This is a genomic window from Streptomyces sp. A0592 (genome assembly GCF_004795115.1).
Classification (GTDB): Bacteria; Actinomycetota; Actinomycetes; order Streptomycetales; family Streptomycetaceae; genus Streptomyces; species Streptomyces erythrochromogenes.
Genome location: NZ_SSBM01000010.1, coordinates 1 through 115,343, shown reverse-complemented (window position 1 = coordinate 115,343; position 115,343 = coordinate 1). Strand labels below are relative to the sequence as shown.

90 protein-coding genes, 2 tRNA genes and 2 pseudogenes (1 of these 94 running past the window's edge) are annotated in these 115,343 nt (G+C 70.8%); 50 read left to right on the top strand and 44 right to left on the bottom strand.

Annotation, left to right across the window (positions count from 1 at the left end):
• Window positions 1–2,906, top strand: partial view of an HsdR family type I site-specific deoxyribonuclease gene (locus E6U81_RS16915; RefSeq protein ID WP_136230906.1) — the 3' portion only. Its footprint begins 166 nt before the window's first position; only the last 2,906 of its 3,072 coding nucleotides appear in the window; the start codon falls outside the window, past its left edge; it ends in the stop codon at window positions 2,904–2,906.
• Between the two features lie 299 nt (window positions 2,907–3,205).
• Here E6U81_RS16915 and E6U81_RS16910 read toward each other — a convergent pair whose 3' ends face one another.
• Both E6U81_RS16910 and E6U81_RS16905 read right to left on the bottom strand, forming a co-directional pair.
• Window positions 3,206–3,919, bottom strand: coding sequence for a creatininase family protein (locus E6U81_RS16910; protein WP_136230905.1), 714 nt, complete (start codon window positions 3,917–3,919; stop codon window positions 3,206–3,208).
• A 19-nt stretch (window positions 3,920–3,938) separates the two neighbouring features.
• Window positions 3,939–5,138 carry a hypothetical protein gene (locus E6U81_RS16905; RefSeq protein WP_136230904.1) on the bottom strand — a complete coding sequence of 400 codons (1,200 nt, stop codon included), beginning with the start codon at window positions 5,136–5,138 and terminating at the stop codon, window positions 3,939–3,941.
• A gap of 211 nt (window positions 5,139–5,349) precedes the next feature.
• On the opposite strand from E6U81_RS16905, the gene E6U81_RS16900 reads away from it, so the two are divergent.
• The 7 genes from E6U81_RS16900 (at window position 5,350) to E6U81_RS41055 (ending at window position 12,507) form a co-directional block, all read left to right on the top strand.
• Window positions 5,350–6,243 (top strand): aminoglycoside phosphotransferase family protein, encoded by an 894-nt coding sequence (locus E6U81_RS16900; protein ID WP_240803857.1) that lies wholly within the window; start codon window positions 5,350–5,352, stop codon window positions 6,241–6,243.
• Window positions 6,244–6,319: 76 nt separating this feature from the next.
• Window positions 6,320–7,570 carry a methionine adenosyltransferase gene (locus tag E6U81_RS16895; RefSeq protein ID WP_136230903.1) on the top strand — a complete coding sequence of 417 codons (1,251 nt, stop codon included), beginning with the start codon at window positions 6,320–6,322 and terminating at the stop codon, window positions 7,568–7,570.
• Window positions 7,570–8,496 carry an aminoglycoside phosphotransferase family protein gene (locus E6U81_RS16890; RefSeq protein ID WP_136230902.1) on the top strand — a complete coding sequence of 309 codons (927 nt, stop codon included), beginning with the start codon at window positions 7,570–7,572 and terminating at the stop codon, window positions 8,494–8,496. Before E6U81_RS16895 ends, E6U81_RS16890 begins: the two co-directional genes overlap by 1 nt.
• Window positions 8,493–9,209, top strand: a complete 717-nt coding sequence (locus E6U81_RS16885; RefSeq protein ID WP_136230901.1) for a histidine phosphatase family protein — start codon at window positions 8,493–8,495, stop codon at window positions 9,207–9,209. Before E6U81_RS16890 ends, E6U81_RS16885 begins: the two co-directional genes overlap by 4 nt.
• Window positions 9,202–10,494: a serine--tRNA ligase gene (gene serS / locus E6U81_RS16880; protein WP_136230900.1), complete on the top strand. Its 1,293-nt coding sequence runs from the start codon at window positions 9,202–9,204 to the stop codon at window positions 10,492–10,494. The genes E6U81_RS16885 and serS overlap by 8 nt, the downstream gene beginning before the upstream one ends.
• 1 nt (window position 10,495) lies before the next feature.
• Entirely contained in the window at window positions 10,496–11,518 is a 1,023-nt protein-coding gene (locus E6U81_RS16875) for a glycosyltransferase (RefSeq protein ID WP_136230899.1), read from the top strand.
• Between the two features lie 386 nt (window positions 11,519–11,904).
• Entirely contained in the window at window positions 11,905–12,507 is a 603-nt protein-coding gene (locus E6U81_RS41055) for a hypothetical protein (protein WP_240803856.1), read from the top strand.
• A 30-nt stretch (window positions 12,508–12,537) separates the two neighbouring features.
• Here the strand turns inward: E6U81_RS41055 and E6U81_RS16865 are convergent, their stop codons facing one another.
• Complete coding sequence (locus E6U81_RS16865) at window positions 12,538–13,074, bottom strand: hypothetical protein (RefSeq protein ID WP_136230898.1); 537 nt, start codon at window positions 13,072–13,074, stop codon at window positions 12,538–12,540.
• Window positions 13,075–13,244: 170 nt separating this feature from the next.
• On the opposite strand from E6U81_RS16865, the pseudogene E6U81_RS41050 reads away from it, so the two are divergent.
• Both E6U81_RS41050 and E6U81_RS16855 read left to right on the top strand, forming a co-directional pair.
• A pseudogene (locus E6U81_RS41050) lies at window positions 13,245–13,409 on the top strand (NUDIX hydrolase); the annotation flags it as partial.
• 2 nt (window positions 13,410–13,411) lie between these two features.
• Entirely contained in the window at window positions 13,412–13,825 is a 414-nt protein-coding gene (locus E6U81_RS16855) for an NUDIX hydrolase (RefSeq protein WP_136230897.1), read from the top strand.
• Between the two features lie 86 nt (window positions 13,826–13,911).
• Here the strand turns inward: E6U81_RS16855 and E6U81_RS16850 are convergent, their stop codons facing one another.
• Window positions 13,912–14,619 carry a hypothetical protein gene (locus E6U81_RS16850; RefSeq protein WP_136230896.1) on the bottom strand — a complete coding sequence of 236 codons (708 nt, stop codon included), beginning with the start codon at window positions 14,617–14,619 and terminating at the stop codon, window positions 13,912–13,914.
• A 95-nt stretch (window positions 14,620–14,714) separates the two neighbouring features.
• Between E6U81_RS16850 and E6U81_RS16845 the strand changes: the two genes are divergently transcribed.
• Window positions 14,715–15,917 (top strand): damage-control phosphatase ARMT1 family protein, encoded by a 1,203-nt coding sequence (locus E6U81_RS16845; protein WP_136230895.1) that lies wholly within the window; start codon window positions 14,715–14,717, stop codon window positions 15,915–15,917.
• Between the two features lie 259 nt (window positions 15,918–16,176).
• Here E6U81_RS16845 and E6U81_RS16840 read toward each other — a convergent pair whose 3' ends face one another.
• From E6U81_RS16840 to E6U81_RS16815, 6 genes are all read right to left on the bottom strand, one after another.
• A complete protein-coding gene (locus E6U81_RS16840) occupies window positions 16,177–16,557 on the bottom strand; it encodes a hypothetical protein (RefSeq protein ID WP_136230894.1) in 381 nt (126 codons plus the stop codon).
• Window positions 16,558–16,668: 111 nt separating this feature from the next.
• Window positions 16,669–18,357, bottom strand: a complete 1,689-nt coding sequence (locus E6U81_RS16835) for a relaxase/mobilization nuclease domain-containing protein (RefSeq protein WP_136230893.1) — start codon at window positions 18,355–18,357, stop codon at window positions 16,669–16,671.
• Window positions 18,354–18,824: a plasmid mobilization relaxosome protein MobC gene (locus tag E6U81_RS16830; RefSeq protein WP_136230892.1), complete on the bottom strand. Its 471-nt coding sequence runs from the start codon at window positions 18,822–18,824 to the stop codon at window positions 18,354–18,356. Before E6U81_RS16830 ends, E6U81_RS16835 begins: the two co-directional genes overlap by 4 nt.
• Before the next feature lie 337 nt (window positions 18,825–19,161).
• Entirely contained in the window at window positions 19,162–20,454 is a 1,293-nt protein-coding gene (locus E6U81_RS16825) for a hypothetical protein (protein ID WP_136230891.1), read from the bottom strand.
• Between the two features lie 172 nt (window positions 20,455–20,626).
• Window positions 20,627–21,382 (bottom strand): hypothetical protein, encoded by a 756-nt coding sequence (locus tag E6U81_RS16820; RefSeq protein ID WP_240803870.1) that lies wholly within the window; start codon window positions 21,380–21,382, stop codon window positions 20,627–20,629.
• 5 nt (window positions 21,383–21,387) lie between these two features.
• Window positions 21,388–22,233, bottom strand: coding sequence for a helix-turn-helix domain-containing protein (locus E6U81_RS16815; RefSeq protein ID WP_136230890.1), 846 nt, complete (start codon window positions 22,231–22,233; stop codon window positions 21,388–21,390).
• Between the two features lie 583 nt (window positions 22,234–22,816).
• Here E6U81_RS16815 and E6U81_RS16810 point away from each other — a divergent pair.
• The 3 genes from E6U81_RS16810 (at window position 22,817) to E6U81_RS16800 (ending at window position 25,085) form a co-directional block, all read left to right on the top strand.
• Window positions 22,817–23,068 (top strand): helix-turn-helix transcriptional regulator, encoded by a 252-nt coding sequence (locus tag E6U81_RS16810; protein ID WP_136230889.1) that lies wholly within the window; start codon window positions 22,817–22,819, stop codon window positions 23,066–23,068.
• Window positions 23,069–23,205: 137 nt separating this feature from the next.
• Entirely contained in the window at window positions 23,206–23,535 is a 330-nt protein-coding gene (locus tag E6U81_RS41045) for a helix-turn-helix domain-containing protein (RefSeq protein ID WP_136231015.1), read from the top strand.
• A 29-nt stretch (window positions 23,536–23,564) separates the two neighbouring features.
• Window positions 23,565–25,085 (top strand): LacI family DNA-binding transcriptional regulator, encoded by a 1,521-nt coding sequence (locus E6U81_RS16800; protein WP_136230888.1) that lies wholly within the window; start codon window positions 23,565–23,567, stop codon window positions 25,083–25,085.
• Between the two features lie 59 nt (window positions 25,086–25,144).
• Here E6U81_RS16800 and E6U81_RS16795 read toward each other — a convergent pair whose 3' ends face one another.
• Complete coding sequence (locus tag E6U81_RS16795; RefSeq protein WP_206309952.1) at window positions 25,145–26,497, bottom strand: hypothetical protein; 1,353 nt, start codon at window positions 26,495–26,497, stop codon at window positions 25,145–25,147.
• 203 nt (window positions 26,498–26,700) lie between these two features.
• Here E6U81_RS16795 and E6U81_RS16790 point away from each other — a divergent pair, with 203 nt between their 5' ends.
• Window positions 26,701–27,405, top strand: a complete 705-nt coding sequence (locus E6U81_RS16790) for a restriction endonuclease (RefSeq protein WP_240803855.1) — start codon at window positions 26,701–26,703, stop codon at window positions 27,403–27,405.
• A gap of 62 nt (window positions 27,406–27,467) precedes the next feature.
• A complete protein-coding gene (locus tag E6U81_RS16785) occupies window positions 27,468–28,310 on the top strand; it encodes a PE-PGRS family protein (protein WP_136230886.1) in 843 nt (280 codons plus the stop codon).
• Here the strand turns inward: E6U81_RS16785 and E6U81_RS16780 are convergent.
• From E6U81_RS16780 to E6U81_RS16770, 3 genes are all read right to left on the bottom strand, one after another.
• Window positions 28,240–29,889, bottom strand: coding sequence for a PE-PGRS family protein (locus E6U81_RS16780; RefSeq protein WP_136230885.1), 1,650 nt, complete (start codon window positions 29,887–29,889; stop codon window positions 28,240–28,242). The two genes, E6U81_RS16785 and E6U81_RS16780, sit on opposite strands and share 71 nt — an antisense overlap.
• Before the next feature lie 308 nt (window positions 29,890–30,197).
• Window positions 30,198–32,825, bottom strand: a complete 2,628-nt coding sequence (locus E6U81_RS16775) for a S8 family peptidase (RefSeq protein ID WP_136230884.1) — start codon at window positions 32,823–32,825, stop codon at window positions 30,198–30,200.
• Window positions 32,818–33,798: an ATP-binding protein gene (locus tag E6U81_RS16770; RefSeq protein ID WP_136230883.1), complete on the bottom strand. Its 981-nt coding sequence runs from the start codon at window positions 33,796–33,798 to the stop codon at window positions 32,818–32,820. Before E6U81_RS16770 ends, E6U81_RS16775 begins: the two co-directional genes overlap by 8 nt.
• Before the next feature lie 480 nt (window positions 33,799–34,278).
• On the opposite strand from E6U81_RS16770, the gene E6U81_RS16765 reads away from it, so the two are divergent.
• On the top strand, window positions 34,279–34,878 hold the full coding sequence (locus E6U81_RS16765) for a GNAT family N-acetyltransferase (protein ID WP_168714646.1): 600 nt from the start codon (window positions 34,279–34,281) through the stop codon (window positions 34,876–34,878).
• A 120-nt stretch (window positions 34,879–34,998) separates the two neighbouring features.
• Here E6U81_RS16765 and E6U81_RS16760 read toward each other — a convergent pair.
• Together E6U81_RS16760 and E6U81_RS16755 are read right to left on the bottom strand one after the other, a co-directional pair.
• Window positions 34,999–35,072 (bottom strand) — tRNA-Pro (locus E6U81_RS16760).
• Window positions 35,073–35,172: 100 nt separating this feature from the next.
• A complete protein-coding gene (locus E6U81_RS16755) occupies window positions 35,173–36,111 on the bottom strand; it encodes a metallophosphoesterase (protein ID WP_136230881.1) in 939 nt (312 codons plus the stop codon).
• Window positions 36,112–36,178: 67 nt separating this feature from the next.
• Here E6U81_RS16755 and E6U81_RS16750 point away from each other — a divergent pair, with 67 nt between their 5' ends.
• Complete coding sequence (locus tag E6U81_RS16750; RefSeq protein ID WP_136230880.1) at window positions 36,179–36,640, top strand: GatB/YqeY domain-containing protein; 462 nt, start codon at window positions 36,179–36,181, stop codon at window positions 36,638–36,640.
• A gap of 112 nt (window positions 36,641–36,752) precedes the next feature.
• On the opposite strand, the gene E6U81_RS16745 is transcribed toward E6U81_RS16750, so the two are convergent.
• Entirely contained in the window at window positions 36,753–39,047 is a 2,295-nt protein-coding gene (locus E6U81_RS16745) for a transglycosylase domain-containing protein (RefSeq protein ID WP_136230879.1), read from the bottom strand.
• 385 nt (window positions 39,048–39,432) lie between these two features.
• Between E6U81_RS16745 and E6U81_RS16735 the strand changes: the two genes are divergently transcribed.
• A complete protein-coding gene (locus E6U81_RS16735; protein ID WP_030648100.1) occupies window positions 39,433–39,783 on the top strand; it encodes a WhiB family transcriptional regulator in 351 nt (116 codons plus the stop codon).
• A gap of 29 nt (window positions 39,784–39,812) precedes the next feature.
• On the opposite strand, the gene E6U81_RS16730 is transcribed toward E6U81_RS16735, so the two are convergent.
• Complete coding sequence (locus E6U81_RS16730) at window positions 39,813–41,066, bottom strand: ArsA-related P-loop ATPase (RefSeq protein ID WP_206309951.1); 1,254 nt, start codon at window positions 41,064–41,066, stop codon at window positions 39,813–39,815.
• A complete protein-coding gene (locus E6U81_RS16725) occupies window positions 41,063–42,043 on the bottom strand; it encodes an ArsA-related P-loop ATPase (RefSeq protein WP_136230878.1) in 981 nt (326 codons plus the stop codon). Before E6U81_RS16725 ends, E6U81_RS16730 begins: the two co-directional genes overlap by 4 nt.
• Window positions 42,044–42,115: 72 nt before the next feature.
• Here E6U81_RS16725 and E6U81_RS16720 point away from each other — a divergent pair, with 72 nt between their 5' ends.
• The 5 genes from E6U81_RS16720 (at window position 42,116) to E6U81_RS16700 (ending at window position 45,040) form a co-directional block, all read left to right on the top strand.
• A complete protein-coding gene (locus E6U81_RS16720) occupies window positions 42,116–42,277 on the top strand; it encodes a DUF4177 domain-containing protein (RefSeq protein WP_007264966.1) in 162 nt (53 codons plus the stop codon).
• Window positions 42,274–42,747 (top strand): RidA family protein, encoded by a 474-nt coding sequence (locus tag E6U81_RS16715; RefSeq protein ID WP_030648108.1) that lies wholly within the window; start codon window positions 42,274–42,276, stop codon window positions 42,745–42,747. The genes E6U81_RS16720 and E6U81_RS16715 overlap by 4 nt, the downstream gene beginning before the upstream one ends.
• 240 nt (window positions 42,748–42,987) lie before the next feature.
• Window positions 42,988–43,899: an NUDIX hydrolase gene (locus E6U81_RS16710; protein ID WP_136230877.1), complete on the top strand. Its 912-nt coding sequence runs from the start codon at window positions 42,988–42,990 to the stop codon at window positions 43,897–43,899.
• Window positions 43,896–44,741: an MBL fold metallo-hydrolase gene (locus tag E6U81_RS16705; RefSeq protein ID WP_136230876.1), complete on the top strand. Its 846-nt coding sequence runs from the start codon at window positions 43,896–43,898 to the stop codon at window positions 44,739–44,741. The genes E6U81_RS16710 and E6U81_RS16705 overlap by 4 nt, the downstream gene beginning before the upstream one ends.
• On the top strand, window positions 44,738–45,040 hold the full coding sequence (locus E6U81_RS16700) for a hypothetical protein (RefSeq protein ID WP_136230875.1): 303 nt from the start codon (window positions 44,738–44,740) through the stop codon (window positions 45,038–45,040). The genes E6U81_RS16705 and E6U81_RS16700 overlap by 4 nt, the downstream gene beginning before the upstream one ends.
• Here E6U81_RS16700 and E6U81_RS16695 read toward each other — a convergent pair.
• Together E6U81_RS16695 and E6U81_RS16690 are read right to left on the bottom strand one after the other, a co-directional pair.
• Window positions 45,037–45,867 (bottom strand): nucleotidyltransferase domain-containing protein, encoded by an 831-nt coding sequence (locus E6U81_RS16695; RefSeq protein ID WP_136230874.1) that lies wholly within the window; start codon window positions 45,865–45,867, stop codon window positions 45,037–45,039. The two genes, E6U81_RS16700 and E6U81_RS16695, sit on opposite strands and share 4 nt — an antisense overlap.
• 171 nt (window positions 45,868–46,038) lie before the next feature.
• A complete protein-coding gene (locus E6U81_RS16690; protein ID WP_003981529.1) occupies window positions 46,039–46,713 on the bottom strand; it encodes a Crp/Fnr family transcriptional regulator in 675 nt (224 codons plus the stop codon).
• A 288-nt stretch (window positions 46,714–47,001) separates the two neighbouring features.
• Here E6U81_RS16690 and nth point away from each other — a divergent pair, with 288 nt between their 5' ends.
• The 3 genes from nth (at window position 47,002) to E6U81_RS16675 (ending at window position 49,845) form a co-directional block, all read left to right on the top strand.
• Window positions 47,002–47,832 carry an endonuclease III gene (nth, locus tag E6U81_RS16685; RefSeq protein WP_240803854.1) on the top strand — a complete coding sequence of 277 codons (831 nt, stop codon included), beginning with the start codon at window positions 47,002–47,004 and terminating at the stop codon, window positions 47,830–47,832.
• A 74-nt stretch (window positions 47,833–47,906) separates the two neighbouring features.
• The gene (locus E6U81_RS16680) at window positions 47,907–48,629 is read left to right on the top strand and encodes a CoA pyrophosphatase (protein WP_240803853.1); all 723 of its coding nucleotides are present in this window, start codon (window positions 47,907–47,909) and stop codon (window positions 48,627–48,629) included.
• Window positions 48,630–48,642: 13 nt separating this feature from the next.
• A complete protein-coding gene (locus E6U81_RS16675) occupies window positions 48,643–49,845 on the top strand; it encodes a MarP family serine protease (RefSeq protein WP_136230872.1) in 1,203 nt (400 codons plus the stop codon).
• A 322-nt stretch (window positions 49,846–50,167) separates the two neighbouring features.
• Here the strand turns inward: E6U81_RS16675 and E6U81_RS16670 are convergent, their stop codons facing one another.
• The 5 genes from E6U81_RS16670 to E6U81_RS16650 all read right to left on the bottom strand — a co-directional run bounded on the left by E6U81_RS16670 (window position 50,168) and on the right by E6U81_RS16650 (window position 58,000).
• Window positions 50,168–51,127 carry an alpha/beta hydrolase gene (locus E6U81_RS16670; protein ID WP_136230871.1) on the bottom strand — a complete coding sequence of 320 codons (960 nt, stop codon included), beginning with the start codon at window positions 51,125–51,127 and terminating at the stop codon, window positions 50,168–50,170.
• Window positions 51,124–51,582 (bottom strand): phage holin family protein, encoded by a 459-nt coding sequence (locus tag E6U81_RS16665; RefSeq protein WP_136230870.1) that lies wholly within the window; start codon window positions 51,580–51,582, stop codon window positions 51,124–51,126. Before E6U81_RS16665 ends, E6U81_RS16670 begins: the two co-directional genes overlap by 4 nt.
• Before the next feature lie 76 nt (window positions 51,583–51,658).
• Window positions 51,659–53,092, bottom strand: coding sequence for a Na+/H+ antiporter NhaA (gene nhaA, locus E6U81_RS16660; protein WP_136230869.1), 1,434 nt, complete (start codon window positions 53,090–53,092; stop codon window positions 51,659–51,661).
• Between the two features lie 208 nt (window positions 53,093–53,300).
• Window positions 53,301–55,301 (bottom strand): acetate--CoA ligase, encoded by a 2,001-nt coding sequence (gene acs, locus E6U81_RS16655; protein ID WP_206309950.1) that lies wholly within the window; start codon window positions 55,299–55,301, stop codon window positions 53,301–53,303.
• Window positions 55,302–55,462: 161 nt separating this feature from the next.
• Window positions 55,463–58,000 carry a bifunctional SulP family inorganic anion transporter/carbonic anhydrase gene (locus E6U81_RS16650; RefSeq protein ID WP_136230867.1) on the bottom strand — a complete coding sequence of 846 codons (2,538 nt, stop codon included), beginning with the start codon at window positions 57,998–58,000 and terminating at the stop codon, window positions 55,463–55,465.
• Window positions 58,001–58,237: 237 nt separating this feature from the next.
• Here E6U81_RS16650 and E6U81_RS16645 point away from each other — a divergent pair, with 237 nt between their 5' ends.
• Window positions 58,238–59,539, top strand: a complete 1,302-nt coding sequence (locus tag E6U81_RS16645) for a hypothetical protein (protein WP_136230866.1) — start codon at window positions 58,238–58,240, stop codon at window positions 59,537–59,539.
• On the opposite strand, the gene E6U81_RS16640 is transcribed toward E6U81_RS16645, so the two are convergent.
• Window positions 59,493–60,551 carry an ATP-binding protein gene (locus tag E6U81_RS16640; RefSeq protein WP_240803852.1) on the bottom strand — a complete coding sequence of 353 codons (1,059 nt, stop codon included), beginning with the start codon at window positions 60,549–60,551 and terminating at the stop codon, window positions 59,493–59,495. The genes E6U81_RS16645 and E6U81_RS16640 overlap by 47 nt on opposite strands.
• Window positions 60,552–60,660: 109 nt before the next feature.
• Between E6U81_RS16640 and E6U81_RS16635 the strand changes: the two genes are divergently transcribed.
• Window positions 60,661–61,482, top strand: a complete 822-nt coding sequence (locus tag E6U81_RS16635) for an oxidoreductase (RefSeq protein ID WP_136230865.1) — start codon at window positions 60,661–60,663, stop codon at window positions 61,480–61,482.
• 399 nt (window positions 61,483–61,881) lie between these two features.
• Here E6U81_RS16635 and E6U81_RS16630 read toward each other — a convergent pair whose 3' ends face one another.
• Window positions 61,882–62,757 carry an HAD-IB family hydrolase gene (locus tag E6U81_RS16630; RefSeq protein WP_136230864.1) on the bottom strand — a complete coding sequence of 292 codons (876 nt, stop codon included), beginning with the start codon at window positions 62,755–62,757 and terminating at the stop codon, window positions 61,882–61,884.
• 492 nt (window positions 62,758–63,249) lie between these two features.
• Here E6U81_RS16630 and ssd point away from each other — a divergent pair, with 492 nt between their 5' ends.
• The 7 genes from ssd (at window position 63,250) to E6U81_RS16595 (ending at window position 68,234) form a co-directional block, all read left to right on the top strand.
• Window positions 63,250–64,458, top strand: a complete 1,209-nt coding sequence (gene ssd, locus E6U81_RS16625) for a septum site-determining protein Ssd (protein WP_136231010.1) — start codon at window positions 63,250–63,252, stop codon at window positions 64,456–64,458.
• Entirely contained in the window at window positions 64,455–65,603 is a 1,149-nt protein-coding gene (locus E6U81_RS16620; protein WP_136230863.1) for a TadA family conjugal transfer-associated ATPase, read from the top strand. Before ssd ends, E6U81_RS16620 begins: the two co-directional genes overlap by 4 nt.
• A gap of 86 nt (window positions 65,604–65,689) precedes the next feature.
• Window positions 65,690–66,484: a type II secretion system F family protein gene (locus tag E6U81_RS16615; RefSeq protein WP_136231009.1), complete on the top strand. Its 795-nt coding sequence runs from the start codon at window positions 65,690–65,692 to the stop codon at window positions 66,482–66,484.
• Window positions 66,484–67,257, top strand: a complete 774-nt coding sequence (locus tag E6U81_RS16610; protein ID WP_136230862.1) for a type II secretion system F family protein — start codon at window positions 66,484–66,486, stop codon at window positions 67,255–67,257. The genes E6U81_RS16615 and E6U81_RS16610 overlap by 1 nt, the downstream gene beginning before the upstream one ends.
• A 47-nt stretch (window positions 67,258–67,304) precedes the next feature.
• Window positions 67,305–67,502 (top strand): DUF4244 domain-containing protein, encoded by a 198-nt coding sequence (locus E6U81_RS16605; protein ID WP_136230861.1) that lies wholly within the window; start codon window positions 67,305–67,307, stop codon window positions 67,500–67,502.
• Window positions 67,503–67,545: 43 nt separating this feature from the next.
• Entirely contained in the window at window positions 67,546–67,875 is a 330-nt protein-coding gene (locus E6U81_RS40500) for a TadE family type IV pilus minor pilin (protein WP_346766153.1), read from the top strand.
• The gene (locus E6U81_RS16595; RefSeq protein WP_136230859.1) at window positions 67,872–68,234 is read left to right on the top strand and encodes an Rv3654c family TadE-like protein; all 363 of its coding nucleotides are present in this window, start codon (window positions 67,872–67,874) and stop codon (window positions 68,232–68,234) included. Before E6U81_RS40500 ends, E6U81_RS16595 begins: the two co-directional genes overlap by 4 nt.
• Before the next feature lie 393 nt (window positions 68,235–68,627).
• On the opposite strand, the gene E6U81_RS16590 is transcribed toward E6U81_RS16595, so the two are convergent.
• Window positions 68,628–71,108, bottom strand: coding sequence for a DEAD/DEAH box helicase (locus E6U81_RS16590; protein WP_136230858.1), 2,481 nt, complete (start codon window positions 71,106–71,108; stop codon window positions 68,628–68,630).
• 81 nt (window positions 71,109–71,189) lie between these two features.
• Between E6U81_RS16590 and bldG the strand changes: the two genes are divergently transcribed.
• From bldG to E6U81_RS16535, 11 genes are all read left to right on the top strand, one after another.
• The gene (gene bldG, locus E6U81_RS16585; protein WP_030028781.1) at window positions 71,190–71,531 is read left to right on the top strand and encodes an anti-sigma factor antagonist BldG; all 342 of its coding nucleotides are present in this window, start codon (window positions 71,190–71,192) and stop codon (window positions 71,529–71,531) included.
• 122 nt (window positions 71,532–71,653) lie between these two features.
• The gene (locus tag E6U81_RS16580; RefSeq protein ID WP_136230857.1) at window positions 71,654–72,094 is read left to right on the top strand and encodes an ATP-binding protein; all 441 of its coding nucleotides are present in this window, start codon (window positions 71,654–71,656) and stop codon (window positions 72,092–72,094) included.
• A gap of 257 nt (window positions 72,095–72,351) precedes the next feature.
• The gene (locus E6U81_RS16575; RefSeq protein WP_136230856.1) at window positions 72,352–74,751 is read left to right on the top strand and encodes a sodium-translocating pyrophosphatase; all 2,400 of its coding nucleotides are present in this window, start codon (window positions 72,352–72,354) and stop codon (window positions 74,749–74,751) included.
• A gap of 162 nt (window positions 74,752–74,913) precedes the next feature.
• Window positions 74,914–75,480 (top strand): small secreted protein, encoded by a 567-nt coding sequence (locus tag E6U81_RS16570; RefSeq protein WP_136230855.1) that lies wholly within the window; start codon window positions 74,914–74,916, stop codon window positions 75,478–75,480.
• Between the two features lie 134 nt (window positions 75,481–75,614).
• Complete coding sequence (locus tag E6U81_RS16565) at window positions 75,615–77,156, top strand: methyltransferase (RefSeq protein WP_136230854.1); 1,542 nt, start codon at window positions 75,615–75,617, stop codon at window positions 77,154–77,156.
• A gap of 576 nt (window positions 77,157–77,732) precedes the next feature.
• Window positions 77,733–80,558, top strand: coding sequence for a type I DNA topoisomerase (gene topA / locus E6U81_RS16560; protein ID WP_136230853.1), 2,826 nt, complete (start codon window positions 77,733–77,735; stop codon window positions 80,556–80,558).
• Between the two features lie 122 nt (window positions 80,559–80,680).
• Window positions 80,681–83,950 (top strand): dTMP kinase, encoded by a 3,270-nt coding sequence (tmk, locus tag E6U81_RS16555; protein WP_136230852.1) that lies wholly within the window; start codon window positions 80,681–80,683, stop codon window positions 83,948–83,950.
• Between the two features lie 71 nt (window positions 83,951–84,021).
• Window positions 84,022–85,233, top strand: coding sequence for a DNA polymerase III subunit delta' (locus E6U81_RS16550; RefSeq protein WP_136230851.1), 1,212 nt, complete (start codon window positions 84,022–84,024; stop codon window positions 85,231–85,233).
• 206 nt (window positions 85,234–85,439) lie between these two features.
• The gene (locus E6U81_RS16545; protein ID WP_136230850.1) at window positions 85,440–87,011 is read left to right on the top strand and encodes an alpha/beta hydrolase; all 1,572 of its coding nucleotides are present in this window, start codon (window positions 85,440–85,442) and stop codon (window positions 87,009–87,011) included.
• Window positions 87,012–87,072: 61 nt separating this feature from the next.
• On the top strand, window positions 87,073–87,321 hold the full coding sequence (locus tag E6U81_RS16540; RefSeq protein ID WP_136230849.1) for a hypothetical protein: 249 nt from the start codon (window positions 87,073–87,075) through the stop codon (window positions 87,319–87,321).
• A gap of 141 nt (window positions 87,322–87,462) precedes the next feature.
• Window positions 87,463–87,536, top strand: a tRNA-Thr gene (locus tag E6U81_RS16535).
• Between the two features lie 63 nt (window positions 87,537–87,599).
• Here the strand turns inward: E6U81_RS16535 and E6U81_RS16530 are convergent.
• The 8 genes from E6U81_RS16530 to E6U81_RS16495 form a co-directional block, all read right to left on the bottom strand.
• Window positions 87,600–88,610 carry a hypothetical protein gene (locus tag E6U81_RS16530; protein WP_136230848.1) on the bottom strand — a complete coding sequence of 337 codons (1,011 nt, stop codon included), beginning with the start codon at window positions 88,608–88,610 and terminating at the stop codon, window positions 87,600–87,602.
• Window positions 88,607–89,230, bottom strand: coding sequence for a hypothetical protein (locus E6U81_RS16525; RefSeq protein WP_136230847.1), 624 nt, complete (start codon window positions 89,228–89,230; stop codon window positions 88,607–88,609). Before E6U81_RS16525 ends, E6U81_RS16530 begins: the two co-directional genes overlap by 4 nt.
• Window positions 89,231–89,475: 245 nt before the next feature.
• A complete protein-coding gene (locus E6U81_RS16520) occupies window positions 89,476–93,555 on the bottom strand; it encodes a non-ribosomal peptide synthetase (protein ID WP_136230846.1) in 4,080 nt (1,359 codons plus the stop codon).
• A gap of 74 nt (window positions 93,556–93,629) precedes the next feature.
• On the bottom strand, window positions 93,630–94,931 hold the full coding sequence (locus E6U81_RS16515) for an MFS transporter (protein ID WP_136230845.1): 1,302 nt from the start codon (window positions 94,929–94,931) through the stop codon (window positions 93,630–93,632).
• Between the two features lie 13 nt (window positions 94,932–94,944).
• Complete coding sequence (locus E6U81_RS16510) at window positions 94,945–96,198, bottom strand: aspartate kinase (protein ID WP_136230844.1); 1,254 nt, start codon at window positions 96,196–96,198, stop codon at window positions 94,945–94,947.
• Window positions 96,199–96,214: 16 nt separating this feature from the next.
• Window positions 96,215–97,033, bottom strand: a complete 819-nt coding sequence (locus E6U81_RS16505; protein ID WP_136230843.1) for a homoserine O-succinyltransferase — start codon at window positions 97,031–97,033, stop codon at window positions 96,215–96,217.
• Window positions 97,030–98,409 carry a diaminobutyrate--2-oxoglutarate transaminase family protein gene (locus E6U81_RS16500; protein ID WP_136230842.1) on the bottom strand — a complete coding sequence of 460 codons (1,380 nt, stop codon included), beginning with the start codon at window positions 98,407–98,409 and terminating at the stop codon, window positions 97,030–97,032. Before E6U81_RS16500 ends, E6U81_RS16505 begins: the two co-directional genes overlap by 4 nt.
• 11 nt (window positions 98,410–98,420) lie before the next feature.
• Window positions 98,421–99,758: a SidA/IucD/PvdA family monooxygenase gene (locus E6U81_RS16495; protein ID WP_136230841.1), complete on the bottom strand. Its 1,338-nt coding sequence runs from the start codon at window positions 99,756–99,758 to the stop codon at window positions 98,421–98,423.
• 435 nt (window positions 99,759–100,193) lie between these two features.
• On the opposite strand from E6U81_RS16495, the gene E6U81_RS16490 reads away from it, so the two are divergent.
• The 3 genes from E6U81_RS16490 (at window position 100,194) to E6U81_RS16480 (ending at window position 106,062) form a co-directional block, all read left to right on the top strand.
• Complete coding sequence (locus tag E6U81_RS16490) at window positions 100,194–103,322, top strand: BTAD domain-containing putative transcriptional regulator (RefSeq protein WP_168714645.1); 3,129 nt, start codon at window positions 100,194–100,196, stop codon at window positions 103,320–103,322.
• 158 nt (window positions 103,323–103,480) lie between these two features.
• Complete coding sequence (locus E6U81_RS16485) at window positions 103,481–105,394, top strand: RiPP maturation radical SAM C-methyltransferase (RefSeq protein ID WP_136230839.1); 1,914 nt, start codon at window positions 103,481–103,483, stop codon at window positions 105,392–105,394.
• Window positions 105,391–106,062 (top strand): DUF5825 family protein, encoded by a 672-nt coding sequence (locus E6U81_RS16480; RefSeq protein WP_136230838.1) that lies wholly within the window; start codon window positions 105,391–105,393, stop codon window positions 106,060–106,062. Before E6U81_RS16485 ends, E6U81_RS16480 begins: the two co-directional genes overlap by 4 nt.
• A gap of 27 nt (window positions 106,063–106,089) precedes the next feature.
• Here the strand turns inward: E6U81_RS16480 and E6U81_RS16475 are convergent, their stop codons facing one another.
• The 7 genes and pseudogenes from E6U81_RS16475 to E6U81_RS39840 all read right to left on the bottom strand — a co-directional run.
• Window positions 106,090–108,186 carry a serine/threonine-protein kinase gene (locus tag E6U81_RS16475; RefSeq protein ID WP_136230837.1) on the bottom strand — a complete coding sequence of 699 codons (2,097 nt, stop codon included), beginning with the start codon at window positions 108,184–108,186 and terminating at the stop codon, window positions 106,090–106,092.
• 20 nt (window positions 108,187–108,206) lie between these two features.
• Complete coding sequence (locus tag E6U81_RS16470) at window positions 108,207–110,402, bottom strand: serine/threonine-protein kinase (protein ID WP_136230836.1); 2,196 nt, start codon at window positions 110,400–110,402, stop codon at window positions 108,207–108,209.
• Window positions 110,402–111,295 carry a serine/threonine protein kinase gene (locus tag E6U81_RS16465; RefSeq protein WP_240803850.1) on the bottom strand — a complete coding sequence of 298 codons (894 nt, stop codon included), beginning with the start codon at window positions 111,293–111,295 and terminating at the stop codon, window positions 110,402–110,404. Before E6U81_RS16465 ends, E6U81_RS16470 begins: the two co-directional genes overlap by 1 nt.
• 222 nt (window positions 111,296–111,517) lie before the next feature.
• A pseudogene (locus E6U81_RS41920) lies at window positions 111,518–111,586 on the bottom strand (hypothetical protein); the annotation flags it as partial.
• 28 nt (window positions 111,587–111,614) lie between these two features.
• Window positions 111,615–111,818 carry an Imm49 family immunity protein gene (locus E6U81_RS41040; RefSeq protein WP_240803849.1) on the bottom strand — a complete coding sequence of 68 codons (204 nt, stop codon included), beginning with the start codon at window positions 111,816–111,818 and terminating at the stop codon, window positions 111,615–111,617.
• Between the two features lie 89 nt (window positions 111,819–111,907).
• Window positions 111,908–112,765: an immunity 49 family protein gene (locus tag E6U81_RS16455; protein ID WP_136230835.1), complete on the bottom strand. Its 858-nt coding sequence runs from the start codon at window positions 112,763–112,765 to the stop codon at window positions 111,908–111,910.
• Window positions 112,762–115,343, bottom strand: a 2,582-nt coding sequence (locus E6U81_RS39840; protein WP_168714644.1) for a hypothetical protein, incomplete at its 5' end; no start/stop codon positions are given. The genes E6U81_RS16455 and E6U81_RS39840, both read right to left, overlap by 4 nt.

Genomic DNA, 115,343 nt, shown 5'->3' with positions numbered 1-115,343 from the left:
ACGACTCCGAGTCGGCGGACCTCGTTCTGCACGAGCTCAATCAGGCTGTCCTCGATGCGCACAACGGTCTCGTCGCAGCCAACGAGCGGCTGACTGTGATGCTTCGTGGCGACCACTCGTTCACGACGATCGACGGTAGGCATGTGCCTCGCCGGCTGATCGACTTCGAAGACCTCAACAACAACCGCTTCACCGTCGCTGACGAGGTCACCATCAACGGTGCGACGAAACCGCGCCGGTTCGACGTCGTCTATTACGTCAACGGGTTTCCGCTGGTCGTTGCCGAAACCAAGACGCCTGTGAAACATCAAGTCTCGTGGGTCAACGCCGCTAGGGACCTTCACGATGTGTACGAGGAGGAGTACCCGAACTTCTTCGCGACGAACGTCTTCAACGTCGCCACCGAGGGCCTGGAGTTCCGGATGGCTCCGATCCGTGCAGTCCCGGACCCCGACTCCGAGGTCTGGGCCCCGTGGGGGTCCACTGAGGACGGACCGAAGATCGTCACGGGACCGGCCCGTGTCGAGCGGGCCGCGCGCTTGTTGCTGCGGCCGGAGATCATCCTGCCGATCCTCAAGGACCTGGTGATGTTCCGTCACGCTCGGGATGCCTCCGAGGTCGACATCAAGTTCTTGCCGCGCTACCCGCAGTTCGAGGCGGCTCTGGCGATCCACGCCAAGGTACTTGCCGGCCGCCCTGGCGGACTGATCTGGCACCACCAGGGATCGGGCAAGACCGAACTCATGGCGTTCGCCGCCGCTCGTTTGCTGCGTGACGACGCAGTGACGGAGAAGTTCGGGAGCGCGCCGACGGTCATCGTGATCGCCGACCGTAAGGATCTGGTCCGGCAGACGGCGGAGATGTTCGAGACTGCCGGCATGCCGCGGATGTCGGTGCCCCGCAACCGTCGGGAGCTGCACGCTCTGCTGCGTAATGGTGAGCCCGGTGTGGTCATCACGACGGTGCACAAGTTCGCTGAGGCTGGCCATCTGAACAACCGGTCGAACATCGTGGTCCTCGTTGACGAGGCGCACCGCTCGCAGGAGGGGAAGTTCGGCGATGCGTGGCGCGCGGCGGTGCCGAACGCAAAGTTCTTCGGTGCAACGGGCACTGCGATCGAGGACAAGGACCGTTCGACGTTCAAGCTGTTCGGGGACCCTGACGACCCCGACTTTGTGATGTCGCGGTATACACCGGAGCAATCCATCGCCGATGGGTTCACCAAGCCAGTGATCGTGGAGGGCCGGTCTGTCGGGTTCAACCTCGACAAGGAAGCCTTGGACGAGGCATTCGACGAGCTGGCCACGGAGGAGGGCCTGGACGAGGAGGAGAAGGTCTTCCTGTCGGGAAAGGCTTCTCACATCGAGACGATCCTCTCCAACCCCGAACGCGTGGCTGCTGTGTGTGCCGACATCGTCGACCACTTTCTTACCTATGTCGCGCCTCTGGGGCAGAAGGCCCAGGTCGTGGCCTATAACCAGCGCCTTGTGATCGCATACACCCGGGCCATCGAGGCCGAGCTGGAGCGTCGTGCCGCAGTCATGCCGGACGGACGACTCCGTGAGGTCGGTGTGGTGATGCACGTCGCCGACAGCAAGGAGACTCCCAAGGAGCACAAGAAGCACCTGCTCACTCCAGAGCAGGAGGAAGCCCTTAAGCGCCGCTTCAAGAAGGTCGATGACCCGATGTCGTTCATCGTCGTCACCGCGAAGTGGATGACCGGCTTCAACGCGCCCATCGAGGGCGTGCTGTATCTGGACAAGCCCGCCAAGGACACGAACCTGTTCCAGACGATCACGCGGCCTAACCGTCCGTGGAAGAACCCTGTCACCGGTCAGCGCAAGGACTTCGGGCGGGTCGTGGACTACATCGGGCTCGCGAGGGCCATCGGCAAGGCAGTCGTCGGCCCGAAGGTGAACGACGACGAGGACGAGCTCAACGTCACCGACGCCTCAAAGTTGGCGGGGAAATTCGTCGCCGACCTCACGCGTCTGCTCCATCTGTTCGACGGCATCGACACCGGTGACTCTTCGTTCGAGTCGCTCGCCGAGGCCCACGAGCGGATCCCCGAGGGCGGCTCGCAGCGCACCGAGTTCATCGAGACCTACGTCGCGCTGCAGACGGTGTGGGAGTTCCTCGACCCGCATCCAATGCTCAGGCCATTCCAGGGGCAGTACTTCTGGCTCGCGAAGGTGTACGAGTCGATCCGACCCAAGGACGTCTCCAAGACTTTTCTCTGGGCACGTCTCGGCGCGAAGACCACTGACTTGATTCACGGTCACATGACCGATGTGGGCGTGAAGTCGATGCCTTCGAAGACAGTCACGCTCGACGCTGCCGGCCTAGCGCTGGTGAAGAAGATCGCTGAGCAGCTCAAGCTCTCCGAGCGGCAGACGTCGGAGTCAAAGGCCGATGACGTGTACCAGGAGGTCCTCGACTCCATCGAGGCGCGCCTCAGGCGTCGGCTCGCCGATACCGAGAGCCCGGCGTACCGGTCGCTAGCGGAGCGGATCGAGAAGCTCCGCGCCAAGGCGATCGAGAACGTCCAGGATTCGCTGGCGTTCCTCGAGGAAGCGTTGAAGATCGCTCAGGATGTGGTCGCCGCAGATCGCGCAGCGGAACAGGGCGACCAGGGAACGCTCGACCGGTTGGCCGATCCGAAGCGTGGGGCGCTCACTCAGATCGTCGCGGAGAACACACCGCCTGGGCTGCACAAGATCGTCCCCGACATAGCCTCGCGGATCGACTCGATCGTCGTCGAGGTCGCCTATGCCGGATGGAGCGCGAGCGACGCGGGCGACAAACGCGTTCGGCGCGAGCTGCGTTCCGTCTTGAAGGAGTACGGCTTGCCGATCAAGGGGGAGCTGTTCGACCGAACGTACGAGTACGTACGGGAGAACTACTGAACGGCGTCTCGCGGAGCTCCTTCAGATACAGCTTGGGCATGGCGACACCCTTCCGGTCCGCCTCTCAGCGAGCCAGGTCAGATGTCACCCAACCCTGCAGCAGTCCCGCCTGCCCAAAGGGGCGGACAGCTCGCTTCCGGTGTTCAGCATCCGTATCTCGACGTTGCCGTCGGCTGCATACCCGGTGACATTGGCGCGGTTCCCCAGGTACAGGACTATCGAGCCGATCGGGAAGTCTTTTGTCGCAGGCGTCAAAGCAGAAATCCTTCGAGGAAAAGTGCGGGTTGGCTCGGCCGGCTTCAGTCGTTCGTGCCGAGGGCTTCGAGGTGGTCGGCGAAGCTGCCGGTCAGGCTGGCCAGCACGGCTTTGCCCTTGCCTGCGGTGGCGAAGGACGGAAAGCCGATCACGCCGGATGTGGTGTACGCCCTCATGCCCTGGACTAGGAGGAAGGGACGGGGGCCGCCGTCGTGGTCGGCATTGGCGTTTCCGTCTCGTACGAGCTCTGGGGCAGCGTGCAGGAGGATGGAGGTCTCGATCTCTCCGGCGTGCATGTCGGCGTGGCGGTCGGAGTCCAAGCTGGCGTTGTCGCGGGCTCGGTCCCAGTCGGCGCTGAGGGGGAAGAGGGAGACGGCGGGGCCGTCGACGTTGGCTTCTTGCACGATGTTCGACAGGACGTAGTTGCCGCCGTGGCCGTTGATGATCACGAGCTTGCTGATGCCGGACCGGGCGAGGGATGCACGGATGTCGTCGATCACCGCGAACAGGGTCTTCGCGCTGATGCTGACCGTGCCGGGGAACGCGGCATGCTCATGGCTGCACGACATCGTGATCGGCGGGAGCAGGTGGACCGGGTAGGCGTCAGCGACCTCTTGGCCGATGATGCAGGCGATTGCCGTGTCGGTGATCAGCGGGAGATAGCGGCCGTGCTGCTCGAAGGAGCCGACGGGGAGCACGGCGACGCGAGGCTGTCGGTCCTCGACGTCCGTGCTGGTGGCGGTCGGCAGCAGGTTCACGGCACTCCCTAAGGGTCGACTACGGGGCGGCTCTCTTCATCGTGTCGAGCTCCCTGTTCAGCTCTGAAACTTCCACCAGTTTGCGCCAGGGCGCAAGGTGGGGTTGAAGTCGGTACAGCTCGTTCAGGATGCGTGCCGAGCCTGTCCGTTGGGCGATCCCCAGTGCTTGCTCGGCGGCCTGGTGGGCCCCTTCCACGTCTTCGAGGAGGGCGTTGGCCGTTGCTAGGCGTGCGAGGCACAGGCCGCGGTCCCGCTCTTGTACGGCGGGCCAGTGGCTGAGGCTTTCCTGGTAGATCTCCGCTGCCTGGCCTGGGCGTTCCAGCCGGACGTTGCAGTTCGCGGCTTCCATTTCGATGTAGGCCACGGAGCAGTACCCGGCCATGGGGTCAGCGTCATCGCCTTTGGAGGCGGCAGCGAGAGCCTGGTCGATCGCGCGGGCGGTCTCGGCCGCTTCACCAAGCCCGGCCTTGCTGTTGGCAAGCTGGCGCAATACGACGGCATGGACCCGTGGGGAGAGCTGTGCGGCGTAGCGGAGCGCGGCGCTGGCGAGGCCGGCGCCGTGTCCTGCGTGGCCTGCCTCGGTGGCGATGTTGCTGCGTCGCTGGAACAGGTAGGCGATCAGCATGGGGTCGCCCAGCTCCTGGGCGTACTCCATGGCGAGGCTGGTCCATCGCATGGCTTTGTCCGCGTGGCCCGTGTCCTGATGCAGCCACCCAAGGAACTCTGTGTACCGAGCGCTGATGCGCAGGACGTCCTCGCGTAAGGGCCCGTAGGCGTCCTGGCACATCTGCTCGACGAGGGGCATCTGGCTCTGCACAGGTGCCAGCAGAAACTGTGGACCGACAAGCGGCTCGGCCTGGGCATGCTGGTCGAGGAGCGAGGTCAGGTACGTCAGCAGCTCCGGGCTGATCGGTACGGGGTTCTTCGCCCGGAGTGGGCCCGCCGGCGGATGAGGTGTCCGGTTCTCCAGCAGGATTCCGGGCTCCGGGAATCCCAGTTCTTCGTTCGTCGCTTGGTAGGCCTCGCGGAAGAGGGGCTGGTGGTCCGCGCTCACCGGTCGTCGACCGTTCTCGTACATGGAGACGAGCGTCTTCCAGCTGGCGGGGGAGGGCGATTCGACGCCGAGGCGCTCGGCGGTGGCGACAAGAGCCTCGATGAGGTCGCCCTGCATCCATCCGCGGCTGAGCCGCACTGTCTGAAGCCTGCTCTTGGACTTCATCGCTCCCCCGAAGTGCATCGCGGCACGCCCCCTCTCACTATGCGTCCAAGGTGGCTTCTGGCGTGGGGAGTTAACAGTTAACAGCCGGGTCTGTTAACCCCGTCCACTGCTCGATGGCGAGGAGTCGGGCTTACTTGGCGCAAGCACGACGACGGGGCCATCAACCCCGGCAAGGTCATTCACGTGAAATCGGCAGGCTGGAGGTGGGATCGTGATCGGCTCAGGGATGACAGAGACGTACATCGAGCACCGTCCCGGACCGTTCGGGCCTGCGACCGCCAAGCCTCACTCCACAACTCGGCGTGCGGTGGACGGCTCTGCACTGCTGAAGGTCTACGTAGGGATCGATCCGGAGGGCCGGCGACGGCGTGAGGCTGAGACGGTTGGGCGAGCCGTCCTTCGAGGACTCTCGGCCCCGGTCGTTCTGGCCACGGGCGAGGGCGTGGCCGGGTCCTGGACGGTCTTCTCGATGCTGCCGGGCACGCCCTGCTCGATCGGTGCGCACGAGGTGGTTGAGGAGTACATCGGTCACGTTCTCGATGTGAGCGGCAGGCTGCATCAACCTGCTGTTGACCTCACCCCCGGCTCCGGCTGGGAACGAAGGCAAGCCGGCTCCGTTTCCCAGCGTCAGTTTCTGCTGGACCAGCTCACGTCACGCTGTCGGCGGCGGCCTTGGTGGGCGGTGCTGGAAGGGTTCCTCCATCCACTCGACTCGCAGCCCGTGGTTTACCTGCATGGCGACCTCAAGCCCGAGCACCTCCTCGTCGACGGCGAGCGCCTACACGTCGTGGACTGGGAGGCCAGTGCCTGCGGCCCCGCTGTCGTCGACTACGCCGACGTCGTCTTTCACCTCGTCCGCGACTTGCTCTACGACGGCGTGCCACCTGAGCGGGTTCCGGTCGAGCTTCTGACTGCGATGCCGTTCAGCGGGCCCGTCCTGGCCTGGCGACTCCTCCTCTGGCTCGATCGCCGGCGGCCACACGACATCGACCAGCTCAGTAGCCACGATGTTTCTCGACTCGCTGGCGAAGACCAGCCAACAGCCGCTTACAGGGCACTGGCTCGGTCCGTTGCGCTTCTTCGGGTAGCTGGCGTCCCGCGCTGACCTCGTGCTCCAGCGCTCATCCAGGCGTGCTGACGCCTGCGCACATTTTCTTCTGTCCCAATGAACGGAGTTCGTGATGCCTCGTACGAGCACGACCATCGGAAACAGCCACCTCGTCATCGAGACCGGCAGGGCCACGCCGGACGCGACGACCATCGTGGAGCGCAAGGGCCTCGGCCACCCGGACACCCTGGCGGACCACCTCGCCGAGCGGCTGTCCCGCGCTTACAGCCATTACACCGTCCAGCACTTCGGTGCCGTCCTGCACCACAACTTCGACAAGCTCGCCCTCCTCGGCGGGGCCAGCGAGGTCCGCTACGGAGCCGGCGGGATGACGTCCCCCGTCCGCGTCCTGGTCAACGGGCGAGCCGCGCCCATGTGCGGCGGGGAGCGGATCCCCGTCAAGGAGATCATCGAGGCCGAGGTCAGGGCCTTCTTCGGCGAGCGGCTCCCCGAGGTGTCGAACCACCTCGACATCACGTTCAACATCACCAGCAACTCCAGCCCAGGCGCCGTCCTCACCGGCGACGGAGTGCCGGACCGCACCCGCTGGTTCAACCCGCGCTCCATCGACGACCTCCGCGAGCGGCGGGTGCGGCTGTCCAATGACACGTCCCTCGGGACGGGCTGGGCGCCGGAGAACCCGTTCGAGTCGTTCGTCCGCGAGCTGGTGGACCAGTTCTCCGGCGAGAGCGACTTCACCCTCGCCCACGCCTGGTGCGGCTCCGACGTCAAGCTCATGGGCTACTGGGACGGAGAGCGGGCGGACGTCGTGCTGTGCGTCCCCCAGAAGTCGCGCCATGTCGCCAGCCGGGCGGAGTACGTCCGCAACGCGGAGAGCGTTCTGGCCGAGTGCCACCGGCTCGCCGCCCTCCGGATGTTCGGGGCGGATACCCGCTTCCGGCTGAACGCCCGGGACGTGCCGGAGAAGGACGAGCTGTACCTGACGTACACCGGCAGCTCCATCGAGTCCGGTGACGAGGGCGTCGTCGGCCGAGGCAACCGCGTGAACGGCCTCATCACGCCCCTGCGGCCGATGAACCTGGAGGGGGCGAACGGCAAGAACCCCGTCTACCACGTCGGCAAGCTCTACAACATCGCCGCGCAGCGGCTGGCCTCCCGGCTCCACGTGGCGACCGCGGGCCACGCCGAGGTGCACCTCGTGAGCACCACCGGGCAGCGGCTCGATGAGCCCTGGCGCATCCTCGTCCGCCTTTCCGCTCCCGACGCCGAGGTCGACAAGGTGCAGGCCCTGGTCGCGGAGATCCTCACCGAGTTCCCGGCCCTCACGGACGAACTCGTCTCCGACGGGATCGTGCTGAGCTGATGCCGAAGCGGACGCTCGGAGAGATTCCCGCAGGCTGCCGACGGCGTTTACTCGCGCACTACGGCAGCGGCGCCGAGGGCTGGCTCGACGCAGCCCCCGGCCTGCTAGCGGGGGCTGCGGAACGCTGGAAGCTCTCGTTCGGGGACTACTTCGACGCCGGACACGCCTCGGTGATCGCCACGGCGACCGACCTCGACGGGCGTCCGCTGCTCCTCAAAGCCTGGGTCGACCCCGACCGGTACCGCCACGAGGTGGACGCTCTGCGGCTGTGGGCCGGTGGACCCACGGCAGACGTCTTGGAGGCTGCGGACGATCTGGCTGTGGCCGCCCTCGAACTCGTAGGGGGGCGGCCCGGGGGAGCGGATCGGCCGGCGCGTGAGACGCCGATGGTCGCCGCTGCCCTCCAGGGACTCCACACCCTCGGGCGGCGCAGAAACCGACCGAACGACTTCCCCCGGCTCGCCAGCTACCTCGCCGGGGAGGTCCTCCCCCGGATCCACCGGCGGGAGCACGCGCTCGACACCGGCGTCTGGCGCCCTCTCGTTGACGCCATGCTCCCGGCAATCACCGGCCTTGAGGAAGACCCGAGCCGGGTGACGGTGCTGCACGCGGACCTGTACCGGGAGAACGTGCTCTTCGACTGGCTGGCGCACCCGCGCCTGATCGACCCGCTCCCCATGGTGGGTGACCCGGCGTTCGACTGGGCGTTCTGGACCATCTACTACGACCTTGCCCGCAGGACCGGGGAGCGGCTGACCACTGCCTCACGCATCTCCCGGATCCCCATCCCCGTACTCGCGCCCTGGTGCCGCCTGCTCGCCCTCGACGGTCTCCTCTTCTACCTGGAGACCGACGACCCGAGAGCACCGCAGATGGCGGAAGTGCTCTCCGACCTCTCGGCATCAACTCCACGGAGCGGAACGTGACCACCTACATCGTTCGCCACGGCCAGACGAACTACAGCAAGCGGTACCTCGTCAATGGCGACCCGACCAAGCACATCCACCTCAATGAGGAAGGCCGGCAGTCACTGAGCCGTGCCTGGAGCATCCTCCCCTTACACTCCGTGTCCACGTGGCTGACCAGCGAATTCCCGCGAGCCCGGCAGACGACTTCTCTTCTGATGGGCGTTCCCGCGGCCACGCTGGTTGTCGATGGCCGACTGAACGAACTCGACTACGGGGAATTCGAGGGCAGCCCGTTCCTCGAATACGCGGTCTGGCTCGACAGCCACGGTGCGGGGCAGCGTCCACCCGGTGCCGCAGAATCCCAGCGCGAGGGCATCCGGAGGATGCTCTCCGGGGTTCTCTCCGCCCTGGAGCACCCCGGTCCCCGTGTACTCGTCAGCCACGGTCTGCTCGTCTCCGTGCTGCTCTGGCACCGGGACCGCTCCCCAGACGACCCCATGCCGCTGTTCTTCCCGGAGGCCCCGTACGTCGAGCCGGTCGCCATACCCGATGACGAGCTCCCCATCCTCATCACGGCACTGCTGGACGATCTTGATACGAGCGTTCACCACGAATCAGCCACCGATGGTGACTCAGCGATATTGCGGATCAGCGAGGGGTCGGCGGTTGCTACCGTCGATGCGGTATCCCCATCCCACTCGCTGGATAAAAAGGATCTTCCTCATGCATGACGCCCGCGCCCTGATTGAAATGGGTGCCGAAGCAGTTCGTCGGCTCGCTCGTCGCGGTTACTCCCTGGACCTGTCCCGGCTGGAAGACCTCCAGTCCCGGCGCAACCAGAGCATCCGCTCAGCCGACGAGCTGCGGGCGGAGGCCAAGCGGGTGGCGAGCGAGGTCCAGCAGACGGCCAAGCAGGGCGGCGACATCTCCAAGCTGAAGGAGCGTGCCCGCGAGCTGAAGGACCAGATCCGGGACATCGAGACCGAGCAGGAGCAGGTGCAGGAGGAGCTGACCGAGCTGCTCCTGACCATCCCGAACCTGCCGGACGACGCGGCCCCGGACGGCGACTCGGAGGAGTTCGCGGTCGAGGTCCGGCGTGTCGGCACCCCGCCGGCCTTCTCCTTCGAGCCGAAGGACCACGTCGACCTCGGCGAGAGCACCGGCATGCTCGACTTCGGCCGGGCGACGAAGCTGTCGGGCCCCAGGTTCGTCGTCTCCCGCGGGGCAGGCGCTGCCCTGGAGCGTGCCTTGGCGACGCTCTTCCTCGACATCCACACCCGCCGGCACGGGTACGTCGAGCACGCTGTTCCGTACCTGGTCAGCCGCAAGACGATGACCGGTACCGGACAGCTGCCGAAGTTCGAGGAGGACCTGTTCAAGACCGGCGTAGCCGACCGCGAACTATTCCTCATCCCGACGGCCGAGGTACCGCTGACCAACCTCTACGCCGACGAGATCATCCCGCCGGCCGACCTGCCGCTGGCCCTCACCGCGCACACTCCGTGCTTCCGGTCGGAGGCAGGCTCGTACGGCCGTGACACCCGCGGCCTGATCCGCCAGCACCAGTTCGCCAAGGTCGAGATCGTCCAGATGGTCGACCCCGCGGACGCGGACGCCACGCTGGAGACGATGGTCGGCCACGCCGAGGCGTGCCTGAAGGAGCTCGGCCTCGCGTACCGCGTCGTCAAGCTGGCCGCCGGTGACACGGGCTTCTCGGCCCAGCTCACGTACGACATCGAGGTCTGGATCCCGAGCCAAAACACGTACCGCGAGATCTCCTCGATCTCGAACTTCGGCACCTTCCAGGCCCGCCGCGCGAACATCCGCACCCGAGGCGAGGACGGCAAGCCCAAGCTCGTCGCCACCCTCAACGGCTCCGGCCTGCCCATCGGCCGCACCGTGGCCGCGCTCCTCGAGCAGTGCCAGCAGCAGGACGGCTCCCTCGTCCTTCCCGAATCCCTTTTCCCGTACCTCGGCTTCCGCCGTATCTCGGCGGACGGAACACCGGAGGCATAACGTGCTCGTCGGCGTCTGCGACTTCCCTGGTAGCTACGCCTTTCCACCCGCCGGGTACGGCGGGATCGAACGATGGCTGTGGGCGGTCGCCGTAGGCGCCCGGGCCGCGGGCGCCGACGTACACCTCCTCGGGCCAGGCTGGCTCACGGACCTGGAACACGACTGGGTCCGTAAGCCGGTCCGCCTGGAGGACATCACCGCCGGATCGCTCGCCGAGCGCGAGCTCCGCGGCGCCGGATACGACCTCCTGGTCGTGGGGCACGAGTACCCCTCGCTGCCCGCCTGGACCCGGACATGGAACGAACTGGACTGCGACGTCGCCACGTTCCAGCACTCGCCGGTCTTCCAGCACACCGCTACCGCCTTCGACGGCAAGCGGTCCCGGCTCTACTGCTACTCGCCGGAGATGATCGAGCGGTACGCCGACCACCAGCCGATCCCCGAGCTGGCCGTGCACCTCGGCCTCAACGAGGAGGAGCCGCCGGCGGTCGCCGGTACCGACCTCGTGTGGCTCGGCCGGATCGACGAGGAGAAGGCTCCGCACATCGCCGTACGTGCTGCTCAGATACTCGGCCGCCGGATTCGGATCGTCGGACCGGTCTTCGACGAGGGCTACGTACGACGCCACGATCGGCTCTTCAGCGCAGACCACGTCAAGTGGGTCGGCGAACTCGGTGGCCCCGCCAAGACCGCTGCCATCCGCGATGCGTCCGTCTTCGTCTACACCTACGCCCGCACCTACGTGGAGGCCGGCGCCGCTGTCTTCGGCGAATCCCTCCGGGCCGGCACCCCGATGGCCGCCCTCACGTGGCGCACCGGCACCTGCGCCGAAGCTGCTCTCTGCGACCAGACCGGCGCGATCAGCGTGGCCAATCCCGATGAGGACGACGAGACAGCGGCCCGCCGCCTGGCACGCGCCATCGAGCAGGCGGAGGACCTCGACCACGGTCAGGTCCAAGAGATCGGCCTGCGCCGCTTCGACCCTGCGCGGCACTTCTCGGCGATTGCAGCCCGATCGTGCTGACTGGGACAAACAGTGTGGCCGGAGACGCCCTGGCCTTGCGGATACCCGCTGTGCTCCGCGCGGCGTTAGGTCCCCACTGGGAGTTCACCGCCGACGGCTCCCGCATCCAGATCCAACACCCTCACCGAGGCACCCCCTACAGCCCGCCGCGTCGACCACCCTCGTGGCGCGAGCTGCTGGACGGTCTGCAGCACGGGTTCGCGGGCAACGGCGCCACTCGTGACGCCTGCCTTCCCCTCCGATGGGGCCGAGAGACCGAGCTCACCATCTCCGCGGTCCAGGCCCTCGACCCCCTCCTCAAGGAGGGCAAGCCCCGCACCTATCGGAGTGGATTCCTCCCCCAGCCAGTCGTCCGCTTCACAGGCCAACGCGACGCCAGGGGCTTCTTGGCCGAGGGATTCCTGACCTCCTTCGTCAATGTCTCCCGAGTCCAACCCATCAAGGCCCTGGACGAGTACGGAGCCATCCTCGACGGCTGGCTGACCGTCCTCTCCCGACTCGGCTTCCACGCTCGGCACCTGAGCATCTACGGCACTCTCACCCCCTGGCGCCGAAACGAGGTCGAAGGCCTAACCCTGCGCTTCCGCCACCTGGACCTCACCCTCGGTGACATCGTCCTCCTGTGGAACACCGACCACCCGGACCGCCTGGCTGTGGACCTCGGCACCGGGTTGGAACGCCTCGCCTGGGCACGTACCCGGAAACACTGGTACGACCTGGTCTACGGTCGCTTCGCCCAGTCGGCACCGCCGACGACGCTCGACGCTATCCGCACCGCCACACTCCTCCTCGGCCACGGAATCACTCCCGCGGCGCGCGGAGCGGGAGGAATCACGCGGCGAGTCATAGGGGCCATCGCCCCGGACGCTGCCCGCCTCGGCGTCAGCGCCATGGTCCGCGAGGCGTTCGGCTACTGGAATCTTTTTGGCGAGCTGCGCGCCCCGTGGCCGGTAGTCGCCTGCCGCATCGAGGAGGAGACGCTCCGGTAATCGGCGACGACGAGGGCGCTGGCCAAGGCGTCAATCGATGCGGCCCGGTACTCGAAGGCGCTCGTTCTCCTTCTCTAGCTGGGCGATGCGGCGTTCAAGCTCAGCACGGGTCGGCCGTTTTGGCGGTGGAGGAGTTGCCAATTCTTCACGAGCAGCGGCGGGCGGCTCTCTCACGAGGCCGATGGGCTCGAAGGCAACGATCACCGACGACTCCTTCCCGCATTCTGGGCAGTCCATCGAGGAAGATGAGCCGGACAAGGTGGGATTGCAGCTCTCGCGGTGACGCCGGGTTTCGGTGATGTGGCCGCAGTACAGACGGACCCGCCACCGCATGATCTCGTGATCTGCCTTCTTGAAGGACTGCATCAGCTTCCAGGCATCTTCGAACGCTTGACGGCGTCGCGCAGCCATCTCCGGGTCTGCCCGACACCTGGCCACGTCCTCCTCGACCCGTTGGCTAACGGACTGCCTCATGGTGTCGCGCTGCTGCTGCTCGCGATGGTCTCGACGGGTGAGCTGGTATTCCTCCAGCGGAACCCCGCGGCTCTCGTACTCGGTGTCAGGCACGGCTGACACGCTAGATCCAAGGAGCGGAGCGGCTGTGGGGGTAGAGGATCTTGACCGATTGGCCCGCCGGTTCTGAACCAACTTGAATCCTGATGGCCAATTAGGACAACCAGTTGTACAAACGTCGAACCGTAGCGAGGCCGACCGGCGGCCGGGCAGCCCCGGCCGCCGGAGTGCTCTGTGACTACTTCCTTTGCGAGTACCTGGCGGGAGGGGCTGCCAACGCTGACGCCGAGGAAACCGCGGACGTCACGTGGATTCCGAAAGACTCCCTCACCCGGTTCACCCCCGTCGATATGGTCTTCCCACCCATCCTGGCTGTTCTGGAGGAGTAGACGTGACGCAGCAGAACGCGGAGGAGCGACCGGGTATCGCCGCGGCCATCGTGGTGCACGAGGGGCGCGTGCTCATGCTGCGGCGCCGGGTCAGCGAGGGCCAGCTCTCCTGGCAGTTCCCGGCCGGCGAGGTCGAGCCCGGCGAATCCCGCGAGGACGCCGCCGTACGCGAAACCCAGGAGGAGGCGGGCCTGACTGTGAAGGCGGTCAAGCTCCTCGGCGAACGGATCCACCCGGCCACCGGTCGACTGATGTCCTACACGGCCTGCGAGGTGATCGGCGGCCACGCGCACGTCGCGGACACCGAAGAACTGGCCGAGCTTGAATGGGTTACCCACGCAGAGATCCCGCAGTACGTCCCCTACGGCCTGTTCGAGCCGGTACAAGTGCACCTCGATGCGGCCCTGACCCGCTGACGAAGGCCGTTGCGGCGTGCGGCGTCGTCCCCTTTGCGTTGCACGGAACGTCTAGCCCGCAGCTCCTTCGGAAATGGGGCCAATCGTCAGGCGCGCTGAAGGTCCGCCACAACCTGCTCAGCCATCCGGCGGGCGGGTTCAAGGCGAGGGTCTTCGGCATGCGCGTCAGGGGCCAGGATCTTCGCGCAGACGAACAGGGAGAATTCCGGCCCGGTCATGTTCGCCCAGTTCAGATCGGCATGCGCCGGCTGCCACTGCCGTACCTCGTTGTCGACGCCATCCGGAAGGAAGCGGTGGATAGCCTCCGCCACCCCGCCCTGTGTGATCGTGATCGTGTCGGGAGTCGCCACCCGGCTTGTGCTCTGCACTGAGAGGGCATCCAGTGAGCGGTTCAGCGCTTGCCACCACGTCTCCGGGAGGAGCGGGGCGGCGACCAGCACGCTGTTGCCCACTGGAGAGTCGGGCAGCAGATCGGTCTCGGCAGCGCGCCACATCACCGGCTCGTCCCTCTGCCGCCACGCCGCACCCCGCCGCCACTGCGGCATCGCGATGCCATCCAGCAGTGCGGCGCACTCAGTGCCGTTCCAGCCCTGGTTCCCGATTTTCTCGAAGCGGCGCCGCTCGATACGCACCCAGGTGTCGCGATCCGTCCTCGCTCCGAGGGACCGGCGCTTCCGCACCAGTGTGGTGCGGTCCAGCTGAGTCCGGAGCATCCGCTCGACCTCGTCGAGGACGATGTCAGTCGGTTCAACTCGTAAGTCGGAAGCGGCGGTAGCTGATGAGGAAGACAGCACCGGACCCTCCTTGGCGACTGACCGACGTTAGCAAGGAGCTCGGCCCCACAGGGGCCAAGAGGGAGCAGACGTGACGCAGAGAATGAGTGGACACCATGACTGAGAAGGCCTCCCGCGCCACGGGACCTACTGCGGCGGGCGCGCCGGTCATCCTGAGCAACGAGCCGGGCTCGTTCGCCTGGGGGGTGATGGCCAAGCGCCACCCCGCCCTCATCCAGCAGGTACGGGACGCGTTCCCGTACGGCCCCCGCCAGCACGAGGCGCTCGACGCCCTGCTGGACGAGATCACCCGCGGCGCTATCGAACCGCCGGCCGACGGAGAGCACGATCACGAGAGCTGGACGGACTGGGGGCAAGGGCGCTTCGGGCAGTCCTGGTACGACGCCCCGTTCCTCTGGGCGGAGAGCTACTTCTACCGCAAGCTCCTCGCTGCCGTCGGGTACTTCGGAACCGGCCCGTGGGGTGGGGTCGACCCGTTCGCCCCGTTCAAGCAGGCCGAACTCCGCGGCGAGGCGGTCGACGAGGAACTGCGTGCCCTGGACGCCTTGGCCGACGTGGCGGTCGACGAACGGGCCACTGCCCTGCTCCACGCCTCGCTCTGGGGAAACCGCGCAGACCTCGGCTTCCGTGTGGTCGAGGGCGAACCGGCCGTCGGTGGCCCCGAAGCCTCGGCCCTGGTCGCCGACGAGAGCGCCCTGCTGTGGAAGCTCCTGCCCACCGGGGCCGCCTCGACCGTCGCCGTTGTGGCGGACAATGCGGGTCGCGAGTTGATCCCGGACCTGATCCTCATCGACCACCTCCTCGAACACGGTCGCGCCGAAAAGGTAGTGCTCCATGTGAAGCCCTATCCGTACTACGTCTCCGACGCGATGACGGCGGACGTGGTCGACTGTCTGCGCCGTCTCACCGATGCTCCGGGTGAGGCAGGCCGGATCGGCGGCCGCCTGTGGAAGGCCATGGCGGTCGGGAACCTTGAGGTCCGCTCGCACCCGTTCTTCTGCGCGCCGCTGCCGTACGAGGAGATGCCCGCGGACCTCCGCAGCGAGTTCGAGGGCGCCGCACTGACCATCCTGAAGGGCGACCTGAATTACCGCCGCCTGGTGGGCGACAGGCACTGGGGCGCCACGACGCCGTTCGCTGACCTCACCTGCTACTTCCCGGGTGCCGTCGCAGCCCTGCGCACGCTGAAGTCCGATGTGATCGTCGGCCTGGAGGCTGGAACGCTGGACTCTCTGGAGCGGTCGGGCGCCGCGTGGCGTACGAGCGGGACGCACGCTCTGATCCAGGTGCGTCGGTAGGGGCCTTGGGCCGGGTGACCTCGCGGGTAGCGCTGAGTCAGTTGGGCCACCTTGGCGACAGGCGGATAGCGGGTGGCGCGGGCGGATTCCTTGCCGTCGGCCGTACTCGGCATCGACCTCAAGCCCGAGGAGATCACCGACGTCCTGTAGATGCCATCGGTGCTGGCACCCTCGGGGACGAGGGCGCGATGCAGCCTGACTGATGCGCGGACATGCCGCCGGGGCCAACGCTGAAGTGCGTTGGCCCCGGTGGCGTTGGTCAGAAGGTGTACGGGGTGAAGCGGCGCGGGGGCTCGATCATGAGGCCGAGCAGTCGGTCGAATTCGGCCCTCTCGTCCTTGGTCATGAGCTCGACGGCGTTGCCGAGATTCTTCGTGGTGAGCTGGTCCATGAACGGGGCGAGGAACCGCTGGAAGGCTTCCGGGGCTTCTTCCAGGGTCCGCTTGTACTCCATGTAGCGACTGTGCTGTGCCGCAAACTCTTCAAACTCGGCACGGGTGGCGCGCAAGGCGGTGGCCTGTTCCTCCTTGGTGAAGGGCCGGCTGTCTACGTGGGACCAGGTGTTGGTGTCGCGTCGGTACTTGAAGTTCGAGTCGCAGAGGAGGGCGACGATGTGGGGGCGGATTTCGGTTTCGGGCATACGGGTGCTCCTGGAGAGGGTGTGGTTGGTGGGGCTGTACTTCAAGGGTCTGGAGAATCCCCGGTTTGGCTAACCGGGGATCGTCGGTTACCTTCAGCCGCCCTTCTTTGGTCAGCGCCGCCGGGTTGAGTCGGTCGCGGGCGCCGTCGCCTGCTGTGCGGCGCGCGCCGCAGGCGGTGTGCGCCGGCTCCTTCGGGCGGTCGGGGTGTCAGGGGCGGCGGGCAGGTGGGCGCTGCGGCGCAGGCGCCAGACCAGGACGTCGCTGATCGAGGTGGCGGTGTCGAGCTCGCGGCGGCGGGTGGCGTCGGCTAGCAGGGCGACCGGGTCATGGCCGGCGTTGCGGGCGTCGTCGAGGGTGGCGGCCAGGGCGGGCCAGCCAGGTTCGGACAGAACCTGCTTCGCCAGCTCAGGTAGCGCCTGGCGGACAAGGTTGGCCTGCCGCTGCTGCACACCCAGCGCCAGCCGCTGGCCTCGCAGCCGGAGGACGGCCATGGGGTGGGCTGCCGTGGTCTCGTAGGCGGCGCGCAGGTGCTCCGCAGCCTGGAGAGCGGCTGCTGCCTGCTGGGCGTGGTGCTTCTTGGCGTGCCAGGTGGCGGCGGCGGTGGCGAGGAAGAACGCCATGTCAATGACCATGGCGGTGGTGGCGCCGTCCTCGCTCCGGCCCAGGGCTGGTCCGCTGTGGATCAGGTCGCGGGCGGCTTGGCGCAGGGCGCGGTCGTGGCCGCGTTCGGCGCGTACGTGGGAGCGGGCCGCCCGCTCGAACGCCGTTGCCGCTTCCCGTAGCTGGTGGCGGGTGTGGGCGGCGGAGGTCTTGGCGAGGGCGTCGAGGACCTCGCTGGCGGCGGCGATCTGGGCGGCCACGGCTCCGTCGTCGCCGTGGTCGATGAGGAGGACGGCCTGCCAGAGGGCACCGGTGGCGTGCCGACGGGCGGACGCGGGACCGCTCACCGGGGCGGCGGTCGGCTGGGTCGCCGTACCGGTCCAGCGTTCGCGGATGCGGGGCAGGGAGAGGTCGGGCGCGAGCTTAGACCCGGAGTAGAAAACAGGTGCCCCGTCCTTGTTGCGGTCCTCGGGGAGGGCGACGGTGTATCCGAGGGTGTCGCCGGAGGGTGCGGTCCGGCGGCGGATGAGGAGGCCGGCGGAGGCGAGGCGGTCGAAGAACTCCGTCTCCGAGGCGGTGCCTGCCGCGGCGCGGCGGACGGTCTCGCGCAGTTCCTCGCGGGCGGTGCGGTCCCGGCCCTGGCGCTTGGCTTTGTGGCGTTCGGCGCTGGTGGGGCGTTTGGCGGCGGTGCCGTCTCCGGGCGCCACGCGGTGCAGGTCGTAGTCGGCTTCGATGCGGCGGCATTCGGTTTGGGCGCGCTGGCCGGAGCGGTGGTGGTCGGGCTTGCGGCCGTCTTCGCGGACGAGTGTGGCGATGAGGTGGATGTGGTCGTCGGCGTGGCGGACGGCGGCCCAGCGGCATCCGGCGCCGTCGCCGGGGTCGATGCCGGTGGCGGCGATGACGCGGCGGGCGATGTCCGCCCACTCGGCGTCGGTGAGGGTGCGGTCGCCGGGGGCGGAGCGGACGGAGGCGTGCCAGACGTGCTTGTCCGGTCGCCTGTCTGCGGGGAGGAGGTGGAGGGGTTCGTCGAGCAGCTGTTGGAGGTCCTCCTCGGTGGCGCCGCGGCCGGGGTCGGGGGCGAGGCCGTCGAAGCAGGCGACCAGGTGCGGGTCGGTGTGCTCCTCGCTGCGGCCGGGGCCGTAGAGGTAGGCGATCAGGCCGGCGGTGCTGGTGCCTTGCTTGTGGATGGACGGGATCAAGCGGCCTGGGTTCCTTCGGGGTTGGTCATACGGGTGGTGACGCGGCGGATGTCCTCGGCGGCGAGGAGGACGGCGGCGATGGTGTCGTCGAGTCCTTCAGGGACGACGCCCCGGTGCAGGGCTGTGACCGCCTGGTTGAGGTTGTTGTTGGCGATGCCGAGCTGGCGTCGCAGCAAGAACAGGGTGGTGAGGACGTCCTGGGTGGTGGCGATGACGGCAGCGGTGCGGTCGAGGTCGCGGGCGGCGGCCAGGCCGGAGGTGGCGAGGAAGCCGGCGACGCTCATGCCGACGGCATCGGCGCCGGCGGCGATGCGCAGGTACTCGGGCTCGGTGAGGCGGACGCTGTGGGCGGGGCGCTGCTTGCTGGCGCGGATACGGGGCTTGCCCCGGCGCCTGCCCGGCTGCGGTCCGCCCTCGGCCGCAGCCTCCCCGTCCCGTGCCCCCTGGCGCGGGACGGTGCCCGCCACCCCCGGGGCGGGCTCGGGTTCGGACGCGCCCCCTGCGGGGGAGTGTCCGAACCTCCAACTTGCTGCCCGGTCGGTGGCTGATGTCGAGGCTGCGTGCTGCTGGTCGTCGGGGGAGGGGAGAGCGGGCTGATCGTGCATGGAGGAACTCCTTGCGGTGGAGGTGGATGGGGGTGAGCTGGGCGAGGGGCCCAGCGGCGGGCTCGCCGTACAGCCGTCGGAGTGGCAGACGGGCTGGGTTGTCGCTGGCGTGGCTGAGCGAGTGGGGTCCTACGGGCCAGCTGGAGCCGCTGGTCCGTAGGTCCCCGTTCCGGCGTTCCGTGCCTGACCGGATATCCGGTCAGTCGCTGGGAGCGCTGGTGTCGGCGTCCTGTTCTGCGAGCAGGCGTGTCCTGAGCTCGGTGAGCCGGTCCTCGGCGATGGGCAGCCCTGCGTCGCGTACGGCGTTGCGCAAGATGGAGCGGGTGGCCTTTCCGTGCACGGAGACGGCCTGGCGGCCGATGGCGAGTAGTTCGTCCATTTCGGCGCCGGGAGGGCGACCGTAGCGCTGCGCCATCAGGTCGCCTTCCTCAGCGGACGGCTCCCAGCCGTCGCGGGCGGGGCGCATTTCGTGCAGGGGCGGGTGGAGCTGCACGGATGTGGGCGGCGGGCAGTCGGGATGCTCGTCGGGGTCGGGGTGTTCCCTGGCGTCTTCGTCTTCCGGGCTATGGCTTGCGCCCGACCGGCTGGGTGAAGGGCTCGGCTCGGCGGGGAGTGCGGTGTTCCGGGCCGGGCTGGGCTCGGCCCAGGGCGAAGGCAGCTCGATGGTCGCCAGCGCTACGGCATGGCGGCGGGCGGCGAGCTGCCGCAGCAGGTCTTGGCGCTGGCGGTCGTCGATGGCCACCGCGGCTTGGGCGACGGCCTGCGAGAGCCGTCGTGCGATGCGCCGGCCTTGCCACCGGTTGCGCTTGGCCGGGGTGAGTTCGGCGAGGCGGGTGGCCAGGGCGACGGCCTTGAGGGTGGCGCGGTCGCGAGTGATCTGTGCAGCGTCCCGGTCGCGTTCGGCGATGCCGAGGCGGGAGAGGAGGCGTTCGCGTATCTCGCGGCCGATCTTGGCGAGGATGCTGTGGGACGCGGCTTCCGGCTTGCGGAGACGTAGTTCGATGCCCATGGCTTCGTGCCAGAGCGCCGCGGCCAGCACCGGGCCCACAAAGGCTCGCACCGTGCCGCCGACCAGGCCGGACTCGGCGTACGCGGGAATCACCTGCACGGTGGTGATCACCCAGGTCAGGGTGCCCGGCAAGCCTGGTGCCTGCTTGGGGCCGTGCAGGTTCTGCCGCGCCAGCAGCGCCGTGGCGAACAGGGCGAACTCAGCGGCGGCGAACATGGCGGCGCGTTCGGCCGTGCCTCCCATGTCCAGGTAGTGGGCCGCGAACCGCCAGCTGGTGTCGGCGCTGTAGGCGGTGCAGCCGACCGCGGCCAGCGCAGCCACGATGACCGCGGGCGATCCGGGCCTGCGACTGCCGCTGGTCCGGCGTGTGCGCTGCTTGACCAGCCACGTGATCAGCAGCGCGGAGCTGGTCACCGCGAGGGCGGTGAGGGTGAGGGAAGTGGCGTTCCATTGCCCGAGTGCGGGCAGGGCGAGTGGTGTCATGCAGGGGTCTCCAGAGACCCGCCGCGCGGTGTGGGCGAGGGCGGGCGGTGCGGTGAAGGCGGTGAGGTGGGTGGGCGCCGTCGGTGGGGCCGGAGCTACGAGGCCAGGGGCGCGGCGGGCAGCACGGTCGGACCGGAGGCGGCGGGCGGAACCGTTGGTGTGGAGAGGCGGCTCAGCGACCGGCGGAGCGAGCTGGGTCTGTGCGGCGGGCGCTGTTGCCGCCCGGCACGGTGGCGGGGCGCGGTACAGCCACTTGCCGGGTGCGGGATGCGGCGGCGAGGTCGACGCGGGACGGGTGGGGGATGGCGCGTGGGGCGTTGCCTCGGGCGCCGCCGTCGAGGCCGGTGCGTCGGTTGCGGCAGGGTACGCCTTCGTGGGCGTGGCACCAGGGGCACGGGACGCTGAGGGCGTCGGGCTGTCCTGCGGCGGTGGCGGCTTCGCGGGCGGCACGGGCGGGCCGGTACTGGGCGAGCTGGGCGCGTGCTGCGGGAGGGATCACGGATCCGACGGAGCGCAGGCGGGCCTCGACATCGGGGTGCGGGCCGGCGGTGAGCTGGCGGAGGGTGGACGGCGCTGCGTGGCCGACGGCGACAGCGCGCCGGGCGCCGAGCAGTTCGGACCGCCAGGCGGCCGGGTCGTCCGGGTCGGCGGCCGGGGTGGGATCGGTGTGCCGCTCCAGGCGGTCGCGGCGGTAGGCAGCCCACTTGCGGGCGACGTCCACCGGCAGGACCGGATAGGGCGAGGCGACGATATGGGCCCGTACCGCTTCGCGGGCGTCCCAGCCGTGGGCGGTCGTGGCGGGCACGTCGTGCAGGAGTTCGTGCCACTGGGCGATCCGGTCAAGGGCAGTGCCGGTGTCCGTATGGGTGGTGCGGGGGTCGAGGCACCCGATGTAGGCGAGCAGGGTGGCGATTTCGCGGCGGTCCAGGGTGGTCACTCCGTTCCGGTGGGGGTGTTGCGGGCTTCGAGTTCGGTGAGGGCGTTGAGCAGGGCGGTGGCGTGCTGTTCGGCGCGGGTCTTCCCCGCCGCAGGAGCGGTGGAGGCACCGCCGCCGGGCAGGGAGCGGAGGTACGGGCGGCCAGCAGCAGGGGTGCGTTCGCGGGTGATCCACTCGCGCCAGTCGGCGGACCAGGCGCCGGCGGTGCGTGGTGCCCAGACCGTCCGGTAGGTGCGCCACTTCTCGTCGGCGGCCCGTAGGGCGTGCTCGCCGAGCCGGTCGAAGTGGCCTTGTTGCCGCAGCCACGCCTGGGTGGCGTCGTCGATGCGCCACTGGGCGGCGGGGATGAGCGGAGAGCTGCTGCTGCTCTTACTACCGTTCACCTTTGGTTCACTACTGTTCTGGGGGTCGGATTCCGGCCCCCTCCCGGGTCGGATTCCGTTCCCCCCGGGGGTTGGATTCCGCTCCCCCGGGCCGGTTTCCGGCCCCCCTACAAGCGGCTTCGCAGGGCCGGATTCCGACCCTGCGGGGGTCGGAATCCGCTCCCCCTCCAGGGCCTGCTCGGCGAGGAACCGGGCCGCGTCGGGGAGGTGGTAGTAGCGCTCGCCGCGAGGTCCCTGGCGGTCGTCGAGCCACACCAGCTCGCCGCTGGCGATCAGCTTGTCGAGGGCGGCCCGGACGGCGCTGCGGGAGGCGTTGGCCCGCTTCATGAGGGCGGTGACCGAGGCGTACGCGATGCATCGGTCATCGACGCACCGATCGGCGATCAGGACGAGGATCAGGCGGGCGGTGCCCTTGCTGCGGCTGTGGTCCCACACCCATGCGCGGGCGTCGTGACTCATCGGGTGGCGGCTCCTTGGTGAGGGCGGGCAGGGGGTAGCCCGCTTCGGGGTGAGGGGAGGGGGAGTGTGCGGGTGACGGCGAGGCTGCGGCACGAGGCGCGCGCTGCTCAGCCCCGGGCTCGACATGCCGGTCTTGCCGTGCCCCGGATTCAGCGTTCGGGGCACATGGACAAGACAGCCACATCCGTTCGCGCAAGTCCAGCATTCCGCCGTGAAGGCAAACAGCCCACGGCGAACACGTCCTTGCGTCCACATAAAAACGGTAGATCCGAATCCCCGGTTGACGAAATAGTGCAGGAAATCTCAGGGATGAATTGGGGCAAGCCGTAACGCTTCGACAGCGCGCACCGCTGGCGTGCCCGCCGATGCCACCCGCCAGACCCTCTGGGCAGGTCAGAGGCTTGCCCCATTCCCGCGTCCACCAAGCGGCCGGTCTGACGATCCGTTATTTGGTCAACCGGGAACCCCGTGCTATGTTTCGCAATTTTTCTGCGGCAGGGTAGGGGACCTGACAAGGAAACGGGGGAATATAACAGCGGATCCCCGGTTACCGAAACCGGGGATCCGGAGTTACAACAGACCCATGCCGCCAACACCTCTGGAAATCGGTCCGGCCGGAAAGCGGGCTGCCCGCGCCATCGAGCGAGCCCGCACCGCCCGCGGTGTCGCCCAACGTCAGCTGGCAGCCCGCGCCACCGCGCTGGGCCACCCCATGACCGTCACGACCATCTCCCGCATCGAACGCCGCCGGCGCCGCTGCGACGTCGACGGCCTCGTCGCCATCGCCGCTGCACTCGGCGTCTCCCCGCTCGTGCTGCTCCAGCCCGCCCCGTAGCAGCACGAACCAGGCCCGCAGCAGTGCCAGGGCCGCCGTGTGCCCCCTCGCAGACCATCTGCCCACTCCAGAACCGCAGCCGAACCCTCGGCCTGCTCCGCCGTACCGGATGAGGATCCTTCTTGCGCCAATCGCCCATGGTCACTACCTGCCCCGACGCCTCTGCCCTTCCCCGACTCTTCCGCCCCGAGGAAATAGCCCATGCTCTCGGCTGCTCTGCCTGGTGGGTCAAGGACCGGGCCAGCCGCGGACGCATCCCGTTCACCCGCGTCGGGCGCGCGTACCGCTTCACCGCCGAGCACCTCGCGGAGATCATCCGCCTCAACGAAGTACGGCCGGCCATGGCGCCCGAACCTGCCGTGTCCTCCCTCCGGATGGCGCCGCCACGTGCGGCAGCACCATCCGCCCGCCTTCGTGCCCGTCGGCCCCGCCGCGCACGCCAGGACGACTTCGACACCACTGCGTAGCCGACGAGCAACCAGGAGAGGGGGAAGCAGTGGGCTTCGCGGAGAAGCGCAGCAACTACTGGCGCGCTCGTTACAAGACAGCGCCCGGAAAGCACAACACGGTCGTCGACTCGACCGGAACGACCATCAAGTTCGCCACCAAGCGAGAGGCCAAGCGGGCTGCCGACGAGGCGGAGATCGGCTTCCGACGCGGCGACGTACGTGACCCGTCGCTGGGCCAAGAGACGTTCGCTGAGTACGCGAGCCGCTGGTACGAGGCCCAGGACCTGGCCGCGTCCACCATGCAGAACTACCGGCGCCACATCGAGGAGCACCTGCTCCCCGCCTTCGAGGACAAGGCGCTCGGCGGCATCCTCCGCACCGACGTGGCGCTCTGGGAGAAGCAGGAACGTGCCTCCTACGCCGCCTCCAGCGTCAAGACCTGGCGGGCCACGCTCCACCTGATCCTCGCCGACGCCGTCGACGAGGGCCTCATCGACGCCAACCCGGCCGCCAAGCGGCGCGGGCGCGGCAAGCGGGCCGGACGCTCCGCCGACCGCGGTCCGGAGAAGGTGGTCACCGACGCACTCGGCGCCCTGCTGATCGCCGAGCGGGCTGCCCTGCTCTCCGGTCGGGACGACGAGTTCGTGGCCGTGGTCCTCAAGGCATACACCGGCATGCGCTGGGGCGAAATCGTCGGCCTGGAGACTGAGTTCGCCCGCAGAGGGGCGGTCCGCGTCGAGTGGCAGCTGTACGAACTTGACTCGGGAGTGATGGTCCGCTGCCCGCCCAAGGACGATAGCTACCGCACCATCGACACCCCTGACTGGCTCTCCGCCCTGGTGGCCGACCACATCGCGCGCACGAAGCCGACGCCCTGCCCATGCCACACGCGGACCTACGTCTTCCAGGGCCAGGGATCCGCCCGCACTGGCGGTCACCAGGGGGCGAAGCTGGTGGACGTCGCGCGCCGCGCCGGCGTCTCCGCCGGTACGGTCTCCAACGTCCTCAACCACCCCGACCGTGTCCGCGACGACACCCGCGCCCGGGTCGAGACCGCCATCGGCGACCTGGGCTTCGTACGAGGCGGGGCACCGACCACGAACGCCGCGCACTGGCGCCGCAACGGCTTCGCCACCTGGCTGTTCCACCCGGCCACCACAGGCTGGTACCCGAAGAAGGCCCCCCAGGAGCCGCGCCCCGTTCCCCTGCTCGGCGATCCCTTCCCGGGTATCCCGGTCCGAGGCCGCAACGCCCAGGGGCGAGCCGACTCCTGCTGGCTCCCGATTGCCAAGGGCCTGACCCCGCACGGCCTGCGCCATTCCCACCGCACCCATATGGAGGACCTCGGCACGGAGAAGGTCCTCATGGACGAACGCATGGGCCACCTCGACGGCTCGGTGTCCGCCCGCTACGCCCACGTCACGCCCGGCATGCGGCGGCGCCTCATGGTCGGCCTCACTGAACAGTGGGAGGCAGCCCTTGATGCCCGCCTTGCGATGCGCCCCACCTCGCCGGTCAGGGTGCTTGACGTGCTACTTCGAGCACATGCCTCGTCGCGGCAGCCGTAGAACGGGTGTCGCGCCCATGTTCACCCGGGCGCGACACCATCACATTTGCCCAGGCAGGGTCAGGTCAGTACGCGCATCGCGAGTACGGAGCCGTCCTGATGGATGGAGATTGGGCCGTCCCACTTTGAGTCCCACCCGAGGAGCGGCCACGCCTCCCGCTGGGCGTGGACCTCGGTGCGGTACCGCTCCAACTGGCCGTTCTCGAGATGGTGGAAGAGGTCCTTCGCGACTCCGGAGAACGCCTCGACCCGTGTCCTGTTGAGACGGAAGACGTGATCGGTGCCGACGAAGTCGATGCCGTGGAGCTGTACGTACGCGTCCTGGACGCTGTCGGTGGCGGCATGGATCAGGCCCGTGAAGTGGCGCTGTCCCTGCCTCTTGGTCAGATACTGCGCAGTGGCCGTGCCGTCTCCGGCGAAGGCCGTCAGGCCGGCGGCGGCGGTTCGGGCGAGGACGCGCCGAAACCACGGATAGTGCTCGGGCTGCACCTGGAACCCCGGCTCGGGCGCCGGCGGGGCGTCGCCCTCGGAGGGCCGCTGGATTCCCGGGTAGATGTTCTCGTCGTCGACGGGTTGATCGAGGTCGTTGTCGGGGGCATCCGGTGCGCGGTTCAGCCGGCCGCCGGTTCCTCGTGCCTGCAAGGCGTGCACCGTGAGGGAGCCCTCGGTCGGAAGCTCCGTACTGAACACCAAGGCCGGCGTCTCGTTCCACGCGCCGATGTGGACTGCCTCGACATGGGCGGAGGCGGACGCCAGCTGGGTGTGCGACGTGGCGGCGTTGCTGTGGTTCCCCTTGCAGGCGATCGGGATGGCCAACGACGGCTCGCCGGGCTTCCAGACCTCGGCGAAGAACTGCGGCCGGTAGCGGTAGCCGGATCGCGGCCCGGAGTCACGGCTGGTGAGGGCCCAGCCGGCCCGCAGCGCGGTGTCGGCGGGGACGATCGAGATCGAGTGATCCGGGTAGCGGCGGCCCAGGAGCTGTCGGGCGAGAGTCAGGGCGAAGCCGGTGCCGAGTTCCCCGGACTGGATCGCCTTGTAGTAGTCCGCGGTCTCCCGGCCTTCTGCCGAGAGCGTCATGAAGGACTCGGCGCCGCCGGTCAGAGCCTGGCTGTACTTCAGGCACCCCCAGTGTTCCGCGAGCCCGCGGCTGGCCCCTCGCCGGGACAGGGCGATGGCTTGGCCGAGGGTGTGCAGGACGTCCCAGGGCGTGAGCTGGACTGTCCGGTCCAGCTCCTTCGTGGGTATGGGATGCAGACCAGACTTGCGCCGGAGCTCTTCGAGTTCCTTCTCTTCGCGGGCCTTGTCGTCCTCGGCGGCGGCCTCATTGACCTTGCCGACCAGCCCGGTGCTGGAATGAGCGGAGATGTTGGACGGCTGGACGAGCTCCTTCAGTACGTCAGCGGCTGGCTTCAACCTGTTCCCCTTACGGCTCGCTCGGGTGTGACAGACCAACATCGGAAGCTAAATGCCGGAAGAGGGGCGCGCACAGGGCGTACGTGCGCACGGCACTGCCGCAGGGCCCTGTTGCTGAGAGAGCGAGCCATGGCCAACAGGCGCTCTTACGCCTGCGGAGTTCCTCACCCACACTGGCGGCCGACACCAGGGGGAGGAATCGGGTGGCAGCTCGTAAGCCGAAGCGCCGGTCGTCCCGGCGCAAGCGCAGGGACGACCGGCTCGCTGCGGGAGCCGTCGGAGGTATCGCTGTCCTCGGCGTGCTCACGTCGTCATGGGCCGTGATCTGGCCCTACCTCGTCGGGACTCTGGTCATCCTGGCGGTGACCGCGGGAGGCTGGTGGCTGTGGAAGACGGACCGGCTCATCCGCAGCGGTGACCGGACGTGGCGCCATGAGGACGCGGTCCTCACCGGCCACCGGACCCTCACCGAAGTCGACGCGATGGACGGAACGGACTTCGAGGAGTTCGTGGCCGGCCTGTGCCGACGGGACGGATGCACCGACGTGCGCCGGGTTGGTCGCTCGCACGACGACAGCGCGGACGTCCGCGGACAGCTGCCCGACGGCCGGACCATGGTGATCCAGTGCAAGCGCTACAACCCGAAGCGGAAGATCTCCAACAGCGAGGTCCGCAACCTCCTCGGCTCCCAAGTCCACTTCGGCGCCGACGTCGCGATCTTCGTGACCACCACCTACTTCAGCGGCCCTGCCGAGCGCTGCGCCGTGCAGAACGGCGTCCTGGCCGTCCACCGCGACCACCTCGGCCTGTGGAACAACGGCGCCGCACTGTCCTCCCTCGCCTCCATCAACGGCTCCGGCCAGGGAGACCGCCAACACCGCGCCCGCCGGAAGAACACGTACGGATAGCCGGAGCAGCGGATTCTGCCGTTGACGGCCTCCAGTAGTCGTCGGACTGGCTCAATGGACCCATGGAGATCGGAGAGCACTGGGCCTATCGAGCAAGGCCGAAGGAACTGGGTGGTGCACTGCGCCGAGTGGAGATCGTCCGAGTGGGCGGCGCCGGCAGATCCGGGAGCGTCCACGTGCGCTTCTTGGATGGTGACGCGGCCGGCCTCCAGGAATGGGTGAACCCCCACTGTCTGCTCGTCCTCTGGGCTGACGTGGACTCCTTCCGGGCGGACGACGCGGCGGAGCTGGCCCTGGCCGAGGCATCCAGGGCAGTGCGGGGAAGCGCCGAATTCGAGGCGGCCCGTATGATCCTCGGCTTCGTCCGACCCAAGGGCCGACTACGCCTGCGGAAGGCGGTGGCCGACGCCGGCGTCCTGGAGCTCGGGCACCTCGACGAGACCGCGCCACTCGTCGGCATGAACGCTGCCCAACTGCGCAACGACCCCATGCTCCACGAGGACCGCAAAGGCTGCTCCCTGGTGGGCTGGCCGATCACCGAGCGGATCGCACGCCAGGCCGCCCAGCGGCTGGCCGACGAGATCCTCCCGGAGGTCGACCAGCGGCAACGAGCCATGGAAGAGGAGCGTGACCGATCCTCCTGGTACGGCTACCAGCGACGGGACGACCGAAAGCTGGACGCTGAGAAGGAAGCCCTGCGCACGGTGCGGGAATGGTGCGGACAGGAGCAGGCAGAGCGCCACGACGAACTGGTGGCCCTGAGGTCGGAGGTGCTACGACTCGGGGAACTGGTCGAGCGCGCCGTGAAGACGCTCCGCGACCGGGGCCACGGCGTCATCGCCTCCACCATTGAGCGCGACCTGGGCGTCCATATCTCCACCCTTGGTCCAGACGTTCGTCGCTGAACGCCCGCGAGCGCTCCGGCTCCGGCCGTACCTCGGGCTGGGCCGGAGCGGGCTTCGATGGCAGCTTCTCCTTCTCGGGACGATGCGGGTGCCAGCCGTCGAGGAACGGACGAAGCTGGTCACCCGTCGGCTCCGCGTGGAAGTTCCGCCCGCGGAGCCCCTTCCGGCCCAGGACGGGATCGAGTCGGTCTGCCTCTGACCGCCCCCAGGCCGACCACTCCCGAAGACTCTCCGCCTCGACAGGGTCCTCCGCCTGGGTAGCGGCCTCATCCAGCGCGTCGCAGAAGGCCCGCATCTCACCGGCGGCCCGCCACTGGTCCAGAGCCGTCCCGAACGTCTCGGCCCGCGCCGCGTCCACCGCCTTGATCGAAGCCACGCTGACCGCGGCCTCCCACTTCTCCTGACGCCGCTGCCGCTTCTCCGCTTCCAGCCGTTGGCGCTCGGCTTCCTGCCGCGCCCGCTCCTCCCGCAGCCGACGCTGCTCCGCCTCGCGTTCCTCCCTCAGGCGGCGCTGCTCCGCCTCATACTTCAGCCTGGCCCGCTCCTGCTCCTGCGCACGTGCCTTCAGCACCTTGAAGACCTCGTCGATTTGCTCCTCGAGCGGCCTCTTGTCGGTGTCGGCCCACTCCGTCGTGATGCCGAGGCGCAACTCAAGCTCCCCGGATGGCTCGGACCGGTGCGCCGGCGTCACCCGCTGCCAGTCGTACGTGCGTCGGCCCGGCTGCTTGGGCACGTACCGGACCTGCCTCTGCCGCTCACGGAAGCTGATCTCGTACGTGATGCCATGGACGGTGAGCAGCGGCCGCGGCTGCTTGCGCTTCCTGGACACCGCGATCTCGCCATGGAGGGCGAAAACCCGCTCGGCGAACAGCCGAAGCAGCGACAGAACCCGGGGGAGCACCTCCTCCGACACTTCGAAGGCACTGTGGTCCTTCTCGACCGCGGCGATCACATCGTCGATGTCGGTCAACGTCCTGCTGCGCGCGAGCCGGATGCGGTTCCACTCCGTGTCATCCTCGCCGCTCACCCGCAGCAGGCCGAAGCAGATGTCCCCCTTGGCACGCCCGGTGTACTTCAGGTGGTACCCCTCAGGAGCACACTGCCTCGCCGCGTCGAACGCCCGCCGGTACCGGGCACGCTCGGCCTCACCCGGATCCGGGATGCGCAGGAAGCGCCCGGCCTGTTGCACCTCCGCGATCAAGGCCGCCCCGATGTCCGCGGGGGAGGGCTGCGGAGCCTTGGGCGCACGCTGAGCACGAGGCTTTGGCTCGGCTGGGGCCTCGGGCTCGGGAGGCTCAGACTCGTGGGGCGCCGTGGCGGCCGCCGTCGTACGGGACCTCCGTGGCGCGGGTTCAGGCCGGTCCGGATGATGACCGTGCTGGAGGTAGAACCGCCCCTCCTCGGCGATCTCCGCCTTCCACCGCCCACCTTCCTTCGGCATGGTGATGAGGCCCCGCTCCTTCAGGACCCGTGCGGTGCGGGCGAGGTCCGGAGAGTCAGAGGTGACGGGATCAGTGCCCTCCGCGATGCGCGTGAGGAGGGCGAGCTGGCGATCGTTGAGCGGCGTCCAACGGTGCATGTGATCGTCGTACCGTCAGTGCTCCGGTGCGCACAAGCTCCGCGGTGGGCTTCCTGGGGTCAGTTGCCGAGGAGGGACTTCAGGGCATCTACGGACAGGCGCAGACCCGGATCTGCTGCTCCTGCGTCGAAGTGGAGGCCCTCGGTTGCCAGGACGTCGGAGGGAGGGTCTTTGCGTGTGGTGTCGGTCCAGCGGAAGCCGGAGCTGACGCGGCCCGCCGAGTTGAGGACCCGCCAGGCGTTGGGGCACTGGCCGCAGGTGGCCAGGTGGGTGCCGACCGGGACGCGTGGCTGCCGTCTCGCCGTTGGTCAGAACAGACGCACATCGACGGGCACCCCGGTCTCCGCCGCGTTGCTGATCTCGACAGGCACAGGGACGCCGAGCTGGATCGCGGTTGGTGTGTAAAGGTCGGCGGTGACCTCGGGCGTACTGAGGGAAACGAGGAGTGCGTAAGGCACTGAGCGGCCTATGCGGTCGCTGCTGTTGTGGTACTTCCACCAGCCGCCAGCCGGAAAGACCGAGAGGACGCCGCAGTCGGCCAGGTCGCGGGCAGTACCCTGCCAGATGTCCGCGTGCAGGGAGCCTCGGTCACGGTTGGTCCGGCCGACCAGCCAGTCCCTATCAGTATCGAAGGGCTGGATCTTGGTACGGGCGTCATCCTCTGCCTGGGCGTGCTGCGCGATGCGCTGTTCGAATGCATTCACGGTCTCGGTAGGGCCCTTGAGAGCAAACCGCAGACGGTGCGAGGCATAGGTGTGCTGACCCAGCATGCCTCGACGGCCGGGGTTGGGCTCGACGAAGTAGGAGAGTGTCACACGCAGCCTGACATCTGCTGCATCGAGTTCGAGTAGCTGCTCGCGGGGCCACGGCAACTCGTGGAGCTTGAGCTCACCGAGCTGGATCGACTTGTCGTCACGGCGGAACGGGATCAACGAGTTCTGGACGATCAGGGTGACCGCGTTCGTGGTGCTCGCCAGAACGCGTTCTTCTGTGGGGACGCCCCAGCCGTAGCGGCGCAGCAGCGTGCGCGCTAGCTTGCCAGCACCGATTTTGCGGCGGCCGTTGCGGTTGTAGACACCCTCCACCATGGCTGGGGTCCACTCCGCTTCATGGACGAGCAGGCCGCGGATGGCTTCGGGTCGCAGGTCGGGATAACGGGCGTACGCGAGGGCTGCGAGGCGAGCTGCTTGAGCCGTGGCTGGGCTGGTCGCATGCACGGTGGTCAGGTGCCGGCCGAGGTTGCGACGGTCCGTGGTGGTCAGCTGCACGATCTCGTGGCCGGTGACTTGGGTGAGGCCAGCGTCGACGAGAAGGTTGCCGCCTTCCATGACGATGTCTGGCTTGATGGGGGCTGCCTCGGGGAACTGCACGGAGGTTCGGCTGTGAGGGGAGAGTTGGCCGGGGGCGGCCACAGGGCGAAACCCCTCGTAGCTTGGGTGTATAGGGACGTCACTGCGCTCTGTGTAGGCACCTACGGTCAGGATGTTCCACGCTTGTGCAGGGTCTTCGATACGGGAAGTGTCACACAGAGTGAGGTGATCGATACTTCCATCGGAGCTCACGAGATCGGCCGCGCGGTGATCTCGGACGTTGCCAGCTGAGACGACGATCAGCCGTGACAGTTCGGGCTCGGGTGGCCCGATCAGGTCAAGCCGGTCGTCGGTTACGACGACGTCCGTGCCTGCGGCCAGGGCATCCAGGGACGCGGACCACAAGGTGGCGGTGCCGTCGGTACCGCCCATGCCATCGCCGGATTCCACGGTTACAGCCATGGAATAGACGCGGCTGCGGGGAAACTCGGGTTGGGCGGTTTCTGCGGTGGTCACGGCGACTGCGGTGACCTCGCCGAACGGGCGCGGCTGGTGTTTGGCCGAGCGCGGCAGGATCTTCACTGACTCGAGGTGGTGCTCCAGCGAGACCGGCCCGTGTGAGTTGAGTGCCGCTTCGAGAGCGTCGCCGAACAAGGCTATGCCGCTCATCTGGGTCCCGTGGCCGGCATTGTCGTCGGGTCCTTCTCCCTCGATGACGCTATGGGCTCCGACGATAGAGGCGCGCAGCAGTGCATGTTCCTGGTCGATGCCGGTGTCCAGCAAGGTCACGGCCGGCGCTCCTGAGGCAGCGGGGCGTAGCCGACTGGCGAGATCGAGGACGAAGCCGTGGTGAAGATCGCGCAGCTCGCGGCTGTGGAATTCTTCGGCGAAGGTGGGCTTGCGGATCTCAGACGGGCAGGCGTTGGTGGTCAGCACCCTGGCGAGCTCGCGCGTGGTGGTTCTCACCTGTGCCACGCGGAAGTGGCCGATTCCGATACTGCGGCGCAGCATCGGCCAGCCGTGGGCCTCGGCCAGGGCGCGGAGGGACTCCACCTGGTCTGCGTCAGTGAGCGTGGGATCGAACCACAGCTCCCACCAGGCCTGTTTGTCCAACCCTGGGAGTGGCTCCTCTTCCTGCCACAGGCTCCGGATGGTGGCCTGCTCGATCTGTTCGATGTTGGCAATCAGCGCGTTGTTCTTGGGCCTCCCGTGGCGGGTGTCTTCGGTGAACTGGCCAATCTTCTTCAGGAGGGCCGGGGCGGCGCCGTCTGGAATCCACACCACGGCGTCCTGCGGGTGCGTCTCGGTGGCAGGGCGCACGTTCATCAGCGACAGGCCGGAGCTGTCCAGGGAGTCAAGCTTGAGTTCCGCGTCCGGCGCCGCCTCGATGCGGACAGCGAACCCGTCGGCGCGGAGGGCGGGCGGCGTCGCGTGCTGTTCAATGCGAGCGGCTTCCTGGGCTGCAGCAAGGTCCCCGGTGAGCCTTCGAACGTGAGCGGCCCGGCTGCCGGAACGATCGACAATCGTCTTCGCACCGCCCCCTCCCCTTGGGGGCTTGGGGGTGAGGGTTCGTGCGACCCAGGGGACGAGCAGGTGGGAGGCGCGTGGTGCAGGGCCCTCAGGCATGACGCAGGGAGTGCCTTTCTTCTAGGGCTTCCCTGAGGTGCCGGGCGTTGATCACGTCGCTGCCCCCCAGAATCGCCCGTTTGGCGGCCGACTCGGACGCCTTGACCAGTTCTGCGTGGCTCAGCCGTTCAGTGAGAGCGGCTAGGTCAGGCCACGCTACAGCGGAGGTGTCCATCGCGGCGAGCCTTCTCCTGAGAACCTCGATCGCCTGGTCAGGGGAGGGCGGGGCGTACAGGATCGCTAGGTCGAATCGACGGAACAGGGCGCCATCGAGCAGATGCCGGTGGTTAGTGGCGGCCACAACGAGTGATTCGGCGGGAGCCTGGTCGAGGAAGAGAAGGAAGGAGTTGAGAATGCGGCGGGCTTCGCCGACATCGTTACTTGCGGCGCGATCTGCTCCCAGGGCGTCGAACTCGTCGAAGAGATAGACGGCGCGGGTCTCGGCCGCAGCGTCGAACACCAAGCGGAGCTTGGAGGCGGTCTCGCCCATAAAGCGGCTGATCAGGCCATCCAGGCGGATGGTGAACAGCGGCAGCCCGAGTTCCTTTGCCAGTGCGGCCGCGGTCATACTCTTCCCGGTTCCTGGGGGGCCGGACAATAGGAGACGGTGGACCGGGGTGAAGCCGAATCGCTCTAGTTTGCTTCGCTGGCGCTGCTCATGCAGGACCTTCTCCAGCAATGCTCGGGGCTCGTCCGCGAGCGTCATGTCCGACAGGCGGATGTCTGGGTAGTCCGCCGTCAGCAGGCTCGCGAGTTCGCCGCGCGGCTGCACCACTGGCGTGGGGGTCGGCCGACGGGTGATCTTCTGGGCGCGCGAGGAGTCGATCAACTCCCGGAGCTCAGTCGCGAGCCGGGTATGGCCCTGGCGTGCAGACTTGGCCACAACCTGGAGGGCGATGCTGTAAAAGCGGTCGTCGTCACCCTCGGCATGGGCGCTGAGCAGCGCTTTTAGATGGTCGGCGCTGGCAGTCATCGTCCACGCCTCCCTAGCGATTCGTCCTTCCAACCTAGCGAGGGCCTCCGACAAGCGCGCTCCCAGGACGTCCCCCGCTTCTAGGGGCCCGCCTCATCGTAGTTCTTCCCATCGGTCGAGGTTCTCTCTTCGACGCGAAGAAGCGACGGATCCCTGCCGGATCGGCGATGAGGGGGACAGGGAGCTACTCCATTCCGCATGTCTTATCCGATCCCAGTCCGCTGGCTTGCTCAAGGCCCCGAGCCGGCGGAGCGGCCCACGTCGTGATGTGCGACGACACCGGCTGCGTTGAGCATCGCTGCTGTCGGCGACGGTTGAACCCCTCCAATCCGGCGCCCTCGCCGAATCGACGTGTGGCGATCGTGGCTGCGGGAGACTGGTGCCATGGGAGAGGCAGCACGGCGGAGGGCGGCGGCTGCGCGTCGCCCAGCTACAGGCGAGAGCAACATCAGGGACGCGGCTCCTGGCGAGGGGCAGCGGGTGCGTCACCTGCTCACCCGATACATCGGAGGCGAGGATTCTGATGATGCGGCTGAGCGGATCGACCGCCCCCATAGAAGCAACGACGGACTGTGGATCCAGCTTGTTGCCGAGCGGGACGGAGTGATCGTGGGTGCGCTGACGGCTGGCGACATCTTCGGTAAACCGCATATCCGGGAGCAATCCGGGGCGGCGGCGATGATCGGTCGCCACGCCGAACTCAGCAACCTCGTCGTTCACCCCGAAGCGCGAGGCCAGGGCTTGGGCTTTCGTCTCCTGGCTGAGGCGGAGCGCCGCTACATGGACGCCGGCTACCAGCTCTTCTCGGGCGAGTTCGTCGCGCGACGCCCGCATCTGCGGGACTACTACGAGCGAGCCGGTTTCGCCGTCGGCAAACCGGGCCGCCCGGTGGTGATCATCTTCGGCTCCCAAATGGTGTCCCCACTCGAACCACACGACGACGCGTGCCTCATCTGGAAGTGCATGCGTACTGGACCGACGGTTGTGGACTTCTCGTCCGTCTCGGCGGCGGAGGGCCCTCGACTCATCGAGCAGGCGATCCGCGCCGCCCGCGAGGGCGTCCCCGCCGACGCTTCCTGATTGGCTCTCTGTGGGAGCCAATCAGGAGTCGGCTCCCAGATGGCTCCCAAGACAGGTGCAAACGCCAGTCAGGGGCCTGACCCGCGATGCGGATCAGGCCCCTGACCTGGTCTTACGAAGTCGGGGTGGCGGGATTTGAACCCACGACCTCTTCGTCCCGAACGAAGCGCGCTGCCAAGCTGCGCTACACCCCGATCGTCGCCCTGAAGTGTTGCTGTCCTGGCGACATCGATTACTTTAGCGGACCTCTCGCCGGAGACGAAATCCGGTTTTCGCGGAGCGGGCGCCGGGGCCCTACTCCTTCGGGGCCAGCGTCAGGAGCGTCGCCTCCGGCGGGCAGGCGAAGCGGACCGGGGTGAAGCGGTTGGTGCCGCAGCCGGCCGAGACGTGCAGGTAGGAGCGGTGGCCCGCCGCCTCGTGCGTGGACAGCCCCTTCACCCGCTCCGTGTCCAGGTCGCAGTTGGTGACCAGCGCCCCGTAGAAGGGGATGCACAGCTGTCCGCCGTGGGTGTGGCCCGCGAGGATCAGCGGGTACCGGTCGGCGGTGAAGGATTCGAGGACGCGCAGGTACGGGGCGTGCACCACGGCCAGCGAGAAGTCCGCGTCCGCCTCCGGTCCGCCGGCGACGCTCTCGTAGCGGTCCCGCTTGATGTGCGGGTCGTCGAGCCCGGTGAAGGCCAGCTCCAGCCCTTCCAGCTTCATCCGGGCCCGGGTGTTGGTGAGGTTCAGCCAGCCCGCCGCGTCGAAGGCGTCCCGCATCTCCTCCCACGGGTTGTGCACGGCGCCGACGACCGGCTTGTTGCCGTTCAGCCCGTGCCGGCCCTGGACCTTCTCGACCAGGTAGCGCCCGGGGTTGCGCAGCCGCGGGCCGTAGTAGTCGTTCGACCCGAAGACGTACACGCCGGGGAAGGACATCAGCGGGCCGAGGGCGTCGAGGACCTCGGGGACACCCTCGGTGTCCGAGAGGTTGTCGCCGGTGTTCACGACGAAGTCGGGGCGCAGGCCGGCCAGCGACTGCAGCCAGGCGCGCTTCTTGCGCTGCCCGCCGACCATGTGAATGTCCGAGACCTGGAGCACGCGCAGCGGGCGCATCCCCCGGGGAAGCACCGGCACCGTGACCCGGCGCAGCCGGAAGGACCGCGCCTCGAAACCGGCGGCGTAGGCCACACCCGCGGCCCCCACCGCAGCGATTCCGGCAGCCGCTTTCAGTGGTACTCCGTAACGCGCACGCATGGACCCATCGTCGCAGACGGGAAAACACGTGAGCGCCACCGTCCCCGCACCTGGCACACTCACCTGCATGACCACGCTCAAGGCCAAGCTCCAGGAAGACCTCACCACCGCCATCAAGGCGCGCGACGAGCTGCACTCGTCCACGCTGCGCCTGACCCTTTCCGCCATCACCAAGGAGGAGGTCGCGGGCAAGGAGGCCCGCGTGCTCTCCGACGAGGAAGTCCTCAAGGTGATCGCCAAGGAGGCGAAGAAGCGCCGCGAGGCCGCGGATGCGTTCGCGCAGGGTGGTCGTCCCGAGCAGGCCGCGCGCGAGAGCGCCGAGGGCGAGTTCCTGGACACCTACCTGCCCAAGCAGCTCTCCGACGAGGAGCTTGCCGGGATCGTGGCGGAGGCCGTCGAGGAGGCCCGGTCGGCGGGTGCCGAGGGGCCGCGGGCCATGGGCGCCGTCATGAAGATCGTGAACCCGAAGGTCGCCGGTCTGGCGGAGGGCGGGCGTGTCGCCGCCGCCGTGAAGAAGGCGCTCGCCTAAGAGGTCCCGAAAGAGGTCCCGAAACGAAGAGGGAGGGCCCCGGCCGAATCGGCCGGGGCCCTCCCTCGTGTCGTCACCGCGTACGGACCGCCGCGGCTGCCGCGCTCTGCGGCTACTGGCCGTCGCGGCCGCCGATCACCGTGTCCGGGTCGATCGTGATGCCGGGGAAGGGGTTGTCCGGCTGGCCGGCTCCGCCGCCCGTGGCGCCGCCGCCCGGTCCGCCCGTCTGGCCCGCGTTCTGGCCGCCGGGCCGCCCGCCGGGCTTGCCGTCGCCGCCGGGCTTGCCGGGCTTGCTCGGGTTGGTGGACGGCTTGTTGCCGCGGGGGCCGCCGGAGGGCACGTTCGGTTCTGCGATGTGGACCGTGGTGAAGCGCAGGGCCTCGCGGCCGGACAGCGCGCCCGTGATCGCGTCCTTCCAGATCGGGCCGGGCAGGCCACCGCCGAAGACCTTGTCGTAGCCCCGGCCGCCGATGGTGATGTTCTCCATCGTGATCTTCTTCGCGCCGCCCGAGCCGACCCACACCGCGCCCGAGACGTTCGGCGTGTAGCCCACGAACCAGGCGTTGTAGCGGGAGTCCGTCGTACCGGTCTTGCCCGCGCTGTCGCGGTCGGTCAGGCCGGCCCGCTCACCGGTGCCGGAGTCGACCACGCCGCTCAGCAGGGTGTTGATGGTGTCGGCGGTGTTCTGCGACATCGCCCGCTCGCACTTGCTCTTGGGCACCGCCAGCGCCTTGCCGTGCGCGTCGGTGATCGATTCGATGGCGACCGGGGTGCAGTGGACGCCGCGGTTGGCGAAGGTCGCGTACGCGTTGGCCATCGTCAGCGGGGACATCTCCTCCGAGCCGAGCGCGATGGCGGGGCCGTCGGCCAGCTTCGCGCCGCTCGCCGGCACCACGCCGAGCTTCGCCGCCATCTCCGACACCGGGCACAGGCCGATCTCGGAGATCATCTCGACGAAGTAGGTGTTGATCGACTTCTCCATCGCCGTGCGCAGCGCGTAGGGGCCGACCTCGTCCTCGGTCTCGTTCTCCGCGGATTCCTTGCGCGTGTTGACGTACTGCGAGCCGTCGCAGCGGGAGATCGGGCTCGGGTAGTCCATCTTGTTCGGGGCGCCGTAGACCTTCGTCGGCGGCATGCCCCGCTCCAGGGCGGCGGCGGCGATGAACGGCTTGAAGGTCGATCCGACCTGGAAGCCGAAGTTCGAGCCGCCCATCCGCTTGTCCACGGAGTAGTTGATCTGCGTCTCGTTCTTGCCGAAGCCGTACGGCTTGGACTGGCCCATCGCCAGCACCCGTCCGGTGCCCGGCTGGACCATGGTCACAGCCGTCGCGATCGAGTCCTCCTGGTAGACGTGGTCCTTGATCGACTCGTTGGCCGCGTCCTGCGACTGCGGGTCCAGGGTGGTGCGTACGGTCAGGCCGCCCTGGTTCCAGACCTTCGCCCGCTCCTCGCGCGTCTTGCCGAAGACCGGGTCGGTCAGGAAGGAGTTGCGCACGTAGTCGCAGAAGAAGCCCGCGCCCTTGACCGCCGTGATGCAGCCGTTCCTGGGCTTGGTGACCTTCAGCGTGACCGGCTTGGCCTTCGCCGCGTCGGCCTCCGCCTGCGAGACGTCCTTGGTGTCGGCCATCCGCTGGAGGACGATGTTGCGGCGCTTCGTCGCCTCCTGGTTGTCGTTCACCGGGTCGTAGCGGCTCGGTGACTGCACGACGCCCGCCAGGAGCGCGGACTCCTCCAGGGTCAGGTCCTTGGCCGGCTTGCTGAAGTACCGCTGGGCCGCGGATTCGATCCCGTAGGCCTGCTGGCCGAAGTAGGTGATGTTGAGGTAGTTCTCGAGGATCTTCTTCTTCCCGAGCTCCTCCTCGACCTGGATCGAGTACTTCAGCTCGCGGATCTTGCGGCCGAGGCTCTTCTCCTGGGCCTCGCGCACCTTGGTCTCGTCGTCGCCGGCCTCCTCGACGAACACGTTCTTCACGTACTGCTGGGTGAGCGTGGACGCGCCCTGCGCCGCGCCGCCCTCCTGCGCGTTGCGGTTGACCGCGCGCAGGATGCCCTTGAGGTCGACGGCGCCGTGCTCGTAGAAACGCGAGTCCTCGATGGCGACGATGGCCTTCTGCATGTACGGGGAGATCGACGTGAGCGGGACCACCTGACGGTCGCGCGAATAGACGGTGGCGATCAAGCCACCCTCGGCGTCCAGAATCGTGGTCCGCTGGCTCAGCGGCGGTGTCTTGAGATTGGCCGGGATCTCATCGAATCCCTCGACCGTGCCCTTGGCGGCCAGTCCCAGGGCGCCTGCAGCCGGAATCGCCATGCCCGCCAGCACGACTCCGGAGAGAACGGACACCCCGAGGAACTTGGCGGCCTGCTGGCTCCCGGTGAGCCCGCCGCCCGAGCGCTTCTTTCCCATGGAGGGCAGCCTACGTTCTGATTCGCCGGACACGCGCGAATGCCTTGGCCTAAGCTGACCCCAACTGTCACAGCAGTCCGGTGCGACATCAACCCCTCGGCTTGATTTTCACCCTTCCCGAATGGGGTGGACTGATGTCCGAATCCCGCTGCCGCCATGAACTGGATCCGCCGATTGCACCCGAATCGTCGGAATGGTCGGGCATGTCGCCGGATCACTCCGTCGGGTGATCTGCCGCTTACCCATAGTCCGTTCGGACCATTCAAGATTGGGCCCGTCGGGGGTGTTGCGCTGTGCCCGCCTTCCGTAACGTCCTCAACTGGCAGCGGTGAATATGCCGCTACCGCCGTGGGGGAGCCTCGATTCGGGAGAGGACGGCGCCGGGATGGGCTGGGTTACCGACTGGAGTGCGCAGGCAGCCTGCCGCACTACCGATCCGGATGAACTGTTCGTTCAAGGAGCGGCACAGAACAGGGCCAAGGCGGTGTGCACCGGATGTCCGGTGCGGACCGAATGCCTGGCCGATGCCCTCGACAATCGCGTCGAGTTCGGCGTGTGGGGCGGAATGACCGAGCGGGAACGACGTGCGCTGCTGCGCCGGCGTCCCACCGTCACCTCGTGGCGACGGCTGCTCGAAACCGCTCGTACGGAGTACGAGCGCAGCACGGGCATCCTCACCATGGATGCAGACGCGGAGATCGACGTTCCGTACGAGACGTACGCGGCAGCCGGGTAGAACACGCGGCCGCCACCCCGTACGAACGCCTACGCTCCGGCCGGCACCCCGGCCGCGAGTCGTTCTCCGATGGCCCGCAGCCCGGCGAGGTCGTGCACATCGCCGGGCAGGGCGGCCACTTCAGCCACCGCCACTTCGGGGTGGAGCGAGGTGAAGCGATCACGCGTGCGCTGCTCACGCGCGATCACCTGCATCCGTTCGGCGTGCAGGCGCAGCAGTCCTGCCGTGATCCGGTCGACGGCCGTGGTGTCGTCATCGGCGCCGGGGGGTTCGGCGGCCGTGTCACGAAGTCCAGCTTTCCCGGACTCCTGATCGACAATGCCGCCTTCTTCAAGATTCTCTGCGGCGGCCAACGCCCGTTCGGCGGACAGCTGGTCGGCGCCGCTGCCGTGCACCCGGTTGAGCACCAGGCCGGCCAGCGGCATCCGCTCCGCGGCCAGCCGCTCCACGAAGTACGCCGCCTCGCGCAGGGCGTCCGGTTCGGGCGCCGCGACCACGAGGAAGGCCGTACCGGGTGCCTGGAGCAGCCGGAAGGTCGCGTCGGCGCGTGTGCGGAAGCCGCCGAACATCGTGTCCATCGCCGCCACGAAGGTCTGTACGTCCTTCAGCAGCGAAGCCCCCATCAGTTTGCTGAGGGTGCCGGTCATCATCGACATGCCGACATTCAGGAACTTCATCCCGGCCCGGCCGCCCACCTTCGCCGGAGCCATCAGCACCCGGATGAACTTCCCGTCCAGGAAGGACCCCAGGCGCCCCGGCGCGTCGAGGAAGTCCAGCGCCGACCGGCTCGGCGGGGTGTCCACGATGATCAGGTCCCAGTCGTCCCGGGCCCGCAGCTGCCCGAGCTTCTCCATCGCCATGTACTCCTGCGTGCCCGCGAAGCCGGCCGACAGGGACTGGTAGAAGGGGTTGGCGAGGATGGCGCGGGCCCGCTCGGTGTCCGCGTGCGCTTCGACGATCTCGTCGAAGGTCCGCTTCATGTCCAGCATCATGGCGTGCAGTTCGCCGCCGCCCTCGCCGGCGGCCCGGACCCTGCGAGGGGTGTTGTCCAGCGAGTCGATCCCCATCGACTGCGCGAGCCGCCGCGCCGGGTCGATGGTCAGCACGACCGCCTTCCGCCCGCGCGCGGCCGCCCGTACGCCCAGCGCCGCGGCCGTGGTGGTCTTGCCGACGCCGCCCGCCCCGCAGCACACGATGATGCGGGTCTCCCGGTCGTCCAGCAGCCGGTCGACCGCCAGCCGCGGCGGAGTGTCCAGGCCCACCGTGTCCACCCCCTCGCTCATTCGGCCACCGACTGCTTCCGAAGTTCCTTGGCCAGCTCGTAGAGCCCGGCCAGATCCATCCCCGCCCCGAGCAGGGGCAGTTCGTACGTCGGCAGGTCCAGGCCCGCCAGTACGGCGCGCTGCGCGCGCTCCAGCTCCACCCGGCCCGCGTGCTCGGCGGCCTGCGCGAGCAGCGGATCGACCAGCCGCTCCGCCAGCCCGCCGCGGCGCGCGCCGCCCAGGCCCGCCCGGGACAGCGCCTTCGCGACCCCGGCGCGGTGCTCCTCGGCCGCGGTGCGCAGGGTGTCCTCGTCCAAGTGGTGCGGGCGGACCATGTTGACGACGACCCGGCCGACCGGCAGCCCCGCCTCGCGCAGCTCCTCGATGCCGTCCGCGGTCTCCTGCACGGGCATCTCCTCCAGGAGGGTGACCAGGTGCACCGCCGTCTCGGGAGACTTGAGCACCTTCATGACGGCCTGCGCCTGGTTGTGGATCGGGCCGAACCGGGCCAGGCCCGCCACCTCGTCGTTGACGTTCAGGAACCGGGTGATCCGCCCGGTCGGCGGCGCGTCCATGATCACGTGGTCGTAGACGAACCGCCCGGCCTTGTCCTTGCGGCGCACCGCCTCGCACGCCTTGCCGGTCAGCAGCACGTCGCGCAGGCCGGGGGCGATGGTCGTGGCGAAGTCGATGGCGCCGAGCTTCTTGAGGGCGCGTCCGGCCGAGCCGAGCTTGTAGAACATCTGGAGGTAGTCCAGCAGCGCCCGCTCGGCGTCGATGGCGAGCGCGAAGACCTCGCCCCCGCCCGGCGCCACCGCGATCTTGCGCTCCTCGTAGGGGAGCGCCTCGGCGCCGAAGAGCTGCGCGAGCCCCTGCCTGCCCTCGACCTCCACCAGAAGAGTCCGTCTGCCCTCGCGCGCGAGGGCAAGCGCGAGTGCCGCGGCGACCGTGGTCTTGCCGGTGCCGCCCTTGCCGCTGACCACCTGGAGCCTGCTCACATCGACCGAGCCTAACCACTCGCCTCCCGGGGCGCGCATGAGCCCCGCATCACAGGCACTACCCTCGCTCCCATGACCAAGAAGTTCGAATACGCGACGGTCCCGCTGCTGGTTCACGCCACCAAGCAGATCCTGGACACCTGGGGCGAGGACGGCTGGGAGCTCGTCCAGGTCGTGCCCGGCCCGAACAACCCCGAGCAGCTCGTGGCCTACCTCAAGCGGGAGAAGGCATGAGCGGCGTCGTCGACGCGAAGCTGGCCGAGCTCGGCCTGACCCTGCCCGAGGTCGTCCCGCCGCTCGCCACGTACCAGCCGGCCGTGCGGTCGGGCGCCTACGTCTACACCGCGGGCCAGCTCCCGATGGTCAAGGGCAGCATGCCGGTCACCGGCAAGGTCGGCGCCGAGGTCTCCCCGGAGCAGGCCAAGGAACTGGCCGCCACCTGCGCGCTGAACGCCCTGGCCGCCGTCAAGTCGGTCGTCGGTGACCTCGACAAGATCGCGCGTGTCGTGAAGGTCGTCGGCTTCGTCGCCTCGGCCCCCGACTTCACCGGCCAGCCGGGCGTGCTGAACGGCGCGAGCGAGCTGCTCGGCGCCGTCCTCGGCGAGAAGGGCGTCCACGCCCGCAGCGCCGTCGGTGTGGCGGTTTTGCCGCTCGACGCGCCCGTCGAGGTCGAGATCCAGGTCGAGCTGGTCCCCGGAGCCTGACCCCTGCGGGGAGCCGTACGGACGGGCGCCGGCCTGCACCCGGCCGGGCGCCCCGCGGCTTCGCACTGCGGCGTGCCGCACCCGGGTGGGCAAGGCCCCCGGGTGCGGCCGTCCCGGGCCCGGGACGGCCGGGCTGCCGCGCCCCTCGCCGGTGCCGCGCGGCACGGGACGCGGCGGCGCGTGAGGGTGCACGGGAGGCGGGCCCTCGAACATCGGGCCGGATGGCCGTAGCATCCGGCCATGCCGAATGGTCAGCAGCAGCCCCCCGCCGGGGGCCAGTGGTACCCGCCCGAATGGCCCGACCGCATCCGCGCGCTCGCGGACGGCTCGCTCACCCCGGTGGAACCGCGGCTCGCCGCCACCGTGATGCTCCTGCGCGACACTCCTGAGGGCGGCCCCGTCGTCCACATGCTGCGCAGACGGGCCTCCATGGCCTTCGCCGGCGGCGCGTACGCCTATCCGGGCGGTGGGGTGGACCCCCGCGACGAGGAGCACCACGTCGGCTGGGCGGGTCCCTCCCAGGCGGAGTGGGCGGCCCGGCTCGGGACCGACCCCCGCACCGCGCAGGCCATCGTCTGCGGCGCCGTACGTGAGACCTTCGAGGAGGCGGGCGTCCTGCTCGCCGGCCCGACCCGGGACACCGTCGTCGGCGACACCACCGGTGACGACTGGGAGGCGGACCGGCAGGCCCTCGTGGCCCGGGAGCTGTCCTTCGCGGGCTTCCTCGAACGCCGCGGCCTGTGGCTGCGCTCCGACCTGCTCGGGGCGTGGGCGCGCTGGATCACTCCCGAGTTCGAGCCGCGCCGCTACGACACCTGGTTCTTCGTGGCAGCCCTCCCCGAGGGCCAGCGCACCCGCAACGCCTCCACCGAGGCCGACCGGACCGTCTGGATCCGCCCGGCCGACGCCGCCGCCGGCTACGACAAGGGCGAGCTGCTGATGATGCCGCCCACCATCTCCACGCTGCGCTCCCTGGAGCCGTACGGGAGCGCCGCGGACGCGCTCACCGCGGCCGGGGCCCAGGAGCTCGCCCCGGTGCTGGCGCAGGCCGCTCTGGAGGACGGCGAGGTGGTGCTCAGCTGGCCGGGCCACGACGAGTTCACCAAGCGCGTCCGTCTCGGGCGCCCCGGAGGCCCCGGAGGTCCCGCATGAGCGACGCCGCAGCACTGCCGGGGCAGCCCCGCGGACTCGTCACCTCCGGGCCGGCGACCGCCCGCGCGGTGAACGTCCTGGCCCCCAACGCCTCCGCCATGACCCTGGACGGCACCAACACCTGGCTGCTGTCCGAGCCGGGCTCGGACCTCGCCGTCGTCATCGACCCCGGCCCGCTGGACGAGGCCCACCTGCGGGCGGTCGTCGCCACCGCCGAGCAGGCGGGCAAGCGGGTCGCGCTCACCCTGCTCACCCACGGACACCCCGACCACGCGGAGGGCGCCGGCCGCTTCGCCGAGCTCACCGGCACCAAGGTGCGCGCGCTGGACCCGGCCCTGCGCCTGGGCGACGAGGGCCTCGCCGCCGGGGACGTGATCCGGACCGGCGGGCTGGAGCTGCGCGTGGTCCCGACCCCGGGCCACACCAGCGATTCGCTCTGCTTCCACCTGCCCGCCGACCGGGCGGTGCTGACCGGCGACACCATCCTCGGCCGCGGCACCACGGTGGTCGCGCACCCCGACGGGCGCCTCGGCGACTACCTGGACTCCCTGCGCCGCCTGCGCTCCCTCACCGTGGACGACGGCGTGCACACCGTCCTGCCGGGGCACGGGCCGGTCCTGGAGGACGCACAGGGCGCCGTGGAGTACTACCTGGCCCACCGGGCGCACCGGCTGGCACAGGTCGAGACGGCCGTCGAGAACGGCTTCACCACGCCCGACGCGGTCGTGGCCCAGGTGTACGCGGACGTGGACCGCTCTCTGTGGCCGGCGGCGCAATGGTCCGTCCGCGCTCAGCTCGAGTACCTTCAAGATCACGGATTGATCCCTGGAGGGCCCGAATGAACACCGTGTTCCTGCTCGTCATGCTCATAGGAACCGCCGGGTGGATCACCTCGACGGTGTCGCTGCGCGTGAAGGGCCTCCAGGTGCAGGCGGACCGGACGGAGCGCCGCCTGGCGCTGCTGCTGGACCACCTGGGCATCGAGGAGCCGGAGCCGGCGGGCATGGACGAGGTGCGGGACCTGATCCGCGCGGACCGGCACATCTCGGCCATCAAGGCCTACCGCCGCATCACCGGCGCGGGCCTGGCGGAGGCCAAGCTGGCCGTCGACGCCCTCGCCGTCGGCCTGCAGAAGAACTAGACGGCCTGGGCGCCGCCCCCGCGCCCGGAGAGCCGCGTCTTCGTGCCGTGGCGGGCCGTGTACTCGTCCGCGAGCCACGGGCCGAGGTCCTCGACGTAACCGCGCGGGACGGCCGGATCCTCCACCGGATCCAGGGCCACCGCGGCGGCGGCCCGCATCTGGGCGGCGCGCTCCGGGTAGTAGCTGCCGAATACCTCGGCGGACTCGGCCAGATCGCTGGTCCAGCCGCCCCACCGGGGCATGACCAGCGTGAATCCTGTGCGCACCAGGCGGCGTGCGAAGAGGCGGCTGAGCCGCCGGTACTCCTGCGGTCCGGAGGCCTCCCGCAGGCTGGTCCGCCACGTGGGCAGGAGCGAGGCGAGGTCGCCGTTGGTCTCACGGGCGAGCAGGCTGTCCGGCCGGTAGCGCGGCAGGTGCTCGGCAAGGTCCGCGCCGAGCAGCGGGGTGCACAGGCAGGCGAGGAACCAGCCCAGGTCGAATCGTTCCTCCTCGCTCAGCACGGTGTCCTTGTCGTGCAGCAGGACGCCGACCCCGCCGATCTCCTCGAAGTCCTCGTCGAGGCCGCGCGCGAGGACCTCGGCGGTGTCGCGGTCGTCGTGCGAGGGCGCGTGGTGCAGGACGAGCAGCAGGTCGAGGTCGGAGTGCCCGGGCCGGGCGCTCCCGCGCGGCACGGAACCGTACAGGTACGCGCTGTGCAGCCGCCGCCCGTACGCCTCGGCCGTCCGCTCGCGCGCGGCGGCCACGACCCCCCGGAACTCGTTCTGCACCTGCCCGAGGGAGCCCTCCCGCTCGAAGTACCCGTAGGCGTCCAGACCCCTGTGCTCCATACCTCCACTGTGCACAGGTCGGCGCCGCCGGCGTCCGAGGCGCGGGGGAGCCGGAGGGGAGCCCCCGCGAACGGACCCGCCCCCGTGCCACGCCCGGGCACGCGGAAGGGGCCTGTCCGGCCGGACAGGACCCTTCTGATGCGCCGCGCGACGTGCGGCGTGCGGGTGTCGTCAGCGGGAGCGCTTCGCGAGGCGCTCCACGTCCAGCAGGATCACCGCACGGGCCTCCAGGCGGAGCCAGCCGCGGCCCGCGAAGTCGGCCAGGGCCTTGTTCACGGTCTCGCGCGAGGCGCCGACGAGCTGCGCGAGCTCTTCCTGCGTGAGGTCGTGGACGACGTGGATGCCCTCCTCCGACTGCACGCCGAAGCGGCGCGACAGGTCGAGGAGCGCCCGGGCCACGCGGCCGGGAACGTCGGAGAAGACCAGGTCGGACATCTGGTCGTTGGTCTTGCGCAGGCGCCGGGCGACGGCGCGCAGCAGCGCGGTCGCGACCTCGGGCCGGGCGTTGAGCCAGGGCTGGAGGTCGCCGTGGCCGAGGCCGAGCAGCTTGACCTCGGTCAGGGCGGTGGCGGTGGCGGTGCGCGGGCCCGGGTCGAAGAGCGACAGCTCGCCGATCAGCTCGCCGGGGCCGAGGACGGCCAGCATGTTCTCGCGGCCGTCGGGGGAGGTGCGGTGCAGCTTCACCTTGCCCTCGGTCACGACATACAGCCGGTCGCCGGGGTCGCCCTCGTGGAACAGGGCGTCACCGCGTGCGAGGGTCACCTCGCCCATGGAGGCGCGGAGCTCCGCGGCCTGCTCGTCATCGAGCGCCGCGAAGAGCGGGGCGCGCCGCAGAACGTCGTCCACGAGTCTCTCTCCTATGTCGACCAGCTCAGGGGACCGCTCCCCATTTTGCCGGACGGCTCAAACAGTGCGATCAATCACAAGGATGCCGGACGGACGGGCGTGCTGTGCGGCGAGAGGCCAATCGGAGTCGTGTTACCTGAGGTCCGGGCGGGTGTCAGCGCCCGGCCTTAGGCTGGCCGGGTGTCCAATAAGCCGGTGAGAGCACAGGCCAAGGGGTCCGCAGGAGTGACGGACGCCCGAAATTCAGCTGTGGGCGAACAAGGTCCTTCGGAGGTGCCCCCGAAGGCCGTGACTGCCCCTCAGGGCAAAGTTTCGGCCAAGAAACCGAAGGCTGCCAAGCCGGAATCCCGCCTGGCCATGGTGCGCCGGGCGCGCCGGATCAACCGAGAGCTGGCCGAGACCTACCCGTACGCCCATCCGGAGCTCGACTTCCGCAATCCCTTCGAGCTGCTCGTCGCGACAGTGCTGTCCGCGCAGACCACCGACCTGCGCGTGAACCAGACGACCCCGGCGCTCTTCGCGGCCTACCCGACCCCCGAGGACATGGCCGCGGCCGTCCCCGAGGATCTGGAGGAGCTCATCCGCCCGACCGGGTTCTTCCGGATGAAGGCCAGGTCGCTGCTGGGCCTCTCCCAGGCGCTGCGGGACGACCACGGCGGGGAGGTGCCGGGCCGGCTGGAGGACCTGGTCAAGCTGCCGGGCGTCGGCCGCAAGACCGCCAACGTGGTCCTCGGCAACGCGTTCGGCGTTCCCGGGATCACGGTGGACACCCATTTCGGCCGGCTGGTGCGCCGCTGGAAGTGGACCGAGCAGGAGGACCCGGAGAAGGTCGAGGCGGAGATCTGCGCGATCTTCCCGAAGAGCGAGTGGACGATGCTCTCGCACCGGGTCGTCTTCCACGGCCGCCGCATCTGCCACGCCCGCAAGCCCGCCTGCGGGGCCTGCCCGATCGCCCCGCTCTGCCCGGCGTACGGGGAGGGCGAGACGGACCCGGAGAAGGCGAGGAAGCTGCTCAAGTACGAGAAGGGCGGCCAGCCGGGCCAGCGGCTGAGTCCGCCCCCGGACTACCCGGGCCTGCCCGCCCCGCCGCTGGGCGCGGGCGCGGCGCAGCAGGCGTAGGAACGAATCGGTACCCGGACCGCGTTTGCGGTGTGGGAGACGCTGTTGACAGAGGAACGCGGACAGGGGTGCCTATGACGCGCGGTACACGGGACGAGGCCGGGGTCGCTGCGGGAGTGCGCGAGGGGGGCGGCCCGGCCGTCACCACCGCGGGGCTGCCCGACTGGCTCGATCCCGTCGTCAAGGCGGCCCGGACCGTCGAGCCGCGGCAGCTGAGCCGTTTCCTGCCGCCCGAGGACGGCCGCGGGCGGCAGTCCGCCGTCCTCATCCTCTTCGGGGAGGGGTCCCGCGGTCCGGAGCTGCTCCTGATGGAACGTGCCGGAACCCTCCGCTCCCATGCGGGCCAGCCGTCCTTCCCGGGCGGCGCGCTGGATCCGGAAGACGGGGATCCGCACACCACGGGCCCGCTGGCCGCCGCGCTGCGCGAGGCCGAGGAGGAAACGGGGCTCGATCCTTCCGGGGTGCAGCTCTTCGGGGTGCTGCCCCGGCTCTACATCCCGGTCAGCGAGTTCGTCGTGACCCCGGTCCTCGGGTGGTGGCACACCCCGAGCCCGGTGGGCGTCGTGGACCCGGCCGAGACCGCCCGGGTGTTCACGGTTCCGGTGGCCGACCTCACGGATCCCGAGCACCGGGTCACGACGGTCCACCCGCGGGGCCACCTGGGCCCCGGTTTCACCGTCGAATCGGCCCTCGTCTGGGGTTTCACGGCCGGGGTGATCGACCGGATCCTGCACTTCGCCGGATGGGAACGTCCGTGGGACCGATCACGTCAGGTCCCGCTCGACTGGCACGCATGAGACGGTGGCCCACGTGAACGTGCTGGACATCCTGTTGCTGCTCGCCGCCGTGTGGTTCGCGATCGTCGGCTACCGCCAGGGGTTCGTCGTCGGCATCCTGTCGGTGATCGGCTTCCTGGGCGGTGGCCTCGTCGCCGTTGCCCTGCTCCCGCTGATCTGGGACCGGGTGACCGACAACGGCACCCAGGTGTCCACCACGGTCGTCGTCATCGCCGTCGTGGCGATCATCATCTGCGCCTCGGTCGGCCAGGCGCTGACCACCCATCTCGGCGGCAAGCTCCGCCGCCAGATCACCGGCCCGTCGGCGCGCGTGCTCGACGCCACCGGCGGAGCCCTGGTCAACGTCGTCGCGATGCTCCTCGTGGCCTGGCTGATCGGCTCGGCGCTCGCCGGCACCTCGCTGCCCACCCTGGGCAAGGAGGTCCGCAACTCCAAGGTCCTGCTGGGCGTTTCGCGGGTGCTGCCCGACCAGGCGAACAACTGGTTCTCGGAGTTCAGCTCCACTCTCGCGCGCAACGGCTTCCCGCAGGTGTTCAGCCCGTTCTCCAACGAGCCCATCACCGAGGTGAAGGCGCCCGATCCGGCGCTGGCCACCAGCCCCGTCGCGGACGTGGCGAAGCGCTCGATCGTGAAGGTCGTCGGCACGGCGCCCAGTTGCAGCAAGGTCCTGGAGGGCACGGGCTTCGTCTTCGCGCCCGGCAAGGTCATGACCAACGCGCACGTCGTGGGCGGGGTCGGCGAGCCGACCGTGCAGATCGGCGGCGAGGGCAGGCTCTACGACGGCAAGGTCGTGCTCTACGACTGGGAGCGCGACATCGCCGTCCTGGACGTGCCCAAGCTGAAGGCGCCGCCGCTGGAGTTCACCGACAAGGACGCGGCGAGCGGCAGCGACGCGATCGTCGCCGGATTCCCGGAGAACGGCGCGTACGACGTCCGCGCGGCCCGGGTCCGCGGCCGGATCAACGCCAACGGACCGGACATCTACCACCGCGGTACTGTCCGACGCGACGTCTACTCGCTGTTCGCGACGGTCCGGCAGGGCAACTCCGGCGGCCCGCTGCTGACCCCCGACGGCAAGGTGTACGGGGTCGTGTTCGCGAAGTCCCTCGACGACCCGAACACCGGCTACGCGCTGACCGTGGACGAGATCCGCGACGACATCGAGAAGGGCCGGACCGCCGAGCGCAGGGTCGAGAGCCAGGGCTGCGCCCTCTGACCCGGCGCCCCCGCCGGGTCCCTACGTCCGTGGATGCCGCAGGCGTGCGGAGACCCAGCGGGCCCGGCGGCGCAGGATGAGGGGAATCCCGAGGTGTGGGTCGTGGCCGTGTCGGCCGGCCCTCTCGTGCGTGCCCGGCGTAGCTGCCGAGCGGCGTTCGTGCGCGGTGTCACCGTAGTCGTGCGTCCAGCTCATACTCGGCTCTGTGCCCGGGCCTCAAGGTCCGTAATCGCGTAGGGGGCGGCCAATTGGCCTATGCGCGGGGCAATTGAATGCTCGTAAGACGATCTGACCACTGAACTGCCGTTCGCGCGGCGGGCGGTCAGCGGTCGGGCTCGGGGTCCTTCAGCCAGTTCACCAGCTCGGTCGAGAAGGCGACGGGGTCCTCCTCGTGCGGGAAGTGCCCCAGCCCGTCGAACAGCCGCCAACGGTAGGGGGCTTCGACGTACTCGCCGGATCCCGCGGCGCTCCGCGTCCGCATCACCGGGTCGAGCGAACCGTGCAGGTGCAGCGTGGGCACGCGGACCGGGCGCTTCATCCGCCGGTTGAACTGGAGCCCGTCGGGCCGGGCCATCGACCGCATCATCCAGCGGTACGGCTCGATCGAGCAGTGCGCGGTGGAGGGGATGCACATGGCCCGCCGGTAGACGGCGAGGTCGTCCTCCTCGGGAGGCCGCGGCCCTGACCAGTCGCGGATCAGGTCCCCCACGAGGGCCCCGCCGTCGGCGACGAGCTGCCGCTCGGGGACGAACGGCCGCTGGAAGCCCCAGATGTGGGAACTCGCCCGGGTCTGCCCGAAGTCCGACAGCATCGCCGAGCGCCACCGCCGGGGATGCGGCATGGACGACACGACGAGCCGGCGCACCAGCTTGGGCCGCATGACGGCCGCCGTCCAGGCGAGGTACCCGCCCAGGTCGTGACCGACGAGTGCGGCGTCCGGCTCGCCGAGGGACCGGATGACCCCGGTGACGTCGAGGGCCAGGTTGGCGGGGTCGTAGCCGCGCGGGGTGCGGTCGCTGCCACCGACTCCGCGCAGGTCCATCGCGACGGCCCGGTACCCGGCATCGGCGAGCGCGGTCAGCTGGTGCCGCCACGTCCACCAGAACTGCGGGAAGCCGTGCAGCAGCAGCACCAGCGGTCCGTCACCGAGCTCGGCGACGTGGAAGCGGGCGCCGTTGGCGGCCACGTCCCGGTGCGTCACCGCTTCCCCGCCGGGGAGGCCGAGCCGCACGGCTGTGGCTGCCGTGGGCGGAATGCTGGGGTCCGGCGTGGGCGCTGTCATGAGGACGAGCGTGCCACACCTACAGCCTTGTCACTGACCGGCCGCGGGTGCGGCTTGACGGTCCCGACCAGCGCGGCGGTCTGCTTGACCGAGGCGATGGACTTCTCCGGCGGCTTGACCTTCTTGAACTTCCGTACGGCGATCAGCGCGAGCACGCCCGCGATCAGCAGGAACGCGCCGCCGACGATCAGGAAGGACCAGGCCAGGCCGAGCCCCAGGTTGTGGATGCCGTACGCCGCGGCGAAAGTCAGCACCGGGAGGGAGAAGACGGCGAACACTCCTGCGACGGCGATCGAGGCGGAACCGCTGCCCACGCGCTTGACGTCCTCGCGGATTTCCGCCTTGGCCAGGGCGATCTCGTCGTGAACCAGGGCGGACATCTCGGCGGTGGCCGAGGCGACCAGCTGGCCGAGTGTGCGCTCGGCTCCCTGCGCCTCTTGGTCCACTGCGCTCATCGCTCTCTCCCTCTGTCGTCCGCGTCGCCCGCCACCTGGCGGCGGTCGTGCGTGTGTCCCTGCTTCGTCACTCAGATCATGCCGGACGGTCGGCCTCGGTGGTGGACCCGGCTGCGGTTTGGAGCGCGGCGGCGGCCGCCTTCTCCGCCCTGCGGCGGTGTTCCGCGGCCCGGTCCTCGTAGATCTTCGCCATCCGCAGGTGGTACTCGGGCTTGTCCTCCTCGTAGATGTCCGGGATGCCGTCGTGGTCCTCGTCGCGCTCCTCGGCCTCGGTGAGCGCGCGGTAGCGGCTGTTGCGGAGCTTGAGCAGGACGCATGCGATCACGGCGGCGATGAGGGAGCCGAGCAGCACGGCGGCCTTGATCTCGTCGGTGAGGGTCTGGTCGCCCGCGAAGGCGAGCTCGCCGATGAGGAGGGAGACGGTGAAGCCGATGCCGGCGAGCGTGGCCACGGCGAATACGTCGGGCCAGGCCAGGTCCTCGTTCAGCTCGGCCCGGGTGAAGCGGGCGGCCAGCCAGGTGCCGCCGAAGATGCCCGCGGCCTTGCCGACGACGAGGCCGAGGACGACGCCCAGGGTCTCGGGGCGGGTGAAGACCTGAGCGATGGCCTCGTCGGAGAGCGAGACGCCGGCGGAGAAGAGCGCGAAGAGGGGCACGGCGAGACCGGCGGAGACGGGCCGGACCAGGTGCTCGATGTGCTCGCCGGGTGAGGTCCGCTCGCCCTCCCTGCGGGTGCAGCGGAGCATCAGGCCCATGGCGACCCCGGCGATGGTGGCGTGGACGCCGCTGTTGTACATCAGGCCCCAGATGACCAGGGCGAGCGGGACGTAGACGTACCAGCCCCGGATGCCGCGGCGCAGCAGGAACCAGAAGAGGACCAGTCCGACGAGTGCGCCGCCGAGGGCCAGGAAGTCGATCTCGCTGGTGAAGAACACGGCGATGATCAGGATGGCGAAGAGGTCGTCGACGACGGCGAGAGTCAGCAGGAAGGCGCGCAGGGCCGACGGCAGGGAGGTGCCGATGACGGCGAGGACGGCGAGTGCGAAGGCGATGTCGGTGGCCGTCGGGACGGCCCAGCCGTCCATCGAGCCGTTGCCGGTGATGTTGACCAGGGCGTAGACCAGCGCGGGCACGGCCATGCCGCAGAGGGCGGCGATCACCGGGAGCGCGGCGGCCTTGGGATCGCGCAGGTCGCCCGCCACGAGTTCGCGCTTGAGCTCGATGCCGGCGACGAAGAAGAAGACGGCGAGGAGCCCGTCGGCCGCCCAGTGCTGGAGGGAGAGGTCCAGGCCGAGGGAGGCGGGGCCGATGTGGAAGGACCGGACGCTCGCGTAGCTGTCCGAGATGGCGGGGATGTTGGCCCACAACAGGGCGGCGATGGCGGCCACGAGCAGCAGGACTCCGCCCACCGTCTCGGCGCGCAGGGCATCGGCGATGTAGCGGCTCTCGGGCAGCGACAGGCGGCCGAGCAGTTTGCGGCTCTTGTGGTCGGTGGGGCAGGGCGCGGCCACGAGGGGCACCTCCGGGGGGTGTTGGACGGCATGGCGGAACTCGTTGCCGACCAGACTTCCCGGCGCACCCTGTGAAACTTTTACGCTTTCAATATTTTACAGGGTGTACGCGAGGGCGTATCCGGCGATCATCACTTTATGCGCGAAAGGGGCACCCGGCGCGTCGCGCCGAGTGCCCCTCCCCGGGTGGGTCGCCGGTGTCGCCCGGTCAGTCCTCGCTGCCGGCGGCGGCCGGGAGCTTGCTCTGGATGAGGTCCATGACCGAGGAGTCGGCGAGCGTGGTGACGTCTCCGACCGCGCGGTTCTCCGCCACGTCGCGCAGCAGGCGGCGCATGATCTTGCCGGAGCGGGTCTTCGGCAGCTCCTGGACCGGCAGGATCCGCTTGGGCTTGGCGATCGGGCCGAGCGTGCTGCCCACGTGGTTGCGCAGGTCCGCGACCAGGGTCTCGGTCTCGGAGGCGCTGCCGCGCAGGATGACGAAGGCCACGATGGCCTGGCCGGTCGTCTCGTCGGCGGCGCCGACCACGGCCGCCTCGGCGACCGAGGGGTGCGAGACGAGCGCCGACTCGACCTCGGTGGTCGAGATGTTGTGGCCGGAGACCAGCATCACGTCGTCCACCCGGCCCAGCAGCCAGATGTCGCCGTCGTCGTCCTTCTTCGCGCCGTCGCCCGCGAAGTACTTGCCCTCGAAGCGGGACCAGTAGGTGTCGATGAACCGCTGGTCGTCGCCCCAGATGGTGCGCAGCATCGACGGCCACGGCTCGGTGAGGACCAGGTAGCCGCCTCCGCCGTTCGGGACCTCGTGCGCCTCGTCGTCCACGACGGTGGCGGAGATTCCGGGCAGGGCGCGCTGGGCGGAGCCCGGCTTGGTGTGCGTGACGCCCGGCAGCGGGGAGATCATCATCGCGCCGGTCTCGGTCTGCCACCAGGTGTCCACGATCGGGCAGCGGTCGCCGCCGATGTGCTTGCGGTACCAGATCCAGGCCTCGGGGTTGATCGGCTCGCCGACCGAGCCCAGCACGCGCAGGCTCGACAGGTCGAACTTCGCGGGGATGTCGTCGCCCCACTTCATGAACGTGCGGATGGCCGTGGGCGCCGTGTAGAGGATGGTGACGCCGTACTTCTGCACGACCTCCCAGAAGCGGCCCTGGTGCGGGGTGTCCGGCGTGCCCTCGTACATGACCTGCGTGGCGCCGTTCGCGAGCGGCCCGTAGACGATGTAGGAGTGCCCGGTCACCCAGCCGATGTCGGCCGTGCACCAGTAGACGTCGCTCTCCGGCTTCAGGTCGAAGACCGCGTGGTGGGTGTACGCCGCCTGCGTGAGATAGCCGCCGGACGTGTGCAGGATGCCCTTCGGCTTACCCGTGGTCCCCGAGGTGTAGAGGATGAAGAGCGGGTGCTCGGCGTCGAAGGCCTGCGGCGTGTGCTCGGCGGACTGGCGGGCGACCACGTCGTGCCACCAGACGTCGCGGCCCTCGGTGAAGGCGGTGTCCTGGCCGGTGCGGCGTACGACGAGCACGTGCTCGACCTGCGGGCACTTGGCGACGGCCTCGTCGATGGCGGGCTTCAGGGCGCTGGGCTTGCCGCGGCGGTAGCCGCCGTCGGCGGTGATGACCAGCTTGGCGTCGGCGTCCTGGATCCGGGAGGCGACGGCGTCGGCGGAGAAGCCGCCGAAGACCACGGAGTGCGCGGCGCCGATACGGGCGCACGCGAGCATCGCGACGACCGCCTCGGGGATCATCGGGAGGTAGACGGCGACGCGGTCGCCGGCCTCGACGCCCAGCTCGGTCAGGGCGTTGGCGGCCCTGGAGACCTCGTCCTTGAGCTCGGCGTAGGTGATCGCGCGGCTGTCGCCGGGCTCGCCCTCGAAGTGGATGGCGACGCGGTCGCCGTTTCCGGCCTCGACGTGGCGGTCCACACAGTTGTACGCGACGTTCAGCCTGCCGTCCGCGAACCACTTCGCGAAGGGCGGGTTCGTCCAGTCGAGCGTCTCGGTCGGCTCGGTGGCCCAGGTCAGCCGCCGGGCCTGCTCGGCCCAGAAGCCCAGCCGGTCCGCGTCGGCCTGTGCGTACGCAGCCTCTTTCACATTGGCGGCGGCGGCCAGATCGGCGGGCGGTGCGAACCGCCGCTCCTCCTTGAGCAGATTGGCCAGGCTTTCATTGCTCACGACATCTCCCTTTCCCAGGGTGTCCGTTGTGTCCCCGGGCATAGCTCATCAGTCTGCGGCCCAGGTGACAAGGGGTAGCCTGAAATTGGTTTAGACCTATATCACGCAGACGGCCCGCACGAGAACGGCGTGCGAACGGCCCCTCCCCGCTGCAGGGTGCGGGAAGGGGCCATTCGATGGCACGGATACCGGAGAGTATCGGTTCAGACGTGCTGGCCGACGGTGTCGAAGACGCTGCAGTCGAAGAAGTCCTCGCCCTCGGACAGCAGGTACGCCTGGGCCTCGCCCACGTGGAAGTACATCCCGTGCAGCTCCAGGGTGCCCTCGGCGAGCCGCCTGGCCACCGATTCGTGGGCCCTCAGGTGCTCCAGCTGCTGGACCACATTGGTCAGGCACAGCTGCTCCACGGCGTCCGCGGGGAGCCGGCCCGCGATCCGGGCCCAGGCGTGGTGGCGGCTGGCCATCCGGGCCAGGCTGGGCAGCCCGTGCCGCAGCCACCGGCGCAGCGGGGTCATCGTGACCCCGGGCGCGGAGCTGAGCAGGGCCTGCATGGCCCCGCAGCCCGAGTGCCCGCAGACCGTGATGCTGTCCACCTGGAGCACGTCCACCGCGTACTCGATGGCCGCCGCGACGGAGTCGTCCGTGGACTCCGCGCCGGGCAGCGGCACCAGATTGCCGACGTTGCGGACGGTGAACAGGTCTCCCGGGCCGCTCGCCGTGATCATGCTGGTCACCAGGCGGGAGTCGGCGCAGGTGATGAAGAGCTGCGAGGGCCGCTGCCCCTCGCGGGCGAGCCGGGCCAGCTCGTCGCGTACGTGGGGTGCGGTGTCGCGCTGGAAGGCGCTGATCCCGCTGGCCAGTTGGCCCGCGCCGCGCCGCCGGGGAGTCGGCGAGAGGTCTTGAGCCCCGCCGTCCTCCGTGGCCGTGGCCGCCGCTTCGGCCATGGTCGCGGCCGTGGCCGTACGGGTGGAGGGCGCGCGGTGGTCGCAGTGGTTCTGCCAGGGGGTCCAGGGGCGGCAGCACTGGTGCGTCCCGCGCTGCTGGGCGCGGCGGGACCGCTCGCCAGGGTGGCCGCCCTCGGCGTGGCGGGTGTTGTGCCCGCGACCCGACCTGTGCGCCCCGCCCGCGCCGTCGGCCCGGTCGGCCACTTCGGTCCAGTCGGCGCCGTCGGCCTCGTCCGATCCGCCGGGCGAGCCGGCCTTGCCGTCCGCGCCCGGGCCCGAGCCCGGGTCGGCCCCGGTGATCCGGGCCGCCTGGCCGGAGCGGCCGGTGACCTCAAGGGATCCTCCGTGCGCGAGGTGGGACTGCTGCCAGTCCTGGATCGTCTCGTAGGCGGCGTGGTCCATGAAGGAGCCGTCGAGCTCGATCACGACATGCGTGTCGTGCGGGATCTGGTTGAGCACCCGGCTCAGCCGCGGCACCGCGAGGAAGGTCAACTGCCCGCGCGCCCGCACCTGGTGGGCGCCGCCGTCCAGCCGCTCCAGCGTGATCCGCGTCCGGGCGAGCCGGTGCAGGGCCAGGGCGACGGCCACCGCGATGCCCACGGCCACGCCCTCCAGCACCCCGCCCAGCACCACGGCGACGATGGTCGTCCCGTAGACGAGCGCTTCCCGGTGCCGGGTGACGCTGCGCAGGTGCGTGATGCTGACCATCTGCACACCCACCGCCATGACGAGGGCGGCCAGCGTGGCCAGCGGGATCAGGTCCAGGAGCGGCACGAGCAGGAACGCTGCCAGCAGTACCCAGAACCCGTGCAGCATGGACGACTTGCGGCTGGCCGCACCGGACTTGACGTTCGCCACGCTGCGCACGGCCACACCCGTGATGGGCAGGCCGCCCAGGGCTCCGGAGACGATGTTCGCCGCGCCCTGGCCGCGCAGTTCCCGGTCGAGGTCGGCCCGCGGCGGGCGGTTGTCCGTACCCCGCTCGGAGGCGATCAGCTTGTCGGTCGCGACCGCGGAGAGCAGCGACTCCACGCTTCCGACCAGGGTGATGGTCAGTACGGCGGCGATGAGGCCGAGGACCGGCCCTTCGGGCATCTCCGGAAGGGCGTGGCTGCGCCAGGACGGCAGGTCCACCCGCGGCAGGCTGAGCCCGGCCAGTGCGGCGAAGACGGTGGCCGTGGCGACGGCGGCGAGGGGCGCCGGCACCTTGCGCACGGCGCGGCCCGCCCGCCCGGGCAGCCGCGGCCAGCCGAGCAGGACGATCAGGGTCAGCGCGCTGATGCCGAGCGCCACGGGGTGCAGGTCCGCCAACTGGCCGGGCAGGCCGAGGACGTTCGCCACGGCCGAGCTCTGCGGGGTGCCGCCGAGCACGATGTGCAGCTGGGCCAGCGCGATGGTCACGCCGATGCCCGCGAGCATGCCGTGCACGATGGCCGGGCTGACCATGAGCGCGGACCGGGCGGTGCGCAGGGCGGCGAGGCCGAGCTGGCAGAACCCGGCGAGCACGGTGATGGCGCACGTGGTGCGCCATCCGTAGTGCTGGATCAACTCGGCGGTGACCACGGTGAGCCCGGCCGCAGGCCCGCTGACCTGGAGCGGTGCGCCGCCCAGGCGTCCGGCGACGATCCCGCCCACCGCGGCCGCGACCAGGCCCGCCTGGAGCGGGGCTCCGGTGGCCAGTGCGATGCCGAGGGAGAGCGGGATGGCGATCAGGAAGACGGTGATGGAGGCGGAGAGGTCCGCGGGGAGGTCTTTGCGAACCCCTTGGGGTGTGCGTGTGGGGGAAGTGGCTGTCATGGGGTCCCGTCTCCTCGGGGATGAGGGGTGAAGCGGCGGGAGTCTCAACACTCAGTAAATGGATGGTAATGGAGAGTAAAGATGAGTGGTGAATAATTCGGGCAAATGGCCTACGAATTAGCGCTCAAGGGTGATTAAGCATTTTGTCCGGCTTGTCATACCTTCCTCACGCAGGACCGCATGGGACGTTGCGGCGCGGAAGACCTGCGAGGCAACAGCGAGGGAGAGGTGGGGCGGATGATCGCCGCCACGAAGAAGATCGCCGGCGGCCTGGTCGCCGCGGCGCTGGTCCTGGGCGCCGCCGGGTGCACCGCCTCGGAACCCGCGAAGTCCCCGGCCGCCGGAGGCCCGAACGCGCGCAAGGGCGCCGCCGAGGCCCCCGGCAGTGTCCATCGCGCCATCGGCGACGGTTCGACCGCGTACACCGGACCGCAGCCGAACGTGCAGAAGCCGCAGAAGCTGAAGCCGGGGGAGAAGCCCCCGCAGTTCGTCGTGTTCTCGTGGGACGGGGCCGGCGAGGACAGCCAGAAGCTCTTCTCGCACTTCCGCGACGTCGGCAAGAAGTACAACGCCCGGATGACGTACTTCCTCAGCGGTGTGTACATGCTCCCCGAGGAGAAGCGTTTCCTCTATACGGCTCCGCAGCATTCGCCCGGCCGCTCGGACATCGGATTCGGCGACCTCCAGGGCATCAAGGACACCGCTGCCCAGGTCCGTGCGGCCTGGCTGGAGGGCAACGAGATCGGCACCCACTTCAACGGGCACTTCTGCGGGCCCGACGGCGGCGTCGGCACCTGGTCCGTGGACGAGTGGAAGAGCGAGATCGACCAGGCCAAGTCCTTCGTCAAGAACTGGAAGACCAACGCGGGCCTGAAGCAGGAGGAGGCGCTCCCCTTCGACTACGACAAGGAGCTCATCGGCGCCCGCACCCCCTGCCTCGAAGGCCAGAAGAACTTCATGCTGGCGGCCAAGGGCATGGGCTTCCGCTACGACTCCAGCGGGATCAGCAAGCAGATCTGGCCCAAGAAGACGGACGGGCTCTGGGACATCCCGCTCCAGCTGGTGCCCATGCCGGGCCGCGCCTTCGACACGCTGAGCATGGACTACAACTACATGGTCAACCAGTCGGGGACGACCTCGCAGGGCGACCCCTCCCAGCACACCTACTGGGGCGACCAGATGCGCGACGGCCTGCGGCAGGCCTTCGACCGCGTCTACCAGGGCAATCGTGCGCCGCTGATCATCGGCAACCACTTCGAGTCCTGGAACGGCGGCACCTACATGCGCGCCGTCGAGGAGTCGATCAAGGGCATGTGCACCCAGAAGGAGGTCCGCTGCGTGCCGTTCCGGGAGCTGGTGGACTGGCTGGACGCCCAGGACCCGAAGGCCCTGGAGTGGATGCGCACCCTCGACGTCGGTGAGGCGCCGAAGGAGGGCTGGACGAAGTTCCTGACCGCGGGGCCGCCGGCGCCGCCGGCCGCCCCCGCCGGCGTCAAGCCGGCTGCGGAGTCGGCCGAGGAGACTGGGGACGAGGGCTGACGATCTCCTCGACGCCCGCGCCGCCGTCGAACGCGCCCAGGGCGTCCAGGCCCTCGCGCAGGACGAAGCCGGGGTCGACCTGCTCCGCCAGGTCGGCCCCGGTCTTGGCGTTGCCCCAGCTCTCCGCGTTCTTGAGGTGGAAGCCCACCATCTGCTCGGTGTACCGGTCCCAGTCGCGGTGCGCGTAGGAGTCGTCGGCGGCGTCCTGGAGTGACTGGAGGGCGAACCGGTTGGTTGCCTCCAGCAGTTCGAAGGAGGCCGGGCGGCCCTTCTCCATCGCCCGTACCCAGTCGGAGTGCCCGACGGTGACCAGCAGGTCCTCGCCGACCTCGTCCTGGAGGAACTCGATGTCCTCGGGGCCCTGCACCTTGTTGCCGACGACCTTGAGCGCGACCCCGAAGTCCCGCGCGTACTCCTTGTACTGGCGGTAGACGGACACGCCCTTGCGGGTCGGTTCGGCGACCAGGAAGGTCACGTCGAAGCGGGTGAACATGCCCGAGGCGAAGGAGTCGGAGCCCGCCGTCATGTCGACGACCACGTACTCATCCGGTCCGTCGACCAGGTGGTTGAGGCAGAGCTCGACCGCTCCGACCTTGGAGTGGTAGCAGGCCACGCCCAGGTCGGCCTCGGTGAACGGCCCGGTGGCCATCAGCCGTACGGGCTCCCCGTCGAGCAGGACCGTGCGCGCGCAGGCCTCGTACACCGGGTTGTCCCCGGTGACGCGCAGGAGGCGCGAGCCCCGGCCGGGCGGAGTCGTCTTGATCATCGTGTCGGCGGACGCGATGCGCGGGTTGGAGCCCCGCAGGTACTCCTTGATCAGGGGCAGGTGCGCGCCCAGGGCGGGCAGTGCGGCGGCCTCGTCCTCGGTGAGCCCGAGCGCGGCGCCCAGGTGCTGGTTGATGTCGGCGTCCACCGCGACGACGGGGGCTTCATTGGCTGCGAGGTGGCGGATGAAGAGGGAGGACAGGGTCGTCTTGCCGCTGCCGCCCTTTCCCACGAAAGCGATCTTCATGTTCACCAAGCGTAGTGGGTAAGTAGCACTGAGTTGTCAAGGTGAGTGAAGAAGACCACTCCAAGGAGGGGTCGGTGCCATGCCCGCGCAGTGCGTAGGCTCCCTACTTATGAGTAGCGCTTCTGACCCGCTGGCCGGCCTGGCCGGGCTGCCGGGTGTCGCCGATTCCGTGGATTCCGTACGCAAGGCCGTGGACCGGGTCTACGGGCACCGGGTGATGCGCCGCCGCAGCGGTGAGATCACCTCGGAGGCCGCCCTGCGCGGCGCCCGTGGCAGCGCGGCCCTGTCCGGCGCGGACTGGGCGCTGGAGGAGGTGCGGCGGCGCACCGACTTCGGGGCCGAGCAGGAGGCGCTGACCGTCGGTGCCGCGCTGCGCCTCACGGCGGAGGCCGGCCAGCTGCTGAGCATCTGGCGCCAGTCGCCGCTGCGGGTCCTGGCGCGCCTGCACCTGGTGGCGGTCGGGTCGACGGCCGAAGGGGACGTGGTGGGCCGCCCGCGCCTGGCGGGCGAGCCGGTGGTCGAGCCGCTGGTGGAGGCGCCGCTGCCGGGGGCCGACGAGGTCGCCGGGCGCCTCGACGGGCTGTCCCGGATCGTCATCGCGGGCGGTTCGGCCCCCGCGCTGGTCATGGCGGCGGTGGTGCACGGCGAGCTGCTGGCCCTGCGGCCGTTCGGCTCGTACAACGGGCTGGTCGCGCGCGCGGCGGAGCGCATCGTCCTGATCAACAGCGGGCTGGACCCCAAGGCCATCTGCCCGGCGGAGGTGGGTCACGCGGAGCAGGGCGCCGAGGCCTATCTGGCGGCCTTCGAGGGCTATCTCTCCGGGACCCCGGAGGGCATGGGCGCCTGGATCGGCCACTGCGGCCGGGCGATCGAGCTCGGGGTGCGGGAGTCGACGGCGGTCTGCGAGGCCCTGCAACGCGGCGCGGCCTGAGGCCGGCGAGGATTCGGGGCGCGGGGGCCCGGAAAGGGCCGACAGGGCCCGGACATGGGTTGCGGCGACACCGTACTGCTCTGGTGTCGCCGCTGGCATTCACGCCCAGGTACCAAGCGTCCTCGAAGGTTGCCCATCAGGTCGGGTACTTTGCCCGTCACCTGGTGCGGCTGGCCCGTAATCGACGGGTCGACGTCGCGTGGGTGCTCGGCGTTCATGCTTCGGTCCGTGGGCCTTACTGCGTTTTAAAGATGATCCTCTCGGATGTTCTTTGGTCTCGCGGGCCGTTGCTTTATTTGTACTCCGCTTCGCTGCTAAGCGAAACCCCTAGCTCCACTTTTTACTTTCCGGGGCGAGCCGGGGTGAACCGGACAGCCCGAATCGGTGCAGGTGGGGCAATCAGGCGGAGCGGGTGACCGACAGGGCGTGGGCCCGGCGCCGGCTCGCGTACCAGACCAGCCCGGCGGTGGCGGCCGCCGCGCCCACCGCGGCCGCGGCGATCAGCGCCGGACGTGCGGGCATCGACAGTCCGGGGAGCCGCTGCTTCAGCCGCACGGGGCGGTTGAAGACCAGCACCGGCCACTCGCGGGCCGTCGCCTCCCGGCGCAGCGCGCGGTCGGGGTTGACGGCGTGCGGGTGCCCGACCGCTTCCAGCATCGGGATGTCGGTCGCCGAGTCGCTGTAGGCGTAGCACCTGGCGAGGTCGTAGCCCTCGGACTCGGCGAGCTCCCGTACGGCCTCCGCCTTGGTGGGGCCGTAGGCGTAGTAGTCGATCTCGCCGGTGAAGCAGCCGTCCTCGCCCACGACCATGCGCGTGGCGACGACCCGGTCCGCGCCGAGCATCTCGCCGATGGGCTCGACCACCTCCGCTCCGGAGGTCGACACGATCACCACGTCACGGCCCGCGGTGTGGTGGGCCTCGATCAGGGACGCGGCCTCGTCGTAGATGATCGGGTCGATGAGGTCGTGCAGTGTCTCGGCGACGATCTCCCGCACCTGCTGCACGTTCCACCCCTTGCAGAGGGCGGAGAGGTACTCCCGCATCCGTTCCATCTGATCGTGGTCGGCGCCGCCGGCCAGGAAGATGAACTGGATGTAGGCGGTGCGCAACACGGCTCGCCGGTTGATCAGGCCGCCTTGGTAGAAGGACTTGCTGAACGTCAAGGTGCTCGACTTCGCAATGACCGTCTTGTCCAGATCGAAGAAGGCTGCGGTGCGAGGCGAGGAGTGCGGCAAGGGCTGATTTTCCACGCCCCGAGCATATGCGCCCACCATTCGGCGTAAGGTGTGGCGCGTGGGTTTGCCTGAGAGGGCTCTCGGGTACACCATGGAAGTCACGGATCGTTCGCGACCGTGCTAACCCGGTCTGGCTCCTCCCCCCCCGAGTCGGACCGTGGGGACGACCCCCGCTCTCCCCCCCGGCGGGGGTCGTCGCATGTCCGGACGCGGTTCGCGTCCCCGGCTTCGGCCCCGATCGACCATCTCCTCGGCCCTTCCTCTTGCGTGGGGCCCGCCTGTCGCAGGCCCTCACCACGTCAGACTCGTGACGCTGCGTAGTTGTTCCCGTGCGTTCCGGAACTCACCTGCGAGGGTGACCGGGTTATTCACAATCGATGGGTTGTCCACAGTTATTGGGCAAGATCCACTTCTTTTTCCCGATCGCTGCACGGTGATTCCAGCCGCGAAGTCCGCGGTACTGGGATTTGCAGTGAGAAGGGGGCGGAGATCGTGGCTCGATCGAAGTCGTGCGAAACGCCGAAGTCCGTGATGACCGGAAGGGCGGCGGGGGCGGGGGCCGCCACCGCGGTGGCGGCCCCCGCCGGGGCCGTCGGGGGCAGGCCGCTCATCATCACCGAAGACCCCCTGCTGCTCGACGACTTGCTGAGGCTGTGCGCGGCGGCGGGGGCCGAGCCGCACGTGCGGCACGCGGCGCCGGGGAGCGGCGGTGCGGTCGTGGAAGCGGAGGGCGGCCCCGCCGGTAGCGTGACCGACCCGGCTGATTCTTCAACTGGCTTCAATAGTCCGGGAGTTGGCTGGAAGTCGGCCCCACTCGTGCTGGTCGGGGACGACGCCGCGGGGCGCGTGCGCGGCGCGCCGCGCAGGACCGGGGTCTTCCTCGTCGGACGGGACCTGGACGATCCCCTCGTGTGGCAACGGGCGGTGGAGATCGGGGCCGAGGAGGTGCTGCTCCTCCCCGATGCCGAGAGTCGGCTCGTGGACCGGATCGCCGATGTCGTCGAAGGGGCCGCAAGGCCCGCCCTCGCGGTCGGGGTGATCGGGGGAAGCGGCGGGGCGGGGGCCTCCACCCTCGCCTGCGCCCTCGCTGTCCGGGCCGCCCGCGCCGGCGAGCGGACCATGCTCATCGACGGCGACCCCCTGGGCGGCGGCATGGACGTACTGCTCGGCGGCGAGGGCGCCGAAGGGCTGCGCTGGCCGGACTTCGCAGCCTCGCGGGGACGGGTGGGCGCCGGAGCGCTGGAGGAGTCCCTGCCCGAACTGCACGAACTGCGGGTGCTCAGCTGGGATCGCGGCGACCGGGTGGCCGTGCCGCCGCCCGCCGTCCGCTCGGTGGTGGCCGCTGCGCGGCGCCGGGGCGGTGTCGTGGTGGTCGACCTCCCGCGCCGGGTGGACGAGGCCGTGGCCGAGGTGCTGGCCCAGCTCGACCTGGTGCTGATGGTGGTGCCGGGCGAGCTGCGGTCGGTGGCCGCGGCGGGCCGGGTGGCCGCCGGGGTGCGGATGGTGGCCCGGGACGTCCGCGTCGTCGTACGGGGCCGCTGCCCGGGCGGTCTCGATCCGGAGGCCGTGGCAGGACTGCTGGGGGCCCCGCTGGCCGGTGAGGTGCCCGTCGAGGTGGGGCTCCCGGGGCGGGTGGCCGAGGGGGAGCCCCCGGGGTCCCAGGGGCGCAGCGCCCTGGCCCGCTTCTGCGACGGCTTCTGGCAGCGGGCCCTCGGTGCCGGTCAGGAGGTGCCGGCATGAGCGCGGTACTGCTGGACGCGGTGCGCCGGCGGCTCGCCGAGAGCGGGGCGGAGCCGACTCCGGCGCGGGTGGCGGCGGCCCTGCGCGCCCAGGGCCGGCTGCTGGGCGACGAGGAAGTGCTCGGTGCGGCTGCCGAGTTGCGCTCCGAGCTGGTCGGCGCGGGCCCCCTGGAGCCGCTCCTGGCCGACGCCGAGGTGACCGACGTGCTGGTGGCCGCCCCCGACCGGGTGTGGGTGGACCGCGGTGGCGGGCTGGAGCTGACCGGAGTGACCTTCGCCGATGCGGGGGCCGTCCGCCGGCTCGCCCAGCGGCTGGCCGCCGTGGCCGGGCGGCGCCTCGACGACGCCCGGCCCTGGGTGGACGCCCGGATGCCCGACGGCACCCGGCTCCATGCCGTGCTGCCGCCGGTCTCGGTCGGCTCGGCCTGTCTCTCGCTGCGGGTGGTGCGGCCGCGGGCGTTCACGCTGGAGGAGCTCGTCGCGGCGGGGACGCTGCCACCGGGCGGGCAGCGGCTGCTGCGGGACATGGTCGAGGCCCGGCTGTCCTTCCTCGTCTCCGGTGGGACGGGAACCGGCAAGACCACCCTGCTCAGTGCCCTGTTGGGGCTCGTGGGCCCGGGCGAGCGGATCGTACTGGCCGAGGATTCGGCCGAGCTGCGCCCCGACCATCCGCACGTGGTGCGGCTGGAGACCCGGCCGGCCAACCAGGAGGGGGCGGGGCTGGTCACGCTGGCGGACCTGGTCCGGCAGGCGCTGCGGATGCGGCCCGACCGGCTGGTGGTCGGCGAAGTGCGGGGAGCCGAGGTGGCGGACCTGCTCGCCGCCCTGAACACCGGCCACGAGGGTGGCTGCGGCACGGTGCACGCCAATGCCGCGGCGCATGTCCCGGCCCGGCTGGAGGCGCTGGGCTCGGCCGCAGGACTCGATCGGGGCGCCCTGCACAGCCAGTTGGCCGCCGCGCTGACCCTGGTGCTGCACCTGGTGCGGGACAGGGAGGGACGGCGCCGGGTCGCCGAGGTGCACGTGCTGGAGCGGGACGCCGCCGGACTGGTGGTGACCGTGCCCGCGCTGAGGTGGGCCGCGCGGGGCTTCGTGCGGGAGCAGGGCTGGGATCGGCTGCGGCCGCTGCTGCGGGGTGCCCGGTGAGCGCCGGGGCGGGGCTGCCGCTGCCGGTGTTCGCCGGGGTGCTGTGCGCGGGCGCGGCCGCCTGGGGGATCACCGGGTACGACCGGATGTCCCGGCGGGCCCGGGTGGTGCTCGCCGGAGGCGGCGAGCCGCTGGGGTGCGGGCCGCCGCGCCGGGAGCTGCTGCTGGGCGCTCTGCGGGTGCGGGCCGTGCGCTGGCGGGAGTGGGCCTGCTTCGGGGCCGGGCTGGTGATCGCTGTCCTGGGAGGGTCGGTGCTCCCGCTGCTGGCCGGAGCCGCCGCGGTGCCCCTGGTGCGGCGGTGGCTGCGGGTGCGGGCGCGTGAGCGGGCCCGCACCGCGCGGGCCGCCGAGGTGGTGGCCCTGTGCGGGGCGGCGGTGGGTGAGCTGCGGGCCGGGGCCCAGCCCGGGCAGGCGCTGATGGCGGCGATGCGGCGGACGGCCGCGGGCCCCGGCGGGCCCGGTGCGGCGGAGGCGGGGGTGCTGGCCGCGGCGGCGTTCGGCGGGGACGTGCCCGGAGCGCTGCGCCAGGCGGCCCGGGAGCCCGGCGCGGAGGGGTTGGCCGGGATGGCCGCCTGCTGGCGGGTGTCGGTGGACGGCGGTGCGGGTCTGGCCGCCGGGCTGGACCGGCTGGAGGGAGCCCTGCGGGCCGAGCGGGACCGGCAGGAGTCACTGCGGGCCCAACTGGCCGGGGCGCGGTCGACGGTGCTGGTGCTCGCTCTGCTGCCCCTGGTGGGCCTGTTGATCGGCACCGGGCTGGGCGCGGATCCGCTGCGGATCCTGCTCCACACCCCGATGGGATGGGGCTGTCTGCTGGCGGGCGGGGTGCTGGAGGCGCTGGGGCTGCTGTGGTGCCGGCGGATCGTCCGGACGGGGGAGCGGTGATGACCGGGTTCTTCGTCCACAGGCTGGGGATCGTCCTGGGCGCGGCGGCGGCCCTGTGGATGGTGTCGGCGGTGGCGGCGCGGGTCAGGGCGCGCGCCGTCCGGCGCCGGACCGTGCTGCTGCTGGGGGTGCGGCCGGGGCCGCGCGGGCCGGTGTCCGGGTCCGTGCTGCGGGGTGTGGCGGCGGCGTGGGCGGCTCCGGCCGGGGCGCTGCTGGCGGGCTGGGTGCTCGTCGGCGGTGTGGCCGGTGTGGTGGTGGGGTGTCTGGCCGCGGTCGTGGTGCGGCGCCTGCGGGCCGGGTCGCGGCCGCCGGTCGGGGTGGATCCGCGGGAGGCGGAGCGTCAGCTGCCGTTCGCCGCCGATCTGCTGGCCGCGTGCCTGGCGGCCGGAGCCGGGCCGGTGGAGGCCGCGGAGGTGGTGGGCGAGTCGCTGGGCGGCCCGGTGGGCGAGCGGCTCGCGAGCGCCGGGGCGGAGCTCCGGCTCGGCGGCGAACCGGGCGACGGGTGGGGGAGGTTGGCGCAGATACCGGGCGCCCGGGCGCTCGCCGAATGCCTGGAGCGGGCCGCGCGGACCGGGGCTCCCGCGGCGGAGCCGATGTCCCGGCTCGCCTCCGGACTCCGGGAGGACCGGGCCCGCCGGGCAGGGGCCAGGGCGCAGCGGGCGGCGGTCCTCGTCACCGCACCGGTGGGGCTGTGTTTCCTCCCCGCATTTCTTTCCATCGGGGTCGCACCGGTGGTGATCGGTATGGCCTCGGGACTTCTCTCGAACCCCTGAAGTCGCATTGACCACACATCAACAACGGAAATCCACAGGAGGTTGCCATGAGGATCATCTGGTTTCGTGTACGGGCGGTGTTCGTCGGTCGCGGGAGCGACGCGGGGATGTCCACTTCGGAATACGCCATGGGCACGATCGCGGCCTGCGCATTCGCGGCCGTCCTCTACAAGGTGGTGACGAGCGAAGTCGTCGCCACGGCCCTTCAGTCGACCATCGGGAGGGCGCTCGATGTGCCGTTCTGAGGAGGGGGCCGGGGGAGGCCGGGGAAAACGCGATCGGGGATATGTGACGGCGGAGGCCGCCCTGGTGATTCCGGCGCTGGTGCTCTTCGCCGCGGCGCTGGTGTGGGCCCTGATGGCGGCGGCCGGCCAGATCCGGTGCGTGGACGCGGCCCGGGCCGGTGCCCGGGCGGCGTCCAGGTCGGAGCCGGTGGAGGTGGCGGAGGCGGCGGCACGCGAGGCCGCCCCACCGGGGGCGCGGGTGGAGCTGGAGCGGGTGGGCGACCTCTGGCGGGTCCGGGTGGCGGCACCCGTTCCCGGGCCAGCCGGGATCCCGTTGAGGCTGGGCGCGCAGGCGGTGGCACTCGCCGAGGACAGCGTGGGGCCGCCGCCGTGAGCCGGGTGGCGGACCGGGGCTCGGCCACGGTCTGGGCGGCCCTGGTGGCGACGGTGCTCGGCGCGGTGTTCGCGGGGGTGCTGCTGCTCGGCCAGGCCGTCGTGGCCCGCCACCGGGCGGCGGCGGCCGCGGACCTGGCGGCGCTGGCGGCGGCGGCCACCTGGGCGCACGGGCCGGACAGGGCCTGCGCCACGGCGCTCCGGGTGGCCCGGGCGCAGGGCGCGGAGCTCGCCGGATGCCGGCTCGGTGGCGAGGTCGCCGAGGTGGCCGCCCGGGTCGCGTCGGGCCCGTTCAGGCCCGAGATCCGGGCTCGCGCGGGTCCGCCCCGGGAACCGCCGGCCGTGGACAAGCCGGACTGAGGGCCCGCTCCGGCCGGTGAGGGCGCGCCGTCGACGGCCGGGGCCGGCCCGGCGGCCGGAGCGGCGGGGCCGCCGACAGCAGGCTCCGGCGGGGGCACGCCCGAGCCGCGCCGTCTGCCGTGGGTCCGGCCGGGCACGTCCGAGGCGGGCCGTCTGCCGCAGGGGCCGCCCGGCGGGCGGTCTGCCGCAGCGTCCGGCCGCGCCGGCGGGTGGGCGGTCCGCTGCCCTGGGGTCCGCCTGGCGGGCGTACGGTCCGCTGTCCCGGACTCCGCGGGGTGTCCGTCCCGGGCGTGGGCGGGGTGTCCGTCCCGGGTGTGTTCGGGGGCCGGGGTGGGGTCTGTGCGGTGTTCGGCGCCGGGCGGTGGCTCGGCCGTGGGGTTCGGTCCGGGGCGGTCAGGGCGCGGCGGACGGGGCCTGCGGGATCTGCGGGGATTCGGAGAGGAGGCGGGTGAGGAGGCGGATGGCGCCGCGCTTGTGGAGGGGGTCGTTGCCGTTGCCGCACTTGGGGGACTGGATGCAGGAGGGGCAGCCGGCCTCGCACTCGCAGGCGGCGATGGCGTCGCGGGTGGCCGTCAGCCAGGCGCGGGCCGTGTGGAAGGCCCGCTCCGCGAACCCGGCGCCGCCGGGGTGGCCGTCGTAGACGAAGACCGTGGGGAGGAGGGTGTCGGGATGCAGCGGCACGGACACGCCGCCGATGTCCCAGCGGTCGCAGGTGGCGAACAGCGGGAGCATGCCGATGGAGGCGTGTTCCGCGGCGTGCAGGGCGCCGCCGAGGATCTCGGGGTTGATCCGGGCCTCGTCGAGCTGGTCCTCGGTCACCGTCCACCAGACGGCCCTGGTGCGCAGGGTGCGGGGCGGCAGGTCCAGCTTGGCCTCGCCGAGGACCTCGCCGGTGATCAGTTTGCGGCGCAGGTAGGAGACGACCTGGTTGGTCACCTCCACGGAGCCGAAGCAGAGCCGGGCCGAGCCCCAGGGGATCTCGGTCTCGGTTTCCAGGATGGAGATGGAGGTGGTGTCACGGGCCGTGGTGGAGAACGGCGGGTCCGCCGCTTCCACGAGGGCCGCCGAGCCCTCCAGGTCCAGGTGCCGCACCAGATACGTACGGCCCTGGTGGAGGTGGACGGCCCCCTCGTGGACGGCGGTGTGGGCCGCCGACTCGTCGACCGTGCCCAGCAGCCGGCCGGTGGAGGCTTCGACGATCTGCACCGGGCGGCCGCCGCCGCCCCGGATGTCGGTGAGGTCCGAGGCCCGCTCCCGGCGGGTCCAGTGCCAGCCGGCCGCCCGGCGGCGCAGCAGCTTCGCCGCCTCGAGCTGGGGGAGGAGCTCCTCGGTGGCCGGGCCGAAGAGCTCCAGGTCCGCTTCGGTCAGCGGGAGCTCCTCCGCGGCCGCGCACAGGTGGGGGGCGAGGACGTACGGGTTGTCGGGGTCCAGGACGGTGGCTTCCACCGGTTGGCGGAACAGCGCTTCCGGATGGTGGACCAGGTAGGTGTCGAGCGGATCGTCCCGGGCGATCAGCACGGCCAGCGCGCCCTGGCCCGAGCGCCCCGCCCGGCCCGCCTGCTGCCACAGGGAGGCCCGCGTGCCCGGGTACCCGGTGATCAGTACGGCGTCCAGGCCGGAGACGTCCACGCCCAGCTCCAGGGCGGTCGTGGCGGCCAGTCCCAGCAGCTCGCCGGAGTGCAGGGCCCGCTCCAGGGCCCGGCGCTCCTCGGGCAGGTAGCCGCCCCGGTAGGCCGCGACCCGCCGGGGCAGGGACCGGTCCACCTCCGCGAGGCGTTCCTGCGTGATCACGGAGATCAGCTCGGCGCCGCGCCGGGAGCGCACGAAGGCGACCGTGCGGACGCCCTGGACCACCAGGTCGGTCAGCAGGTCGGCGGTCTCCGCGGTGGCCGTACGGCGTACGGGAGCGCCCTTCTCGCCCCGCAGCTCGGTGAGCAGCGGGGGCTCCCACAGGGCGAAGACCACCTCGCCGCGCGGTGAGGCGTCGTCGGTGATCTCCGTCACCGGTAGCCCGGTCAGCCGGGACGCGGCGGCCGCCGGGTCGCTGGCGGTCGCGGAGGCCAGCAGGAATACCGGATCGGAGCCGTAGCGGGCGCACAGCCGCCGCAGCCGGCGCAGGACCTGGGCCACGTGGGAGCCGAATACGCCGCGGTAGGTGTGGCACTCGTCGATCACCACGTAGCGCAGCGCGCGCAGGAAGGAGGACCAGCGCGGGTGGGCCGGGAGGATCCCGCGGTGCAGCATGTCGGGGTTGGTCAGGACGTAGTTCGCGTACTGGCGCACCCATTCGCGCTCCTCGACGGGCGTGTCCCCGTCGTAGACCGCGGGGCGGACGGCGTTGCCCAGGGGGGCGGCCAGGGCCCGTACGGCGCGCCGCTGGTCGGCCGCCAGGGCCTTGGTGGGGGCCAGGTACAGGGCGGTCGCGCCCCTTCCGTTCGGCGCCTGTGCGCCGTCCGCGAGGGCCGAGAGGACCGGGGCGAGGTAGGCCAGGGACTTGCCCGAGGCGGTGCCGGTGGCCACGACCACGGACTCGCCGTCCAAAGCGTGTTCGGCGGCCGCGGCCTGGTGTTCCCACGGATGGTCGATCCCGGCGGACTGGATCGCGGCTACTACATCCGTTCGGATGCGGTCGGGCCAGACTGCATGACGGCCCTCCCGAGGGGGCAAGTGCTCCGTATGGGTGATGCGCGCAGACCGGAAAGGCCCCCGTGACAGGCGGTCCAGGACCGTGCCGGGGGTGGGTCGGGAGTCCGCGTCTGCCGTGGGCCGTCCGGGACCGTGAGTGTTGGCCATCGGAACCGAGTGTGTCACCGGCGTGCGGGACAATGGTCGGAAGGCGTCGTGCGCGCCTGCCGGTAAGTGATTGAATGCCATTGCGGCAGCCAATCCCTCACCTACCTTCGGGTGGGGAGGCCCCTGGGGGGCGCCGCTCGATAGCAAGGTGCTGGAGGATCCGTGGACCTGTCCCTGTCGACTCGCACTGTCGGCGACCGTACGGTCGTGGAGGTCGGTGGCGAGATTGATGTGTATACCGCGCCCAAGCTGCGCGAGCAGTTGGTCGAGTTGGTGAACGACGGCAGCTACCACCTGGTCGTCGACATGGAGCGAGTGGACTTCCTCGACTCCACCGGACTGGGTGTGCTCGTGGGAGGTCTCAAGCGCGTCCGCGCGCACGAGGGTTCGCTCCGCCTGGTGTGCAACCAGGAGCGCATTCTGAAGATCTTCCGCATCACCGGTCTGACCAAGGTGTTCCCGATCCACACCACGGTGGACGACGCCGTCAACGCCACCGACTGACGGCTCCAGGCGGCCCCCGGCAGTCTCCGGGCAGCTGGGGGCCGGCAAGGAGAGCGGGGGTACCGGGCCATGGATGGCCCGGGCCCCTGTCAAGGCACGCCCGTAGTCCGAGGGGGACGCGCATGGCCACCGTTGAACTGCGCTTCAGCGCCCAGCCCGAACACGTCCGGACGGCCCGCCTGGTCGCGGCCGCCGTGGCGCGCAGGGCCGGCGTGGAGGAAGCCGTCCTCGACGAGGTCCGCCTCGCCGTGGGCGAAGCCTGTTCGCGTGCCGTCGGACTCCACCGGAGCAACGGGCTGACCGCGCCCGTCCGGGTGGTGCTGACCGAAGAGGACAAGACGTTCTCCATCGAGGTCGGTGACGAGGTTCCCGGCCCGAGCGGGATCCCGGCCGACACCGTGTCCGGCATGGCCGCGGTCCAGGAGTCCGACGGGGACACCGAGGACGAGATGGGGCTCGCGGTGATCAGCGGGCTCGTCGACGACGTCGAGGTGACCAGTGGGGAATCGGGCGGGACCATCCGGATGAGGTGGCCCGTCTCGGGGTCCTCCGACCTTCCTTGAGATCCACGGCGCGCGCATTCCCTCCTATCTTCTGATCTTTATCAAGGCCCTGCTGAGCAGGGCCTTTTTCATTTCCCTAGATCAATGAGCATCCGTCAATGCCTTTGCCCCATTACTTCTTTCGAGGGTAATGGAGTGACGCGATCTATTGCTGAGGAGCAGGAGCACGCCAATTACGTTTCCTGCGCACTGTTTTGATCGGGGTGTGCTCCCTACAATCCGTCCACATCTTGAGCTCATCACGTCAAGGAGGACGAATGACGGGGCTCTTCACCCCTCTCGCGCCGGATAGCACCGCTGATCTGGCATCCGCAGTACTCACCGATGACAATCGGCTCATCGTGATGGTCATTGCGGCCGTCGCACTCGCCGCACTCGTCGTCGCGCAGATCCTGGTCCGCCAGGTCCTCGCCGCCGACGAGGGCACCGACAGCATGAAGAAGATCGCTGCCGCCGTCCAGGAAGGCGCCAACGCCTACCTCGGCCGGCAGCTGCGCACCCTCGGCATCTTCGCCGTCGTGGTCTTCTTCCTGCTCTTCCTGCTCCCCGCCGACGACTGGAACCAGCGGGCGGGGCGTTCCGCCTTCTTCCTCGTCGGCGCCATCTTCTCGGCGGCCACCGGCTACATCGGCATGCGCCTCGCGGTCCGCGCCAACGTGCGCGTCGCCGCCGCCGCACGCCAGGCCACCCCGGCCGAGGGGGAGCCCGCCAAGGACCTGACCGAGGTCTCCCACCAGGCGATGAAGATCGCCTTCCGCACGGGTGGCGTGGTCGGCATGTTCACCGTCGGCCTCGGCCTCTTCGGCGCCTCCTGCGTCGTCCTGGTCTACGCCGCGGACGCCCCCAAGGTCCTGGAGGGCTTCGGTCTCGGAGCCGCCCTGATCGCGATGTTCATGCGCGTGGGCGGCGGAATCTTCACCAAGGCCGCCGACGTCGGCGCCGACCTGGTCGGCAAGGTCGAACAGGGCATTCCGGAGGACGACCCGCGCAATGCCGCGACCATCGCCGACAACGTGGGCGACAACGTCGGAGACTGCGCCGGAATGGCGGCGGACCTCTTCGAGTCCTACGCCGTCACCCTCGTGGCCGCGCTCATCCTCGGCAAGGCCGCCTTCGGCGACCTGGGCCTGGCCTTCCCGCTGATCGTTCCCGCCATCGGCGTCGTCACCGCGATGATCGGCATCTTCGCGGTCTCCCCGCGCCGCAGCGACCGCAGCGGCATGACCGCCATCAACCGCGGCTTCTTCATCTCGGCCGTGATCTCCCTGGTGCTGGTGGCGATCGCCGTCTACGCCTACCTGCCGTCCAGCTACAAGGACCTCGTCGGCGTCGAGAACGCGGCGATCACCAACCACTCCGGTGACCCGCGCGTCCTGGCCGTCGTCGCGGTCGCCATCGGCATCGTGCTGGCAGCCCTGATCCAGCAGCTGACCGGCTACTTCACGGAGACCAACCGCCGTCCCGTCCGGGACATCGGCAAGTCCTCCCTGACCGGTGCGGCCACCGTCGTCCTCGCCGGCATCTCCGTCGGCCTGGAGTCCGCCGTCTACACGGCGCTGCTCATCGGCCTCGGCGTCTACGGGGCGTTCCTGCTCGGCGGTACGTCGATCCTGCTCGCGCTCTTCGCGGTGGCCCTGGCCGGTACCGGCCTGCTCACCACCGTCGGCGTCATCGTCGCCATGGACACCTTCGGCCCGGTCTCCGACAACGCCCAGGGCATCGCCGAGATGTCCGGCGACGTCGAGGGCGCCGGCGCGCAGGTCCTGACCGACCTGGACGCCGTCGGCAACACCACCAAGGCCATCACCAAGGGCATCGCCATCGCGACGGCCGTGCTGGCCGCCGCCGCGCTCTTCGGCTCGTACAACGACGCGATCGCCGTCGCGGTCAAGGAAGTCGGCGCCAAGGCCGGGGAGCTGAACCTCAGCCTGGACATCGCACAGCCCAACAACCTCGTCGGGCTGATCCTGGGCGCGGCCGTGGTCTTCCTGTTCTCCGGACTCGCCATCAACGCCGTCTCCCGCTCCGCGGGCGCGGTGGTCTACGAGGTGCGCCGCCAGTTCCGCGAGCACCCCGGGATCATGGACTACAGCGAGAAGCCCGAGTACGGGCGCGTCGTCGACATCTGCACCAAGGACGCGCTGCGCGAGCTCGCCACGCCCGGCCTGCTCGCCGTCCTGACGCCGATCGCGGTCGGCTTCAGCCTCGGTGTGGGCGCCCTCGGGTCCTTCCTCGCCGGCGCCATCGGCACGGGCACGCTGATGGCGGTCTTCCTCGCCAACTCCGGCGGCGCGTGGGACAACGCGAAGAAGCTGGTCGAGGACGGCCACCACGGCGGCAAGGGCAGCGAGGCCCATGCGGCGGTCGTCATCGGCGACACGGTCGGCGACCCGTTCAAGGACACCGCCGGTCCCGCGATCAACCCGCTGCTCAAGGTCATGAACCTGGTGGCGCTGCTGATCGCTCCCGCCGTCGTGCAGTTCAGCTACGGCGCGGACACCAGCCCGACCGTACGGGCGATCGTCGCGGTCCTCGCGATCGGCGTCATCATCGGCGCGGTGTACATCTCCAAGCGCCGCGGCATCGCCGTGGGCGACGAGAACGACGGGACGGCCGAGCGGGTGGCCCAGTCGGCCGACCCGGCGACGGTCTCCTGACCGAGGCCCCGGCCGAAGGACGGGGCGGGCCGGGCAGGGCCGGCCGTGCGCCCGAACGGCGGACAGGCGGCGCGGACTGACGCGCCGTCTGTCCGCCTTTGTGCGTCCTCGGAGGGCAGGCGTGTATCTTCCGGGCCGAGAGCCTTCGAAGGGACCAATCCGGTGAACAAGAAGCTTGCGGCCGCGTTGTCGGGCAGTGCGGTGCTGATGCTCGTCCTGTCCGGGTGCGGCGGGGACGACGGCGACGAGAAGGCCAACGCCTGGGCCAAGAAGGTCTGCGACCAGTGGCAGCCCGAACTCAAGAAGATCGAGACAGCCAACGCCGACATCAAGCGCGTGGCCACGGAGAGCAGCAAGCCCGACGAGGTCAAGCAGACCGACGCGGCGGCCTTCGCGACCATGTCGGAGTCGTACAAGACGATGGGCAGCGCCCTGCAGCAGGCGGGCGTGCCGCCGGTCAAGAACGGCGCCACGACCCAGGAGGCGGCGGTGAAGGGCTTCGAGTCGACCTCGAAGGGATACGCCGACCTGAAGGCCAAGATGGACGCCCTCGACCCCGCGGACCAGACGAAGTTCGCCGACGGCCTCAAGGAGGTCGCGGGCGGTCTGCAGGAGGCGACGAAGGGCGGTCAGGACGCCCTCGCCACGCTCAACGCGGGCGGCCTCGACAAGGCCATCAACAGCCAGAAGGGCTGCCAGGTCGCGGCGACCTCGGCGTCGCCCAAGTAGCCGCCCCGCAGGGCGCGTACCGCGTCGTACGAGGACCCGGGCGGCCGGGCTCCCGCAAGGGAGCCCGGCCGTCCTTTCGTGCATCCGGGCCCGCGGTGACCGGCGCGACGGGCCCCAGCGGACACAATGGACGGGTGAGTACCACCAGCCTCCCCACCCCCGACCACGCCGCCGAGCTCCGCAGCGCGATGCTGGCCGCCGGCTTCACCGCCGACGGGCTGCTCGACCTGCTCGGCGCCCCCGCCTACGCCGCGCTGGCCCGCAGTGAGACCGTCCCCGCCCTGCGCGCCACCCGGGGCGGCGGCGACGGCCCGCTCGCGACCCTGGTCCGGCTGTTCCTGCTCCAGCAGCCCGTGCCGTACGTGCACGCCGCGACGGCGATGCCCGTCGAGGCCGCCCTGGCCGACGGCTGGCTGCGGCGCGAGGATGCCGCCGACGGCGAGGACACCGTGCACGCGACCGTCGACGTGCGGCCGTACGGCGGCCCCGACGGCGAGGACTGGTTCATCGTCTCGGACCTCGGCTGCGCCGTCGGCGGGGCCGGCGGGATCGGCAGCCGGGAGGAGGGCGTCGTCCTCGGCGTCGGCGGAGCCTCCACCACCCTGGCCGGGATCACCGTGCGCACCCCGGTCGGCTCCGCCCTCGACGTCGGCACCGGCTCGGGCATCCAGGCGCTGCACGCCACCCGGCACGCGACGCGGGTCACCGCCACCGACGTCAACCCCAGGGCCCTCGGATTCACCCGTTTGACGCTGGCCCTCTCCGGGGCGCCGGAGGCCGAGCTCCTCACCGGCTCGCTCTTCGAGCCGGTCGGCGGGGCGACGTACGACCTGATCGTGTCGAACCCGCCGTTCGTGATCTCCCCGGGCGCCCGGCTGACGTACCGAGACGGCGGAATGGGCGGCGACGACCTGTGCCGGACCCTGGTCCAGGAGGCGGGCGCGCGGCTCAACCCCGGCGGGTACGCGCAGTTCCTCGGCAACTGGCAGCACGTGGAGGGCGAGGACTGGCACGACAGGCTCCGCTCCTGGGTGCCGCGCGGCTGCGACGCCTGGATCGTCCAGCGCGACGTGCAGGACGTCACGCAGTACGCGGAGCTGTGGCTGCGCGACGCGGGCGACCACCGCGACGACCCCGACGCGTACGCGCAGCGCTACGAGGACTGGCTGGACGAGTTCGAGGCGCGCAAGACCAAGAGCGTCGGCTTCGGATGGATCACCTTGCGCCGGACGGACGCGGCCGAGCCCTCGATCGTGGTCGAGGAGTGGCCGCACACGGTGGAGCAGCCGCTCGGCGAGTCCGTCCTCGCCCACTTCGCCCGTCAGGACTACCTGCGCCAGCACGACGACGCGGCCCTGCTGGAGGCCCGCTTCGTGCTGGTCGAGGAAGTGGTCCAGGAGCAGGTCGGCTCGCCCGGCGCGGAGGACCCGGAACACGTCGTGCTCCGGCAGAACCGCGGAATGCGGCGCGCCACGAAGGTCGACACGGTCGGCGCGGGCTTCGCGGGAGTGTGTGACGGCTCACTGAGCGCCGGGCGGATCCTGGACGCGATCGCGCAGCTGATGCAGGAGGACCCCGTCGTGCTGCGGGACCGGACTCCCGAGGCCATCAGGCTGCTGGTCGAGCAGGGCTTCCTGGAGCCCGTGGCGGGCCCCGGGCCGCAGCCGGCACCGTGATGTAACCCTGGGTTCGCCCGGCGTATCCCCACGGCTGGCAGCGTGCTGTACAGCGGGGTCCGGGGGGTCCCGAGAGTGGCCCGGGGGTGAGGGGAACGGCGCGGAATGCGGTCCGGCGATCTTCGCGGAGGCCGTGTTCCCGCTGTTCGGGGCCGCTCTGCAGGCCTGGACGGGAGCGTGCGCCGGCCGCCGTGCGCCGGTGGTCGAGAATGCGCGCCCCGTCACGGTCGAACCACGGCTTCCGCTTCCCCGGCGAAGCCTCTCCGGCCTTCGGGGACCTGGCGCGCCGAGCCGCTCCGACGCCGCCGCGAGGGGTGCGCCGGCGGTCGCCGCACCGGCCCCGAAACCCGGTGCGGGACGGGGTGCGGGTGCGGGGCCAGACGGCCCCGCGGCCACCCGGCCCGGTGATCGGGAAGGGTCCGGCGCGGCATCCGGGCGGCAGAAACGGCACTTGTCGGGTTACCGTTCGAGTGGCCGTTGCGGGCTTGTGCCGTTTGACACGGGGGCGGGTTGTACCGTCACACTCCGCAGCGTCGCCGTACTGCGACCGAGTGCCGACCGGAGAGAAGAGCCAAGTTGTCCCCGACTAGCGAGACCGCAAAGGGCGGCCGCCGACTCGTCATCGTCGAGTCCCCTGCCAAGGCGAAGACGATCAAGGGCTACCTCGGCCCGGGATACGTCGTCGAGGCGAGCGTCGGGCACATCCGCGACCTCCCGAACGGCGCGGCCGAGGTTCCCGACAAGTACACCGGTGAGGTCCGCCGCCTCGGAGTGGACGTCGAGCACGACTTCCAGCCGATCTACGTCGTCAATGCCGACAAGAAGGCCCAGGTCCGCAAGCTCAAGGAGCTGCTGGCCGAGTCCGACGAACTCTTCCTCGCCACCGATGAGGACCGCGAGGGCGAAGCCATCGCGTGGCACCTGCAGGAAGTCCTCAAGCCCAAGGTCCCCGTCCACCGGATGGTCTTCCACGAGATCACCAAGGACGCGATCCGCGCCGCCGTCGCCAACCCGCGCGAGCTGAACCAGCGCATGGTCGACGCCCAGGAGACCCGCCGTATCCTCGACCGCCTCTACGGCTACGAGGTCTCGCCGGTCCTGTGGAAGAAGGTCATGCCGCGCCTGTCGGCAGGCCGCGTCCAGTCGGTGGCGACCCGCCTCGTCGTCGAGCGGGAGCGCGAGCGCATCGCCTTCCGCTCCGCCGAGTACTGGGACCTGACCGGAACCTTCTCCACCGGCCGCGCCGGGGACCCCTCCGACCCGTCGTCGCTGGTCGCCCGCCTGAACTCGGTGGACGGCAAGCGCGTGGCACAGGGCCGCGACTTCGGCGCCAACGGCCGGCTCAAGAGCGAGGTGCTGCACCTCGACGAGGCGAACGCCAGGGCACTGGCCGCCGCGCTCGCCGACACCGCCTTCGCCGTCCGGTCGGTCGAGTCCAAGCCGTACCGCCGTTCCCCGTACGCCCCCTTCCGTACGACGACGCTCCAGCAGGAGGCCTCGCGCAAGCTGGGCTTCGGTGCGAAGGCGACGATGCAGGTGGCGCAGAAGCTGTACGAGAACGGCTTCATCACCTACATGCGTACGGACTCCACCACGCTGTCCGACACCGCGGTGTCGGCCGCCCGGGCGCAGGTCACCCAGCTCTACGGGGCCGACTACCTGCCGGAGAAGCCGCGCGTCTACGCGGGCAAGGTCAAGAACGCGCAGGAGGCGCACGAGGCGATCCGTCCTTCGGGTGATCGTTTCCGCACCCCGGCCGAGACGGGCCTGACCGGGGACCAGTTCCGCCTGTACGAACTGATCTGGAAGCGCACCGTCGCCTCCCAGATGAAGGACGCGACCGGCAACAGCGTCACCGTCAAGATCGGCGGCCGCGCCTCGGACGGCCGCGACGCCGAGTTCAGCGCGTCCGGCAAGACGATCACCTTCCACGGCTTCATGAAGGCGTACGTCGAGGGCGCGGACGACCCGAACGCCGAGCTCGACGACCGCGAGCGGCGCCTGCCGCAGGTCGCGGAGGGCGACGCGCTGTCCGCCGAGGAGATCACGGCGGACGGCCACGCGACCAAGCCGCCGGCCCGCTACACCGAGGCCTCGCTGGTCAAGGAGCTCGAAGAGCGCGAGATCGGCCGGCCGTCGACGTACGCGTCGATCATCGGCACGATCCTCGACCGCGGCTACGTCTTCAAGAAGGGCACCGCGCTCGTCCCCTCCTTCCTCTCGTTCGCCGTGGTGAACCTGCTGGAGAAGCACTTCGGGCGGCTCGTCGACTACGACTTCACCGCGAAGATGGAGGACGACCTCGACCGCATCGCGCGGGGCGAGGCCCAGTCCGTGCCGTGGCTCAAGCGGTTCTACTTCGGCTCCGAGGACGCCACCGAGGTCGTGCCGGCCGACGGCGACCACCTCGGCGGCCTGAAGGAGCTGGTCACGGACCTGGGCGCGATCGACGCCCGGGAGATCTCCTCCTTCCCGGTCGGCGAGGGCATCGTGCTGCGCGTCGGCCGCTACGGCCCGTACGTGGAGCGGGGCGAGAAGGACTCCGAGGGCCACCAGCGCGCCGACATCCCCGACGACATGGCTCCGGACGAGCTGACGGTCGCCTACGCGGAGGAGCTGTTCGCGAAGCCGAGCGGCGAGTTCGAGCTCGGCAAGGACCCGGTCAGCGGCAACGAGATCGTCGCCAAGGACGGCCGCTACGGCCCGTACGTGACGGAGATCCTGCCCGAGGGCACGCCGAAGACCGGCAAGAACGCGGTCAAGGCGCGCACGGCCTCGCTCTTCAAGACGATGAGCCTGGACACGGTCACCCTCGACGAGGCGCTGAAGCTGATGTCGCTGCCGCGCACCGTCGGCGCGGACGCGGAGGGCGTGGAGATCACGGCCCAGAACGGCCGCTACGGCCCGTACCTGAAGAAGGGCACGGACTCGAGGTCGCTGGAGACCGAGGACCAGCTCTTCACGATCACGCTCGACGAGGCCCTGGCCATCTACGCGCAGCCCAAGCAGCGGGGCCGCGCCGCGGCCAAGCCGCCGCTGAAGGAGCTGGGCACCGACCCGGTCAGCGAGAAGCCGGTCGTGGTCAAGGACGGCCGCTTCGGCCCGTACGTGACGGACGGCGAGACGAACGCGACGCTGCGGCGGGACGACGACGTCGAGACGATCACGCCGGAGCGGGGCTTCGAGCTGCTCGCGGAGAAGCGCGCGAAGGGCCCGGCCAAGAAGACGGCGAAGAAGGCCGCCGCCAAGAAGGCCCCGGCGAAGAAGGCGACCGCGACGAAGACCGCGGCCGCGAAGAAGACGGCGGCCAAGACGACGACCGCCAAGAAGACGGTCGCCAAGAAGACCGTCGCGAAGAAGACCGCGGCCAAGAAGACGGCCGCCGCCCCGGCGGACGAGTAGTCGCGACGAGAGCCCCACGCCACGCGTGGGGCTCTCGTGCTTCCCGAAGGTGGGTCGGGGGTCACACCCGCGCTTGTCCACAGGCCTCCGCAGCCGCCAGGCGCAGCGGATAGGCTGGGCGGATGACGCGAGCCGAGCAGCCGGCGGTCGTGACCGCCCCGGCGAACCCCACCTACGACGAAGCCCTAGCCGCGGATTCCCGCGAGCGTGCGGTGCGCGCACTGCTGCGCACCCCCCGGCTGCGCCGCCTGTGGAGCGCCCAGTTGGTGAGCGGCATCGGTGATGCCCTCGCCCTGCTGGTGCTGGTTCTGCTGGCCCTTCAGGCGGCGGCCACCGAAGGGGCCTTCGGCGGCGGATACCGCGGTGCGGCCCTCGCCGTCGCCGCCGTCTTCGGCGTCCGGATCCTCGCCACGCTGCTCTTCGGCGCGGTCCTGCTCGGCCCGCTGGCCGGTCTCCTCGGCGCCGGCGGCAAGCTGGACCGCCGCTGGACGATGATCGGAGCCGACGGGGTCCGCCTCGGGCTCTTCGTCGTCGCCCCGCTGTGGCTCGACTGGATCCCGGCCCACGCGCTCACCGCGCTGCTGGCCACCGTCTTCGTGGCCGGTGCCGCCGAACGGCTGTGGACGCTGGCCAAGGAGAGCGCGGCGCCCGCCCTGCTGCCCGAGCCGCCGCCGGAGGGGGCCACCGTACGGCCGCTCCCGGACCACATGGACGCCCTGCGGCGCCTGACCCTGCGTACGGCCTTCGCGGCGCTGCCCGTCGCGGCGGCCGCCCTGCTCGCCGCGACCCTCGTCGGCAAGGCCCTCGGCCTCGGCGTGGACTGGTTCGCCGCGAACCAGGCCGCCCTCGGCTCGTACGTGGCCGCCGGCCTCTTCGCCGCTTCGGTCTCGCTGCTGCTCCCGCTGGTGCTGCCCACCGGGGCGACCCCGCGGCCGCGTTCCCCGCTGGAGGGCCTGCGCGCCCCCAAGGCGGGCGACCGGCCGGACAAGGGCCGTACCGGCGCCGTCCCGCTGCTGGTCCTGAGCTGCGCCGCGGTCGCCGGAGCGGTGTCCTGCGCCGTCGCCGTGGCCGTCCTGCACGCCTTCGACCTGGGCGGCGGCCCGGCCGCCTTCGCACTGTTCGTCCTCGCCCTCGTCGGCGGCACCGCCGTCGGCATCCGGGCCACCCAGGCCGGCAAGGTGCTGCCCGGCCTGTCCCGGCGCCGGCTGCTGGCCCTCGCCATAGCGGTGGCCGGCCTCGCGCTGCTGCTGAGCGGCCTCGTCCCGGACACGGCGACGGTGCTGTTCCTCTCGCTCCTCGCCGGCACCGCGGCGGGCGTCGCGGCCAACACCGGCCACACCCTGCTGGACCAGGAGACCGAGGAGTTCCGCCGGGCGCGGGTCACCGAGCACCTCCAGGCGGTCGTACGGGTGGCCGTGGCCGTCGGCGCCGTCGCCGCGCCCGTCCTGGCCGCATTGATCGGCCCGCACCGGCTCACCGGAGCCGAGATCGTCTTCTCGCACGGCGGGGCCGCCTTCACCCTGATGTTCGTCGGCGCGCTGCTGCTGCCCGTCGCCGTGGTCGTGCTCACCAAGGCCGACGACCGGCGCGGTGTGCCGCTGCGGCGGGACCTGCGCGACGCGCTGCGCGGTGGGGAGCCCGTACAGGCCCCGGCCGCCACCGGATTCTTCATCGCGCTGGAAGGCGGCGACGGAGCCGGCAAGTCCACCCAGGTCCACGCGCTGGCCGAGTGGATACGGGGCAAGGGGCACGAGGTCGTCGTGACCCGGGAGCCGGGCGCCACGCCCGTCGGCAAGCGGCTCCGCTCGATCCTGCTCGACGTGTCCTCGGCGGGACTGTCGAACCGCGCCGAGGCGCTGCTGTACGCGGCCGACCGCGCCGAGCACGTGGACACGGTGGTGCGTCCGGCGCTGGAGCGCGGCGCGATTGTCATCTCGGACCGCTACATCGACTCCTCGGTGGCCTACCAGGGCGCCGGCCGCGACCTGTCCCCGACGGAGATCGCCCGGATCTCGCGCTGGGCGACCAGCGGGCTCGTACCGCATCTGACCGTGCTGCTCGACGTGTCGCCGGAGGCGGCGCGGGAGCGGTTCACGGAGGCGCCGGACCGGCTGGAGTCGGAGCCGGCGGAGTTCCACCAGCGGGTGCGGTCCGGCTTCCTGACCCTCGCCGCGGCCGACCCCGGCCGCTACCTGGTGGTCGACGCCGGGCAGGACCCCGACTCGGTGACCACCGTCGTACGGCACCGCCTGGACCGGATGCTCCCGCTCTCCGAGGCGGAGGTGGCCGCGCAGGCGGAGGCTCGGCGCCTCGCCGAGGAGGAGGCGCGGCGCAAGGCCGAGGAAGAGGCGGCCCGCAAGGCGGAAGAGGAGCGGCTGCGGGCCGAGGAGGAAGCGCGCAGGGCCCGTGAGGCCGAGGAGGCCCGGATCGAGGCCGAGGCCGAGGCCGCCCGCAAGGCGGAGGAGGAGCGGCTGCGGGCCGAGGAGGAGGCCCGGGCGCGGGCCGAGGCCGAGCGGCTGCGCGTGGAGGCCGAGGCGAAGGCGCGTGCGGCGGAGGCCGAGCGGCTGCGCAAGCAGGCCGAGGAGGAGGCCCGGCTGCGGGCCGAGGCCGAGGAGCGGCGGCTGGAGAAGCAGCGGCGGGCCGAGGAGGCCCTGCTGAAGGCCGAGGAGGCGCGCCGGCTGGTGGAGGCCTCGGCGGCCGAGGCCGCGGCGAAGGCGGCGGCTGCCGCTGCCGCCGCGGAGGCCCAGGCCGCTGCCGCGGCTCAGGCGTCGGCTCCGGCCCCGTCGGCTCCGGCGACCGGTCCCGCCGCTTCGGCACCCAGGATCGACATGACGAAGGAGCCGCACCCGGACGACGCGGTGACGATCGAGACCCCGGTGGTCAAGAGGGTCGTCCGGCCGGACGACGTCACCCAGACCGTCCCGGTGCCGAAGGTCGACCCGGCGTCGGCGGCATCGGCCGTGGACGAGACCGCGGTGCTGCCGCCGGTGCGTCCGGCCGACGAGACGGCGGTGCTGCCGCCCGTACGCCCGGACGCCCCGCAGGGCTCCGGCGCGGGCAGCGGCTCCGGCAACCGCCCGGGCAGCGCCAGCGCCAGCGGCAGCGGCTCCGGCAGCGGTGGCCAGGCCCGGTCCGCCACGCGGCCGACGGCCCGGCGCCCCGAGGAGGACCCGGCCGACCGGGTGCCGTCGGGCATCTTCCGGGACGCGAGCAACGACCGGACGAGGGAACTGCCGGTCGTCGACGACGACGGCCGACCGCGCCGTCCCCGCCCGGACTGGGCGGAGGAGACCCCGCTCGACGACCTGCCGACGCTGGCGGACGAGCTGCTGGGCCGCCACCGCGACGACGAGGACGACGAGGGCGAAGGCGGAGCGCGCCGCCGCCGCTGACGGCGGCCGTACGGGATTGTCGGTGGGGCCCGACACAATGGGTGCACGGAGAGTGAGAGGTGGTGGGCGGGATGTCCGTATGGGACGACCTGGTGGGCCAGGAGCGGATCCAGACGCAGCTGGCCGCCGCCGCTCGCGATGCCGATGCGCAGGTCACGGCCGTCACGGACGGGACCGCGCCGCCCGCCGCGTCGAAGATGACCCACGCCTGGCTCTTCACGGGACCGCCGGGATCCGGGCGGGTCACCGCCGCCCGGGCCTTCGCCGCGGCTCTGCAGTGCACCAGCCCGGACCGCGCTCTCGGCGGTGAGCCGGGCTGCGGGTTCTGCGACGGCTGCCACACCACGATGGTCGGCACCCACGCGGACGTCTCCAGCATCGCGGCGGTCGGCAGCCAGATCCTCGTCGACGACATGCGGGACACCGTCCGCAAGTCCTACACGTCCCCCGCGACGGGCCGTTGGCAGATCATCCTGGTCGAGGACGCCGAGCGGCTGAACGAGAAGTCCGCCAACGCGGTCCTCAAGGCCGTCGAGGAGCCCGCGCCCCGGACGGTGTGGATGCTGTGCTCGCCCTCCCTGGAGGACGTGCTGCCCACCATCCGCTCCCGTTGCCGCCACCTCAGCCTCAGCACACCGTCGGTCGCGGCCGTCGCCGACATGCTCGTGCGGCGCGACGGCGTCGAGCCGTCGGCGGCCCTGGCCGCCGCCAGGGCCACGCAGGGGCACGTCGACCGCGCCCGCCGGCTGGCCACCGACGAGGCGGCCCGGGAGCGCCGGGCGACGGTCCTGAAGCTCCCGCTCCGGGTGGACGACGTCGGAGCCTGCCTCAAGGCCGCCCAGGAGCTGGTGGACGCCGCCGCCGAGGACGCCAAGCAGATGGCCGAAGAGGTCGACACCAAGGAGACCGAGGAGCTCCGCACCGCCCTGGGCGCCGCCGCCGGGACGGGCGGGCGGATGCCGCGCGGTACGGCGGGCGTCATGAAGGAACTGGAGGACAAGCAGAAGCGGCGCCGGACCAGGACCCAGCGCGACAGCCTCGACCTGGCCCTCACCGACCTGACCGGTTTCTACCGCGACGTCCTGGCCCTCCAGCTCGGCTCGGCCCTCGCCATCGCCAACGAGGACATACGGCAGGACCTGGAGCGCATCGCGAAGGCCTCCGGGCCGGAGCGGACCCTGCGCCGGATCGAGGCGATCATCGCCTGCCGCGACGCCCTCGACCGCAACGTCGCGCCGCTCCTCGCGGTGGAGGCGATGACGATGTCGCTGCGCGCGGGCTGACTACGCGGAGCGGGGTCCGCCAGCGGCCCGCAGGCTCACCCGTAAGGGCGAACCGGCCGCCGGGCCCGCACCCGCCCCGGAGCGGGCCCGGTCCGGGCGGTGCCCGGCGGGCGCCACGGAAGGCCCGGATCCGGCCCGGGTCCGTACCGGGTCCGTCCGGAGCAGAGGGTCCGCCCGGGCCCGCCGGCAGGACGTAGGCTCCGAGGATGGACACCAGTCGCGCGCTGCGTACCACCGGAACCGTGATCGCAGCGGCCGGGCTGCTGCTCTCCGGGTGCACCTCGGGCGGGTCGGAGGCGCTCCGGACCGCCGCGTCCGCGAGAGGGGAGGCCGGGGGCACGGCCTCGGTGCCGCCGTCTCCCGACGCCGGTGCGATGCGCCCGTACTACGCGCAGAAGCTGACCTGGCGCGACTGCGGTGTCCCCGGGTTCCAGTGCTCCACGATGAAGGCCCCGCTGGACTACGCGAACCCGGGCGTCGGCGGGGACGTGGACATCGCGGTGGCCCGCCGGGTGGCGACGGGCCCCGGCAAACGGCTCGGCTCGCTCGTGGTCAACCCGGGAGGCCCCGGCGGCTCCGGCATCGGCTACCTCCAGGCGTACGCGGGCATCGGGTATCCCGCCCCGGTGCGCGCCCGGTACGACATGGTCTCCTTCGACCCGCGCGGCGTGCAGCGCAGCAGTCCCGTCGAGTGCCTGACCGGCCCGGAGATGGACAAGTACACCCAGGTGGACCAGACGCCGGACGACGCGGCCGAGCGGGCCCGCCTGGTGGCCGCCTTCAAGGAGTTCGCGGCGGGCTGCGAGGCCCGCTCGAAGCGGGTCCTGCCGCACGTCTCCACCGTGGATGCCGCCCGCGACATGGACCTGCTGCGCGCCGTGCTCGGCGACCAGAAGCTGAACTACGTCGGGGCCTCCTACGGCACCCTGCTGGGGGCGACGTACGCGAACCTCTTCCCGGACCGGGTCGGCCGGCTGGTCCTGGACGGTGCGATGGACCCCGAGCGCGAGGCGCTCGACCTCAACCGGGACCAGACCGAGGGCTTCGAGACGGCCTTCACCTCCTTCGCCAAGGACTGCGCGAAGCAGCCCGACTGCCCGCTGGGCAAGGGCAGCCCCGAGGAGGTGGCCGCCCGTCTGAAGGACTTCTTCCGCAAGCTCGACGCGCAGCCCGTGCCCAGCGGCGACGACAAGCGCCCGCTCGGCGAGGCGCTCGCGACGACCGGGGTGATCGCGGCGCTCTACGACGAGAACGCCTGGCCCCAGCTGCGCGAGGCGCTGACCTCGGCCATGAACGGCGACGGGGCGGGCCTGCTGGGCCTGGCCGACAGCTACTACGAGCGCGGGGCGGACGGGAAGTACGCCAACCTGATGTTCGCGAACGCCGCCGTCAACTGCCTCGACCAGCCTGCCGCCTTCAACGGCCCGGACGCGGTCGACGCGGCCCTCCCCTCCTTCCAGAAGGCCTCCCCGGTCTTCGGCGCGGGCCTGGCCTGGGCGGCGTTGAACTGCGGGTACTGGCCGGTGAAGCCCACGGGCAAGGCGGGTCCGCTGACCGCGAAGGGCGCCGCGCCGATCGTGGTGGTCGGCACCACCCGCGACCCGGCGACCCCCTACAAGTGGGCGCAGTCCCTGGCCGGCCAGCTCGAGTCGGGCACCCTCCTCACCTACGACGGCGACGGCCACACGGCCTACGGCCGCGGCAGCGACTGCATCGACACCGCGATCAACCGCTACCTGCTGGAGGGCAAGCCCCCGGCGGACGGCAAGAAGTGCTGACCCGCCGGCCGGCCGCGCAATCCGTTGCCCGCTCCCGGCCGGACGCGATGAAGATAGGCCCATGAGCAGAATGGCGCAGGTCCTGGTGCTGGCACGGTACGAGGACGACGACTGCTTCGGCCTGTGGATGTTCCGGGACGGGGCACTGGTGGAGGTGGACATCCCGGGTACGCAGAGGTTCCACCCGCCGGCCCCTCCGACCCAGGAGTACGCGCCGAGCCCCGGCTCGCTGTGGCGCACGGACGCCGGGCACACGTGGCTGCCGGAGCAGACTGCGGAGCACCTGAGGGACCCGCGCCCGGCCTGGTAGCACCGGGCCCGTCCGGCCGGGTCCGTGACCTGCGCCTCACCCTCGAAGAACGTGGTTCAGTGCACCCGCCGCGACCCTGTAGACTTGGCGCCGCTGCTGATGAGAGCACCTCTTCGAGGGAATACTTGTCTGACCAGCGGTGCCGCCTTAGCTCAGTTGGCCAGAGCAACGCACTCGTAATGCGTAGGTCTCGGGTTCGAATCCCGAAGGCGGCTCGGATCAGCCCCAGGACTCACTCGCCGTGACCTGGGGCTTTTTCATGCCCTTTACCTGGGTGGTCAGTGCTCGATCCCGGAGGGCTTCGGCGTGATCCGGGGGGTTGCGGGCTCGCTCACTCCGTGGCCGGTGAGGACGCTGCGGGGCGCGCGGATGACGCCGTGGCCCAGGTTCACACCGGGTATGAAGGCACTCATGTGCTCCTTCCGCTTCGTCTCGGCGGTGGTCGGGTTCAGTTCCTTGTAGGAGTTGGCCGTCGACAGCCGGTCGACGATCGACGCATGGGCCTCCTTCTGGTCCTCGGGGACGTCGATGGCGTGCAGCTTCATGGCGAATTCCTCGGGGGACCTCCCGGGGTCGTCGTCCCCCATCCGCAGTTGGCAGCGGATGGGGGGATGGGCCATGAATGCGTTGATGTCGGGCGGAAGGTGCGCGTGCTGAGGCAACGGCGTCGCGAACTTGATGCCCTCCTTGCCGACGTCGGCGTTCTTAAGGAGCGCCGGCATCTCGGTCTTGCCGAGGACTGAGCCCGCGGTGATGTCGGCGGCGAACCCGATCACGAGTCCTTCGGTTGCGGTGGCGTATCGGTCCGAGAGGGTGTCCCAGGCGGCACCGTGCGTGGCGTCCAGCTTCTCCGGATCGAAGTCGAAGTGCTGGGCGAGCGCATCCACCACGAATTCGTTGCTGAGGAAGTAGCCGTTGAGTCGGTGCCCGGCGGGGGTGTCCTCCAGCACCTGCAGGCCGCGCGACTGGCCACATGCCTTGGCCAGAAAGCGGTTGGGCACGGGTGTGTCCACGCCCTCGAGCTGGGACTCGTAGGACCAGAAGGCGCGATGGGGGCCGCGGTCCTCGTTGGTGACCGACTCCTGGGCCGAAAGGCTCTCGATGAAGTCCAGAAGACCCGGCTTGGGCCCTTCCGCCTCCGGATCGAGTGTCGACAGGTAGTCGCCGTACAGCCTGCGGGCTATCGCGGCCCCGGCCTGCTGGTCACGTGGTTCCGCCGCGGCATGTTCCTGCTGGAGGGCAAAGGCCCGGGCTATTTCTGCCGGGGTCGGGGGAGCGTCGGGCCTCACGGGTTCCTCCGTGAGCCTTCAGGGGCGTTCACGGTCAGCCGGATCCGCGAACCACCGGGCGTGTCGGCGGTCCACGCCGTGAAGGACACCGACTGCACCAGCACGATGAAGGCCTGGCCCGGGTGGTCGCCGACCGGCTGCCAGTACGCCATGCGGTAGGGCGTGCGGGTTTCGAGGCGGTATGCGCGGTTCTCCCAGAACCCCGGTTCCGGCGGTTCCGGGAAGTCCGGTGCGTCCCAGGCGCCGTTCCAGACCGCAGGCCCCAGCACGCTTTCGGCTGCCTTGAGGAACTCGGGCCACTCGTCGGCCGAGCGGACCAGGAGGCCGGGGTTCTCGGACGCGTCGTCCGCGTTGAGGTGCCACGCCCAGTGGGTCAGGCGGCGTACGGGATGCCAGTTGCCGCCTGCTTCGAAGGTCCACCTGCCGCCGGCCCTGCTGTGCACCACCAGGTTGCGGTCGGCCGTCTGCGGCTCCCAGCCGTAGCGCTCGCACCACGTGCGGCATTCCGGAGAGCCGCCCTGCGGCGGACCCGCCCAAACGGATGCCCAGTCCACCCCCCGCAGGTACTCCAGTTCGGCGGCCAGGTCCCGGGCTGTGCGGCCCGATGTCTCCGTCAGCATCGTCTCAAGCTCCTCGCCCGGTGTACGTGCGGGCATCATGACATGCCGTCAGTACAGGGCGATCCCCGGTCTCAGCAGGCAGACGACCACCGCGCACCTGAGGTCCCGGGTTCGAATCCTGAAGGCGGGTCACCTGGAAACCCCAGGTCGGATTCTTCCGGCCCGGGGTTTCCTCGTTCTGGGTTCGGGGTGGGGCGTCGGGCGGTGTGCGGCGTCGGTATCCGCCGCACACCGCCCGACGCGGATCAGTGCCCGGCGGTGCCGAGGAGGGCCTTGGCGGCCTGCTGGACGCCGGGGGCGCGCAGGAAGGTGTAGTGGTCGCCGGGTACGCGGACGGTGCGGGTGTCCGTGCCGAGGAGGGCGGTCCACTGGGCCGACAGGTCCGGGGACTGCTCGGCCGAGACGACCACGACGGGGGCCGCGACGGGCTCCGGGCGGTGCCCGCCGATCAGCGTGATGTGCGCCTTGAACACCTGGAACCTGCGGTTGATGTCCTCCTGGACCTCCTCGGCGTCACCCGAGCCGCCGGTCAGCTTCTCGCCGAACCAGCGCAGCTGTTCGGCCACCGGGGTGGTCACCGGGTCGGGCAGTTCGCCCGCGTCGGGGCCGAGGGCCCGGGCGCCGTCCAGGACGAACTGGGCGGCGAAGGCCTGCTCGCTCACACCGGAGACGTCGTCCGCGGAGAAGGGCGTGTCCAGCAGGCCGACCAGGGCGACCTGCGCACCCGACGCCTCCAGGCGGCGGGCGACCTGGAGGGCGAGCAGGCCGCCCATCGACCAGCCGGCCAGGCGGTACGGGCCCGACGGCTGGGCCTCGCGGACGGCCGCGGTGTACGCGTCGGCCATCTCCTCCAGGTCCTGCCGCGGCTCGCTGCCGGCCTTCAGGCCCGCGGCCTGCACGCCGAGCACCCGGTAGCGGTCCTGGAGTTCCTGCATCAGGCCGAAGTACGGGTAGACGGTGCCGCCGACGGCGTGGATGAGGAACAGCGGGTCGCCGTCGGTCCTCTCCGACAGCGGCACGATGGTGTCCGAGCCCGAGGGCGCGGCGGCGAGGGCCGGTGCGGCGGCTTCGGCGGTCTCGTCGAGGCCCTCCAGGTCGTCCAGCGGGGCGTCCTCCAGGCCGTGCTTGGCGACCAGGGTCGCGGCGAGCCTGGCGGGCGTGGGGGCGAGGAAGATCGCGGTCACGTCCGTGTCGACCCCGAGGTCCTTGCGCAGGCGGGTGATGACCTGCATCGCCTGCAGGGAGTTGCCGCCCATCTCGAAGAAGTTGTCCTCGATGCCCACCCGCTGCAGCTTGAGGATGTCGGAGACGATGTCGGCGAGGACCGTCTCCAGGATGGTGCGCGGGGCGACGTAGTCACCCGCGTCCCCGGCGCCGTCCGGCTCGGGCAGGGCGGTGCGGTCGACCTTGCCGTTCGCGTTGAGCGGGAAGGTGTCGAGGATGATCAGGTGGGCGGGGACCATGAACGCGGGCAGCGCCTCGCCCAGGTGGGCGCGGAGGTCGGCGGTGGTGACGGCCGGCGCGTCGGGGTTGGTCCGCGCGTAGCCGATGAGGTTCTTCTGGCCGGCCTGGTCCTCGCCGACGATGATGATGGCCTGGGCGACGGAGGGGTGGGCGGCGAGTACGGCCTCGATCTCGCCGAGCTCCACCCGCAGGCCGCGGATCTTGACCTGGTGGTCGAGGCGGCCGAGGTACTGGAGGTTGCCGTCCGGCAGGCGGCGGGCCAGGTCGCCCGTCTTGTACATGCGGGCGTCCGCAACCTCGCTGAACGGGTCCGTGACGAAGCGCTCGGCGGTCAGCTCCGGCCGTCCCAGGTAGCCGCGGGTGACGCTGGCCCCGCCGATGTGGAGTTCGCCCGCGACGCCGACCGGTACCGGGTTGAGGTGCTTGTCCAGCACGTAGGCCGTGTAGTTCGTCAGGGGCAGGCCGATCGGCGGCGGGTCGATGCCGTCGTCCTGGCACCGGGCCATGGTCGAGCCGACCGTGGTCTCGGTCGGGCCGTAGCCGTTGATGAAGCGCATGCCGGGGCGCGCCCAGTTGCGGACCAGCTCCGAGGAGAAGGCCTCGCCGCCGGCGATGACCACGCGCAGGCTGGGGAACTGCTCCTCGGCCAGCAGGTTCAGCACGGCCGGCGGCAGGCACATGAAGGTGATGCCCTCACCGCGGATCAGGTCGGCCAGCCGCGGCGGGGAGAGCAGGGTCTGCGTGCTGCCGAGGATCAGGGTGGAGCCGGACAGCAGCGCGCCGAAGATGTCCAGGACGGACACGTCGAAGTTGAGCGAGGCGAACTGCAGGATCCGGTCGCCCGGGCCGAGCGGCCAGAACTCGATCTCGGCGTAGCAGAAGTTGACGGCGTTGCGGTGCTCGACGACCACGCCCTTGGGCCGGCCGGTGGAGCCCGAGGTGTAGATGACGTAGGCGACGTCCGACGGGCTCGCGAGGGCCTCGACGGGGCTGTCGTCCAGCGCGGCGAGTTCGTTCCAGGACCGGTCCAGGTCCAGGACGGTGACATCCTCGGTCGGCACCGCGGACGCGCTGGCCTCGTCCGTGAGGACGACGCTCATCTTCGCGTCCTCGACCATGAAGGCGAGGCGGTCGGCCGGGTACTCCGGGTCCAGCGGCACGTAGCCGCCGCCGGCCTTCAGGATGCCCATCAGGCCGACGATGCGGCGCACCGTGCGCTGCATGCTGACGCCGACGAGCGACTCCGGGCCGACGCCGAGCTCGCGCAGCCGCCGGGCGACCTGGTTGGCATGGGCGTCGAGCTGGGCGTAGGTCAGGCCCTCGCCGTCGAGTTCGACGGCCATGACGTCGGGGTGCGCCGCGACCTTGGCCTCGAAGGCCTGGTGCAGGTTCCAGTCGGGGAAGTCGGCCTTGTCGCTGTTCCAGGTGACGAGTTCCTGGTGGAGTTCCGCCTCGGTCATGATCGGCAGCTGCGAGATGCGGGCTTCGGGGTCGTTCACGACGCCGTCGAGCAGCGTCTCGAAGTGGCCCAGCAGGCGCTGCGCGGTGGCCGCGTCGTACAGGGCGGTGGCGTAGCTGAGGTGTAGCCCCAGCCGGCCGCTGCTCTCGACGGCGGAGACGAGCAGGTCGAACTTGGCCGCCTCGGCGGGGAGTTCCTCGGAGGCCCAGGTCATGCCGCCCGGGCGGAGGTCGCGCTTCTGGTCGTCGGAGAGCATGAAGCCGACCTGGAAGACGGGGGAGCGCGAGGGGTCGCGGGGGGCCTTGGCCGCCTCCACGATCTTCGCGAAGGGCAGGTCCTGGTGTCCGAAGGCGCCCAGGCTGGCGGCCTTGGTGCGCTCCAGCACCTCGCGGAACGTCGGGTCGCCGGACAGGTCGACGCGGACCGGCAGGGTGTTGATCAGGTAGCCGATCACCGGCTGCAGTTCGGGGCGGCTGCGGTTGGCGCTGACGGTGCCGACCACGATGTCGTCCTGGCCGCTGTAGCGGTGGAGCAGGACGTGGTAGGCGGCCATCAGGGTCATGAACAGGGTCGCGCCCTCGTCCCGGCCCAGGGTGGTGAGCCGAGTCAGGATCTTGTCGCCGAGGTCCCTGGACTCCGTAGTGCCCTGGTAGGTCTGGACGAGGGGGCGGGGCCGGTCGGTCGGCAGCTGGAGGACGGGTGCGCCCTGGAGGTTCTCGCTCCAGTAGTCGGTCAGCTCCTTCAGCGTGTCGCCCTGCAGCCGGTCGCGCTCCCAGACGGCGAAGTCGGCGAACTGGACGGCCAGCTCGGGCAGCTGTGCGGCCGTACCGGCGACGGCGCCGGCGTACGACTCGGACAGCTCCGCCAGCAGCACGGGGAACGAGGAGCCGTCGAAGACGGTGTGGTGGACGGTTATCAGCAGGACGTGGTCCTCATCGGCCAGCTGCTGCAGGTGCGCGCGGAACAGGGGGCCGCGCTCCAGCTCGAACGGGCGGGCCGTCTCCTCCTGGGCCGCCGCCCGCCAGTGCTGCTCGATGTCGTCGGCGGCGACGGAGCGCTGGTCCAGGAAGGCCAGCTCGACCGGGGCGGCCGGGTCGACCACCTGGACGGGCGCGCCGTCCACGGTGACGAGGCGGGTGCGCAGGGCTTCGTGGCGGGCGACGAGGGAGTCCAGTGCGGAGCCGAGGGCCGGGCGGTCGAGGGCGCCGGTCATGCGGACGGCGCCGGCGATGGTGTAGGTGGATTCCCCGGGAGCCAGCTGGTCGATGAACCAGAGCTGCTCCTGGCCGTACGAGAGCGGCAGGTCCCGCAGCGCGGGCGAGCGGCGGGGGATCGACGAGATCGGGGGGGCCGTGCGACGCAGCCTGGCGGTCAGCGCGGCCCGCTGGGAATCGGTCAACATGACTGGTTGGTCCTTCTTTCGAGCAGTGGATGAGGCGGCGTCGGATGCACGGTCACGACTTGGCCGCGCGTGACTTAGGCAACGGTTTCGGGCTGGTCCGCTTCGACGGGACCCTGTGGCATCTCGCGCAGCCGGTACACGGGCGAGAAGACGATCCACACGGCCGGCAGCGCGATGCCCGCGACGCCGACGGCGAGGGCGGCGCGCAGCCCGAACAGGGAGGCGAGCGAGCCGGCCAGCAGGGCGCCGAGCGGGATCGTGCCGTACAGGATGAGGCGGTAGCTGGCGTTCATCCGCCCCAGCAGGCGGGCCGGTGTCACGGTCTGGCGCAGGGTCAGCGAGTTGACGTTGAAGACGGCCAGGTGGAAGCCGTGCACGGCGAGCGTCGTGCCCAGGATCGTCAGGGAGACGGGGCCGGTGTCGCCGGGCACGAGCAGCACCAGGGGGGACAGGCAGGCCAGCAGGGTGACCAGGCGCAGCGCCGGGCCGAAGCCCATGCGCTTGCTGATCCGCCCGGAGAACGTCGCGCCCAGCAGCGCGCCGACCGAGCCGGCGCCGACGACGAGTCCGAGCTGGAACGGGGTCATTCCCAGCGTCCTCACGGCGTAGACCAGGAAGACCGTCGTCATGACGTTCTCGAACAGGTTGAACACGGCCGACTGCGTCGCCAGGTGGCGCAGGATCCGGCTGCCGACGACGGTGCGAAGGCCCTCGACGATGTCGGCACGGACCGACTTCGGCTCGGCGGGCCGCTCCGGTTCGGCCTCCGGGCGGCGGATCCACCACAGGGCCACGGCCGAGGCCAGGTAGGTGGTGGCGCCCACGGTCAGCGCGACGGGCGCGGTCAGCGCGCCGACCAGGAAGCCGGCCAGCCCGGGGCCGGCGATGCCGGCCACCGAGTAGCTGGCCGTCATCTTGCTGTTCGCGTCCGCCAGGTCGTCCTTGTCGACGAGCCCTGGGATGTAGGAGAGGATCCCCACATCGAAGAGGACCGTCGCCACGCCGGCCATGAACCCGACGACGTAGAGCCACGGGAGCGAGAGCACGCCGAGCAGGTGGGCGAGCGGCAGGGCACCGATCAGCAGCACCCGGACCGCGTCCGAGGCGATCAGGGTCGGCTTTCTGCGCCGCCGGTCGAACCAGACTCCGGCCAGCAGGGTCACCAGTACGTACGGTGCGAACCTGGCGACGTTGAGCAGGCCGATCTGGAACGCGCTGGCGTTCAGGGTGATGACCGCCGCCAGCGGCAGCGCGATGTCGGTCACCTGCGAGCCGACGAGGGAGACCGTCTGCCCGCTCCAGAGTTTGACGAAGTCCCGGTTGGCGAGGACGCCGCGCCGTCCCGCGGTGTCCTCGCGCTCCTGCGTGGTGGTCATGCTCTCGCCCCTCTCAGTTGGCCAGTCCCGCGCCGACGGGCTGCGGGGCGGCAGCGTCGGTGTGCAGGTTGAAGGCGCGGTGCAGGACCCGGGCGGCCTCGTCGACCGCACCGGAGGCGACGTGGCAGGAGACCCGGCTGGGCGTGCTGGTGACCAGCACCGGTCTGATGCCCGTGCGCTCCAGGGACTCCAGGATCTGCAGCGTGACCTCGGACCGGTTGCCGCAGGCGTCCCCGGCCACGCTCACGCTGCCGAGCTCCTCGTCGTGGACCCTGACGGTGGCGCCGATGTCGCCGAGGGCGGCGATGACCGCCTGCGGTTCGGCGCCGGGCGAGGTGAACCGGAGCTCGCCCGGGCTGCCGATGATGGATCCGACCGGCAGGCCGTGTCCGGCGAGCGCCGCCGAGACCTGTGCCGGAGTCAGGCTGTCCACCTGGTAGAGCGGGTCGTGCCGACGGTGGGCGACGCCGATGATCCTGGCCGTCTCGAACATGTCGTTCTCCTCCCTGGCTTCTGTGATCCATGTCCCCGGCTCGCCGGTGAACGAGGACCGGACGTGGATGGCGACGCCGTGCGCCGCCGCGAGCTCCACCGCGCGCGGCTGCATCACCTGGGCACCCGCCTCGGCCAGTTGGAGCATGTCCTCGTGGCCGAGCCGTTCCAGGCGCCTCGCGTCGGGGACCACCCGGGGATCGGCGGTGAAGACCCCCGGGACGTCGGTCCAGATGTCGCACTCGGACAGTCCGAGCGCCGCCGCCACCGCGATCGCCGAGGCGTCCGAGCCGCCGCGGCCCAGCGTCGTCACGTCACCGTCGTCGGTGACGCCCTGGTAGCCGGTGACCAGGACGATCAGTCCCTGCTCCAGGGCCGCCACGATCCGGGCCGGGTCGATCGACTGCATACGGGCGTTGCCGTGCGCGGTGTCGGTCCGCACTCCGGCCTGGCGGCCGTTGAGCGAGACGGCGCGCTCGCCGAGCTCGTGCACGGCGATCGCGGCGAGCGCGCACGACATGGATTCGCCGACGGCGAGGAGCGCGTCGAGCTCCCGGGCGTCGGGCTGTGCCGTGAGGATGTTCGCCATTTCCAGCAGGTCGTCGGTCGTGTCCGACATCGCGGACAGGACCGCGACGACGTCCGCCCCCGCCCGCCTGGCCTCGACCAGCCGCTGGGCGACCCGGCGCAGCCGGTCCATGTCGCCCACCGAGGAGCCGCCGAACTTCCATACGACCGGCCGCAGTGCGCGCCCGGCCGGGTGTGTTGTGGACACAGGTCCCCCCTGCCCTCTAGCGAGCGGCCGACTGGTCGCCGACCAGTCGGACCCAGCTCGCGAAGAACGCCAGGCTGTGGCTGCGCCACAGCCGCAGCGGCTGGTCGAGGTCCACGCCCACCGGTGCCCTGACCCCGGCCACCTGCTGGTCCACGTCCCTGCGGTACTCCTCCGCCAGGCGCGACCCGTAGTACTCGGGGTGCCCGGTGTGCATGAGGACGGAGTGGTCGTAGGACTCGGCGATCACGGTGCCCGCGCCCTCGGCCCGGGCCAGTGCGCGGACCGTGGTGCTGGCGTCCAGGGCCTTGTCGTCGAAGCCGGCGAAGCGGCTGTGCGTCGACCAGAAGCGGTCGTCGAGGGACGAGGCGACGGGGCCGTCCTGCGCCAGCAGCTCGGTCTCGTACATGCCGGAGATCTTGGCGCTGTAGATGTCCTTGGGCAGGCCGTAGATCAGGTTGCCCACGCCCATCGCACCCCAGCACAGGCCCAGCAGCGGAGAGCCCTGGGCGTGGACGTCCTGAACCATCTCGTTCAGCTCGTCCATGAACCGCACTTCCTCGAAGGGAAGGTGCTCCACCGCGGCACCGCTGACGATCAGGCCGTCCAGCGGTGCGTCCGCGGTGGCTTCCTTGTAGGTGCGGTAGGTCGCGGCGATGCGGGCCGGGTCGTCCAGGTTGTAGCGGCGGGAGGAGATGCGTATCCACTGCAGCTCGAACGGTCCCGACAGGGCCAGCTGCGGCAGCAGCCAGTTCTCGTACTGCTCCGCGTTCGGCATCAGGTTGACGATGCCGATCCGCGGCGGCCGGCCGGTTCCCCCGGAGACGAGCGTGCTCATCGGACCGCCTCCGCGGCGAGTTCCGCCTCCAGCGCGGCGAGCGCGTCGCGCAGGATCGCCACGGCGTCGTCGGCGATCTCATGGGTGATGTTCAGCGCCGGCAGCAGTCGTACGACGCTGTCGCCGCGGCCACCGAGCTCGACGATCAGTCCGCGGCTCAGCGCCTCCTGCTGGAACCGGGCCGCGACCTTGGTCGCGTCGACGGTCGCGGTGCCGGCCATCTCCATGCCGAGCATCAGGCCCAGGCCGCGCACGTCGGAGACGAGCGGGCTGTCGCCGAGCCGCTTCAGCTCGCCGAGCAGGTACTCGCCGATGACGCGGACGTGCGGGAGCAGCTCCTCGCGCTCGACGACGTCCAGGAAGGCGTTGGCGCTGGCGAAGGCGAGGTTGTTGCCGCGGAAGGTGCCGATGTGGCTGCCCGGCGACCAGGTGTCCAGGTGCTTGCGGTAGAGGATGGCAGCGACCGGAAGCCCCATGCCGGACAGGCCCTTGGAGGCCACGACGACGTCCGGGGTGATGTCGTACTGCTCGAAGGCGAACCAGGTGCCGGTGCGGCCGCAGCCGGTCTGGACCTCGTCGACGATCAGCGGGATGCCGAGCTCGCGGGCGGTGTCCGCGACCCGGTGGACGAACTCGCGGCGGGCCGGGATGGCCCCGCCCTCGCCCTGGACCAGCTCCATGATGATCGCGGCCGGCAGCTGCACCCCGCCGTGGGTGTCGGTCAGCGTGTTGACCAGGACCTCGGCGCAGTTGGTGTTGCAGTTCCCCGGGGAGAGGCTGATCGGGCAGCGGTGGCAGTAGGAGTACGGAGTGAAGTGGATGCCCGGCAGCAGGTTCTGCAGGCCGGTCTTCGGCGCGTGCTCCGAGGTCAGGGACATGGCCCCCTGGGTGGAGCCGTGGTAGGCGCCCTGGAAGACGACGACCTGCCCGCGGCCGGTCGCCTTCTTGCACAGCTTGATCGCGGCCTCGACGGCGTCGGAGCCGGTGGGGCCGCAGAAGTGCATCTTGACGTCGTCGCGCATGTGCTCGGGCAGCATCGCGATCTGACGGCGCTTGAACTCGTCGCGCACCGGCGTCGGGAAGTCGAGGCCGTGCGTCAGCTTCGGCAGCTGCTCCGTCACGGCGGCGACCAGCTCGGGGTGGTTGTGGCCCAGGGCGAGGACGCCGGCGCCCGACAGGAAGTCGATGTACCGGCGGCCGTCGAGGTCGGTGATGTACGAACCGGACGCCTCGGCGATCGCGACCGGGATCCGGCGCGGGTAGGTGCGGGCGTTGGACTCGGTGGCGGCCTGGCTGTCGAGGAGCACGCGGCCGTTGGGGCCGGGCCGGGCGAGGTCGACCGCCGGTTTCGGCGAGGTCGTATCAAGGGTCTGCATGATCGTCTCTCTCAGATCTCGGAGCCGGCCGCCTGGGCGGCGACGAGGTCGGCAGTTCCCTGCTCGGCGACCAGGCGCCGCTCAAGGCTTTCGACGATGGCCTGGGAGCGCAGCGCCAGCAGGCTGAAGGAGCCCGCGTCGCCGAGCCCGTGCGTGGACTCGCACAGCCCGTTGACGAAGATCGGCGGCACCTCGCGCTCGAAGGCCGGGTGCGGGACCACGCCGTAGTCGTAGCCGACGGACAGGGGCTGGTCGTCGGTCACGCCGAGCACGTCCGCCAGGTCCTTGAGCAGCGGCGGGAGCTGCTCGGTGCGGCCGGTGATCCCCAGGTCCAGGTAACCGGTGGCCAGGACCACGCGGTCGGCGTGGATCCGCTCGCGCTCGCCGGTGATGTGCTCGGTGACGTCCAGCGCCACGCCCTCGGCGGTGCGCTCCACGGACTCGATGCGGCGGTTGGTGGCCAGCCGGATCCGCTCGCGGCCGTCGAGCTCGTCCTCGTACATGCGCATGTAGAGGGCGCTGACCACGTCGGCGTCGGCGGCCGAGTAGTTGGTGGGCCGCAGCTGGTCGCGCAGCCGCTTCTTGCCCTCCTCGGTGGCGTGGAAGTAGTACTCGACGAACTCCGGGAAGTAGACCTCCTCGGAGAACGGGCTGGTGTCCTTGAGCCGGTAGCCGAAGCCGGTCATCACGTTGACGATGCGGGCGGCGGGGAAGCGCGCGATCAGGTCGAGCACCACCTCGACCGCGCTCTGGCTGGCGCCGACCACGGCGAGCGTGCCGTCGAAGTCCCGCTCCAGGTCGGCAATGTTGGGCAGGAACTGGGAGGTGTGGAAGAGGTGCGGGGCAGGTACGTCGCCGAAGACGGCGGGAACGTTCGGGGTACGGCCCGGGGCCACCACGACGGAGCGCCCGTGGTAGGTCGTGCCGTCGGCGACGGTGACCTCGACCAGGGGGCCGTCGGCGGAGGTGTCCATCTTTATGCCGGTGACCTCGCGGCCGTAGTCCACGTCGGCCTGGACGGTCTCGGCGACCCACTGGACGTAGCGCGCGTACTCCTTGCGCAGCGGATAGTGGGACGGCAGGTTCAGGTGTTTGAAGAGGCGGCCCTGCTCGTGCAGGAAGTTGGTGAAGGTGTAGCGGCTGCGCGGGTTGCGCGGCGTCACCAGGTCGCGCAGCGGATTGTTCTGGATGTCAGAGCCGTCCAGGAGCATGGCGCGCTGCCAGTAGGGGCCGGGCTCGCGCTCCAGGAACTTCACCCGGGCACCCGGCCACAGCTCCTCGAACGCAACGGCGACGGCGACGTTCGCGGGTCCGTACCCCACACAGAGGACGTCATATGCATCGTGCACGCTGAATCTCCAAAGTTGAGTTGCACAGGCATGCCGACGGCATGCCGGCTGATTCACGGACGGGAGACCGCCTGCACATCCGCGCAAGCGCCGTCGGAGTACGGCCCGGCCGCATGACGGCCGGCGAAGAACGCGCCGTCGCTGTGGGGCCCCGCTGCGTGCGGGACCGCCCACTGGGCGGCGTCCGGGCCGGTGAGGTCGCTTGCCGACGCGGGGCCGGCGATGCCCCCGGCCGGTTTTTCGGTGTCCGCATTTCTGGTCATTTGAACTGCAGCTTCCGTAGCCGTCCGAGATGTAATGAGCTTTTCACTCACCGCTACCGGTTGCCTTCCGCCAGGCTTCCGACCGTGCGGTATCGTCCAGAAGCGCAGGTCATCAGGTGGGGGTGGGAGTCCCGTGTCCGCATCGGCGGAACCGGGATCAAGAGGGGGCTGCGTGACATTCGAGTTCCGTGTTCTTGGGCCGATCACGGCATGGCGCGACGGACTCGCAGTCAGGCTCAACGGGCGCAAGACGAGATCGGTGCTGGCGGCGCTGCTGCTCCGCTCCGAACACGTCGTCCCGGTGGAACGACTCGTTGCGATCCTGTGGGGGGAATCGCCGCCGCCGACCGCTGTGGCCCAAGTCCAGAAGTGCGTGTCCCAGCTCCGCGGCGAGTTCGGGCCGGAGCTGATCATCCGGTCGGGCAACGGCTACCGCCTCCAGCTCGGCGACCACCGGTTCGACCTGCTGACGTTCGACCAGGCCGTCGCGGACGCGAGAGCCGCGCTCGGGCAGGACCGTCAACTCGACGCGGTGGAGGCGTACTGCGCCGGCCTCGCCCAGTGGCGGGGGGAGCCACTGGCCGACGGTACGGAGGAGCTGATCCGGACCGAGTCGCCGGCGCTGGAGGAGCGCCGGATAGGCGTCGTCATGGAGCGGATCGAGGCGGAGCTCGCCCTGGGCCGCCACGGCGAACTCGTCAGCGAGCTCAAGGCGCTCGTCGGGGAGCAGCCGCTGCGGGAACGGCTGCGCGGCCAGCTGATGCTGGCCCTCTACCGCTGCGGCCGGGTGGCCGACGCACTCGCGGTCTACCAGGCCGGGCGCACCCTGATCGCCGAGGAGCTCGGCCTGGAACCGGGGGGCGAGCTCCAACGGCTCCACGAGGCGATCCTGGTCGGCGGCCCCGGCCTCGATCTGCCCCGCAAGGCTCCCGCCGCCGACGAGAGACCCGAGCGGGTCTGGTCCCCCATCGCCCAGGTCGTACCGGCCCAGCTCCCGCCGTCGATAGCCGACTTCACCGGCCGGTCCGACCAGGTCGGCCGGATCCGCGAGACGCTGACGACGGGCGACAAGGAGTCCCTGGCGCTCGTCGCCGTCTCGGGCAAGGGCGGGGTCGGCAAATCCACCCTCGCGGTGCAGGCCGCGCGCCGCGTGGCCGAGCAGTTCCCCGACGGGCAGCTGTACATACGCCTGCGCACCGCGGACGCCCGGCCGTTGGCCCCTCTGGTGGCGCTCAAGCGCTTCCTGCGCGCGCTCGGCGTGGGGGAGGAGGGCATACCGGACGACCTGGAGGAGTGCAGCGAACTCTTCCGCAGCCGCACCGCCTCCTCCCGCATGCTCATCCTGCTCGACGACGCCGTCAGCGAGGCGCAGGTCAGACCGCTCCTCCCCGGCTCGCCCGGCTGCGTCGTACTGATCACCAGCCGGCCCCGGCTCACCGGACTGGAATCCGCCACCCACGTCGACCTCGACGTGTTCAACGCGGAGGAGTCCGGAGCCCTGATCGAACGGATCGCGGGCAAGCACCGCCTCGTCGGCGACGAGGCCACCACGGCGGAGGTCGCCCGGCTGTGCGGCTACCTGCCCCTGGCCGTGCGGATCGCGGCCGCGCGCCTCGCCCAGCACTCCCAGGGCGGCATCACCCGCTTCGCCCGCCGCCTCGCCGACGAGCGGCGGCGACTGGACGTGCTGGTCTCCGGCGACCTGGAGGTGCGGGCCACGCTCGCGACCGGCTACCAGGAGCTGGAGCCGCTGGAGCGCGAGGCGTTCTGCCTGCTGGGGCTCATCGACACACCGGACTTCGCGTCGTGGTTACTCGCCCCGTTGCTCCGCATCACCATCGACGAGGCCGAGGACCTGATCGAGGAACTCGTCAGTACCCAGCTCCTCGACGTCGTCGGATGCGACGCCGCCGGGCAGACCCGGTACCGCTACCACAACCTGGTCCGCCTCTACGCCAAGGAGCGCGCCCAGGCCGAGTACTCGCCCGCGCAGTGCCGGGAAGCGCTCTCCAGGGTGCTGGACGGGTGGCTCACCCTGTCCACCACGGCGGCGCAGCGCATCACCGGCGCGCGGTCCCGGCCGTGGCCGGCCGCCCAGCAGGGCGCGACGAACCGCTACGACGGCTTCGACCGCTCCGACGTCGACTACATCGTCGAGGACCCCTACCTCTGGTTCGAGGCCGAGCGCCCGGCACTGGCGTCCGCGGTCGCGATGGCCTGCTCGAACGGATTCGGCCGGATCGCCTGGGAACTGGCCGACAGCACGACCGACTTCCTGGAGCTGCGCCACCTCTACGACGACTGGGAGGCCGGCCACCGGCTGGCCCTGGAGGCGGCCGAAGCCGACGGCGACAGCATCGGTGTCGGCGTCATGTCCCTGCGGCTGGCCGGTCTGCGCTGCATCCGCAGGGACCCCGACGCCGGCCTGGCACTCGCCGACCGGGCGGGCGCCGTCTTCGAGGAGCTGGGCCTGGGCGCCCTGGAGAGCGAGTGCCGGGTGATCCGGGCCGGGGCGCTGCGGGCGCTGGGCCGGCTGGGACCGGCCCTCACCGAGGTGACGCGGGCCGCCGAGTCCGCGCTGGCCTCCTCCAGCGGGCTCGCGCAGGCGCTGGCCGCCCGCGAACTGGGCACGATCCGCTACGAACAGAGGCGCTGGGAGCTGTCGTCGGCCGCCTTCCAGGAGGCGGTCCGGCTCAGCCGGCTGGCCGGCAACCGGCGCGAGGAAGCCCTCGCGCTGCGGCACTGGGCCGTCGTACTGCGCCACCGCGGGGAGCTGCAGGAGGCGAGGGAGAAGGCGGAGACGGCCCTCGCCGCGTTCCACGAGCTGGGGGACCGCCCGTACGAGGCGTTCAGCGGCCTCACCCTGGGCCTCAGCCTGCTGGAGCTGCGCGACCCGTCCGCCCGGCGGTTCATCGAGGAGGGGCACGCCGTCCTGCGGGACATGAACCTGGAGTTCGGCATGGGCGAGCTCTTCTACGTGCTCGCCTCCCTGGAACTCGCCGACGGCCACATCGACCGGGCCGTCGACCGGCTGGCCCAGTCCATCCGGTGGCTGGGCGCGGAGCCCGTCCACCATGTGCTGCTCTCCGCCGTCGAGCTGCTCTGCCAGGCACTGGACGTCGGGGACCAGGCGGCGGGCCGGGTCCTGCGCATGGAACTCGCCGAGCTGTCCGCCTGCGTCGGCACCCCCGCACCCGCCCACCGCCTCGAGTCGATCCTCGCCCAGGTTGCACGCAGAGTGACCGGAAGGAATCCGGTAGTGACCCTGCCTAGAGTTCCGGTTCTGCAACCGATCCACTGACCACGGAAACGGACGGCGATCCATCGTGAAGAAGACCACCATCCACGTCGACCCACGCGAGATGGCGGAGAGCAAGAGATCAGGCACGGACGTCATCGGCGTGCGCAGGACTCTTGCGGCGGAAGGACTCTGAGACAGACCGGAGGGCTGTTCGGCACATGCGTGTGACTCTGGTGAACATGCCGTGGGCTTCATTGGACACGCCGTCCCTCGCGCTGGGGATCCTGCATTCCATCGGCCGCTCCCACCGGGCGGACGTGGAGACGGTGAACGCCAACCTGGACTTCTACGACTGGGCGGCGGAAGCGATCGGACTGCGGGTCGAGGACTACGAGTTCTTCGCCAGCCACGCGTACTTCGACGGCTACGGGGACTGGGTGTTCTCCAGCGCCCTCCACGGCGTACCGGCGTGGCGGGTCCGCGAGTTCGAGGACCAGATGGCGTCGGGCCTCGGCCCGCACCTGCGGGCCGTGTGCCTGGCCCTGCACGAGGCGTCCGCGCGGTTCGTCGAGGAACTGGCCGCGCGGATCGCCGAAACCCGTCCGGACCTGGTGGGCTTCACCACCACGTTCCAGCAGAACACCGCCGCCCTGGCCACGGCCGCGGCGGTCAAGAGGCTGTCGCCGGGCACCGCCACGGTGCTCGGCGGCGCCAACTGCGACGGACCGCAGGGGGAGGCGCTGCACCGCAACTTCCCCGCCGTCGACTACGTGGTGCGCGGCGAGGCCGAGCGGGCGTTCCCCATGCTGCTCGACGTGGTCCGCGGCGAGGTGGAGCCGGCGACGATCCCGGGGCTGTGCTGGCGCGGCGAGGACGGCGCGCACCGGGCGAACGCCATGGCCCGCTTCCCGCTCCCGCCCGGCGAGTTGAGGCAGCCGGACTACCGGCCCTACTTCGCCCGGGTGCAGGAGTCGGCGGCCCGTTCCCGGATCGAGCCGAAGCTGGTGCTGGAGGGCTCCCGCGGGTGTTGGTGGGGCGAGAAGCACCACTGCACGTTCTGCGGACTGAACGGCTCGTCGATGGCCTTCCGCAGCAAGGCCCCCGAGACGTTCGTGAGCGAGATCGTCGAACAGGCCCGCCTGCACCAGGTGCTCGACGTCCTCGTCGTGGACAACATCCTCGACATGGGATACCTGCGGAGCGTGATGCCCGCTCTGATCGAGGCGGGCCACGACCTCCGCTTCCACTACGAGATCAAGTCCAACCTCCGCTACCGCCATCTGCAGACGCTCGCCGACGCCGGCCTCGTACAGGTGCAGCCCGGTATCGAGAGCCTCAGCAGCAGGGTCCTGCGCCTGATGGACAAGGGCGTCACCGGCTGCCAGAACGTGCGCCACCTGCGGGACGCCCAGTCCGCCGGCCTCTGGGCCACGTGGAACTACCTCTACGGCTTCCCCGGCGAGAAGGACAGCGACTACACCCAGGTGATCCGGCAGTTCCCCGCCCTCACCCACCTCACCCCGCCGGACGGCGTCACCCGCATCGAGATCGAGCGGTTCAGCCCCTACTTCGACCGGCCCGAACTGGGCTTCTCCCCGCTGCGACCGGCTTCCCACTACTCCGTCGTCTACGACCTGCCGGAGGAGGAGCTGTACGACCTGGCCTACCTCTTCGACGCCCCGCACGCCGGCATCGACGAAACCGTCGCGAAAGGGCTCGCCGCCGCCGTCGAACGGTGGCGCGACCAGCACCTGCACAGCAGCCTCACCCGCTACGACATCGGATCGAGAATCGTGCTGACGAACCGGCGGGAAGACTTCGACTGGACGACCAGGAGCATCACGGACCCGGTGGAGGTGGCCGCGTTCCGGCTCCTGGAGGACCCGCGGAGCGTCCAGTCGCTGACCCACCGGCTCAGCGCCAGGTTCACCGCCAGCGTCTCCCCGGCCCGCGTCGCCGAACTGCTCGCGGAGTGGGGCGAGGCCGGGCTCCTCTACGAGGACGCCGACCGGTACGTCCATGTCGTGCCCCTGGGCACCAACGCGGAGCTGACCCGCCTCGGCGGCTGCGCCCCGGACCTGACCCGGGACTTCGCACGGGCCGTCGGCCCCGGCCCCGAGGACGCCCGGTGATCACTGCCCGCAAGCCGGTGATCGACCTCTGGCGGGACTACCGCGAGCACGCGCGGACGGTTCCGGGAATGCACCTCGGCAGCGTCGCCGTCTCCGACGCCTCCCTGGACGCGGCGCACACCGCCCGTGAGCTGTACCGCACGGGCGTGCGCAGGGCCGAGTTCAGCGCCCTCGTGGACCTCTCCGCCGCGGCCGAGCCGATCTGCGCCGTACGGGTCCTGGACCTGCTCCGGGAGCTGACCGCCTGGGGCGTCGTCGTCGACTGGCGCGTGCGGCTGCCCGACGCGGGGGCGTGCCGGTCCGGACCGTCGGCGTTCACGCTCAGCCACCTCTACCCGCCGTCCCGGATCGAGGGACCGGCCGACGCGGCAGAACTGCGGTCGACCTGGGCCGAGGGCTTCTTCCTGGGCAAGTGCGTGGTCCGCAACGGACCCGGCTTCCTGGAGATCCGCGACCACCGGCCCGGCGTGCTGAACCGGATCGTGATCGACGACCCGGAGTACCTCGCCGCTGTGGAGGCGGTCCGGGCGGGCCCGACGGCCGACGGTGTCGACCCGTCCGTCCGGGGAGATCTCGCGGCGGAGTCCCTCCTGGTCGGCATCGGCGACCTCTGGTGGTGGGCCCCCCACCGCCCCCACCGCTGGCCGCAGCCGCCCTTCCGGGTCTGACGGTGCTGCACCGGCCCCAGCCGCGGTTCAGAACACGGGCAGGGCGGCGAGCGTCGTGCCGTCCATGAGGAACACGCGGTTCGCGTCGCCCGTGATCCAGTAGCGGACCGGGTTCTTGATGACACGGAACACCCACGGCGGCCGGTTCTCGGACGAAAGGTCGACGACGTTGATGCCTCCCTCCGTCCTGTTGACGGTGACCGACCACATGCCGTTGCCCTGCACGACGAGCGGGCTGGGCGGGTCGCATTCGAGGAGACCCCCGAAGTTCCAGTCCGTTCCCCGGCCGGTCCGCAGGTCCAGGCGGAGGGGGAGCGTCAGAACCGACGCGTACACGTGGTCGCCGTGGATGGTCGGAGGGCCCCAGAAGACCGGGGTGCCGTTCGGCGGCTTGGGGTTCTCGGCCGTCCAGAGCTCCTTGCCGTCGACGACGTCGACGACGGAGAGGTTCTTGCCGGTCACGCACAGGGTGCGGCCCGACACGGCCGCCTGGGCCCGGCCGTCGTCGGACTGCTTGCGGCGGTCCCACACCTTGCGGCCGTCGGCCGTGTCGAGGGCGATGACCGTTCCGTCCGCCGCCGTGACGACCAGCCGGCCCTGGGCCGCCAGGCCGCGGGAGGCGGCCTCCTTGCCGAGGTCCGCGTCGACGGAGACGGTCCAGCGGATCTTGGCGTCGGACCGGCCGATGCTGCGCACCCGGCCCTCCTTGGTGACCACGTAGACGGCCTCGTCGTCCGCGGCGAGGAGCCATGCGGCATCGGCGGGAGACGTCCACTTGGGCTTCCCGGTCGAGGCGACGAAGGTCACCAGGGTGCCGTCGCCGTCGGCGGCCGCCACCAGCCGGTCGGAGAGCGACAGGTAGCGCCGGGTGGCCGCGACCTCCCCGGCCGACCACCGCAGGGTGCCGTCGACGACGCTGCGCGCGGCGATGCCGCCCTTCGGTGCCCCGACGATGACGACGTCCCGTACGGGCAGGGGCGCGGGCGTGTTCTCCGCGGCGGCCGAGGAGACGCTCCAGAGCGGCTCGGGTGTCTCGCCGAGGACGTAGTCGCCCTTCTTCGCGTCCAGGACCTTGGCCGTCGGGGTCGCTGCCGCGGGCGGGATGTCGAAGGGACCGGAACGGGTCGCCACGCTCCACCACGCCGCGGTGCCGCCGCCGACCACCAGCACGGATCCGCCGACCGCGAGGCCCGTCAGCAGGCGACGACGCGACACGGAGCGCGGCGCGACCCCGCCCGGCACGGTCGTCAGCCGGTGGAGGCCGTGCTCCCGGGTCGTGATGTCCTGCGCGATCGCCCCCCGCCGCCAGGCGCGTTCGGCGCCGCGGGGCGGGGCGGACGACCGGGCGATCAGGTCCGGCAGGGGCCGCGCCGCCGGGTCCTTGGCGAGGAGCGGCCCGATCAGCGGGCGGAGTGCGGGCGGCACGCGGTCCAGGCGCGGCTCGCCGTGGACGACCTCGTACTGCACGGCCGCGACGTGCGAACCCTCGTACGCGTGCGCCCCGCTCGCCGCGTACACCAGGACGGCGCCCAGCGAGAAGACGTCGGCCGGCGGACCGACGCGCTGCCCCAGGACCTGCTCGGGCGCGCCGTACCCCGGGGTGACCGGGACCTGGCCCGTCGCGGTGAGGGTGAGGCCGTGTTCGGGGCGGGCGATGCCGAAGTCGATGACGCGGGGGCCGGTCGAGGTGAGCACGATGTTCGCGGGCTTCAGGTCCCGGTGGACGAGGCCGGCGGCGTGGATGTCGTGCAGCGCCCCGGCGAGCGCCGCCGCCAGGGCCCGTACGGTCGGTTCGTCGAGCGGACCGTGGGAGCGTACGGAGTCGGCGAGCGTGGGCCCGGTCAGGAACTCGGTGGCGATCCACGGACGACCGCCTTCCGTCTGCGCGTCCAGGACGCGGGCCACGGATCCGCTCTCGACGGCCCGGGCCATCTCGGCCTCGCGGACGAACCGCCGGGTGAGGTTCGGGTCGTGCGCCAGGTGGGGGTGCAGCACCTTCACCGCGGCGGCGCGCCCCTCACCGTCCTGACCGACGTAGACCTTGCCCATGCCGCCTTCGCCGAGCACGGCGAGGATGCGGTACGGGCCCAGCCGGATCGGGTCTCCGGATTCCAGGGGCTTCATCGTGGAGGCTTTCTGTGAGCTCAGGAGAGGGGGTACGCGGCGACGTACTCGTCGCCGAGGGCGATGAGCCGCCCTGCGGAGGGGTGGGCGAAGTAGCGCGCCCTGGCGGCTTTGAAGGGGCGGGTCACGGCGCCGGTGCGGATGTCCGCGGCCATCAGGCCGGACGAGGCCCTGCTGTACGCGTACACGTGCCCGATCCCGACCGCGGGCGGGGCGTCGAGGTCCTCGGACGGGACGGCCCGGCTCTTCTCCGCCCACCGCAGGGCGCCGGTCGTGGCGTCGAGGGCGACCATGCCGCGGTTCTCCTCGACCGCGTACACCACACCGTCCTTGACGGCCGGCGGGCTGAACCGCGCGGTCGGAGCCTGCCCTTGGAAACGCCAGGCCGCCTTGCCGTCGGCCAGGCCGAACGCGGTGAGTTCACCGGCCGCCGGGTACACGTGCCGTTCGTCCACGGCCACGCGGGCCCGGCTGAGCGCCGACTGCTTTCCGTCGAGCGGCTTGTCCCACAGCGCCCTGCCCGTCTGGGCGTCGTGCACGACGAGGCGCGGTTCCCCCTCCGCGGACTGCTGGACGAGGACCAGGTGATTGCCCACCGCGTGGGCCGACAGGAAGTGCAGGCGGCTTGACTTGTCGGGTCGGCCCGGCAGCGGCACCTCCCAGAGCTTGGCTCCGGAACGGGCGTCGACCTTCAGCAGGAACCACGTCTGGTCCTTGGCGAAGCCGTCGGGGGCGTGGGTGCCGCGGCCTCCCACCAGGTAGACGGCGTCGCCGGTCGCGCAGAGCAGCTGGGTTCCGAAGAGGATCGCCCTCAGGTCCTTGAGCACACCGAAGGGGGCGTTGATCTTCCCGGTGGCCATGTCGACCGTGGAGACGCGGAGCGGCTCGGCCTCGTCGAGGGTGTAGTCGGTGGCGTAGACCTTCGTGCCGTCGGTGGCGGTGCGACGCATGAAGTAGACGGCCGGATCCTCCCACTTGGCCGCTCCCGTCGCGGGATCGAGGCCCTTGACGCCGTACTCGCCGACGACGAGGAGCCCGTCCAGGGTGAGCGGGGCGGGCGGGATGAGCGGGTCGGCGTAGCTGACGGGCTCCTGCCAGAGCAGGTCCCACGCGGGTCCCCCGGACGTGGTGGCGGGCGCCTTCGGGTCGGGGTCCTCACGGCCCAGCCATGCCCAGGTGCCGGCTCCGGCCGCGGCCGCGCCGAGCACGGAACCCCCGCCGAGGGTGAGGAGCCGGCGGCGGGACAGGGCGGACGGGGACGGCGACTGCGGCCGATCCCCGCTCGGGAGGGTCTCGGCGAGGCCGTGTCCCGGCGGGGCCGGGAGGCGGTGGGGCGCGTCGGCCCAGGCGCCACCGACCCGGCGGGTGATCTCCATGAGCAGCGCTTCGGGGAGCCGGTCGGCGAAACCGTCCTCCCCGGTGCGCAGCCGGGCGGCGAGCTCCCCGGTGGTGGGCCGGTCGGCCGGGTCCTTGGCGAGGCAGTGCGCCAGGACCGGGAGCAGGGCCGACGGAACCCCGGTGAGGTCGGGGTCGGCGTAGCGGACGCGGTAGAGGAGGTCGGCGTGCGCTCCGGTGCCGAAGGGGCCGCGGCCGGTGGCCGCGTAGGTCAGGACGCCGGCGAGGGCGAAGACGTCACCGGCGGAGGTGTGTTCCAGGCCGGTCGCCTGCTCCGGGGACATGAAGGCGGGCGTGCCCGCGGCGGTACCGGTCCGGGTGAGGCGGTCGTCGCCGAGGGCGCGGGCGATCCCGAAGTCGATGACCTTGGGGCCCTCGGCCGTGATCATGATGTTGGAGGGCTTGAGGTCGCGGTGGACGACGTCCGAGGCGTGGAGCTGCGCCAGAGCCGCGCAGAGCGCGGTTCCGAGGGCGCGTACGGCAGGCTCGGGGAGGGGACCCGCCAGGGACACGGCCTCGTCGAGGGGCGGGCCGAGGACGTACTCGGTGGCCAGCCAGGGGGTGTCGGCGAGCGGGTCGGCGTCGAAGACCCGGGCGCCGTGGACGGGGCCCATGACGCGGGCGGCGTCCACTTCCAGGCGGAAGCGGGTGCGGACGGCGGGATCGGTGGCGATGTGGGCGTGCATCGTCTTCAGCGCCGCCGTACGGCCGGTGGCCGAGCGGGCGAGGTAGACGGTGCCCATGCCGCCGCTGCCCAGACGGGCGACGAGGCGGTGGCCGCCCAGGGTGTGCGGGTCGTCGTGTGTGAGGGGGAGGAGCATCAGTGGCGGGTCCGGGAAGCGGTGACGGGGAGTTCGGCCGCGAGGAGCTGTGCCGACTGGTGCGCGAGGGCGACGACGACGGACGCCGGGAGGGGGATCGGGCTCGGGGTGGCGGTGTCCAGGACGGTGGCCGCATGCGCCGCCGGCTCCGGGTGGGAGAAGAGCTGGTGGGCCTGCGGCCGTCGCGCGGGGTCGCGGGAGAGGCAGGCCGTGACGGGTTCGCGCAGGAAGGAGGGGAGCTCGTCGCGTTCGGGGACGGTGTGGCCGGTCGCGGCGTAGGCGAGTACCGCCCCCAGCGCGTACACGTCGCCCGGCGGGCGGGGCCGGCCGCCGGCCGCCTGCTCCGGGGCGAGGCTGCCGGAGTCGAGGCCCGGCAGGCCGCTGCGGTGCTCGCCGTCGGGAGCCGCGGCCCGTACCGCGCCGAAGCAGCTCAGGCGGGGGCCGTCGGCGGTGAGCAGCACGGCGGCGGGGGACAGACCCGCGTGCGTGACGCCCTGCGCGTGGGCGGTGGCCAGCGTCCGGGCGAGGGCCGCGCCCAGGGCCTGTACGACCGGGCCGGGCAGCGGCCCGCCGTGGGCCCGCAGGGCGGCGGGCAGGGGGAGGGCGGGGACGTACGGCGCCGTGCACCAGGGGAGTTCGGCCGGGCCGCCGCCGACCTCGCCGACCGGCAGGAGCCCGGGTATGGAGAGCCGGCGCGCCCCCTCGGCCTCGATCGCCCACCGGGTCGGGTCGGTGTCGGGTCGGGGCAGCCGGGCGAGGAAGGTGCGGTCGCCGTCGCCGCTCCGGACGATGAACCGCCGCTCGGCGGCGGTGTGTTCGGGCTCGTCATCGAGCCGGCCCAGGACGGCGTGGGGCCCGATCAGCGGAGCGTCGTCGTGGCGCAGCGCTTGCACCGGCTGTCTCCCCCCTGGTCTGTGTTGATCCACGGCCACCCTACTCAAGCGTCCGGCCCCGGCTGCGCGTCGCACTCGCCGCGCCAGGCGAAGTCGAGGAGGGCGGCGGGCAGGTAGCCGGACTCGACCTCGACCGGGAGTCCGTCGGCCTTGGCCAGGCAGGCGATCGCCAGCGGTCCGGTACTCCTTGTGCTGCCGCAGTGCGTCGGCCAGGGCCTCGTTGAAGCCGGCGGTGTCCTTGCGCAGGAAGCGGTAGAGCATCATGATCGGCGGATTCCGGAGCTTGCTCATCTCCTCCCCGTCGAGAACGCGGGCGTGCTCAGGTCCACGGCTCGCACCAGGTTGGCGCCCAGGTCGTCACGGCGGAGCCAGAAGCTCTGGAGGGCTCCACCCAGGCGTACGCGTACTCGTCCAGCCGACCGCCGAAGGCGCGCAGCAGGGACACCGGGATCCGCGCCAGCATGGTGATGCGGGCTGTGTCACGGCAGATGATCGCGAGGCGGAAGGCGTCGATCCAGCGCACAGGACACCGAACCCTCCAAGACGGGCACCACCGCCGCCATGTCGTCCTTCGGATGGTCCTGCCGGGGAACGATCACGGTCATGTGTGCCTTACGTGGGGAACTCGCCCACCCAGCCGCGGGTGAGCAGGTGGTGCGGGAGGTAGCCCGATTCGACGTCGACCGGCATGCCTCCGTCGGACGCGAGGCACGCGAGGGCCAGAGGGGCCAGCGCAAGGTGCCCGGCAGGGTCCTCGGCCCGGTCCTCGTCGGCGGTCCAGTACGCCTTGTGGAGCTCCAGGGCCTTTACCAAGGCCTCGTTGAAGCCGTCGGAGTCCCGAGTGATGAAGAGGTAGAAGAGGTGAATCGGCGGGGCGAGTACCGCCTGGAGCAGTCCGTGCGGCGTTTGCCCCGCGACGTCGGGCGCCGACATTTCGACGGCCCGGGTCAGCTTCTCGACGAGCCCGGGCCCCTGGAGCCAGTACGTCTGCAGGGCGTCGACCCAATGCCGGACGAACTCGTCGTATCCGCCGGAGTCGATTCGGTCGAGTGGGAACCGGCTCAGCTCGGTGAGCCGGTCCTGATCCCGGCACACCACGGCGAGCCAGAACGTGGTCAGCCATGTACCGAGTTCGGCGAAGTCTTCGTCGGCACCAGCGGCCGGGAGCGTACGCACCTGACGGTCGATCCGGCACTGCACGGTCCCATGCTCCGCGGCGGCGGTCGCGAAGACGGCGGAGCCCAACTGGAGCGTGTTGACCGCCGCCTCCCAGGTCTCCAGCTTCGCTGCCCGGGGATCGACCGTGCAGCGGGCCTCGAGATGCAGGAGCGCCTTGCCGAAGATCCGGCCGAGCGAGTGCGGGTACTGCTCCAGCCTGTCGATGGACTGCGTCAGGTTCTCGCCGAGAGATTCAGCCCACTTCTCTTCCGTATCTCCCGGTGAAAAATGCCGGTCGACGATGACGGTCAACGGAGGCTCCTCTTGCTGATGTCAAAGCGCTGGTACTGGTATCCAGTGTACTGGAGCCCGTTTCGGTCGCCCTTGACCACGACGTACTCAAGGTTGCCATTGTCGAAGGCCGTTTCCAGCGCCTCGGCGAGTGTCTTCTCCGCATCGTTCTTCTTTCCGCGCTTGTGCATCTCGCGGATTATGTCGAAGAAGTATTCCTGAGATCCTTGGGACACCCGGCGCCCGTTCGGCAGGTTTCGAGCGCCAAGATCCGTATCGATACTGCTCTTTGCTTCGACCACGACATACTTGCCGTCCGGCGTGAGCCACACCTGGTCGAACTGGTCATTGCCGTTCTTGGGCCCGTCGAGGGGCTTCTTGGTGGATCCCGCGTGGTGTTCGGCGATGTAGTGGTGTTCCGCGACGTACTCGCCGTAGGCGCCGGTCTCCTTGATCATGTCCCTGTGGTACTGCCTGTACGCTTCTCGACCGTCTGCCAGGTGCTGTGCGGTCTCGTCCGTTCCGTGGATCTTGTGAGCCGCATCCGCCTCCTGCTTGAAGACTTCACTCAGCTTGTCCACCACGACGGAGAAGAACCGGCTGCGGGTGGCCTCCTGCAGGCCGGCGAGGCGGGCGGGGTCCCTCACGGCGCCGGGTGTTTCGTGTACGTACTTCGGGTCGAGGTAATGCGGCTTGGGGGGAGCGGGTGCATCCTTTGCGCGAATCCAGGGCGAGTTTTCGTCCAGCCTCGTGAGCTGAGGCGGGGTCATGCCGCTCTCGTCCTTGAAGTCCAGATTCTTCCGATTTCCATTGCTCTTGTAGAAATCTTCGAAATACCCAGGTTCAGTATTCGCGCGGTAGGCCTGGATTTGTTCGATCTGAAGGTCGGTGAGCGTTCCGGGAGGCCCATAGGGGTCGTCGCCGTCCCGCATGAAGCTGGGCCGCTCCACCGTGGTTCGGGGCGTCGCAGGGTTCGCAGGCGCGGCGTCGTCCCCCGCCCGCGCCGCGTCGTCGACGCCGCCCGTGCCCGGGGTGTCCGGGAGGTGGTTGCCGCCCGTACCGGGTACGTCCGGGTGGGTGCCGCCCGTGCCGCCGGGGCCGTCGCCGTGGGTGGCCCCGCCGGACGGGCCGTCGGCGTGGGTGCCGGCCGTGGACGGCGTGTCCGGGTGGGTGGCGCCCGTCGGGGACGGGGAGTCCGGGCGGGGGCCGCCGGGGTTGTTGAGGTCGTTCCGCGGCATGTTGTCCGGGGCGTGGCCGCCCGGGGTGTTGTCGATGCCGCGCGGGGTGTTGTCGATCGCGTGGACCGGGTCGGAGATGTTGCTGCCGAGGCTGATGCCGTTGTCGCCGCCGCGGGCGCCGACGCCGACCAGTTCGCGCTCCGGGACCCTGGCGGTGGACGGGGTGTCCGTCTTCGGGGCTTCGGTGCGCGGTACGCCCGAGTCCGCGTCCGGCTTGCCTGTCGGGGCGTCCTTGACGGACTGGTCGAGGGAGCCGTCCGCCTTGAAGATGTTGCCGTCGGGGTCCATGAACTTCGGCGGGCCGTCCACCGGGAGCTTGACCGTGCCCGGAGGGAACGTGGTGGTGCCCTCGGGCAGCTTGATGTTGCCGTCGGGGAGCTTGATCGCGCCGTCCGGGACGGCCGAGCCCGAGGGGAGGTGGATCGCGCCGTCCGGGAGGTGGATGGCTCCCTCGGGGAGGGCGATCGCGCCGTCCAGGTTGATGTTCGGGACCTCGACCTTGCCCATGCCCTTCAGACCGGCCATCACGTCGCCGATCTTCGAGAAGCCCGCGCCCGCGCCCTTGAAGATGTACGTCATCGGGTCGATCGCATGGCCGGCCTTGCCCGCGAACGACAGGGTCTTCGCCACCGCGCCGGCCTTGCCCGCGCCCGAGACGGCGCCGCCCGCGCCGCCGGTGAAGATCGTGGTCACGACGTTGAAAGTGACCGCGCCCGCCGCGCGGGACGGGTTCGAGCCCCACTGGTCCCAGGCCAGCAGTGCCTTGCCGGTCTCCTTCATCGCCGTACGCGAGTCCCGCAGCCACGACGGCAGCTTGTCATCCGGTGCGGCGAGGAAGAGGGGGCCGGCACCGGGTATGGACATGATGGCGAGGCCGGTGCCCAGCTTGGCCAGGCCCGTCCAGGACTGCTTGAACACGTCCCAGCCCTGCAGGCCGACCAGGCCGCCGAGGCCCTTGAGGGTGCCCCACACGCCGTCGACGACGATGCCCTTGCCGAACTCCCAGGCATGCTCCCACACCTGCCACGCGGGTATGGACTCCTCCACCGCGTCGCCCCAGGGCAGGGACTTGGACTGCTTCATCGCCTCGGCGTCGTAGCCGTACATGTCCTTGGCGTTGGAGCCGTCGTTGACCTTGAGCGGCTTCCCGCCCACCAGGGCGACGATCTTGGCGTAGGCCGCCCGTTCCACTTCCTGGAACTGCGCCCACACCTCGGCGATCTCGTTGCGGCGGTCGAGGTTCTCGTCGATCAGGTCGCCGTCTTCACGCCACTTGTCGTCGTCGGCGACCTTCGTGCGGAACGCCTCCGCTTCCGCCCGCAGGTTTTCCAGCTTCTTGATGACGGGCGCGGCGTCGCGGG

Coding starts and splice junctions, on each gene's coding strand:
- E6U81_RS16905 (WP_136230904.1), bottom strand. CDS start 5,138: ATGAAGTCCAAGAGCAGGCTTCAGACAGTGCGGCTCAGCCGCGGATGG.
- E6U81_RS16895 (WP_136230903.1), top strand. CDS start 6,320: ATGCCTCGTACGAGCACGACCATCGGAAACAGCCACCTCGTCATCGAG.
- E6U81_RS16890 (WP_136230902.1), top strand. CDS start 7,570: ATGCCGAAGCGGACGCTCGGAGAGATTCCCGCAGGCTGCCGACGGCGT.
- serS (WP_136230900.1), top strand. CDS start 9,202: ATGCATGACGCCCGCGCCCTGATTGAAATGGGTGCCGAAGCAGTTCGT.
- E6U81_RS16845 (WP_136230895.1), top strand. CDS start 14,715: ATGACTGAGAAGGCCTCCCGCGCCACGGGACCTACTGCGGCGGGCGCG.
- E6U81_RS16840 (WP_136230894.1), bottom strand. CDS start 16,557: ATGCCCGAAACCGAAATCCGCCCCCACATCGTCGCCCTCCTCTGCGAC.
- E6U81_RS16825 (WP_136230891.1), bottom strand. CDS start 20,454: ATGACACCACTCGCCCTGCCCGCACTCGGGCAATGGAACGCCACTTCC.
- E6U81_RS16815 (WP_136230890.1), bottom strand. CDS start 22,233: ATGAGTCACGACGCCCGCGCATGGGTGTGGGACCACAGCCGCAGCAAG.
- E6U81_RS16810 (WP_136230889.1), top strand. CDS start 22,817: ATGCCGCCAACACCTCTGGAAATCGGTCCGGCCGGAAAGCGGGCTGCC.
- E6U81_RS41045 (WP_136231015.1), top strand. CDS start 23,206: ATGGTCACTACCTGCCCCGACGCCTCTGCCCTTCCCCGACTCTTCCGC.
- E6U81_RS16785 (WP_136230886.1), top strand. CDS start 27,468: ATGGAGATCGGAGAGCACTGGGCCTATCGAGCAAGGCCGAAGGAACTG.
- E6U81_RS16780 (WP_136230885.1), bottom strand. CDS start 29,889: ATGCACCGTTGGACGCCGCTCAACGATCGCCAGCTCGCCCTCCTCACG.
- E6U81_RS16775 (WP_136230884.1), bottom strand. CDS start 32,825: ATGCCTGAGGGCCCTGCACCACGCGCCTCCCACCTGCTCGTCCCCTGG.
- E6U81_RS16770 (WP_136230883.1), bottom strand. CDS start 33,798: ATGACTGCCAGCGCCGACCATCTAAAAGCGCTGCTCAGCGCCCATGCC.
- E6U81_RS16755 (WP_136230881.1), bottom strand. CDS start 36,111: ATGCGTGCGCGTTACGGAGTACCACTGAAAGCGGCTGCCGGAATCGCT.
- E6U81_RS16750 (WP_136230880.1), top strand. CDS start 36,179: ATGACCACGCTCAAGGCCAAGCTCCAGGAAGACCTCACCACCGCCATC.
- E6U81_RS16745 (WP_136230879.1), bottom strand. CDS start 39,047: ATGGGAAAGAAGCGCTCGGGCGGCGGGCTCACCGGGAGCCAGCAGGCC.
- E6U81_RS16735 (WP_030648100.1), top strand. CDS start 39,433: ATGGGCTGGGTTACCGACTGGAGTGCGCAGGCAGCCTGCCGCACTACC.
- E6U81_RS16730 (WP_206309951.1), bottom strand. CDS start 41,066: ATGAGCGAGGGGGTGGACACGGTGGGCCTGGACACTCCGCCGCGGCTG.
- E6U81_RS16720 (WP_007264966.1), top strand. CDS start 42,116: ATGACCAAGAAGTTCGAATACGCGACGGTCCCGCTGCTGGTTCACGCC.
- E6U81_RS16715 (WP_030648108.1), top strand. CDS start 42,274: ATGAGCGGCGTCGTCGACGCGAAGCTGGCCGAGCTCGGCCTGACCCTG.
- E6U81_RS16710 (WP_136230877.1), top strand. CDS start 42,988: ATGCCGAATGGTCAGCAGCAGCCCCCCGCCGGGGGCCAGTGGTACCCG.
- E6U81_RS16705 (WP_136230876.1), top strand. CDS start 43,896: ATGAGCGACGCCGCAGCACTGCCGGGGCAGCCCCGCGGACTCGTCACC.
- E6U81_RS16700 (WP_136230875.1), top strand. CDS start 44,738: ATGAACACCGTGTTCCTGCTCGTCATGCTCATAGGAACCGCCGGGTGG.
- E6U81_RS16695 (WP_136230874.1), bottom strand. CDS start 45,867: ATGGAGCACAGGGGTCTGGACGCCTACGGGTACTTCGAGCGGGAGGGC.
- E6U81_RS16680 (WP_240803853.1), top strand. CDS start 47,907: ATGACGCGCGGTACACGGGACGAGGCCGGGGTCGCTGCGGGAGTGCGC.
- E6U81_RS16670 (WP_136230871.1), bottom strand. CDS start 51,127: ATGACAGCGCCCACGCCGGACCCCAGCATTCCGCCCACGGCAGCCACA.
- E6U81_RS16665 (WP_136230870.1), bottom strand. CDS start 51,582: ATGAGCGCAGTGGACCAAGAGGCGCAGGGAGCCGAGCGCACACTCGGC.
- acs (WP_206309950.1), bottom strand. CDS start 55,301: ATGCCCGGGGACACAACGGACACCCTGGGAAAGGGAGATGTCGTGAGC.
- E6U81_RS16650 (WP_136230867.1), bottom strand. CDS start 58,000: ATGACAGCCACTTCCCCCACACGCACACCCCAAGGGGTTCGCAAAGAC.
- E6U81_RS16645 (WP_136230866.1), top strand. CDS start 58,238: ATGATCGCCGCCACGAAGAAGATCGCCGGCGGCCTGGTCGCCGCGGCG.
- E6U81_RS16640 (WP_240803852.1), bottom strand. CDS start 60,551: ATGAAGATCGCTTTCGTGGGAAAGGGCGGCAGCGGCAAGACGACCCTG.
- E6U81_RS16635 (WP_136230865.1), top strand. CDS start 60,661: ATGAGTAGCGCTTCTGACCCGCTGGCCGGCCTGGCCGGGCTGCCGGGT.
- E6U81_RS16630 (WP_136230864.1), bottom strand. CDS start 62,757: ATGGTGGGCGCATATGCTCGGGGCGTGGAAAATCAGCCCTTGCCGCAC.
- ssd (WP_136231010.1), top strand. CDS start 63,250: ATGACCGGAAGGGCGGCGGGGGCGGGGGCCGCCACCGCGGTGGCGGCC.
- E6U81_RS16620 (WP_136230863.1), top strand. CDS start 64,455: ATGAGCGCGGTACTGCTGGACGCGGTGCGCCGGCGGCTCGCCGAGAGC.
- E6U81_RS16615 (WP_136231009.1), top strand. CDS start 65,690: ATGTCCCGGCGGGCCCGGGTGGTGCTCGCCGGAGGCGGCGAGCCGCTG.
- E6U81_RS16610 (WP_136230862.1), top strand. CDS start 66,484: ATGACCGGGTTCTTCGTCCACAGGCTGGGGATCGTCCTGGGCGCGGCG.
- E6U81_RS16605 (WP_136230861.1), top strand. CDS start 67,305: ATGAGGATCATCTGGTTTCGTGTACGGGCGGTGTTCGTCGGTCGCGGG.
- E6U81_RS16590 (WP_136230858.1), bottom strand. CDS start 71,108: ATGGCATTCAATCACTTACCGGCAGGCGCGCACGACGCCTTCCGACCA.
- E6U81_RS16580 (WP_136230857.1), top strand. CDS start 71,654: ATGGCCACCGTTGAACTGCGCTTCAGCGCCCAGCCCGAACACGTCCGG.
- E6U81_RS16575 (WP_136230856.1), top strand. CDS start 72,352: ATGACGGGGCTCTTCACCCCTCTCGCGCCGGATAGCACCGCTGATCTG.
- tmk (WP_136230852.1), top strand. CDS start 80,681: ATGACGCGAGCCGAGCAGCCGGCGGTCGTGACCGCCCCGGCGAACCCC.
- E6U81_RS16550 (WP_136230851.1), top strand. CDS start 84,022: ATGTCCGTATGGGACGACCTGGTGGGCCAGGAGCGGATCCAGACGCAG.
- E6U81_RS16545 (WP_136230850.1), top strand. CDS start 85,440: ATGGACACCAGTCGCGCGCTGCGTACCACCGGAACCGTGATCGCAGCG.
- E6U81_RS16540 (WP_136230849.1), top strand. CDS start 87,073: ATGAGCAGAATGGCGCAGGTCCTGGTGCTGGCACGGTACGAGGACGAC.
- E6U81_RS16525 (WP_136230847.1), bottom strand. CDS start 89,230: ATGCTGACGGAGACATCGGGCCGCACAGCCCGGGACCTGGCCGCCGAA.
- E6U81_RS16520 (WP_136230846.1), bottom strand. CDS start 93,555: ATGTTGACCGATTCCCAGCGGGCCGCGCTGACCGCCAGGCTGCGTCGC.
- E6U81_RS16515 (WP_136230845.1), bottom strand. CDS start 94,931: ATGACCACCACGCAGGAGCGCGAGGACACCGCGGGACGGCGCGGCGTC.
- E6U81_RS16505 (WP_136230843.1), bottom strand. CDS start 97,033: ATGAGCACGCTCGTCTCCGGGGGAACCGGCCGGCCGCCGCGGATCGGC.
- E6U81_RS16500 (WP_136230842.1), bottom strand. CDS start 98,409: ATGCAGACCCTTGATACGACCTCGCCGAAACCGGCGGTCGACCTCGCC.
- E6U81_RS16485 (WP_136230839.1), top strand. CDS start 103,481: ATGCGTGTGACTCTGGTGAACATGCCGTGGGCTTCATTGGACACGCCG.
- E6U81_RS16475 (WP_136230837.1), bottom strand. CDS start 108,186: ATGAAGCCCCTGGAATCCGGAGACCCGATCCGGCTGGGCCCGTACCGC.
- E6U81_RS16470 (WP_136230836.1), bottom strand. CDS start 110,402: ATGCTCCTCCCCCTCACACACGACGACCCGCACACCCTGGGCGGCCAC.